The organism is Sphingomonas aracearum, assembly GCF_003345355.1.
Lineage (GTDB): Bacteria > Pseudomonadota > Alphaproteobacteria > Sphingomonadales > Sphingomonadaceae > Sphingomonas > Sphingomonas aracearum.
In genome coordinates this window covers 223,063-334,538 of record NZ_QQNB01000001.1, presented here as the reverse complement: position 1 = coordinate 334,538, position 111,476 = coordinate 223,063, and the positions used below count along the sequence as shown (strand labels likewise).

The following is a 111,476-nucleotide window of genomic DNA, read 5'->3' as shown; positions in this document are numbered from 1 at the left end:
TGAGAATGTGATATTGTAACGTCGCGCCTACCGGCCTACATGGCGTCCAGCGATGAGCAGCACCTCAGGCCTTTTCCCGCGTAGCAGCCTCCTTGCCCGGTTCGACCGCTGGGCGATCGGGTTGTCGGGTCTGTGCGCGGTGCACTGCCTGGCGACGTCGGTGCTGCTGGCGCTGATGTCCACGGCAGGTGGTGCGCTGCTCAATCCGCTGTTCCACGAGATCGGGCTGACTCTGGCGATCGTGCTGGGGGTGGTGGCGCTTGGCCGTGGCATCCTGGACCATGGCTACATGATGCCGGCGGCCGTGGGCGCGCTGGGGCTGGGTATCATGGCGGGCGCGCTCAGCCTGCCGCATGGCTTCGGCAACGAAACCGTCTGGACGCTGGTCGGCGTGGGCCTCCTCGCGCTGGGCCACGACCTCAACCGGCGCGCCACCACCTGAGCGGGTTGCCCGCACGGGCAGCAGCACCTACCTTGAGCCGCATCATGGCGCACGCACACCATCATCATGACGAGCCGCAGGGCGCCGAGCTCTCCCGCGTGGCGCAGGCGACGCTGGAGCGCTCGGGCGAGCAATGGACGGCGATGCGTGCGCAGATCTTCGAGGCGCTTGCCGCCTTTGACCGGCCCGCCTCGGCCTATGACATCGCGGAGGCGGTTTCCAATGCGCAGGGTCGGCGGGTGGCCGCCAACAGCGTGTACCGCATCCTTGACCTGTTCGTCGGCGCCAATCTCGCGCGACGGGTGGAAAGTGCCAACGCTTATGTCGCGAATGCCCATCCGGATTGCCTGCACGACTGCATCTTCCTGGTCTGCGACGCCTGCGGGCAGACCACGCATATCGATGACGACCGCCTTACGGCTGGCGTGCGGTCGGCGGCGCAGGCCGCGGGCTTCGCGGCCGAGCGGCCAGTGATCGAGGTGCGCGGGCGGTGCGCCGCGTGCGGCAAGGCTTGAGCGGGTACCTGCGCTCAGTACGCGATATTCACGGGGTCTTCGCTGGGCCTGCATCGGTAACGCGGTGCAAGGGAGGCGAGCGCGGGGCGCGCGCGGCGCGTTCCTGCGCGTGTTATGGTTTCGGGCGCATCAGCCTGCCGACGGTCCGGCGACCTAGCGGCGGCGGATCGGCCTGGACAGGAACAGCGCCGGTTCTTGCCCGGCTGCGCTTTCGTCGTTGAACGCGAAGATCGCGGTGGGTGTCGGCACCCGATCCAAGAGGCAACTGCCTGCCGCGACCTCCGACCCGAAGCGGTCATCGCCCGGTACCATCGGCCCGGTGGTGGCCCTTGCCCGCGATGTCGAGTATGCCCGTGCGGCATGCCGCCGGCTGTTTCTCGGTCGTGCCCGGCATGACGATGCTACCATCGCCCCTTGGCGGCGGCTTGATCCTGAGCCCACCATCCCCGAGATCATGCGCAACAACCCGATCCGGCCAGTCGCTGCCGTGGATCTGACACGTTCAGGACGAAGGACATGAGCTTGAATGACGGACACGAGGCCGCAGCGGCCATGGCGCATTCGGAAGCCGCCGACATTGCGGCACGCTTGGTTGCCGCGCGACGCGCCGCGCAAGGCCTGGGCGCTTATCCCGGCACGGCGCCGCGGACGCTCGCGGAAGGCTATGCCATTCAGGCACTGGCGATCGACCTGCGCGGCGGCGAGATCGGCGGGTGGAAGATCGGCCGCATTGCCGATCCGCTGGTGGCCGACATGGGCGCGAACCGACTCGCCGGGCCGATCTTCGCGGACCGGATCGTCACGGCCGGAGAATCCGGCAGCGCGGAGATGTCGGTGATCGCCGACGGGTTCGGCGCGGCGGAGGCGGAGTTCCTCCTCCAACTGGGCGATCTTCCGACGACCCTTGCTGGCGAGTGGACCATCGAGCGGGCGCGGTCGGTGGTTCGGCGTGTCGCGATCGGCATCGAGATCGCCAGCTCTCCGCTGAGGGCGATCAACGATCTCGGGCCGGCCGTGACCGTTTCCGATTTCGGCAACAACAACGGGCTGCTGATCGGCCCGGAACTGGAGGCGACCCGCGCCGACATGCTGGACGCCATCGATGTGCGCCTGACGATCGACGGCGAGCTTGCCGGTCAGGCGACAACCGCCACCATGCTCGACGGCCCCTATGGCGCGGTGCGCTTCCTGCTCGAGCTTGCCGGGAGGATCGGCCTTCCCGTGCGGGCGGGGCAATGGATCTCGACCGGCGCGGTGACCGGCGTTCACAGGATCGCGCCGGGGTCGCAGGCCACCGCCTGGTTCGACGATGCGCAGATCACCGCCACCATCGTCGCCGTGCCCGGCGCGCGGTAGGAACTGGTGCACGCCAAGCGGTGACCTCTCAGCGAAGCGGCTCCGGCAAAGGAGCACGCCCCGGCCGCCCGCGTGTCAGGAAGCCGCGGGCGGACCTTCGCCATCCTCACCCCAGTGGCGGCACTTGGACGTCTGGCCGATCCTCGGGTTCAAGCTGTTGGTGGGATCAAGCGACCGGTAGTGCCGTACGAGCGCGGGTTTGGCGGGATACAGGTGGCCGACATTGTGTTCGGCCGGATATTCGGCGCCGCGTTCGTCGAGGATCGCCCACATGGCATGTTCGATCTCGATCGGATCGGCCCCGCGCTTCACCAGATAGTCCTGATGGAACACGTGGCAGAAGAAGTGGCCATAATAAAGGCGGTGAACGAGCTTGTCGGCGATCGTCGGCGGTAGCTCTTCCACCCACCGGCGCTCGTTGCGCGGCAGCGCGATGTCGAGCGCCACCAGATCGGCGACCTCCTCGCGGTGCACCGCACGGTACCGGGTCGCCGCCCCGGCCATGGCGAAGCGGTGCAGAAAGGCCTTCCGACCCTCGTCGCAAGTGCATTCGAAGAAGTCTCCGGTCGCCGATGGAAACGCACTGGCCAGATAACGGCGCGCTTCTCCTATCCCGCCGCCGTTCATGCGAAGCACGAGATGATGCTCGAAGCGGTCGCGGAACTCGTACAGGCGCGCGGGAAGATGGCGGGGGAACAGCCCCGTCACCGCCTGCAGCAGCCGGTCGGAGGCGTTCGAGGGCAGGAACCGCACCTTGGCGCAGAAACCGTCCAGCCAGTCCTTGAACGCAAAGAGCAGGGGTAGCCGGGCGGTGCCGAGGTGACGAACGGCCAGGAAGGTATCCTTGCCGTATCGCTCCGCGATGTCGAAGGCATCCCGGTGAATGTACTCCGCCTGCGCCGGGAGTTCGGCAAAGGTGCCGAGCATGTGCCGGCGCAGTGCGGTCAGCTCCTCCGGATCATTGGTGCCGATGTAGAAATCCGTGCTTTCCTCGTCCTTGGCGAACGTATCGAGGCGAGCGGCGAGCAGCATGACCTTGCCCGCGGCGCCCGATGCCTCGAACAGGCGCTGGGGATCGGCATTGAAGCGTGCGGGCGTGTCGGCGTCGATCGCGCGCACATGGCCGAGGTAGTTGCTGTCCGAGCAGGCGCGCCCGGCGTCGTCGACGATGTCCTCCGGCGTGAAGGCGCCGGCCTCCAAGCGCCGGAGGATGGTTTCGGGATCGTCGCCGAGCCTGATGCCGAGATGGTTGACCAGCGTCACCTCGCCGTCCTCGCCGACCTGCGCGAACAGCGCCATCTGGGTGAAGGCCGGCCCACGCTGGAGAAGAGCGCCGCCGGAATTGTTTGCGATGCCTCCACAGACCGAGGCGCCGATGCACGATGAGCCGATCACCGAATGCGGCTCGCGGCCCACCTTCTGCAACTCCCGTTCGAGCTGAAACAGGGTGGCGCCGGGCAGGCAGAGAACCTGTCGTCCGTTCTTCAGCAGCATGACGCCCGCGACCCGTCGCGTGCTGACGATCACGATCTCGCGATCATAATCCTCGCCGTTCGGGGTGGAGCCGCCGGTGAGGCCGGTATTGGCTGCCTGCACGATGACGATCCGGTTCGCGGCGACACAGGCATGCAGCGTTTGCCACATCTCCAGGAGCGAGCCGGGACGAACGACGGCGACGGCCGGGCCGCTGCCGAAGCGGATGCCCCGGCGATAGCGGCGGGTGGCCGTCTCGCCGGTAAGCACGTAGCGCCGGCCGACGATGGCGACAAGATCGGCGAGGAACCGCGTCCGGTCGGTGGCTGACTGGACCATCCCGCGGCTCTACCGGGAAACGCCTGCTGCCGCGACCCTCGGCAAGGGCAGCGCGGTCATACCCGACGCGCGGTGGCGCGGCTGCCGAGCGCATCCAGCGCATCGGCATTGTCGCGGCCCCACGCGTAGATCAGCTCCACCGGCTCCACGAAGCGACGGCCAAGCGCGGTCAGCCTGTACTCCACCGCCGGTGGAACGGCGCTGTGCACGTGGCGGGTGAGCAGGCCTTCGTCCTCCATGTCCCGAAACGTCTGGGTCAGCATCTTCTTGGAGATGCCCGGCAGGCTGCGCAGAAGCACGCCGCTGCGCGCCGCGCCCGCATGACGCACATGCAGCGTATGCAGGACCATGCTGGTCCACTTGGTCGCGAACAGCGCCAGCACGCGGCGTGGCGCGCAATCCTCGCGCCATTCCTCATCGGGCGATCCGGGTCGCATCGCGGTGGGTACCTTCTGGTGCCTAGGTTCCTGATTGGTGCCGTCTAGAACGGCGCGGTGGCGCTGCCTAGCTCTCGCGCTCAACGGATGAAAGCGAGCGGCATGGCAAAGACGGCATTGGTGGTGGGCGCGAGCGGGATCGTCGGCAGCGCAACGGCGGCGCTCCTGGTCGAACGCGGCTGGACGGTTCATGGGCTTGCCCGGCGCCCGGTGGCGCAGGCGGGTGTGCTGCCGCTGGCGGCGGACCTTCAGGATGAGGCGGGCACCGCGGCGGCGCTCGCCGGCCTGCATCCGGACGCCGTGTTCATCACCACCTGGCTGCGGCAGGACAGCGAAGCCGAGAACATCCGCGTCAACTCCGCCATGGTGCGCAACCTCCTGGACGGCTTGCCCCGGCCGGTGGGCCCGCGGCATGTTGCGCTGGTCACCGGCCTCAAGCATTATCTCGGCCCGTTCGAGGCCTATGGGCAGGGCAGCCTGCCGGAAACGCCGTTCCGTGAGGAGCAGGGGCGGCTGGACGTCGAAAACTTCTATTATGCGCAGGAGGATGAAGTGTTTGCCGCCGCCGCCCGCGACGGCTTCACCTGGAGCGTGCACCGCCCGCATACGGTGATCGGCAAGGCGATCGGCAATGCCATGAACATGGGAACGACGCTGGCGGTCTATGCGACGCTTTGCCGCGAAACCGGCCGCCCGTTCTCGTTTCCCGGCTCCGCCGCGCAGTGGAGCGGTCTGACGGACATGACCGCTGCCGGGCAGCTCGCGCGGCACCTCCTCTGGGCCGCCGAGACGGTGGCGGCGCACGACGCGGCGTTCAATGTCGTCAATGGCGACGTTTTCCGCTGGCAATGGATGTGGAGCCGCATCGCAGCGTGGTTCGGCATCGAGGCCGATCCGTTCGACGGCACGCCGCGCCCGCTGGAGGAGCAGATGGCGGAGGATGCGGCATTGTGGCGCGAGATCGCCGGGCGCGAGGACCTGGCGGAGCCCGAACTCGCGCGCCTCGCCTCGCCCTGGCACACCGATGCGGACCTCGGCCGGCCGATCGAGGTGGTCACCGACATGTCCAAGAGCCGCCGTCTCGGTTTCACCGGCTATCAGCCCACCGACGATGCCTTCCTTGCGCTGTTCGAACGCCTGCGGGCCGACCGTCTGATCCCTTGAGCGAACCGGGATTGCCCGGGTTGGGTTCGTCTCGTCCTGGCCGGCGCTCGGTCTTCCGGACCGGGCCGTCGATCGTTGGGTTGGCGCAACGGACGCATCGTTGAAGAGAGCCGGACGTTTCAGCTTCTCCAAGAGGAGAGAGCCATGACCGATCACAAGAAGAAGGGCGATTTCGACAAGACGGGCCACCACGACGATGTCGGCGGCAACAAGAAGCAGGATAACAGCGACAACACGAACAGCCGCACCGGCAACCAGAACGCCGGCCACGGCGGCCACAAGTGAAGGGAGAGGCGGCTGCAACCGGCGCAGCCGCCTCACCGCTTCGCAGTGCAGCAGGCGCCGGGGTGGAGCGCCCGGCCTGTGGCCACCTTACCGGTCGGGACGCCTGCTTGGTCCAAACGGCCGGTCCGCAATTTGCCTGACCCCGGTAGAGGGGCGGAAATCAGACGTTTTCTTGAAGGGGTGGCGCACCCGGAGGGATTCGAACCCCCGGCCAAGGAGGTAGAAGCTCCTTGCTCTATCCAGCTGAGCTACGGGTGCGTATCGCCGCTGTAGCGCGGCAACGCCGCGGCTGCAATTCAGCCACTGTTCGGCACACTTGTGCGACAAATGCGGCCTAACCGCGAACAAGACACGGCACACACGAAGATCTCGGAGGACATGGTGCGTAACAGGGGGCTCCTGATCGGGGCGATGATGGCGAGCGTCTCGGCGCAAACGGCATGGGCGCAGACGACCGCGCCGCAGGTCGTTCCGCCTCAGGCGGCGGCCGCGCAGACGGCGGCCACCGCCGGCCAGACCGCGCCGGCCGCCGATCCGGCGCCAGAGGGAACGGCTGGCGGCACCGCGGTGGAGGCGGAAAGCGAAGAAATTGTGGTGCAGGGCCAGAAGCTGCCCGGCTCCGTGGTCGGCGACATTCCGCCCGAGCAGACGCTGAGCCCGGCGGACATCCGATCCTATGGCGTGAGCTCGATCAACGACCTGCTCACCGAATTGTCGCCGCAGACCTCCAGCGGCCGTGGTCGGGGCGGCGCACCGGTGGTGCTGCTCGACGGCCGCCGCATCTCGAGCTTCGCCGAGATCCGCGACCTGCCCACTGAGGCGATTGCCCGCGTGGAAATCCTGCCGGAAGAGGTCGCGCTGAAATACGGCTATGCCGCCGATCAGCGGGTGGTGAACTTCGTTTTGCGCCGGCGCTTTCGTGCGGTGACCACCGAAGTCTCGGGCCAGGCGGCGACCGATGGCGGCACGGTGACGCCACGCGGACAGCTCGGCTTGCTGAAGATCAATCGCAACGGCCGCATGACGCTGAACCTGGATTATCAGCAAACGTCCGGGCTGCTGGAAAGCGAGCGGGACCTGATCGGGCGCTCGACTAGCGGCGTGTTCGACCTTGCAGGCAACATCACGCCGGGCGCGGGCCTGGCACAGATCGATGCTTTGAGCGCGGCGGCGGGGCGGCCGATCACGGTGGCAGGCGTGCCGGCCAGCGGCACGGGCACGCTGGGCGGCTATGCCGCGGGCACGGCCAACGTCACGGACCTGACGCCCTATCGCTCGCTGACGGCGGCGACGCAGAACTTCTCCGCGAACACGGTCTACAGCCGCGTGATCGGCAACGTGCCGGTGACGCTGAACGCCCGTGTGGAGACGACCAGCAGCCAGTCCGACCAGGGGCTGGCGGGGATCAGCGTGGCGCTGCCCGCGGGCAATCGCTTCTCTCCGTTCGGGCAGGCGGTGACGCTGAACCGCTATGTCGCGGACGATGTGCTCGGCCAGAGCAACGAGGCGCTGAACGCGCATCTGGGCCTCGGCGCGAACGGCACCTTCGGGCGCTGGCGCTGGACGCTGACGGGCAATTACGACCGCAACACCAGCGAGACGTTCACCGACGTGAACGTGAACGCGACCGGCCTGCAGGCGGCGATCAACGCCAATGATCCGAACGTGAACCCGTTCGGCCCGCTCAGCCCCGCGCTCGTCACGCCGGGGGTCGCCAACACAGCGCGATCGGTGTCGCAGGACGTGGACGTCACCGGGCTCGTCAACGGGCCCCTGTTCCACCTGCCGGCGGGCGACGCCTCCACCACCCTGCGGGTGGGCTACGCCAACAACGACCTGGACAGCCGCGCCTTCCGCCTCGGCGTGGCGAGCACGAGCGACGTGACGCGCTCGATCGGCAACGGGCAGGTGAACATCGACCTGCCGATCACCAGCCGCTCACGGGATTTCCTGTCCGCGCTCGGCAACCTCTCGCTTAACGGCAACTACCGGATCGAGCAGCTCAACGACTTCGGCACGCTCAGCACCTATGGCTATGGGCTGAACTGGTCGCCGATCGTCCCGCTTCGGCTCCTCGTCTCCTTCACCGACGAGGAGAATGCGCCGAGCCCGCAGCAGCTGGGCAACCCGCTGGTCTCGACGCCCAACGCGCGCATCTTCGATTATGTGCGCGGCACGACGGTGGACGTGACCCGGCTCAGCGGCGGCAATGCCGGGCTGGTCGCGGAGAACCGGCACGCGTTCAAGGCCGGGTTCAACCTCCAGCCGTTCAGCGGCACCGACTTCCGCCTGCAGGTGGATTACACGCGCCAGTCCAGCGACAATCCGATCGCCAGCTTCCCGTCGCCCACCGCAGCGATCGAGGCGGCGTTTCCGCAGCGGTTCGTGCGCGATGCGAACGGCGCGCTGCTGAGCTATGACGCCCGGCCGGTGAACTTCCAGTCGGAGCGCCAGTCCCAGCTGCGCTGGGGCGTGAACTTCTCCAAGCCAATCAAAAACAGGATTCAGAAGCAGCTGGAGGCATTCCGCGCCGGCACCGGGCCGAACCCGTTTGCGGGCATGACCTTTCCCGGCCAGCGCCGGCCCGGCGGGCAGGGGGGAGCGCAGGGGGCACCCGACGGCGCGCCGCCCACCGCTGGTGGCGAGCGGCCGGCCGGCGAAGGGCGCTCCGCCGGTGGCGGTGAGCGACGCGGCGGCTTTGGCGGCGGTCCGGGTGGCGGTGGCTTCCGTGGTGGCGGCGGAGGCTTCGGCGGCGGGCAGGGCGGCGGGCGGATCAACTTCGCTTTTTACCACACCTGGCATTTCGAGGACGAAGTGGTGGTGCGCGACGGCGTGCCCGTGCTCGACAATCTGAACGGCGCCGCCACCCGCAACGACAGCGGCACGCCGCGGCATGAACTGGAATTGCAGGCCGGCTATTCGAACAACGGCCTCGGCGTGCGCCTGACCGGCGAATATCAGAGCGCGACCCAGGTGTTCGGCGGCACGTCGAGCAACGCGGCCACGCTGAATTTTGACAGCCTGACCACGTTCAACCTGCGGCTGTTCGACGACTTGGGCGGGAACCTGAGCTTCGTGCGCAAGCACCCCTGGGCGCGGGGCATGCGGGTCTCGTTCGACATCCGCAACGTGCTCAACACGCGGCAGGACGTGACGGATGGAACCGGCACGGTGCCGATCAATTATCAGCCGGCATACCGGGACGCGGTCGGCCGCACGGTGCGGCTGTCCGTGCGCAAGCTGTTCTTCTGATTGCCCGCCTCTCGCCCGCGCGGCATGATCGCGCGGGCGAGGTGGGATGATGGACGAGCCAAGGCCGGTAACGGCGCGGGAAGTGGCGGGGGGCAGCTTCCGCTACTTCGATTTCGTGATGGTGGCGTTCGTCGTCATCCTCTTGCTGTCCAACGTGATCGGCGCGGGCAAGCGGGCGGTGATCGACCTGCCGTTCGTCGGCTTGTGGCCGTTCGGCGCGGGAATCCTGTTCTTTCCCGTCAGCTACGTGCTCGGCGACGTGCTGACCGAGGTATACGGCTATGCCCGCGCGCGGCGGTGCATCTGGGCGGGCTTCGGCGCGATGCTGTTCATGGTGTTCATGTCCGCCGTGGTGGTCGCGCTGCCACCAGACGCCGGCTGGACCGGGCAGGCGGCCTATGAGCAGGTGTTCGGGCAGGTGCCGCGCATCGTCTTCGCCTCGATCTGCGCCTTCTGGGCGGGCGAGTTCGCCAACAGCTTCGTGCTGGCGCGCATGAAGGTGGCGACTGGCGGTCGCTTTCTGTGGATGCGCACGATCGGCTCGACGGTCGTCGGCGAGGGGCTGGATAGCCTGATCTTCTACCCGCTCGCCTTCTGGGGCGCGCCGGACTGGCCGGTCTCCGCCATGCTGATGGTAATGGGCAGCCAGTTCGTGCTGAAGGTCGGCTGGGAAGTGCTGCTGACGCCGGTGACGTATGGCGTGGTGGGGTGGCTCAAGCGGCGCGAGGGGGTGGACGTGTTCGACCGTGGGACGGACTTTTCGCCGTTCGGGGGCGGGTGATGTGTGTCCAACCGTCACCCCGGCCTTGTGCCGGGGTCCACCGTGCCGCGTGCTTGACAGCGTGAGGGAACGCCAGCCTTGCGTCTACATCCTAGCGAGCGGGTTAATGGGACGTTGTATGTTGGTGTAACGTCGAACCTGATCGAGCGCGACAGTCCTAAGTGGGAGGACTTGGCGGTAACTCTCGGGTTAGAGCCGCTGATGCAAGGTTAAGCGGTGACGTGGACCCCGGCACGAGGCCGGGGTGACGTGGGAGGTCTGGACAGGCCGTCACGGGAGCAAGTCCCGTGACGTCGGACGCGGGGGTCTGCACCCCCGCGCCGGCCGGCCTGCATCGTCTCGCGGGTAGCTTGCGCTACCCGCGTGCGATTAGGCTGCGAACAACTTAGCCCAGCCGCGCTTCGCCCGGTCCTTCCAGTGACCGCGATGATAGGCGTCACTCGCCAGCAGCGGCATCACCGAGCCCGCTTCCGCGAACACCATCTGCTCGATGCCGGTGTTCACCTTACCCCAGCTCGCCGCCTCCTGCAGCGTGGAGGAGGAGCAGGCGCCGTCGCGCACGTCGGCGACGGTGATCTGCACGGCGTACTTGTGCACCGCCACATCGTCATGGCCGAGGATCTCGGCGCAAACGACTGTGTCCTGGATGAAGTTCTTCGGCACGCCGCCGCCGATCATCAGGAGGCCGGTGGTGCCCGCCTCGATTTTGATCTGCGTGAGCTCGCGGAAGTCCGCCACCGCATCGATCATCAGGTACGGACGGCCCGCCTTGGCGGCATCCACCTGGTGCTTCACCAGGCCGAAGCCGGCCGACGAGTCCACGAACGCCGGGCAGAAGATCGGCACGTCATGCTCATAGGCGAGCTTGACGAGGCTGTTCTCCTTTTTGCCGTGCTCGACGAGGTACTTGCCCATCTCGCGGATAAAGGCGCGGCTGGAATAAGCCTTCGGCTCCAGCGACTCCGCGATCTCGAAGATCGTGTGGTCGACGTTCTGGAGCGCTTCCTCGTCGATATACGTGTCGTAGATGCGGTCGATGTACAGCGAGCGGAGCGTGTCGTCGTCGGGGATTTCCAGCGCCTGATAGTGCTTGTGGCCGAGGCCCTCGAAGAAATCCATGTCGACGATGGTCGCGCCGGTGGCGACGATGCAGTCGACCATGTTGTTGCGGACGAGCTCCGCATACAGGTCCATGCAGCCGCCGGCCGAGGTGGAACCGGCGATCACCAGCACCACGGTGCAGTCCTTGTCGGCCAGCATCTCGTTGTAGATCTTGGTCGCACGGCCGAGATCGCGGCTGGTGAAGCTCATGTCGCTCATCGCGTCCACGATCGGGCGCGCGTCGAAGCTCTTGATGTCGATATGCTTGACCTGCTTCGAAAGCAGCTCGGCCTTGCGGTTGGAGGTGTCCACCGGCTGGGCGGCGGCGGTCTTGATGAGGCTGTCGGTCATGGGAGTTCCCATTATCAATGCCCGTCGTCGTTCAAAGGGGACGCGGTATACCCAAACTTCCGTCACCCCGGAGCGCGCCCCAGGGTGACGGGAAACTGGAGAAAGCCTGTTACAGCTTGACGACGTTGGTCGAGCGCTGCTCGTCCGGAGCGACGTCACGGTAGACGGACAGCATCGGCTCGTCGCTTGCGACCACCGTCTCGCCCGAGCCGAAGCCGTTGAACGCGGTGCGCATCGCCGCACCATAGGCGCCGAGCATGCCGATCTCGAAATAATCGCCGGTGTTCGTGTCCGCGGGCAGCGGGAACGGACCCTTCATGTAATCGAGATCGTCGCAGGTCGGACCCCAGAAGCTGAAGTCCATGTCGCGCGCGTCGGACTCCGGCTCGCGCAGCAGCTGCACCGGATATTTCCAGCCGATATGCGCGGCATCAAACAGCGTGCCATAGGCGCCGTCGTTGATGTACAGCTCGCTGCCGCGGCGGCGCTCGACGCGCACCACCACCGACGAATATTCCGCACACAGCGACCGGCCCGGCTCGGCCCACAGCTCCGCCGAATAGCTGATCGGCAGGCTCTCGAACGCGCGGTGGATCGTCTCGAAGAAACGCTCCAGCGGCGGCGGGGTCATGCCGGGATAGGCCGAGGGGAAGCCGCCGCCCACGTCGATCACGTCCACGGTGACCGCCGCATCGACGATCGCCGCGCGCACCCGCTCCATCGCGTTCGCATAAGCATCCGGCGACATGGTCTGGCTGCCGACATGGAAGCAGATGCCGAGCGCGTCGGCGACCTGGCGGGTCGCCATCAGCAGTTCCTTGGCCTCCGCCTGGCCCACGCCGAACTTCGAGCCCAGGCTGAGCTTCGCGAACTCCGACGAGACGCGCAGGCGCACGCAGAGGGTCAGGTCGGTCGCGCCTTGCGTGGCGCGGACGATCTTGTCGAGCTCCTCCAGGCTGTCGAGCGAGAAGGTGCGCACGCCATGGGTGAAGTAAGCCTCGGCGATCGCCTCCTCCGACTTCACCGGATGCATGAAGCAGCAGGTGGCCTCCGGCAGCGTCGCCTTGACGAGGCGCACCTCGGCGATCGAGGCGGTGTCGTAATGCGTGATGCCGTTGTCCCACAGAACCTGCAGCAGGTCAGGCGACGGGTTCGCCTTCACCGCGTACATCGGACGGCCCGGGAACTTCTCCACGAAGAACCGGGCGGCCCGCGCCGCGGCGTGCGGACGGACGAGCGTGACCGGATCGACCGGACGCTGATCGGCAATGTCGATGCCTCCGCCAACAACGGTTGCGAAAGCGGTCGAACGGGGCGCTAGCCCCAGCGCGCTATGGTGCTTGGCCAATTCAAGGGACCTCCAATTGCCTTGCGGCATACGGTGACAAAAGCTGCCTTGCGGTTGGAAGTCCCATGGGGCAGCGGAGGCGCGATCTATGGTCGGCGAGGCCGCATGTAAAGTGGCTCTGCGCACGAAAGGATGAAAAGTGACAATTGTGCGACAGCCGACACGCGCCGGGGTGCGCGATGCGGCGGCAAAGCTGGCCGAGATCCTGCCGCCCAGCCCCCTGCTAGTGGCGGAAATCCGTGGTTTTCCGGTGGCGTTCAAGGCGGAATGCCTCCAGCCGATCGGCGCTTTCAAGCTGCGCGGGGCATGGCACCGGCTGACCGCGATCGCGCCCGAAGAGCGGCCGCGGGGCGTGGTGGCGTTCTCGTCGGGCAACCACGCGCAAGGCGTCGCCTGGGCGGCGAGGCGACTCGGCATGCCCGCGACGATCGTGATGCCGGCCGATGCGCCGCGATCGAAGCGGGAGGGCACGCTCGCGCTCGGCGCCGAGATCGTCGACTATGATCGGGCAACGGAAAGCCGCGAGTCGATCGCCGCTCGGCTGGCGGAAGCGCGCGGCGCGGTGCTGGTGCCGAGCTTCGACGATCCCTGGATCATCGAGGGACAGGGATCGGCGGCGATCGAGGCGGCGGCGCAGATGGGGGCGCTGGGTCTCGGCGTTCCGGCAAAGGCGGTGATCCCATGCGGCGGCGGGGGGCTGGCGGCGGGCATCACGCTGGCGCTGCCCGAGGCGCGAGTGACCGTGGCGGAGCCGGAGGGCTGGGACGACATGCGCCGCAGCCTGGAGGCGGGCTGGATCGAGGAAGTCGGCGCCAATCCGCCGCCTACCGCCTGCGATGCCTTGCAGACGATCCGGGTTTCCCCCTTGACCTTTGACGTGCTGTCTCGACGCGGCGTGGCGGGCGTGGCGGTCAGCGAGGAAGAGACACGCGCCGCGCAACGCTGGGCAGCGGAGCGGTTGCGGCTGGTGGTGGAGCCCGGCGGCGCGGTCGCGCTTGCCGCGCTGCTGGCGGGCAAGGTGGAGCCGGACGCGGGGATGCTGGTGATCCTCAGCGGCGGCAACGTGGACCGCGCCGCCTATGCCCGCGTGCTGGCGGACGCGGCATGAACGCCATCGCGGCGGCCGCTCCCGCACTGGCGATGGTGGCGGTCTTTGCGCTGCTCTGGGGCGGCGTGGTGCAGATCCGGCGGGACCGGCGCAAGGGCGTGCTCATGATTGTGCTGGCGGCGGTGATCCTCGGCAACGTGCTGATCGCGACGGTTTGAACAGGGCGACGCTGCCTGGGTCGCTGTTCGCTATGGCGGCCCGCTCGCGCCCGTAGGATTGGGCTGGGCGGCCCGATCACCGGTGACCAGATCCACCCTCGTCGCTCCGCTACGCCGCTTGGCCGCCGAACTCCAGCGGCCGTCCTGAGCCCCGCGATTAGATCAGCGCAAAGGGGGTGGCGGCCGACGCGGCAAAGCCGCGTCGTCAGTCGGCGCGGGGCGCCGCTGGCCGGGCTTGGCGCCGAGGCGCGGGTTAGCTGGCGCTAATCCGCTGCGCCAAGCTCACCGGATCGGCGAGTTGGGGTCCAGCCGCATGTCGAGATACTTGTCCACGCTGGCCATCAGCTCCGGCGTTTCGTGCTCGAAGAAGTGATTGGCCTTCGGGATCGTGTCGTGGTGGATGGTGATGTGCTTCTGAGTGCGCAGCTTATCGACCAGCTTCTGCGTCGCGGCGGGCGTCGCCACTTCGTCCTCGGCGCCCTGGATGATGATGCCGGAGGAGGGGCAGGGCGCCAGGAAGCTGAAATCGTACATGTTGGCGGGCGGCGCGACCGAGATGAAGCCGCGGATCTCCGGACGGCGCATCAGCAATTGCATGCCGATCCACGCGCCGAAGCTGTAGCCCGCGATCCAGGTGGTCGACGCTTCCGGGTGGAAGCTCTGCACCCAGTCGAGCGCCGAGGCGGCGTCGGACAGCTCGCCGATGCCGTTGTCGAACACGCCCTGGCTCTTGCCGACGCCGCGGAAGTTGAAGCGCAGGGTGGCGAAACCGCGCCGCTGGAACGTTTTGTAGAGTTCCTGCACGATGCGGTTGTTCATCGTGCCGCCGGCGGACGGATGCGGGTGGAGGATCATGGCCACCGGCGCGCGCGGGCGGGGAGCGGGCACGAAGCGGCCCTCGAGTCGGCCTTCGGGACCGGGGAAGATGACTTCGGGCATGGCACCTTTGAATGCTGAAGCGCTGGGAGCGCGAAAGTTGCGCGCTATATAGGCGCAAGTGCTCCCCGCGCAATCGTTTCGCCCTTGACATGAAGGATCGGTGTGACCGCCCGCCTCTATCTCGACCATGCCGCCACCTCGCCGCTTCTGCCTGAGGCACGCGCGGCCATGCTGGAGGGCATGCAGGCCTGGGCCAATCCCTCCTCGCCGCACGCCGAGGGGCGGCAGGCCCGCGCGATGCTGGAACGCGCCCGGGCGTCGGTGGGAAGCGCCTATGGCTGGACCGGCGAGGTGCTGTTCACCAGTGGTGCCAGCGAGTCGCTGGCGCTCGCGCTTGGGCGGACGACGTTGCCGCGGCGGCTGATCACGGCGGTGGAACACGATGCGGTGTTCCGTGCCGCAGGAGAGGGCGCGGGCGTTGTGCCGGTCGGCAGCGATGGACTGGTCGATATGGCAGCGCTGGAGGCGATGCTCGCCGCCGGCCCGGCGCTGGTGTGCGTGCAATGGGCGAACAGCGAGACGGGGGTGCGCCAGCCGATCGCGACGGTTGCCGAATGCGTGCGGGCGTCGGGCGGGCGGCTGCTGCTCGATGCGGCGCAGATGCCGGCTGGCCGGGATGCCGAGGCGATCGCTGCGGCGGACCTGGTGGCGCTTTCGGCGCACAAGCGCGGCGGGCCGCCGGGCATCGGAGCGCTGCTGGTGCGCGACCTGTCGCTCCTTCATCCCAGCGGCGGGCAGGAGCGGGGATATCGCGCCGGCACGGAAAACCTGCCGGCGGTCCTGGGCTATGGTGCCGCCCTGGCGGTGCCCGAACCCTCCCATGCAACGCTGCGCGCGCGGCTCGACGATGCGATCCGCCGGTCGGGCGGGCAGGTGGTGGCCGACGCGGCGCCACGCCATGCCGCCATCGGTTCCTATCGCCTGCCCGGCAAGGCAGCGAGCGCCGCCCTGATCCGTTTCGATCTGGCGGGGATCGCGGTTTCGGCAGGGAGCGCCTGCTCGTCCGGCAGCCTGAAGCCCAGCCATGTGCTGGGCGCGATGGGGTGGACCGTCGAGGCGTCGCGCGAGGTGATCCGGGTGAGCTTCGGGCGCTCCACCACCGCCGACGAGGTGGATCGCTTCGTTGCCGCCTGGCGGGACATCCTGGGCGCCGCGCGCCTGTTCGCGGCATGATCTACCTGGACTATCAGGCAAGCACGCCGCTCGCCCCGGAAGCCTTTGACGCGATGGTGCCGTGGCTGCGCGATCAGCATGCCAATCCGCATTCGGCGCATCGGCCGGGCCGGGCCGCGAAAGCGGCGGTGGAGGTCGCCCGCGACGAGATCGTCGCTGCGCTGTTCGGCGGAGAGGCGGGCGTACCGCCGGGGCGCCTTGTGTTCACGAGCGGCGCAACCGAGGCACTCAACTGGGCGATCAGCGGCACGTACGAGCGGATGGCGCCCCGGCGGCGTCGCGTGGTGACGATCGCCATCGAGCATGCCGCGGTGCTGGACAGCGTTCGCGCCCTGGAGCGCCACGGGGCCGAGGTCGTCGTCCTGCCGGTGGACCGAACCGGCCTCCTGGACGCGGCGAGCGTCGCCCACGCGGTGAACGGGGAGACGGCGCTGGTCGTGGGCATGTATGTCAACAACGAAGTTGGCACGATCCAGCATGCCGGCCTTGCGCAACTGGCCGAACGCGCGCGAGCCGTGGGCGCGCCGATGATCTGCGACGCGGCGCAAGCGTTCGGCAAGATGACGCTGCCGGCGGCGTTGTTCGACATGGTGGCGCTGTCCGCGCACAAGATGCACGGACCCAAGGGGATCGGCGGCTTGTGGGTGCGAGAGGGGCAGGAGCCGATGGCCTTGTTGCAGGGCGGCGGGCAGGAGGCGGGGCTGCGATCCGGCACGCTAAGCCCGGCTCTGTGTGCCGGCTTCGGCGCGGCGGCGCGGCTGGCAAGGCAGCGAATGGGTGCCGACCAAGCGCACGTGCAGGGCCTGTTCGAACGCGCATGGGCTTTGTTCGAAGCCGCGGGCTGGCAGATGAACGGGCATCGCCTGGAGCGCTATCAGGGCAATCTGAACGTGCGGCGGGACGGGCTGGATGTGAACCGGCTGATGAGCGATTGCCGCGACCTCGCCTTTTCCGCCGGCTCGGCCTGTGCCAGCGGATCGGGTCGGCCGAGCCATGTGCTGCGAGCGCTCGGCCTCAGCGATGCGGAGGCACGCAGCTCGGTCCGGCTGGGCTGGGGCCGCTACACGAGCGAAGCCGAACTGACGGCGGCGGTCGAGCGCATCCTGGGGGCGGCGGACATGCAGCGATGACGAGGGTCAGCTTCATCGGCAGCAACGGCAGCGTCACCGTTGCGGAGGGCCCGCCGGGCGCTCGCTTGCTCGATGTCGCACAAGCCGCCGGCCAGCCATTGGAGGGCACCTGCAACGGATGCCTTGCCTGCGCCACCTGTCACGTGATCGTCGCCCGGGAGCAGTTCGAGTGCCTGCCACCGCCGAGTGCGGAAGAGGAGGACATGCTGGACCTGGTACCCGATGCCGTGCGGACGAGCCGCCTCTCGTGCCAGGTGGTGCTGTCGGAGGAGCTTGACGAACTCACCGTGCGTATTCCGGGCTGATTGCCGGAACCCGCTCGCGCGCCGGCGCATTGATCCTCCTGTCCGCCGGCAAGGCGGGCCTGTAGAGGAGTATCGTCTTGAAGCTGCTTGCCCTGGCCGCTGCCGGGCTGCTCGCGGGATCGGCCATCGCCGTGCCCGCTCCAGCCGAAGCGCAGCGCTTTCATCATCGCGAGTACGGCCGGCACCCTGGATGGCATGGGCCGCGACCGGGTTATGGCTATGGCCGTCCGTATCGCTGGCGCGGCGGCCCGCGTCCGTTCTATCGCAGCCGCTACTACGGACGCCCGCGTACGGTGTGCCGCGTGCGCCACGGCTATTACGGACCGGTGCGCCACTGCTACCGCGTGCGTTGAGCCGTTCACCGCAGAGTTGATTGCGCACACGGAACGAGCGCGGGAAACGGTTCGTTACATGCGCCGTGCCGATGAGCACGAACAATCCGCAAGGAGGAAGTTTCATGAAGATGTTCGCCATGCTGGCCGCCGGCCTGTTGGGCGCGGCTGCGGTCGCCCCGGTTCCTGCTTCTGCCGCCCCGATCTCGGCCGCGCCGCTGCTCGTCGAAGCCGGGGTTGCGCCGCAGGTGGTGGAGCGCCGCACCACCACGATCGTGCGCGATCGTCGCTACAACAATCGCCGCCCGCGCTACCGCACGCGCCGCGTCTGCGATCGCACCTACCATCACGGCCGCCGCGTGACGCGCTGCCGCAATGTGCGCGTGCGCTACTGAGCGCACGGGCTTGATCCCGCCGCCCGACCCCGCCATATGACGCGCGGGAGTCGGGCGGACGGGGTCGTCGCCAACCTGGTCAGGTCCTGACGGAAGCAGCCACAACGATTTCGCTCCGGGTCGTTCCGGCTCCCACCGCGCAGCCTGCGAGAGAGCGGCTGTGCCGCTCCACACAGGCAAGCGCGGCCAGCGAGGCACAGCCTCGACTGACGACGCGGCTTTGCCGCGGCGCGGCCTTAGGTAGCCGCTCCTTCCTTTCAGATCGGGCCTTCTAGCTCGCGAGGAACGCTCCTCCGACCGGGCCGCCAGAAACGTTTCGCCGGTCACCCCTAACCGGGTCCGTACTCATTCTTTCGCATAGAAAGGCGCCCGGATCGCTCCGAGCGCCCCTTCAAACGCGCGCCGCGGCAAAGCCGCGTCGTCGGTCCTCGCTTGAGCGAGGCCGGCCGGCAGCGCGTATGTGCCTCGGCTTCGCCTTGGCACAATGGCGCGGACGTGGCCGCGCCTTACGCGCTGTAGTACATGTCGAACTCGACCGGGCTCGGCGTCATTTCCCAGCGGGCGACTTCCTGCATCTTCAGCTCGATATAGCTTTCGATCTGGTCCTTGGAGAACACGTCCCCCTTCAGCAGGAACTCGTGATCGGCCGCCAGCGAGTCCAGCGCCTCGCGGAGCGAGCCGCAGACTGTGGGCACTTCGGCCAACTCGGCCGGCGGCAGGTCGTACAGGTTCTTGTCCATCGCCTCGCCGGGGTGGAGCTTGTTCTGGATGCCGTCCAGGCCGGCCATGAACAGCGCCGCATAGGCGAGATACGGATTGGCCATCGCATCCGGGAAGCGCACTTCCACGCGCTTCGCCTTGGCGCCCGTGCCGTAGGGAATACGGCAGGAGGCCGAGCGGTTGCGCGCCGAATAGGCCAGCAGCACCGGCGCCTCATAGCCCGGCACCAGCCGCTTGTAGCTGTTGGTGGACGGGTTCGTGAATGCGTTCAGCGCCTTGGCATGCTTGATGATGCCGCCAATGAAATAGAGGCACGTGTCCGACAGGCCGGCATAGCCGTTGCCCGCGAACAGCGGCTCCTTGCCGTTCCAGATCGACAGGTGGGTGTGCATGCCCGAGCCGTTATCTTCCTTGATCGGCTTGGGCATGAAGGTCGCCGTCTTGCCATAGGCCTGGGCGACCTGGTGCACGACATATTTGTAGATCTGCATGCGGTCGGCGGTGGTGGTCAGCGTGCCGAAGGTGAGGCCCAGCTCGTGCTGCGCGGCGGCCACCTCATGGTGGTGCTTGTCGCAGGGCAGGCCCATTTCGAGCATGGTGGAGACCATCTCGCCGCGGATATCTACCGCGGAGTCGACCGGAGCAACGGGGAAATAGCCGCCCTTGGCGCGCGGACGATGGGCGAGGTTGCCGCCCTCATATTCGCGGCCGGTGTTGGTCGGCAGCTCGATATCGTCGATCTTGTAGTAGCTGGTGTTGTACGAGGTTTCGAAGCGAACGTCGTCGAACAGGAAGAACTCGGCTTCCGGGCCGACATAGACGGTGTCGCCGATGCCGGTGGTCTTGAGGTACGCCTCCGCGCGCTTGGCGGTGGAGCGCGGATCGCGGGCGTAGAGCTCGCCGGTGGACGGCTCCACGATGTCGCACACCACGATCAGCATCGGCGTGGCGGAAAAGGGATCGGTCCACACCGCGTCCAGATCCGGCTTCAGGATCATGTCGCTTTCGTTGATGACCTTCCAGCCCTCGATGGAGGAGCCGTCGAACATGAAGCCGTCGGTCAGCTCGTCCTCGCCGACGACGGAGGACACCATGGTCAGGTGCTGCCACTTGCCCTTGGGATCGGTGAAGCGAAGATCGACCCACTCGATCTCCTGCTCCTTGATCATGTCGAGAATGTCGCTCGCGGTATTCGCCATATGCCCCTAGCCCTTTGCTGGTTCGTCTCGCCCGACCGTGTCGGGAATCATTGTTCGCCCGGGCGCTTGTGCTGCCCGAAGATGCTGCATTGCGTCAAATAACTCGATCAGATCGCGTCATCGTCGCGTTCGCCGGTGCGGATTCGCAGGGCGGTTTCCACCGGGATCACGAAAACCTTGCCGTCGCCGATGCGGCCGGTCTGCGCAGCGGCGGCGATCGCTTCCACCACCCGCTCGGCCAGCTGGTCCTCGACGACCACCTCCAGCTTCACCTTGGGCAGGAAATCGACCACATATTCGGCGCCGCGATACAGCTCGGTATGGCCCTTCTGCCGGCCGAAACCCTTGGCCTCCGTCACGGTGATGCCCGACACGCCGACCTCGTGCAGCGCCTCCTTCACCTCATCAAGCTTGAACGGCTTGATGATCGCCTCGATCTTCTTCACCCCGACCCTCTCGCTACGCTGCACGAACGGCGCACATCGCCGCCTCCCCTGGATGCCACCAGCTTACAGGAAACGTGCCAGTTGCGCGAGCGGAGAGGAAACGGACGCGGGCGCTGCCGACCGATGCCCGATCGCTGTGCAGGTGCAGCCTTGCTGCCGATTTTTTCGGCAGGCAGGCCTCAGTAGGGCGGCTTGTCGAGCCCGGCCGGGGAGAGGGTGAAGATCTCGCACCCGTCCTCGGTGATGCCGATCGAATGCTCGAACTGCGCGGAAAGCGAGCGGTCGCGCGTCACCGCCGTCCAGCCATCGTCCAGCACCTTTACGTCGGCGCGCCCCGTGTTGATCATCGGCTCGATCGTGAAGATCATGCCCGGGCAGATTTCCGGCCCCGCGCCCGGCTTCCCGGCATGGCTGACCTCCGGCGCATCGTGGAAGAGCCGACCGACGCCGTGCCCGCAGAAGTCGCGGACGACGCCATAGCGCTGCTTCTCGGCGAAGCTCTGGATCGCATGTGCGATGTCGCCCATCCGATTGCCCGGCCGCGCCTGCTCGATGCCGATCATCAGGCATTCGTAGGTGATGTCCACCAGGCGCTTCGCCTTGATGGGGACGTCGCCGATCAGGTACATGCGGCTGCTGTCGCCATGCCAGCCGTCGACGATCGGCGTAACGTCCACGTTGACGATGTCGCCCGATCTCAACGTCTTCTCTCCCGGAATGCCGTGGCAGACGACGTGATTGATCGAGATGCAGCTGGAATGGGTGTAGCCGCGATAGCCGAGCGTCGCGGGAATGCCGCCGCGCTCGACGATGAAGCGGTGGATCATCGCGTCGATCTCGCCGGTGCTGACACCCGGCACCATGTGCGGGACGATCATGTCCAGCGCCTCCGCGGCCAGCCGCCCTGCCTTGTGCATCCCGGCAAAGGCATCCGGGCCGTACAGCTTGATGGAACCATCGCGGCCCAGCGGCGCGTCGGGAGAAACGGTCACATATCCGGTCATTCGGCCGATATAGGAGGACGCGACGGCCTTGGCGAGGGTGGCCTCGGCGCGCTAGGGTGCGCCCATGGGCGAGCGCATCTGGACGGCCGGGCTGGCGGTGATCGGGGACGAGATCCTTTCCGGTCGCACGCAGGACAAGAACGTGAGCCAGATCGCGCGCTGGCTGAACGTGCAGGGGATCCGCCTCGCCGAGGTGCGGGTGGTGCCAGACCGGACGGAGAAGATCGTCGCCGCGGTGAACGCGCTGCGCAGCGAGAACGACTATCTGTTCACCACCGGCGGCATCGGCCCCACGCACGACGACATCACGGTGGATGCGATCGCGGCCGCGCTGGGCGTCGCGGTGGTGCATCATCCGGCGGCCGTGGCCACGCTGGAGCGCTATTACGAGAGCCGCGGCGGCGTGAACGAGGCCCGCCTGCGCATGGCGCGCGTGCCGGACGGGGCCGAACTTATCGAGAACCGCGTATCCGGCGCGCCCGGCATCAAGATCGGGAACGTCTTCATCCTGGCGGGGGTGCCGCATATCACGGCCGGAATGCTGGACGCGCTGACGGGAACACTGGAGGGTGGTCGGCCGGTCGTGTCGCGCACGATCGGCAGCTGGGTAGCGGAAAGCGAGATCGCCGAGCTGCTCGCCGCTGCCGAGCGCCGCCACGACGGCGTGGCGATCGGCAGCTATCCCTTCTTCCGCGAAGGGCGCACCGGCGCGAACTTCGTGGTGCGCGCCACCGATCCGGCGGTGGTGGATGCAACCATTGCCGATCTCACCGCGTCTCTCGAGGCGGACGGACGGCAGGTGATCGCCGACGGCATCTGAGCAGGGGAGCGGCAATGCGAGAACACGGAATTGCGGCGGTGATCGCCCTGACGCTGGCAGGGTGCAGTGGCGAGCCGAGTGCCAGGAACACCTCCGCGCCGGCGACGCCCGATCCCGTCGAAGCGCAGATCAACAACCTGTCCGAGCCGCTGAAGGACGTGGCGTTCTTCCGCGCGGTGCGCGACGCCGGCTATGCCTGCCAGAAGATCGTGCATCGCGAGAGCCGGCCGCGGAACGAAGGCCGCGCGGCCTGGGCCGTCAAGTGCGAGAACAATGCCGATTACGGCATCGTGCTGCAGCCGGGTGGCACCTTCCTGGTGACCGGGGCGGTCACCCCGCGTCGATAGGCGTGCGCCGGCTCAGAGAGCCGGACGCGCAACCAGGGTGAGTATGCCCACCGAACCCGGCTTGCCGGCGCTAGCCATCGTGACGGTCGGCAGGTCGTCGTTGCTGTCGTCGACGGCCTTGGGCGCATGGCCCGAATAGATGAAGCCGTTGGTCGGATAGCTGCTGGTGCCGAGCCCGCCGATCGGGCCGAACCACACGCGCACCTGGCTCCAGTCGCCCGCGGAGGAGACGTCCACCGCACGCACGTCGCGCTCGACCCGGCCGGGGCGCGACCAGTTGGCGTGGGTGAGCAGGACCTCACGGTCCGAGACGACCTGGCTGACCATGGCGACATGGCCGACGCGCATGGAGCGGGTCGCCTCGAAGGACAGCACCGCCCCGACCTTGGGGGTATGGCCCCGCTCGTAGCGGCCGGCGGCCTGGCCCCACCAGGTGTTCGCATTGCCGCGGATCTGGATGCCGGATACTTCCCGCGCATACGGAGCGCACTGCCAGAACTGCGCCGCAGCCGGCACCGCCGTCGTCAGGGCGCACCCCGCCACCAGCGCGCAACGCACTGCAAAAGAACGAATTTTCACTTGACCCCCGCCGGTCTCGTTGAGCTGTTGAGTGTCGATTGGCAGGTTGTGCCGCGCAGCAAAAGACCTCTGCCGCCGGTTGCGGAACCTTTCGAGATGAAGTGAGTTTGCGCGGCGATGAACGGCAGGAAGAGGCGCTAAGTCGCTGCGCCTTCAAGCGTCTTCCGGCGTTCTCGCCGCCGAATCACGGCCGGTTCGGAACCATCTTCTCCAGCATCCCGAACAGGGAAGGGGAGCGCGGATCCCAGCTGTGCCGTGGTCCAATCGTCATGCCGCCGTCTACCACGATGTGCGTGCCGGTGACGAACGCGGCATCTTCCGACGCGAGATAGGCGACGGCCGCGGCGGCATCCTCCGCGCTGCCCGCCCGTGCGATCGGCTGGGCGCCGGCTGCCACCTGGGCGATGGCGGCGTCGGCTTGCGCCCGCGCATCGCCGTTCATCTCCAAGGCGGCCGTGAAGATGTTGGTGGTGATGAAGCCGGGGCAGACCGCATTCACCCGGATCTTCAGGCGCGCAAGGTCGGCGGCCGCGCAATGGGTAAGGTGCAGCACGCCAGCCTTCGCGACCGAATAGGCGGTCGGCGCCGCGCCTGTCTGTAGTGCTGCGATCGAGGCGGTGTTGACGATCGCGCCGCCGCCGCGTGCGCCCATGACCGGCGCGGCATAGCGGATGCCGAGCGCCACGGAGCGCAGCAGCAGGATTTGCGTGCGGTCCCAATCGTCCGGCTCGATCTGGTCGATCGGAGCGCGCGCGCCGCCCGCGCCGGCATTGTTGACGAGCACGTCGATCGGTCCGGCGGCCTCGATCAGCGCGCGGATGTCGTCCGCCTCGGTAACGTCGGTACGGTGAAAGCGGATGCGACCGCCCGACTCCGCCGCCAGCGCGTGCCCGCCTGTTTCATCGACATCGCCAATCCACACTTCGGCCCCTTCCTGCGCCAGGCGCAGCGCCGTTGCCTTGCCGATGCCCGATGCGCCGCCTGTCACCACCGCGCGCTTGCCGTCGAACCGCATGCCGTCTCTCCCTTGGTCGGCCCCAGGCATAGGCGGTGCGAGCGAACGGTCAATGATGCTGATTTGAACTTTGGGTTTGCCGCTGGCGCTCGCTTGCGGCATGCGCGGGCAATATCTCAGGAGATTTCCATGGCGCTCGATCCCGAAACCTTCGAAGCCCTGCTGGAGGGCGTGCGCCGGTTCGTCGCCGAACGCCTGCGTCCGCTCGAGGCGCAGGTGGAGGCCGACGATGCCGTGCCGGATGCCGTCGTGCAGGAAATGCGCGACATGGGCCTGTTCGGCCTGTCCATCGCCGAGGAACATGGCGGGCTGGGCCTGACCATGCTCGAGGAAGCGCGGGTCGCCATGGAGATGGGCCGCACGACGCCGGCCTTCCGCTCCACCTTCGGCACCAATGTCGGCATCGGCAGCCAGGGCCTCGTCATGGCCGGCAATGCCGAGCAGAAGGCGAAGTGGCTGCCCAGGATCGCGAGTGGCGAGATCATCACCAGCTTTGCCCTGACCGAGCCGGATGTCGGCTCCGACTCTGGCTCGGTGAAGACGCGCGCGGAGTGGGACGGGCAGGCGTATCGCCTTTCCGGAACCAAGCGGTACATCACCAATGCCGACCGGGCGGACCTGTTCACGGTGATGGCGCGCACCGGCGAGGAAACCGGCGGGCGCGGCGTGTCCGCCTTTCTCGTGCCGCGCGCGCTTGCCGGCGTGACCGTGGGCGCGCCCGAGAAGAAGATGGGGCAGAAGGGCGCCAAGGTCGCCGACGTGACGTTCGACGACGTGGTCGTGCCGGTCGAGAACCGGCTGGGCGCGGAAGGCGAGGGCTTCAAGATCGCGATGCGGGTTCTCGATCGCGGCCGCCTGCATATTTCGGCCGTCTGCGTCGGCGTGGCCGAGCGCCTGATCGCCGATTGCGTCGCCTATGCCACCGAGCGCAAGCAGTTCGGCAAGCCGATCTCGGACCACCAGCTGATCCAGGCGATGATCGCCGACAGCAAGACCGAGGCGCTGGTCGCCCGTGCGATGGTGCTGGAGACAGCGGCCGCAAAGGATGCCGGCAAGGACGTGGTGATGGAATCGGCGGCGGCGAAGTATTTCGCCTCGGAGATGGTCGGCCGGGTGGCGGATCGTGCGGTGCAGATCTTCGGCGGGGCCGGCTACATCGCCGATTACGGCATCGAGCGGCTGTACCGCGATGTGCGGCTGTTCCGCATCTACGAGGGCACCAGCCAGATCCAGCAGCTCATCATCGCCCGCGAGACGATCAAGCGCGGCGGCTGAACATCGGGAGGGGACGGAACATGGACACGAGCAGGTTCTTCAGCCTGGAGGGGCGGGTCGCGCTCGTCACCGGCGGCAGCCGCGGGATCGGCCGCATGATCGCGGAAGGTTTCATCGCGCAGGGTGCCAGGGTCTACATCTCCTCGCGCAAGGCGCCTGCCTGTGAGGAGACAGCCGCCGCGCTCGGCCCCGACTGCATCGCGCTGCCGATGGACGTGTCCACCGTCGAGGGCTGTCGCGCGCTGGCGGCGGCCGTTGCCGAGCGCGAGGAGCGGCTGGACATTCTCGTCAACAACGCCGGTGCGGCGTGGGGCATGGCCTTTGAGGAGTTTTCCGAAAGCGGCTGGGACAAGGTGATGGACCTGAACGTCAAGTCGCCTTTCTTCCTCACGCAGGCGCTGCACGGGCTGTTGAAGGCTGGGGCAAGCCACGAGGCGCCGTCAAAGGTCATCAACATCACTTCGATCGACGGGCTCCGGCTCAACCCGTGGGAGACGTACAGCTATCACGCGTCCAAGGCGGCGCTGATCTATCTCACCAAGCGGATGGCCGCCCGGCTGATCGGCGACGGCATAATCGTCAACAGCCTGGCACCGGGCGCCTTTGCCAGCGAGATGAACCGCGCGGCACGCGACCACGGGGACGAGGTCGCCAGGCGCATCCCGATGCGGCGGATCGGCACGCCCGAGGACATGGCGGGCGCCGCGATCTTCCTGGCGAGCCGCGCGAGCGACTATGTGGTGGGCGACACGCTGGTGGTGGACGGTGGCCTGGTCAACGCCTCGCTCGGCATCAGCATCGACGCCTGACGCGGCGGCGTCTATGATTGCGTGAAGAACAAAGGAGAGGACATATGGCCACGCTTGCCAGCATCGAACCGTCCGCCAGCGACTATGCGCCGGGCGAATGGGAGCAGCGCGTCGATCTTGCCGCCGCCTACCGGCTGGTGGCGATGTACGGCTGGGACGACCTGATCTTCACGCACCTGTCCGCGCGCGTGCCCGGGCCGGAGCACCACTTCCTCATCAATCCCTACGACATGATGTTCGAGGAGATCACCGCCTCCTCGCTGGTGAAGATCGACGTGAACGGCAACCCGGTCGGCAAGGCGGAGCATCCCGTCAACCCGGCCGGCTTCACCATCCACTCGGCGCTGCACATGGCGCGGGAGGATGCCGGCGCGGTGATGCACCTCCACACGCCCTATGGCCAGGCGGTATCGGCGATGGAGTTCGGCCTCCTGCCGCACACGCAGACGGCGATGATCGCCGGGCACGATGTCGCCTATCACGACTATGAAGGCATCGCGACCGACCTGGATGAGCGCGAGCGGCTGGTGGCGGACCTGGGGCCGACCAAGCACGCCATGATCCTGCGCAACCATGGCACGCTGACGGTGGGCGAGACGGTGGGGGCCTGCTTTGTGCGCCTCTACTTCCTGGAACGTGCCTGCGAGGCGCAGGTGCACATGCTGTCCGCCGGCCGCGAGAACCTCAACAACCCGCCGCAGGGCGTGGAGGAGAAGGTGGCCGGGCAGAGCAACCCCAAGGGGCTCGGCATGCTGGCCCAGGCGCTGGCTTGGCCGGCCTTGAAGCGCAAGCTCGACCGGCACAATCCCGGCTACGACAGCTGAGACGGCCGCCGACCGCCGGACAGGAAACGCCGTTCGTCGCGAAGCTGTCACGACTCGCGCCGATGGTCTTGCGCAGGGTTGCTTCCGGCGCGAGCCCTGGCTCGGGTCTGATCTGAGGGAGGGCTGACGATGCGGTGGATCGGCACGATGGCGGCGCTGGCGGCCGGCGCGAGCGGCACGGTGCTGGCGCAGACCCCCGCGCCCGTGCCTGGCGCGCCCGGCATCCAGATGGCGGTGCTGCCGGTGCCCGCGGGCGCCAGCGTGGAGGAGGTCCTGCCCAAGGCGATCGAGGCGCTCGGCGCCGAGCAGGGCGGGGTCGCACAGCATGCCCAACCGACGCAGGTCGTCGTATCGGGCACGCCGCTGAGGCTGGAAACCGCCTCTTTCAAGAAGGCGCCGGGGATCGCCTTCTTCTTTCTCTCCACCGCCGGCGCGCGCGGCATCTGCATGGCCGGCGTGCCGCTGGCGCGGGTGCGCGAGGTTGCGCGGGCGGTCGGGGCGGCCTGTGTCGCGGCGCTCGCCTCGGACGGGACGGGCAAGGCGGGCGGCAGCCCGGGAAAGGGGGCGACGCCGGCCCCTGCCACCCCGCCAGGCCCGATGCCGGCAGGCGCACCCGCGGCGCACGCGGGCAATTGGGCGAAGGTTCAGGGCGTCTACTTCCGCAGCCAGCAGAGCGTCGGCGTCGGCGGCATGCTGACGATGACCTATATCCCCGTGATCCTGTTCAAGGACGGCAGCTTTTACGAAATCGGCGACCCTGCGCTCGAGGACATCGATCTCGCCGCCGTCCGTGCCGCGCGCCCGGCCGACTGGGGCCGGTGGCGACAGGAGGGCGCGCAGTTCGTGCTGACCGACCACAAGGGCCGGCCCGACAGCTTCAAGCTGCAGGATGGCGAATTCTTCAAGGCCTTTCCCGCGGACGGCACGGCTTCGCTGTCGGGCGAATACCGCTCGATCAGCGGCGGCGGGAACAGCGCCATGGGCGGCGAGGTGATGATCGCTTCCGAGAGCCGATACCATTTTCAGCCCGGCGGCACCTACACCACCGGCCGCTCGACGGGCGCGATGAACAGTGGCGCGATGAGCGGCGCCGGCAGCACCGTCGCATCGCGGCGCAACGGGGCGGGACGTTTCAGCGCGGAACGCTACACCATCACGCTGGAGCGGCCCGATGGGCGCAGCGAACGGCGCTTCTTCGCGTTCGGATCGCAGAAGTCGCCGCCGCTGATCGACAAGGACATGCTGTTCCTGGGCGACACGGTCTATTCGCTGGACGACTGATCCGGGTCAGTCGTTGCCGCCGATGAAGTCGCCCAGGCCGCCCAGGACCGAGCCCTCGCCGCGGTTCTGGCCGCCACGACTGCCCGCCGCCGCCAGCATCCGCCCGGCCAGGCGCGAGAAGGGCAGGGACTGGATCCACACCTTGCCCGGGCCGGTGAGCCGCGCGAAGAACAGGCCCTCGCCCCCGAACAGCACCGAGCGCACGCCGCCCGCCGTGACCAGGTCGAAGTCGATCCCGGGCGTGTAGGCGGCAAGGCAGCCGGTATCGACGTGAAGCTGCTCGCCCGGGCCGAGATCGCGCTCCACCACGGTGCCGCCCATCTGCACGAACACCCAGCCATCGCCCGCCAGCTTCTGCATGACAAAGCCTTCGCCGCCGAACAGGCCGGTCATCACCCGGCGCTGAAAGGCGATGCCGATCGACACGCCGCGCGCGGCGGCAAGGAAGCTGTCCTTCTGGCAGATCAGCGTGCCGCCATGATCGGACAGCTTGATCGGCAGGATCGAGCCGGGCGTCGGCGAGGCGAAGGCAACGCGCGCCTTGCCGCGGCCTTGGTGCGTGAAGACGGTGGTGAACAGGCTCTCGCCGGTCACCAGCCGCTTGCCCGCGCCCAGCAGCTTGCCCATGAACCCGCCATCGCTGCCGCCCGAGCCGTCCCCGAACACCGTCGTCATGTCGATGCTGGCATCCTTCCAGACGAGCGCGCCGGCCTCCGCGACGGCGCTTTCGCCGGGATCGAGCTCGATCTCCAGGAATTGCAGTTCCTGGCCCTTGATCTCGAAGTCGATATCGTCGGCGACCTGCGGGTTGCGCATGTGCTCCCAGGGGGACGTAGGCATGGCTTGGCTCCTCAAACTCGCTTCAGCGTAACTCCAACCGATCGTCTCGGGTAGCCGTCGGGCTTGTCGGGGCGGCGTATCGACAGAGGCCGCCGGCGCGATCTTCCGGTACGTTTCCCTGACGAGCGCGAACTATACTCGGGACGAACGGATTGGGGGAGAACGGCCTAGGGCGTGTACTCATAGCCGGCAACGGTCGGGACGGAGCCGATTTTGGCGCCAGGCCAGGAGCAAGGAGAGAGCGATGCACAAGCATCGTGATCGACGCGCGACGCCGCCTGGCGCCAAAAGCGGCCCGCCGCGCAGCGGTCGCCCGAGAAGGGCCGCCGAACAGCGTCGCTTGCTTGCGCGTAGCTTCAGCTACGCGTCGGCGCTACGCTCCTCGTCGGCGGCCCTTCTCGGGCGATCACGACCATTGCCGGTTATGAGTACACGCCCTAGTATACCACCACGCTGCGGATGCTCTCGCCGGCATGCATCAGGTCGAAGCCGCGGTTGATCTCCTCCAGCGAGAGGACGTGCGTGATCATCGGGTCGATCGCGATCTTGCCGGCCATGTACCAGTCGACGATCTTCGGCACGTCGGTGCGCCCCTTGGCTCCGCCGAAGGCCGTGCCGCGCCAGTTGCGGCCGGTGACGAGCTGGAACGGCCGCGTCGCGATCTCCTTGCCCGCTTCGGCCACGCCGATGATGATGGAGGTGCCCCAGCCGCGATGGCAGGCCTCCAGCGCGGTGCGCATCACTTCGGTGTTGCCGGTGCAGTCGAACGTATAGTCCGCCCCCCCGTCCGTGAGGGCAAGGATGCGCGCGATCGTGTCCTCGCGCGAGAGGCCGCGCGCGTCGATGAAGTCGGTCATGCCGAACTGGCGGCCCCAGCTCTCGCGATCCGGGTTGATGTCCACGCCGATGATCCGGCTCGCACCGGCCATGCGCGCGCCCTGCAACACGTTGAGGCCGATTCCGCCCAGGCCGAACACGACGACATTGTCGCCCACCTGCACCTTGGCCGTGTTCACCACCGCGCCGACGCCGGTCGTCACGCCGCAGCCGATATAGCAGCTGGTCTGGAACGGCGCGTCCTCGCGGATCTTGGCGACGGCGATCTCCGGCAGCACCGTGAAGTTCGAGAAGGTCGAGCAGCCCATGTAATGGAAGATCGGCTGCCCCTTGTAGGAGAAGCGGGTGGTGCCGTCCGGCATCAGCCCTTTCCCTTGCGTCGCGCGGATCGCGGTGCACAGGTTGGTCTTGCCGGACAGACACGATTTACACTGGCGGCATTCAGGCGTGTAGAGCGGGATCACGTGGTCCCCCGGCGCGACGGAGGTGACGCCGGCGCCCACCTCCCGCACGATGCCGGCCCCTTCGTGGCCGAGCACGGAGGGGAACAGCCCTTCCGAGTCCAACCCGTCCAGCGTGTAGGCATCGGTGTGGCAGATGCCGGTGGCCATGATCTCCACCAGCACTTCGCCGGCCTTCGGCCCCTCAAGGTCCAGCTCGACGATCTCCAGCGGCTGCTTGGCTTCGAATGCGACGGCGGCCCTAGTCTTCATTGCGGGTCTTCATGGCGCGATCTCCTTTGTCGCCGCCTCTGCCAGCGCGATTGATCCATGCCAAGATGCCGGAGGGTGACAGGGAGGCGGCACGCGCCTAGGACCGACCCGTGCCGTCGCTTCGTACCTTTGCGCTGAAGCAGCCATGGATGGTCGCTTTGCTGCTGCTCGCGGCGCTGGCGATGCGCGTGGTCGTGCCCGCCGGCTTCATGCCGGTGTTCGATGGCGGACGGGTGACGCTGGCGTTGTGCGATGGCTTCGGGCCGGTCGCCCCTGCGGCACCGGCGGCGGCGATGCCCGACATGGCGCATGGCCATGGCCCGGTCCACGAGCATCCGACAGACGGGGCGACGAGCCCCTGCGCCTTCGCCGACCTCGCCTTGCCGGCGCTGGGCGCGGCCGATCCGATCGTGTTGCTGGCGGCCTTGGCCTTTGTTGCCGTGCTGGCGCTGCTGCAAGCGCCGCTGCCGCTCCCGGCGCTCGCCCGGCGCTTGCGTCCTCCTCTGCGCGGTCCCCCGGCCGCCGTCTGACCGAAGGCCTGCTCCTGTCGGGGGCGGGCATGTTTTCGATCAGAACGAACGCCGCCCGGCCATGTCGCGGGCGGCGCATCAGGGGATCTCCATGAAGACCAAGATTGCGGGCGCATTGCTCGCGTCCACCATTGCCGCGCCGTGCCTGGCGCAATCGAGCGATGCGCGGACCGGAAGCACGGTTGTCGTCACCGCACAACGCGATCCGCTGAGCCTCGATGAGGACAGCGAGGCCGCCAGCCGATTGGCGCTGACCAATCGCGAAACCCCGGCCAGCGTTGAAGTGCTGACGCAGGAGGAGCTTCAGCTTCGCGGCCTGCGCACCGCGCGCGAGACCTTCGACAATGTGGTCGGCGCGATTTCCGGCAACGTGCCCGGCAACCCGGCCGTGGTCACGTTGCGAGGTTTCGCCGGCGGCGCGGTGTCCATCCTGCAGGATGGCGTGCGCGTTTCCACCTCCACCGTGGTCCAGCGCGACACCAACAACTGGCATTACGACCGGATCGAGGTGCTGAAGGGGCCGGCCTCCGTGCTGTACGGCGAAGGGGCGCTGGCCGGGGTCATCAACAAGGTGACCCGCAAGCCGGTGCTGGGGGAGACGCGGTTCGACGCGGTGCTGTCGGCCGGCAGCTTCGACACCGTGTTCGCCGCGGGCGGGGTGAACCTGCCGGTGTCGTCCACCGTCGCGGTGCGTGCCGACGCCAGCTATCAGCGATCCGACAGCCTGTACGACGTCGACAACAACGACACCTTCTCGGCCGGGCTCACCGGCAGCCTGCTGTTCCGGCCGAGCGAGGCGCTGTCGCTGCTGGTGGCGGTGGACCATTTCGAGGACCGTTACGATGCGGCCTATCAGGGCCTGCCGCTGATCCCCGGTCGCTATGCCCGCAATGCCAGCGATGCGGTGACGACGACGACCGGGCTGGTCGCCGACAAGGCGCTGCGCCGTCGCAACTATGCGCCGCAGGGTGCCTTCTCGGGCGCGAACGAAACCACCGTGCGCTCGCGGCTGGACTGGCGGTTCGCGCAAGGGTGGAACCTGGCGGTGGACCTCACCGGCTACACCGCCGACCGCGCCTTCGTGCTGGCGGATTCGCAGAGCTTCGTTGCGCCGAGCGCTGCCTTTCCCGACGGCAGCTTCCGCCAGACCTTTCAGGACTTCCGCCACGATCACAAGTTCTGGAATGCTCGCGTGGTGATCGGCAACGACAGTCGGGTCGCCGGCCTTCGCAATCGCTTCAGCCTCGGCGCGGAATATAACAGCACCGATTTCGTCAGCCTTCGCCAGCAGGCACCCAACACCGTCCTGCCCGCCGTAGACGCCTTCAACCCGGCCCCGATCGCCCGGCCGACCGGCACCGCCATCTTCACCAGTGGCAACGTGACGTTCGATTCCAGGCTCAAGCAGGCGGCCCTGTTCGCGGAGGACGCGGTGAACCTCACCCCGCGCTGGCTGCTCGTCGGCGGCATCCGCTGGGACCATATCGACCTCGACCGCGCGACCATCACCAACACGACCGGCGCGGTTGATCGCAACAACCCGAGCTTCGACCCGGTCTCCTGGCGGGCCGGGACCACCTGGGACGTAGTCGGCGGGCTGACGCTCTACGCGCAATATACGACGGCGGTGTCGCCGGTTTCCTCGATCCTGCTCGCCTCCATCGCCAACTCGCGCTTCAGGCTGACCAGCGGGCGGTCCTATGAAGCAGGGTTGAAGGCGAGCGGGTGGGGAGGGCGCGCCAGCCTGACAGGCGCGGTCTACCGCATCGAGCAGAAGGACATCCTGACGCGCGACCCGAACGACCCCGCGCTGACGGTGCAGGGCGGGCGCCAGTCGAGCCAGGGCGCCGAGCTTTCCGCGGTGCTGGTGCCCGCCAGGCCCCTGCGGCTGTCGGGCGGCGTCTCCTACTCCGACGCGCAATATGACGAGTTGTCGGAGCTGATAGGGACCGTACGCACCGACCGCCAGGGCAACCGGCCGATCAACGTGCCGGATTGGACGGTGAACGGATCGGCGCTCTACACGATCGGCGACGCGGTGACCGTGGGCGCTTTCGTGCGACACGCCGGCGCCTTCTATACGGACACGGCGAACACGATCCGCGTTGCCGGCCACACCGTTCTGGACGCCAGCGTCGCGCTCCGCGTTGCGCCTCAAGCGACGCTGACCGTTCGCGGACGCAACCTGACGAACGCCTTTTATGGCGAATATTCCGGTTACCCGACCACCAACGTCTATATCGGCGCGCCGCGATCCTTCGAGGTCGCGCTGGCGACGCATTTCTGATGGGGAGCGCCATGTCCGCCAACACCCGCACCGCCGCCGTCTATCGCACGATCTGGCGCTGGCATTTCTGGGCGGGGCTGATCGTCGCACCGTTCCTGCTGATCCTCAGCGCCACCGGCACGATCTATCTGTTCAATGAGGAGATCAACGACGCGCTGTCTCCCTCGCTCCGCTTCGTGCCGGCGCGCGCCGCCAGCGTGCCGGTGTCGCGGATGGTGCGGGCGGCCCTGGCGGCGCACCCCGGCGCGGTCTCGCGGATCGACCTGCCGACCGCGCCGGACCGCCCGGCGGTGGTGTTCGTGGAGCCTCACCACGGCCCCAAGCTTCGCGTGCCCGTCGATCCCGGCACCGGGCGCGTGCTGGGCGCGTTCGTCTATGAGCGCACGCTGGTGGGCTTCGCGGACGAGATGCACGGATCGCTCACCATCGGCACGCTGGGGGACCGCATCGTGGAGCTTGCGGCGTGCTGGGCACTGGTGCTGATCGGCACCGGCCTGTTCCTCTGGTGGCCGCGCGGCCGCTGGCGCGCGGCAGGCGTGCTGTGGCCGCGCTTGCGGGGAGGCGGGCGCCGCTTCTGGCGCGAACTGCACGGCCCGGTGGGGCTGTGGACGGCCGGCCTGATCGCCTTTCTGGTGGTTACCGGCCTGCCCTGGGCGGGGATCGAAGGCGACGTGCTGCAACGGGTGAGCTCGGCGGCCGGCATCGGCTATCCGGATTCCTTTCGCACGCACAACATGCCCGGCAGCACGCCGATGAAGGCGGCGACCGGGGAGGCGCCGTGGACGCTGGAAGGCGCGCCCATGCCGCAATCCGCCATGCCGGGCCATCTGGGCATGCACTCGGGCCATGCCGGGCACGAGGCGCCTGCCGCGACCGACGACGCGGCGGCGATCGCCGGCGTCGACCGCGCCGTGGCGACGCTGGCGCGGGCCGGCATGACCGGCGGCTATCGCTTCCACCTGCCGGAGGGGCCGACCGGCGTGTACACTGCCTATACCTATCCGGACCAGCCGGAGGGGCAGCGCACGATCTATGTCGATCGCTACAGCTTCCGCCAGATCGGGCCGGAGGTGGACTTTGCCGATTATGGCTGGATGGGCCGGGCGACCGAGCTGGGCGTGGCGATCCACATGGGCAATTATTTCGGCTTCGCGAACCAGTTGCTGATGCTGCTGCCGTGCCTGGGCATCTGGGCGCTGACGATCAGCGGCGTGGCCATGTGGTGGAAGCGGCGGCCCGCCGGCCGGATCGGCGCGCCGCCGCGTCTCAGCGCCGGGCGCATGTCCGGGGCCGTGGCGGTGTTGATCGTCGCGGGCGTGGTGCTGCCGCTGTTCGGCGCCTCGCTGCTGATCCTCTCGGCGCTGGACCTGGCGGTGACCCGGGCGCGCCCGCAGGCCGGGAACCTGGCCTCGGCAGAAGAGCACCCGCCTACGCGGGGCTAGGTGATCTCCAGCCCGCGGCTCAGCGTTGCGAGCGAAGCTTGCGATCGGCTCGGACGGCGTGCGTGGTCGTGCCGCTCCCGTGACGAATTTGTCCCATGCACCATCAAACCAAGCATAGAACAGCTAGCGCCGGCCGCTCATTTCCCCGCCGGCCTCCGGGTCGAACCGCAGGTTGGTGAACACTGCCGCGAGCGAGATCAGCGTCACCGCGACGAACGCTGCGGAAAAGTCCGCGAACGCCGGATTGGCGCGGCCGCCCGCGAGCATCGACAGGTGCAGCGCCGCCGCCCCCGTGCAGATGCCCAGGGACAGCATCAACTGCTGAAAGGTGGAGTAGAAGCTGGTGGCCGCGCTCATCCGCTCCTTGTCGATCTCGTCATAGGCGATGGTGTTGTAGGCGGTGAACTGAAACGACATCAGGAACCCGGAGACGACCAGCACCGCGAAGATCCAGGACAGGTGCCAGCCCGGCCGGAACAGCCCGCAGATCGCATAGGAGGCCGTCGCCAGCACACCCATCACCACCAGGCTGGAGCGGAAGCCGAAGCGCTTCAGGATGCGCCGGGCCAGCCCCTTCATCCCGAACGAGCCGATCGCCGTGGCGACGGTGACCATGCCGCTCTGCGCCGCGCTCAGGCCGAAGCCAATCTGCATCATCAGCGGCAACAGAAAGGGTTGCGCGCCCTGCGTGATCCGCGTCAGCGAGCCGCCAATCACGGACAGGCGAAAGGTCGGCACGCGCATCAGCGAGATGTCGAGGATCGGGTGCTCGCTGCGTCGGGCATGGACAAGGTACAGCACGCCCGCCGCCAGTCCGGTTCCGACAAGGCCCAGCGCCAACATCGCTTCACCGGAGCGGCTCGCCATTTCGAACCCGAACAGCAGGCATCCCAGCGACATGCCCGACAGGAGGAAGCCGGTGCCATCGAACGGGTGTGCGCCTGCCTCGCGTATGTCGGCGATGAAGCGCCCCGTCAGGACGAAGCCGGCCACGCCGATCGGCAGGTTCAGCCAGAAGATCCAGCGCCAGTCGAGATAGGTGACGATGAACCCGCCGACGGGCGGCCCCAGGATAGGCCCGATCAGCGCGGGCATGATCAGCCATGACATGGCCGAAACCATGTCTCGCTTGGCGACGGAGCGGAGCAGCACTAGTCGCCCCACCGGCATCATCATCGCGCCACCGATGCCCTGAAGCAGGCGCGCCGCCACCATTGCGGGCAGGGTAGGCGCGAGGCCGCATGCAAGCGAGCCGAGGACGAACAATCCGATGGCGCTACGGAACACCCGCTTGGCGCCGAACCGATCGGCCATGGTGCCCGATGCGGGAATGAACACCGCCAGTGCCAGCAGATAGGACGTGAGCGCCACGCTCATCTCCGGCGCGCGCACGCCAAAGTCGCGCGCCATGGTGGGCAGCGCCGTGGCGAGCACCGTGGCGTCCAGATGCTCCATGAACATCGCGCAGGCGATGATCAGCGCCACCGTGCGGTAATTGCGGCTGTGTTCCGCGGCAGGTCCATGGTCGGCGCTCTGCACCAGCTGGTCGCCCGCCGGAACGATGCCGTCACGCACCTCCGCATTGACCGTGGCGATGCCCCGGCGGCGCGGGCGGAGGCCCGGCAGGTGCAGGTGGATGCGCATTCCTAGGCCTGCCAGCCGCCGCCCAGCGCCAGGAAGAGCTGCACCTGATCCGCTGCCAGACGGCTGTCCGCCGCTGCCAGCGTCTGTTCGGTGCCGATCAGCGTGCGCTGTGCGTCGAGAACCGACAGAAAGCCGGTCCGACCGGCCCTGAACAACCGTTCGGCGTCGCTCGCCGCACGTGCCGCCTGATCGCGTGCCGCACCCAGCGCCGCTCGCCGGTCGAGATCGCGCGCATAGATGGTCAGGGCGGACTCGGTTTCCCGCAGCGCCCCGAGCACGGCGCCATCGAACCGGGCATAGGCGGCATCCGCCTCGGCCTGTGCGCTGGCGATCCGGGCGCGGACCCGCGCGCGATTGGAGAACTGCCAGCTGATCAGCGGCCCGAGCGAAAACTTGTAGGTGTCGCTGTCCAGCGCATTGCGGAGCAACCCCACCGATCCCGCAGACGCACCCAGCGTGATGCGCGGGTACAGGTCGGCCTCGGCGACCCCGATCCGGGCGGTCGCCGCGTGCAGCTCCAGCTCCGCGCGGCGCACATCCGGGCGACGCCGCAGCAGGGCGGCGCCATCGCCGATGGGGATGGCACGGTCGAGATGCGGCTCCTGCGCGCAGGCGGCAACGGTGCGGTCGAACTCGGCCGGCGGGTGGCCGGTGAGCGTCGCCAGGCGGAAGAGCGCCACCTGCCGGGCGCCCAGCAGCGTCGGCAAGGTGGCACGGACCTGTTCCTCCTGCGCGCGGGAGCGGATGGCATCGAGCGAAATGCCGCGTCCGGCGCGGATCAGCCGCTGCGTCATGCCGGTCATTCGTGACTGCAAGGCAAGCGCGCGCCGGGCAACACCGACCTCCCGCCCGGCGGCGCAGGCATCGAGATAGGCGCGGGTGGTGTCGGCAACCACCGTCACCTTGGTCGCGTCATAGGCGGCTTGTGTGGCCGCCACATCGGCATTGGCCGCCTCCACCGCGCGCTTGATCTGCCCGGCCAGGTCGACCTGGTACGAGATGCCGGCGCGCGCGGAATAGACAAAGGCGGGGGGCAGGGCAGCGCCGGGCAGCATCTCTTCCTCCGCCGAGCGCTGGGCGTAGCCGGGCGCCGCCTCGATCTGCGTCTGCGGCCTTCGCGCATCTTCCGCGAGATCCAGCGCGGCGCTGGCGCGGGCGATGTTGGCGCTGGCGACGCGCAGGTCGGTGTTGTGCGCGACCGCGTCCTTGATCAGCCGGTCGAGCACCGGATCGCTGTACAGCTTCCACCAACGGTCGGGCAGCGGGGCAGGCGTGAAGGGCGCGGCATTGCCGCCGACAAAGGCACCGGTTGCGCTCGGCCGCTCGGCAATCGCCGCGGCCGGCCGCTGGTAGCTCGGCCCCACGGTGGTGCAGCCGGCAAGCAAGGCGAGGAGCAGGGCGGGAGAGACACGCCGCAGCATCATGCCCTGACACCCTTCGCCGGGACCGGTGCCGCGAGCGGCAGGACCTCCACCGTCGCCGTGCGCCCGACCACCAGTGCAGTGCCGGCGGGCAGCCGGTCGATGGCGATGCGCACGGGGATGCGCTGTGCCAGGCGGACCCAGCTGAACGTCGGGTTCACGTTGGCGAGCAGGTTGGCGCCGGAGCCGCGATCGCGATCCTCGATGCCGCCGGCGACGCTCTGGACATGCCCTGCGATCGAACCGCTCTCGCCCATCAGGCGCACCTGCACGGGATCGCCGACATGGATGCGCGACAGCTTCGTTTCCTCGAAATAGCCGATGATGTGGAGCGAGGCCTTGTCGATGATGGCGAACTCGGCATGGCCCGCGCTGGCATAATCGCCCGGGCGCAGGTCCAGGTTGGTCACCGTTCCCGCGACGCTGGCACGGACCAGCGTCCGCGCGAGATTGAGGCGGGCGGTTTCCAGCGCGGTGCGCGCCTGCTCCAGCGCGGCGCCGAGCTGGGCGATCTTGGCCAGGCTCTGCTCCTGCACTTCTCCCGCGACGAGGTCGCCCAGCGCCTGGTTGCGGCGCGCTTCCCTCCGGGCCTGGGCAAGTTGCACCTGCTGAGAGGCCATGGCCGCCTGCGCCTGCGCGACGGCCAGGCGGTAGCGCGGGCGGTCGACCTCGAACAACGGCGTGCCGGCGGCGACCTGCTGATTGTCGTGCACCAGGACCGCTGTGACCAGTCCGGAAACGTCCGGCGCCACCTGGACCACGTCGGCGCGTACCCGCCCGTCGCGGGTCCAGGGATCCTCCTCGTAATGCGCCCAAAGGCGTTGCGCGGCGAACCCGGCAAGCACCACCACCGCCAGCGTTACGGCGACGCGCAGAAAAGCAAGCTTCTTCATCTGTTCCAGCCAAGCAGGGCGGCCGGATCGCCGCCGTTGAGGAGCACGGCAAAGCCGGCCCAAAGGAGAATGGTGAGCGCCACGTCGAACAGGCCGCGATGCCAGACGAAACGGTACAGGCGCAGGCGCCCCAGCGCCCAGGCGATGGCCTCCGCCGCGACAAAGGCCAGAACGGCCGCGATCAGCAGCGGGTGGACGTACACCCCGGCAAGATCGGTGTCGCCCATCATGCGGCCTCCCTTTGCGGTTCCCAGCCAGCCGCCTCCGGGAAGAAGTTCCGCCGCAGCCCGGCCAAGGCGGCGAGCCGCTCCCCGCGGGTTTGGGAGGCAGGCAGGCCGACCGCCGAGGCGATCGCCGCATCGATCCGCGCGAGCAGCGCCGGCGATTGCTCCGGCCCCGTGCCTCGGGAGCGGAAGTGCGCCGCTATGTCGGTACGCAGCGCCTCCATGGCTGCGTCGTCGCCGGTTGTGCCCGGCGCCAGCTGCGTCAGGTTCACCCCGACCCGCAGGTCCCGCAGCGCCGCCATGCCGACATCGCGGTCCGCCTCGCCGACATCGCCCACCCGCGCGGCGAGCAGCCCCACCCGGTCGAGCATCCGACTTTGCCAGGCGACGATCCCGCCGCCGGCCGGGCGAGACGCAAGGTCGGCAAGCTCGCGCCACCCCGCACGACGCAGCCGGCGGACGGCCGTGCCTGCACCCAGGCTGCGGAACACGCGCGTCGCCAGCATCGCCGCCGCCACGCCGACCAGTTGCGCGATGCTGCCGTTGAAGAAGCCTGCGGCGTCCGCGGTGAAGTTGTTGGTCAAGGCCAGCCCGCCCGCCAGGCCGATGATCATCGGCATCATCCTGCCATACCAATGCGGCAACGCCATCAGCATGCCGGCGATCAGCAGCGCCGGTGCCAGCACCAGCGTGAGCGTCTCGAAGCTGTGCACCATCGGCAGGAGGGCAAAGAGATAGACTGCGGTCAGCGGCAGCGACGCCGCCGTCCAGGTCAGGAACCCGCGCTGCGCCGGGACCGGATCGTCCATGGTGGCGAAGAAGCAGCACACCACGGCCGCGATCATCGCCGCCACCGCGCCTTCCGGCCACGCCGTGACGATCCAGAAGGCGCAGCAGCCAAGCGTCGCGATCACCGTCGCCGCGGCGGACAGAAGCGCCAGGGAATAGTCGCGGTGCAAGGGCCGCCGCTGCCGCTCCCGCAGCAACGCGCGGATGCGCTCCGGCGCCGGAGTGCCGGGCGCGCTCGCCTGCGCTGCGACGAGCCGCGCCGTGTCCAGCGCCTCGACCAGCTCGCGCAGGCGCGCCAGCAGGTTGGCGAGCAGCATGCCGGTCCAGTCCGGCGTCGGCTCGGCCGCAGCCAGCGCCTCGCAGCGCGCGACCAGCACTGCCGGTCCTGCCGTATCCGGCTCGCGGACCCAGCGACGTATGTCCTCGATCAGCGAGGCCACCGGCGCGGGAAGGGCATCCGCCTGCACCAGGCTGCGGATCCGGTCCTCAACGGCGGAAACGAGTGGGAGGAGCAGCACGAAGCGGTCCTGCAGCGCGGTGAGCACTGCCCGGGTCGGGCGCTGCGCTGCCGTGTCGAACGGCACGTGCGTGGCCATCACGTGCAGCTCCGTGACATCGCCGGCCAGGCGACGCCGCTTCGCATCGGCATGTTCCGGCGGCTCGGGTGCGAGCGCATCGGCGATCCAGCTTTCGGCTTCGTTCAGCACGGTGTTGATCCGGGTGCCGAGCAGGGCCGTGACGCTGCGCGGCCAGACCGCGGCATGGACGATCGCGGCGCAGGTGACACCGATGCCGATCTCCTGCGCGCGCAACACGGCCACCTCGAAGATCGCCTCGGGATGGGTGACCGCGGGAAAGCCGATCAGCGCGGCGGTGTAGCCGGCGAGCATGAACAGGTAGGAACGCGGGGTACGGTCCAGAAGCGAGATGAACTGGCAACCGGCGACCCAAAGGGCCAGGGCGAGCGAGAGCAGCACCGGCGCGTTCACCAGCAAGGGCACGAGCACCACGGCTGCGCTGGCCCCCACGATGGTACCCACCAGGCGGAACACCGCCTTGGATCGCACGGCGCCGCTCAGCGGCTGGCTGGTGATGTAGACGGTCGCCATGGCCCAGAAGGGGCGTTCCAGCCCGAGCTGAAACGACACAAACAAGGCCAGCATGGCCGCAACGAAACAATTGGCGGAAAAGACCGCCTCCCGCACACCGATCCGCATGGGTTCAGTCCGTCTCGGAGGAGCCGATCGCCCGGCCGAGCTGCTCCAGCACCCCCGCTGCGATTTCCAGATTTTCGGCGGAAATGCCGGCAAAAAGCGCCGAGCGAATCTCTGCCGAGCGGACTTCAGCCTGTGCGGCAAGTGCGCGCCCGGCTTGCGTGAGATGGATCGTCTTGGCGCGCTTGTCGGTGGCGTCGGGCCGGCGTTCGGCGAGGCCCGCCCGTTCGATCTGGTCCACCAGCGGCACCACCGAAGGGCCTTCCATGCCGAGCTGTTCCGCCAGCATGCCCTGACGCACGCCGTCCTCCATCCGCCCGAGCAGCATCACCGCCAGCGCCGACGAATGCGAAAGCGAAAGCTCCGCCAAAGCGCGGTCGAGGTGTCGCCGATAGGCGCGGGCCAAGGGGATCAGCGTGGCGGCAAAGCGGCGTTCAAGGAGAGTGCGAGGAGCCGGCATGGGAAAGATTAGATAGCTACCTATCTATGTTTACGCAAGCCGAGTGCCCGGACCATGTTCGCCTTTCTTCGCGGAGGGCGATCCGGTGGTCTTCGCCACCCGGCTGAAGGCTCAGACCTGACCCGGTCCACCCGCCGCGGGTCTGCCGCTGCGAACCTCGCGCCGCTCACTCGGTCCGCAGCAGCGTGGTTTGTGTTGACCGCAGCGCCCGCCTTATGGCATCCGACGCTTGGATCGCACGCGGGTCTGGGAACGGGGTCGTAAACAGAACTCTCGTGAGCGGCTGAAACACCGCCAGGTCCTTGTTTCGCGGGTGTAGCTCAATGGTAGAGCAGAAGCTTCCCAAGCTACAGGAAATGGCGGAAAACCGCCCTTTTCGCTGTAAACCGCGCAAAATCGGCCATCGTAAAATCAATAACTTAGCCGGGCCCCTGTAAACCGCCTGAAGCGGGTTTCCGCCTTACGTCTGCGCAAGATTACCATGCGCCCGCGAGCAATTCCGCCTGCTGAATGACCGTCTGGACGGCCGCGTCCTGAAGGTCGGGTGGATAGCCGTATTTGCGCAGGATCCGCTTCACGAGCACACGCATCCTGGCCCGGGCACTCTCGCGGTGGGACCAATCGACGGTGGCGTTGGCGCGCAGGTTATTGACCAGTTCGGCGGCGATCACCTTCAGGCTGTCGTTGCCCATGATGTCGACGGCGCTCTCATTGTCGGCGAGCGCGTCATAGAAAGCGATCTCCTCCGGGGTCAGCCCTTCCGCCTCGCCGCGGGCCTGTTCAGCACGGATTTGTTTCGCGAGGTCGATCAGCGTCTGCAGCACCTCGACCGTGCTGACAGCGTTGGTGTGATAGCGGGCGATGGCGTCGGTCAGCCGTTCGGAATAGCGGCGGCTCTCGACGGCGTTGGTGCGGCTGCGCGAGCGGATTTGGTCACCGAGCAGCTTCTTCAGCGCCTCCAGCGCCAGGTTCGGCCGCTCCATCGCCTTCACCTCGGCCAGGAAGTCGTCGGACAGGATCGAGATATCCGGCGTTGTGAGGCCCGCGGCGCGCAGGATATCGACGATCTCGGTCGATACCACCGACTTGTCGATAAGCTGCTGGACGGCGAAGTCGCGGTTTTTCGCGGAGCCGCTGCCGCCGCCCGTCTTGGCGAGAGCGGCGCGGACCGTCTGGTAGAAGGCGATGTCGTCGCGGATCGCGCGGGCCTCGTCGCTGGCCGCGGCCAGCGCGAAGGCCTTGGTCAGCGCGAGCACGGCGTCCTGGAAACGGCGGTGCGCTGCCTTGCGGGCCTCGTCGCTTGCCTCCTTCGCCGCCGCCTCATGCTGCCGGGCGAGGATGAACTCGATCGCTTCGGCCAGGCATTTCAACCGTTCCACCGGTGTGCCGGAAACGCCGGGCGTGCAGTCGAAGCCATGGAACATCGCGCGGACCACGTCGAACTTCTCGAGCAGCACCGCGACCGCCTCCGCCTCGTCAATCCCGGTTTCGGCAGCGTCGGAGGCGGAATACTGGCCGAGCGCCTTCTTCAGGTTCTGCGCAATACCGATGTAATCGACCACTAGCCCGGCGGGCTTGTCCCGGAACACGCGGTTCACGCGCGCGATCGCCTGCATCAGGCCGTGGCCGCGCATCGGCTTGTCGATGTACATGGTATGCATCGACGGCGCGTCGAAGCCGGTCAGCCACATGTCGCGCACGATCACGAGCCGCAGCGGATCGGCCGGGTCTTTCGCCCGGGCTGCCAGCAGGTCGCGCCGCGCCTTGTTGCCGATATGCGGCTGCCACGCAGGCTCGTCGGCGGCGGACCCGGTCATCACGACCTTCACCGCCCCCGCCTTGTCGTCGTCGCTATGCCATTCGGGCCTGAGGGCGACGATCGCGTCATAGAGCGCCACGCAGATGCGGCGGCTCATGCAGACGACCATCGCCTTGCCGTCCATCGCCGCCAGCCGGTCCTCGAAATGCGCGACGAGATCGGCGGCAACCATCTCCAGACGCTTTTTCGATCCGACCAGCTTCTCCACGGCGGACCAGCGCTGCTTCAATCGCTCCTGCTCGCTCAGCGCCTCGTCTTCGGTCAGGCCGTCGATCTCGGCGTCGATGACCGGCAGCTCCTCGCGCGGCAGCTCGATGCGGGCCAGCCGGCTCTCGTAGTAGATCGGCACCGTCGCGCCGTCCTCGACCGCGCGGGCGATGTCGTAGACGTCGACATAGTCGCCGAACACGGCGGGGGTGTTGACGTCATCCTTCTCGATCGGGGTGCCGGTGAAGCCGATGAACGAGGCGTTGGGCAGCGCGTCGCGGAGATATTTGGCGAAGCCATAGGCCAGTTCGCCGGTCTTGCGGTCGATCCGCGCGCGGAAGCCATATTGCGATCGGTGCGCCTCGTCCGCGATGACGATGACGTTGCGGCGGTCGCTGATCGCAGGATAGTCGCTGGTCCCCGGCGGCGGGGCGAATTTCTGCATCGTAGTGAAGATCACCCCGCCGGACGCGCGGTCGAGCCGTTCGGTCAGATCCTCGCGGCTGTCGATCTGGATCGGCGTCTGGCGGATCAGGTCGGCGCACATCGAGAAGGTCGCGAAGAGCTGATCGTCGAGGTCGTTGCGGTCGGTGATGACGACGATCGTCGGGTTCTCCAGCGCAGGCTCGCGCACTAGCAGCCCGGCGTAGAAGGTCATCAGGAAGCTTTTGCCGGACCCCTGCGTGTGCCAGATGACGCCGATCCGGCGGTCGCCATCAGGGTGCGCGGCGGCGTCGGGCAGGCCGTACCGCAACGGGCTTTCCCGCATCGCCCCCGCCGCCGACACGCCCGGCACGGCGCGCAACGTCGCTGCGACGGCGCGCTGCGCTGCATGGAACTGGTGATAGCCGGCGATGATCTTGGCGATGCCGCGCCCGGTGTCTCCGAACACGGTGAAGTCGCGGATCAGCATCAGCAGGCGCTGGCGATCGAGCACGCCCGCGATCATCACCTCCAGCTCGGGCAGGCCCTTGGCCGTGATCTCGTCGCCATCGACCGTGCGCCACGGCATGAAGCGTTCCGCATCCGCCGTCAGCGATCCGATCCGTGCGGTCATGCCGTCCGACGCGATCAGCAGCGCGTTGGTGCGGAACAGCGATCCGATCTCGCTTTTGTAGGTTTGCAGCTGATTGTAGGCGCCGGTGACGGTGGCGTTCTCGTCGCCGGGGTTCTTCAGCTCGATGACCGCTACGGCCAAACCGTTCAGGAACAGGACGATGTCGGGCCGGCGGGTGTGGCCGCGTTCGATGACCGTAAACTGGTTGATCGCCAGCCAGTCGTTCATGTCGAGGCCACCGGCCGGAGTGGCGAAATCGACCAGCCGCACCCGGTCGCCGCGGATGGTCCCGTCCGATGCATGATATTCGACCGGCACCCCCTCCACGATCAGCCGATGGAGCCGCCGGTTCTCCTCGACCTGTCCCGGCATCTCGACCGCCAGCACCCGCCGGATCGCATCGGCGCGCGCTTGCGGAGGGATGTGCGGGTTGAGCCGATCGACCGCAGCGGTCAGCCGCGCGGTCAGGATCACGTCGCTGTTGGCGGCGCGCTCGGGTGCCTTGCCGTCGGGCGAGGCGTCGATGCCATAGGCGACCTGCCACCCCTGTTCGGCCAGCCAGGCGAGTGCCGCTTCCTCGACGACGGATTCGGTGAGCTTCGCCATCAGGCGGGGGTGCCGGGGGTGCGGGTCATGCCGCCAGCGCCTCGGCATCCCGGACGCGGAGTTCGCCGGACATCAGCTTGGGGAGGAGGGCGTCGCGGGTGGCGGCCAGGGTGCGGGATTCGATCAGGTTGTCGACCATCCGCCGCTGTAACGGCTCAATAATCGCGCCAAAGGTTGCAAGCGGTGCCGGCGGTGGGCAGACCGTAGTCGCCGCTGACAGATGCCCCCGTTGAATATGACCCATCGTCGTTGCCTTCGATGCCGCGATCATCTGAAAATCTTCCAAATGGTGCCAGACCCAATGGGTATAGAACCATGCGGAATACTCGTGCGAGGTCACTTTGAAGAGGTGCTGGTTCAACGCGCCTCGTCCACCTGTCCAAAACTTGGCAAGCAAGCTGCCTGACCAAGAAAACAGAAAATCGCCGTCCTCTACGACATACTTCGCCGGCACCGCCGGTGACGCGCGATTTGAGTTTGCCGATATGCCGGATCGCAGTTCGGCAATCTTGATTACCGGCAGATCTTCCTCGCCCGGAACCGCTGGGTATTTCTGTAATGCCAGCCCATTGAGAAACTCGGCGATTTGGTCGAGCGGTCGCACATCCCACCCCTCCGGCACTCCGTCATCGCCAAGGCGGTCAGGGAACAGGGACCAGAGATCGGGGGTGAGATAGGCGGGGCGGCCTTCGGCCTTGGCGCGGGTGGGGCCAAAATCGACGAACCAGTCCCGAAACAACGCCCGCGCGCTCGCCTCCAGCGTCTCGTTCATCCGCCGGTTGAGTGCGATCTTGTCGTCGAGGGCAGAAAGGACGGCGGCGATGGAACGCTGCTCCTGGAGGGAGCTAGGAGCAAATACCCCTAATTGCTCGATAGCTTTCGGACTGACGTTCGGTTGAGCTGACCCGTGCGCTATCGCCTCAACGCGTTCGCGAAAGGACCCATTCGCAACTAGTGCAAACAAAAAGTCCGGGTCGCACCCGCGCCGGACCTGAAACTTTCCAACGCGTTGATTGAGGACAAGGCGGCCCTCGTTTCGGACTTTTGCAACTTGGCCAACATAACCTGTTAAGCCAATGACAAGGTCATTCTTCTGTAATTCGAAGCCGCTGTCTGCCGCATCCCGGTCTGAAACATAGGAGCATCCAGTCATGTCTAGGGAGCCGTCGCGGACATTCCCAATTTTTACCACCGGAACGCCAGCCGGTTTCCATTGGCTGCTCTTGAAGGCGAAACCAGATTTTATGGTTGCCAAGTCTGCGAGCGGCCTTTCCTGCCATTCAGGTTTTACCCTATCCATTACGCTGCCCCATCCACAAACAAAGCCACCAGCCGCTGGTTCATATAATGGTTGTTCCGTCCGATCCGTTGCTTGTCCAGAAGCCCCGCCGCCGCCAGCGTGTCTCAATATCTCGTCGCGGTCGGCCGGGACACGCCCAGTTCCTTCTCGACATACTCGATCCGCGTATAGGGGTGGCGGAACAGGTTGTTGAGCAGATCCTGCGAATAGACCTTGGGGTAGTCGGCGCGGATGCGCTGCGTGTAGTCGGCCATCAGCACGCGCATCCCCTCGATCAGCGCCAGCGCGTCCTTCGCTGTTTGCGCGACGCCGCGCGCCTCGGTGGCGACGCTTGCCTCACCAGCGTTCACGCCGTCAGCCGTCCTGGCACCAGCACGCGAAGGTCGGGCGCGATGATCGCGCGGAACCGGTCGCTCGTCGTCGTCCAGTCGATCAAATCGACCTTCCACGGCAGGTCGCTTTCGTCGAATGCCTCCGCCAGATCGGCCATGACCGACGGCGGGATCGGATCCTGCGCGCACAGCGCCAGATCGAGATCGGACATGGGCCGCGCCCTGCCCTTTGCCCGGCTGCCATAGACATAGACGGTCGTGTCGGCGGGAAGATGCCGCTGCAGCGTCTCGCGCACGATCGCATCATGCCGAGCTTCGATCGCGATCGGCGAAGTCATTCGGCTCGCTGCGTCATTGTGTCGTGCAGGTATCGCACCTCTTCGATGAAGGCGGGTATCCCGGCAACCACCCTGATCGCCTTCGTCTCGTCATAGGTGTGCGACGTGATGTTCCGATCGTCGCGATATTGCCTCCACCGTGACCATTCGTTCAACAGCAGGCCGCGCTCGTTCGCGGTGCGGATGAGCGTGGGAAAGCTCATCTGCGCAACGGCATCCGGGTTGGCGTCGCTCATCGCCAAGAAGCGGCGCAGCATCTTGTGCGCGAGATCATAGGTGAATCCGAACCGCTGAATCAGGCCGTCGCGGATCTGCGTGTCCGACGTGTCACCTAGATAGCGCGCCTGACCTTCTTCGAGCCGGGCGATCCCGCTGGCAAGCGGTGTCAGATCAATCGGCACGACAGCTCTCCCGGCTCGCATCGTCCTGCAAAAACATCGCGGTTTCTTTCACACATGCGCCGCGACGTGCAAAATTTACGCGGTTTTCCTTACACATTCGGGCGCTCGTCCGCCACGATCACGCTGGCCAGTCGCTGGCGGATGACCTCGGTCAGCCGCGCACTTTCGGCGAATTGCTCCTCCAGTGTGGCCTGGAGGGTGGCGAAGCGTTCGGCGAAGGGGACGGCGTCCGCTTCGACATCTTCGGCGCCGACATAGCGGCCGGGGGTGAGGACATAGCCGTGCCCCGCGATGACGTCATGCCGCGCCGCGCAGGCGAACCCGGGGACGTCGGCATAGCCTTCACCCTCGCGCCAGGCATGATAGGTGTCGGCGATCTTCGCGATATCGGCATCGCTGAACTCGCGCCGCGTGCGGTCGACCATGTGGCCAAGCTTGCGCGCGTCGATGAACAGGATCTCGCCACGCCGGTCGCGCAGCGTCTTGTCGCGGCCGACGCCGTTCGACTTGTCCTTCGCCAGGAACCAGATGCACACCGGGATCTGGGTCGAATAGAAGAGCTGGCCCGGCATTGCGATCATGCAGTCGATCACGTCGCCGTCCACCATCGCGCGGCGGATGTCGCCTTCGCCATTCTGGGTCGAGGACATCGACCCGTTGGCGAGGATGACGCCGGCGGTGCCGGTGGGCGCCAGATGATGCAAGATGTGCTGGAGCCAGGCGAAGTTGGCGTTGCCGGCGGGCGGCACGCCGAACTGCCACCGCGCATCCTGCTTGATCCGGTCGCCGCCCCAGTCGGAGATATTGAACGGCGGGTTGGCGAGCACATAATCGGCGCGAAGGTCGGGCAGTTCGTCCTTGTGGAAGCTGCCCTCGCTGTTCCAGCGGATGTCGGCGTCGATGCCGCGCACCGCCAGGTTCATCATCGCCAGCCGCCACGTCGTGTGGTTTGATTCCTGGCCATAGATGGCGATGTCGCCGATCCGCCCGCCGTGGCTTTCGACGAACTTCTCCGACTGGACGAACATGCCGCCCGAGCCGCAGCACGGATCGTAGACGCGGCCCTTGTACGGCTCGAGCATCTCGACCATCGTCCGGACGACCGAGCGGGGCGTGTAGAACTCGCCACCGCGCTTGCCCTCGCTGCCGGCGAACTGACCGAGGAAATATTCGTAGACCCGGCCGAGCAGATCGCGGGACGCGTTGCCGGCGTCCTTGAAGCCGATGCCGGAAATCAGGTCGATCAGTTCGCCCAGCATCACGGCATTCAGGCCGGGGCGGGCGTAATCCTTGGGCAGCACGCCCTTCAGCCCCGGATTGACCTTCTCGATCTCCAGCATGGCGTCGTCGATGACCTTGCCGATGCCGGGCTGCTTCGCGTTCGCCTGAAGGTGCGACCAGCGTGCGCCCTTGGGCACCCAGAAGATGTTGTCGGCGCGGTATTCGTCCTCGTCCTCGGCACCCTCGGGATATTCGGCGAGCAGTTGGGCGTGCTTCGCCTCGAACCCCTCGGATATGTGCTTCAGGAAAATCAGGCCGAGCACGACATGCTTGTAATCCGACGGCTCCATATTGCCGCGCAGCTTGTCGGCGGCCCGAAAAAGCTCCGCCTCGAAACCCAGATCACCGCCCGCCGTCGTCTTCTTCGCCGCTCTTGCCATCATCGTCCCAATGCTGCTCGCGCGAATGGATACCCGGCCAGGGACCGTGCCGCCAGACCGCGATGGATCTGGCGAAGGTTTTACGGGAGGATGAGGAAATTTCAGGCGCAATACCGCGTCGCTGGGGAAACCCGAGCGACGCTGGCGCGCGGACCCGATCGCCGGGTCCGGTTGGCACCCGGCGGGCGCGGTCCTCCTCACCCGCGGGCGGGTGATCCGGAAGGCGACGGTTGCCATGTCGATGGGGGATCTAGTCCGCGGCACCGATCCATTCCACACTGATACCATCACGCCATCGGAACGGCGTGACGGAGGCGTGGGGTGGTCGGCGAGCGGGCGATCAGTCAGAGGATCGAGGCGGCGAATGGCAAGCTCGCCGCGTTGCTGCGCGCCCGCGAGGAAGACGAGCAGTTGCTCCAGATCGGCCGCGTCCGGATCAAGAAGCAGGCGAAGGAGGAAGCCGCGAAGCGCCAAGTCGGCGGCCGGAGCGGGTGGACGATGGCCGCCGACTTCAGCGTGCCGCTGCCGTGTTCCGGTCGTCCGCGGGCGGCGGATGGCAGGACGACGAGCTTCCATTTCCACGCCTGCTGCGTGACCCGTTCGTCCGTCACGGCGCATACGGGCGGTCTGGCGGCAAACCATGCCGCCTATGTCGAGCGGACCGATGCCGTCGAGATCGGTGCGGCGCTTGATCACGCCGGCTATGTCGAGCGTGGCGACGCGGTGGAGGTCGCGGGTCGCGCGCTGGTCTTCAGCAACATATCGGACGATCCGGATCGCCGGCGCAGCTATTGGGAGGCGGTAGATCATTTCGAGCGGCAGGGGCATGCGGGGCTGACCATCAAGGCGGGAGGCGTCGGAGACTGGCTTGAGGCGGTGGCGTCAGAACTGCCGCCGATGTTCGTCGCTCACTGCCGCTCCGAGCGGGAGCGCTGGGCGACCAGTCAAGCGAAGGGGAAGCCGTTCAAGGCAAAACGCTATCACGCCGAGCAGGATGCCTGTGATGCGATCCTCAGCGTGCTGCGGCGGATGCCAGGCTGGCCGGACGAGGAACCGCCCGTCTTCTTCACTCCTGGCTCCGCCGGCCGCACGCAGTATCGCTACGTCGCCGAACTGCCCCACGAACTTGGACCCAACGACCGTGCGGCGATCGTCCGCGACTTCTGCGATCATCTCGGGTCCTTCGCTCGCGACGCGGAAGGGCGAGCCACGGGCATGATGTATACGGCGGTGATCCACGCGCCGGGACCGGGCAACGACAAGCGCAACTTCCACCTCCACGTGATCGCGCATGATCGCCCGGCGACTTGGTTGGCCGACCACAATAAATGGGATTTCGAGGTTACCGAGGAATTCTTGCGCAAGGGCGAGACGCGCATTCGCTATCCGCACCGGCAGGAGAAGATCGTCGAGGTCACCCGCAACCTCGCGCCCGAAAAGCAGCCGGCGCATTTCAACGCCGCGATCGCTGGCAAGGCTTTCGTGCCCCACCTGCGCGAACGCTTCGCCGCCATCTGTAACGAGCGGTTGGCGCTCAGGGGTATTCAGCGCCGGATCGACCCGCGGTCCCACAAAGCGCTCGGGATCGCAAAGGAGGCCGAGATACACCTCGGCACTCGCGCCGCCGCCTTGGAGCGAGCAGGCGTGCCGACCGTGATCGGGCGCTACAATGCCGCGGCAAGCTGGCAATATGCCGCGCTGGACGAACGGCGACGGACGGAGAGTTTCTTCAAGCCATGGCAACAGCAGGATGATGCGCTGGCGAAAAGCGTCGCGGGATCGCCTGCCGGTGCCGATCTGATCCGGGAACGCCGCGCCGTGCTACGGGCGCTGGAGGAAACTCGCGATCTCGCATGGGAGAACGACCGGCTGCGTCAGCAGGCGCGATCTCGCGCGCAGGCGACGCTCGATCACTGCGACCGGTGCCTTGTGGAAACGGGCGGAAGCGCGTCGCATCGGGCGGCCCTCGACAAGCGCCGGCGGGAGGCCGAGGAGCACCTCGCCAAGGTCGAGGCCGCCATCGCTGCTGGCGAAGCGGACATTCTGGAGGCGGCCAAGGCAATCGGCCAACTGCACCTGCGACAGGTCGCGATCGACGCCCGGCTGGCGGAACTCGCACGCGCGAAGGCACGGCTGAAGCTGGTGGCCGGTCTGGATTTCTCGCCGCCTGTCGAACTGGCTTCGGAGCAGCAGGCGTTGCGAACCGTCGGCGCGCTCGCTGCGGCCCCATCGCTGAAATTGGTAGGCGCATGGACCGGTACATCGCGACTCGTGAAACGCGAGGAAGCGCGGCGACCCCCGGCCGGACAAATGGTCGCCAACGCAAGTGGTGCCGCCAAGCGAACAGTCAACGACGAGGACAGGATTGCTGCCCCGAACCCCTCGCCAGCGATTGCCCCACGGCTCGGCAAGGGACCGCCGCCTAACGTGCGCGAGCGCATCGACGCGCTGCTGGACCGCATTGCCAGAGAGCGAATTCCGATCCTTGCCGCGACCGGGAAGCCCGGCGCTGCCGCCCTGTCGGCGGACGACCGGACGTTGCTCGAAAACATCCAGTTCCGGTATCTGATCGTGAAGCGCCTGAACGCCATCGCCACCCTGCAGGCAAAGGAGATCGAGCGCCTGCTCGACGCGATAAAGGCGCACGGCCCTGATCTGGAAGGCATCTCGGACCTGAAGTCGATCCGCACTCTCCTGCGGCATTGGGGTGATCATCCCGACGTTCAGCAGGCGCTGACGCGGGCTGCGACGGACGCGCAGCGTCTGAATCCGGTGCCAAGCACCATGCATAGGCTGGGCGCCGCCGTATCGGCCGAGGTCGGGCAGGTAGCGGCGAAGTCGAAGGGGCCGGCAAGTTCTGCGTCACCGGTCAGCCTGCCGACCAGGGGCCCCCAGCGCTAGCCCGTCGTGCGCATTCGGGAAGACCCGCCGGGGCCGGCGGAAGGAAGATCGGGGAAAGCCTGCGGCTGTGCCGTGAAGGCGAAAATGAAGGTGCGGAAGGGTGGCGTGCAGCCCGCCACTTCCCGCATAAACCCAAGGACTTTCTTGTGTATATCATGACCAAGGAGCGGGCGCTGGCGCAGATGCGCGCGCTGACCGCGACCCAGGCGCTCGCCACGCTGGTGGGCTGGCAATCCGACCCGGCGACCCGGCTGCTGCTGCGCCCGCCATTCAGCGAATGGTTCTACGCTGCGTCTGCCGACCTGCTGCTGGTCCCGTCGATCGAGCCGTCGCGCGGCGATCTACGGACCATCGGCCGGGGCATGCGCGAAGCGCGGTGCGACGCGCTTGTCGTCAAGGCGTCGAGCGAAGGCCGCCGAACGCTTTACATCGCCTATGGCCAGTGGCGGCGGAAGGAGAATGTCTGGTGCCACGGCCGACGCCTGTGGCTTTCGCCGCACGGCAAGGCGTGGCTGGTGCCGGACCCGCACGACAGCGAAGACCCGTACACCTCAATGCAGCTGACCGCACGCCGGCTGCAGGTCGCGTCGCATCCGCCCGCGCGGGACGATCAGGAGGCGGCCGACGGGCTCGACCGGGCTGACATATTCCTCGCGCAGCTGTGGGGAGACCGCCGATGAAGGCGCTCCCGTGGATCAGCCCGTCGGCGGTGGACGCCATGCTCTACAACGAGCCGATGGCAGGATCGCCCGACTTCGGCTTTTCGCTGATGCGGCCCAGGGCCAAGGGCCACAAGAACACCACCGCCGACCTCGCCCGCGCGAAGCTCCAGCCGAGCAAGCCCGGCGACGCGGCATGGGGTCCGGACGGCCTGTGGCCGATTACCTGCGCGACCAGTCGGCTGGTGACCGCGGCCGGCGTCGCGCTCGAACCCGACGCGCTGGAGACGGTGTTCGAAGGCTATGACGCCAGGGTCAAAGCCCACCAGAAGCTGCTGGCGGTCGTGCTGACCATGTCGTTCGACCACGGCTGGCAGGCGTCCGACATCCTCTCGATGGCGGGAGCCTATGCCCTGGAGCATCTGGCGCTGGAGCGTCGGCTGACCAGCCTTACCGTCGTGCACATGCCGGCCGACGAACTGTCCGCCCGCCGTCCGCACGCGCACTGCGTCGTGCTCGCGCGGGCGCATCGGGCGAGCGGTTGGGGCGAACTGCACCGCGACCTGACGGGCAAGGACGCGCCGACGATCTTCCAGGCCGAATGGCAAGCGTTCCGCGACGCATGGGCACCGCGCTTCAAACTCTTCTGAGGGAGGGCCGGGCACCCGCGACAGTCGTCGCGGGTGCCTCGGGGCAGGCGGAGCGGCGGCGCCTTAAAGGGGGAATGACCCGATGAAGTGTCCCCGATTGGGGGATGAAAAATCGGAAAGACCCAGATGATCAACGATACCGCCATCATGCGCGCCCATGCCGCCGCCGTGTCCGTCCTGCTCCTCGGCAACCGCCGCCTCAAGCCATCGGCCGGGCTGCTGGCGGGCGACCGGCTTGATCCGCTCGCGCGGCTCAGCATCGGCCAGATGGCCTGCGATGCGCAGGCCGACCTCGTGCACATCGGCTTCGACGATCGGGCGGGCGTGCCCGAAATGACCGATATCACGATCTTTGTGCCGCGCGACCGGATCTGCTGGTCGCACCTCGGTTGTCGCTTATGGCTGTCGAAGAGCGGAACGCGCGCGCTGCTGCTACCTCAAGCCCATGTGAGGGGCAGCTTCCGCCTCGCCCCGGGTGAGATCATCCATCTCGGTTTCAAGCCGCTGGACGTCGAAGACGGCGTCGCCCGTGCCGACGCGCGCCTGCGCGAACTGGTCGAGCGCGGCGTCGATCTGGCTGACCGGGTCGCCATCCACGACTGGCCGATCTGGCAGTGAAGTCGTCTCGCGCGAGGGGTTCAGCCAAAACCCCTCGGCCACCGCACTCCATCGTGCCCGCTGCTCGGGCGAGGTGCCGAGGGCTACCAGCATCAAGGCGAAGGGCGTGTGCTGCGACTTCCCACGGATATCGGAAAACCGCACCCGTCCTTGCAGGAAGAAAATGTCGGCCTCGACGCTGAGCGTTTCGTGAAACCAGCGGGCATCGGTGCGGGCGGGAACAAGGCACACCACGCTGCGCACGTTCCCGCACGACCACTGGTCATGCGCCCGCATCAGCCAGCGCAGCATCTCGCTGAAGGGCGGATTGACGAAGGCGAGTTGGCCCGACCAGTCGTCGACGAAGCCATCGTCGCCGTCCTCCAGTAGGATGCGGCGCGTCGCCACAACCGGGCTGAGGCGATGACCGCACGGATCGAGGTTGATCGGGCCGAAGGCGTCCTCGACCTTCGCCAGAAAATCAGGCGGCGTGAAGCGGACGTCGCGATCGGCCTTGTCGCCTTCGCCCCAATAGGCCCGCTCCTGCGCCCGCCGTCGGGCTTTGGGTGCGACCACCGCCATCAGACGCCGCAGGCTGGCAACCGACCCGCCGCCGCTTTCGAGGCTGGCCACGGTGGTGCGCGACATTTTCGTGCGGGCTGCCACCTCGACGACCGTCAGTCCCCGCCGCAAGCGACAGGCGCGCAACTGGGCGGCCAAATCCTTGCCGGGTGCGATGCCGGTCAGCCGGAAATTCACAGCCGCCATTGCTGCGATCAGCGTGGCCACCGAACCCACGCCGCGCTCGAGGCGTTTGATCCGGAGCGGCGCCACGCCGAGCCGTGCCGCCAGCGCGCTTTGCGACATGCCTATCGACCGCCGTGCGTCGATCAGTGCGGTGACCAGCATATGCTACCAGAAAGGATCATATTCTGGTCAATGTTATTCGACTTGGCCGTCGAAGCAAGACTTCATGTTGAAGTGAAGACAAAGTTTTGGGCGTCGGCATGAAAACGGGTGGCGTCGCAATTGGTCAGCAAAATTAATGCTTTGTTTACTGTGTCGGCAAGCGACGACATAATGTCAAAGTAACTGCTCACCTGGCTGGCGTGAGGCGGCGTGATCAGGTGAGAGCGAAGCGGCCTTGGACGAGGTCGCGGACGGCGTCGAGGGCGGAGCTATGGATCATGAGCGGCGCGTCGTTCGCGATGAACAGCCTCAATTGGCTGGCCACCGTCGCCTGCGGGCTGACGCTGCCGGCTAACGGCTTTCATCTCGACGTGTGGCTGATACGGGGATGGCCGTGGGCGGTGTTGGCGGTCACCGCCTGCGCCGTGCAGATGTTGGTGGACCGGGTGACCATCCGGTCAATCGCCAGAGGACCGGGGGCGGCTGATCGGGTCGAGTCGTTGTAGACCGCCAGAGCGCGGCTGAACTCTAGCGAAGGAAAGACCGAATATGTCGATCATCATCGTGACGATGCTGCTGGCGTCCGGCGCCCCTTGTCCGGGTTCAACCACGCCTGAGGTCGAGCAGTGCCTAGCCGCGGATCTCGCGCGTGCCGACGCCGAACTCAATCGCTATTATACTGCGGCGGTGACCCGGCTCAGCAAGGAACGGGAAGGGACCGCGCTGGCGAAGCTGCGCGCTTCCGAGCGAGCGTGGATCGCCTATCGCGATGCGGAATGTAACGCGGTTTACGAGAACTGGAAGGGCGGAACGATCCGTGGCGCCATGGCGCTTGGCTGTCGCACCAAGATTACCATAGCCCGGACGATGGCCATCTGGCAGAATTGGCTGACCTACGCCGACAGCACGCCGGCCATCCTCCCGGAGCCAAGGACTGACGACTGACCGAAGCCGACGGACAGCCGATGGGAATCAATGTGAAAAATTGACGTGCGTTCAAGGTAGATAGCGGCCCGTCGGATTACGGACGCGCAAGCTGCGAAAGCGGCTATCTGTTCATAGGCTGCGCGACAGCAGCTATCGACCAAGCCCAGCCATTCGCGCATCGAATTTGGAACGACAGCTTGCGGCATAAGCAGCCGTCTGCTCCTTATGAGCGGCGGATCATCTTCGAAGTCGAAACTAAACGCAAATTTCGGAAGCCATAGTATTCTGTTGCTCTTCGCTGAAACGCGCAACAGAGAGCTTATTCTTTTAGCAACTCTAGGGAACGGAACAATGCGCTCTGCAATATACTATCCAAGCACGCAGGTCCGTAGCCGCAAGATCATGCACAGTTCTCTACTGCTTTGGGATCAACTGCATACCATCGTGCCCATGCCGGTCTATGCGCCGGATTACCGCGGCGATTCAGATATGGCTGAGGCCTGGGAGCTTATCGGACGGAAGATAACCCCTACGCCTCGGCAGCAGCAACGGGCGCACACTGCCATCGAGACGACCCTTGAGGCGGAAAACCTGCCACCCAGCCTATATGAGATCGCGCAGGTGGAGCAGGCCAAGGAATACTATGAGGTTTGGCCGCAGAAGTTCACCATGGAGACGTTCGAGCTCCTTCGCAGGCATAGGCTTACTGACCTGCCGCTTCCGAATGGCGATTATCCCTTCACCCAAGAAGGCGGTCTGCTGGTAATGGCTAAGCTGGCCGACGCCTGTGCTGGTACTACACTGGCCCGCGTCACTGATCGTCTGATGGCCTATGGAATGATTGGCACCGGAAACCAGCGTGCCGGCAACGTTTCGGACGTCGTCCCTGTTACCCTCGACCTGATCGACGCCACATCCATTCCGCTCGACTCTCTGATCGCATTCCGGAAACGCGAGGCGACCGAGCGGCGCGGGCGCGATTACACGCGGCTGCGTCATGCCTATGCCGACATGGTGCAGGAGCAGATCAAGGCGCTCGGCGCAGCGCTCGATCAAACCGAGCGAGATCGACTGACCGAGGAATTCCGTTACCGAATGGAGACGGATCTCTCCGACCTGAGGCGCGAGTTGAGGGGAAACCTAGGTCAGCTCGTCGTCACGCCGGTCGTCGTCGCCGCAGTCGCGACCGGAGGCGCTCTTCTGTCGGGCCTCACGGACGATCTCCAGACCGCTGCCACTATTGGGCTGACGGCCGCAGTAGGAACAAAGGTCGAGGAGATCGCGAAGACGGTCGCTGGGTTCGTCAAAGATCGCATGGGCTTTGATGAAAAGCAGCGCAACGTCCTAGCGAAGCATCCCATGGCTTACATGTGGGAACTGTCGCGAGCGCACTGACTTGCGGGACCGGATCGTTCCGAAATCGCCGATCGGTCACGACGACCCAGCCGTTGACCGTCGGTCCATAATGTTAACAATAGCATGCCGGGCGGCCGACGCATGCCGCGATTGGGGGGGTGGCGAGTGATTGAGGGCGCACGGAGGATACCAACCCAGCATATTTCTATCCGCGTTCCCTGGCACGACACAGGTTGGAACGGTCGCGTCTGCCAGAATCCTCGCGGCAACACGCACTGCATAGCGCTTCCCAGAATCGGCGACACTAAGGACGACGATTGGGAGTCCTCCGTCGCCGGAGAGACCTTCGACATCGAGGGCGGCCGATTGCCGGCCTGCGCTGCGGAGCGAGGTGCCTTCATGTCCGACTTCTCCTACATCCGGCGCTTCGAGCATCCCTATGCCTCCAACGGCACGCACGCCCACTTTCGGCGGACCACCTACACTCACTCGCCCTTCTCGGCTGCTGCTGTGCCGTTCGGGTGGATGATGAGGGGCGACGAAGACCTGCCGGACCAGGCCGCTAGACTTTCCCTCGGCTATCGCAGTGACCTCGAGCCGGATGTCGGGTTCGATAGCATCTGGGTGCAGGAGCGAAGTAACCAGCTTGCGATGTTGGACACCTTCTTCGGTGCGATAGAGCCGGAAACCTCGCTGGTCTTCTTCTACGCCAAGAAGACGCCGCTGACCGAGGATCCGCGGCGCGTGATTGTAGGCATCGGCCGCGTCAAAGGGGTCGGTCCGGCGACCGAATACGAGTATGAGGGGCAGGCTTCCGGCGCTCTCAGGTCGATGGTGTGGGAGCGCAACGTCGCGCACTCGATCCGCCCGAATATCGAGGACGGCTTCCTGCTGCCCTATCAGGAAATCCTCCAGATGGCGGAGGCTGACCCCGACTTCGATCCCAAGCCGTTCGTCCTCCACGCGCCCGAAGAGCATTGGGACACCTTCTCGATGGGCGCGGAGCACGTCAGCCACGACAAGGCTATCGCTACGCTGCTCGCCGCATCGGCGACGGTAGCCCGATACGAGGAGGTCCTCTCCGGCGACTGGGAGCGCGCCCACCGATGGATCGACGGAGAGCTCAATCGACTGTGGCGTCTCCGGGGGGCCTTCCCCGGCCTCGGCTCTGCGCTAAGCGCGCTCGGCCTGGAGAACGGAACACTACTCGCCCACGCGATCGGCGGGATCCTACACGCCGATGGCGGCACCGACGTACGGGATCCGTGGCCGCTCGTCGGCGCCCTGCTGGCCGATCCGTCCCAGCTTCCGAAGGAGCTGCAGGCCTCGATCGGACCGATCGCGGCTAAGCTGTGGGGCAGCCTTAAGGCGGACAGGCGGGCGCTGCTTGAACTCCTCGCGCGCTTCGAGCTCTCCGCTGAGCAGGTCACGCGGTGGTGGGTGAAGGAGCGGCGCAAGGCGTCCGGCATCCCTCATGAGGACGCGGCCATCCTTGCGAACCCCTACCTGATCTACGAAACGGATCGGGCCCGGCCGGATCCGATCCCCGTAAGAGTGATCGACCGCGGCATGTTCCCCGACCCGCAGGTTCTTGCCGCCTCGCCCGTTCCCGCGCCGTCCGCCTGTCCCGAACCGATCGATCCGAGAAGGGCGCGTGCGCTCATGCTCGACAGGCTCGAGGCCGCCGCGGGCGAAGGCCACACCCTCCTTCCGCAGGACTGGCTCGTCGAGCGTGTCAGAACCGCGGAGGTATCGCCACCCTGCGCCATCGGCAGCGATTGGGTGGACGCCTTCGGCGGAGAGTTGACGCCAGTGATTGAGGCCTCGACGACCGCCTCCGGCGATCCGGCATGGCAGCTCGATCGATACGCCGGCTCGCGTGCGCTGATCGCCACACGCATCCTCCGGCGCATCTCTGGCGCACGCCACAAGGGTGATCACGACTGGCGTCGTTGCATCGACGACGCGCTCGGCGGCAAGTCCATGGGCGACGATCCCGCCGAGGAGGCCGCAAGGGCCGAGAAAGCTGAGGCGCTCGAGGAGCTTTTTAGGTCGCGCGCTTCGGCGCTCATCGGTCCCGCCGGCACCGGTAAGACGACCTTGCTGCTCGCGCTGCTGTCGCTCGACCAGATCGCCAACGGAGGCGTCCTGCTGCTCGCGCCGACGGGCAAGGCCCGCGTCCAGATGCAGCGCAAGGCGGGTGACGTGACCGCCTACACGCTCGCCCAGTTCTTGCTGACATCGAAGCGCTACGATCCGCAGACGGGCGCCTATCGAGCCAACGGCTCCCCGGAGCGGGAAGGCGGCTACGCGACGGTCGTCATCGACGAAGCATCCATGCTCACCGAGGACCAGCTGGCCGCCGCGCTCGACGCGCTCGATCCCGCGACCGTGCAGCGCCTGATCCTAGTGGGCGACCCTCGGCAGCTCCCGCCAATAGGAGCGGGCCGTCCCTTCGTCGACATGATCCGCCAGCTCCGGACCACTGGCGGCGAATCCAACGGCTTAGCGGAGCTCACCGTCGTGCGCAGGCAGTCGGGCGGCGGCGGCCGTGACGACGTGCTCCTGTCGCGCTGGTTCAGCGGCGAGGCACCCGATCCTGGAGCGGACGAGGTCTGGTCGCGGCTCTCTTCCGGCACAGCATCCGGGATCCGAACGGTGCAATGGACAGGGGATGCCGACCTTCAGCAGAAGCTCTTGGCCGAGGTCACCCGCCATGTCCGAGAGGGCGTGGACGACGCTATCAGTGATGAGACGGCCTTCGAACTCAGCTTGGGAGGCGGCGAGTTCAATGGGCGCGCCTACTTCAATCTTTCGCGGCCGGACGAAGCGGGAATTCGGCGCGGTGGCGGCGCGGAGGCCGAGTCCTGGCAGATCCTGGCGCCGTTGAGAGGAGGCGAAACCGGCGTCGATGGTTTGAACCGCTGGATCAAGAAGATATTCCGGCAGTCGGTGCGCCATTGGTGGGATGTCGACACCTACTACCACCGCAAGATCGCGAAACCATTCGGCGGCCAGGCGATTCTGTACGGCGACAAGGTCATCAACCTCTCAAACGGGCGACGCAAGGACGTCTGGCCGGAGCTCGACAAAGCCTACCTCGCCAACGGCGAGATCGGCCTAGCCATCGGACAGTTCAAAGGCAGAGCCTGGAAGCCCAAGAAACTCCCTTGGAAGCTCGAGGTCGAGTTCTCGACGCAGCTCGGCCACAAGTTCGGTTTCAGCGGATCCGACTTCGGCGAGGATGGGGACGCGCGGCTTGAGCTCGCTTATGCGCTCACGATTCACAAGTCGCAAGGAAGCGAGTTTGGGACAACGTTCGTCGTGATCCCTAATCCCTGCCGACCGCTTTCCAGAGAGCTCCTCTACACTGCTCTGACAAGGCAGCAGCGAGACGTCGTGCTGTTCCATCAGGGCGAGCTGCGTGATCTCATGAAGCTGTCCGGAGCAGATCGTTCGGAGACCGCTCGTCGGTGGACGAACCTGTTCACTGCACCTTCACCCGTTGAGCATGTCGGCTCCTTCCTCGAGAGCGGGCTTATCCATCGCACCACCCGTGGCGAACTTGTGCGGTCCAAGTCCGAGGTAATCATTGCCGATCTGCTAGATGGCTTCGGTGTCCCCTACGCCTACGAGCAGCCCTTCAAGGGACCGGACGGCTCGATCAGGTATCCCGACTTTACTGTTGCGGACGCCGAAACGGGCCGAACTTTACTGATCGAGCACCTTGGTATGCTCGACCGACCCGACTACGTGGCGAGATGGAAGCTGAAAGAGGCGTGGTACGGCGCCGCAGGTGTTGGTCAGGCCGGCGACCCCACCGCCGAAGTGGTCTTGTTGACCACAACCGAGTTGGGCGGCTTTAACGCCGCTAACATCAAGAAGCAGCTGTCCAGCGCACTCGAGCTCTAAGTATGATGGAGCGGCAAAGTCTGCTCTTGGCTCAAGCTGACATACGGCGGCGTCGATGGCAACGACGGCTTCGTCCCAAACCTGGCCGATCGAACGCTCGCCGCCAGCTGCATCAGCGGCGGGCTTCGGGAACTGCGATGATTCGGCTGAATGAACGGGGTTGGTCAGCTTTACCTAACGTATATCGAGATCATACTTGATGTAGATTAGCGCGATGGGGGTTCTTCCCTTCTCGCCGATTCCGGGCCAGGCTGATCCACGAAGCACGGCTGCGGCCGCGCTTCGGTGCGGCGAGGCTCTCCGAATTACCGCTGGCAGGCCCTCGGTCAACGTCGTCACCTAGGCCGGGGGTCTGTCAGCGGCAGCTCGTGAGTGCGCTCTCGTGTCGGATCCTAAAGAACCCGTCGCACACCAGGCGTCAGCGCGCCGTGCGGAGGTGGACGAAACCCGGCCTGGTCCGACACCGTTCGTCCAACCGCTGCTCTCCTCGATCGAGGAGATGCACCCCATCGGGTTGGGGTTCGAATGCCTCGCGACGATCGCGGGCCGTTCGGATCAGAACACCCGTTCGATCCGCCCCGGCAGGGGTGAGGATGAGGCCGATTTCGAGACCACCGGTTCTCGAAAGGAAAATGGCGTGCGCGTGTCGCGCAAGAAGAGCCCGATCAGCACGGTTGCGATCCGCCGAACGATTCAAGCGGCAATGAAGGCCGGTCTGCCGATCGGCAGGCTTGAGGTCGAAACCGACGGCACCATCCGCCTGAGTATTGTGGAAACACCGCGGCCCGCTCCGCCGACGCCGGAAGACATCTTCCGCGAATGGGAGTCGCGCCTGTGATCAAGGGCCTGCACTTCGTCCAAAAGCGTCTCGCGGACGGGACTATCCGTTGGCACGTCTATGCATGGCGCGGCGGCGGCCCTCCCGTCATGTCGGCGGATGGAGCCCGACCGGACCTGACGATCGAGGCGCTGGAAAGCCTTACCGCCGCGATGAGGGATCGGGACGCAGCACAGCAGCCGAACCCCACGACCCTACAGACGCTCATCGACAAGTGGCTGGCAAGCCCGGAATGGTCGCGGCTGAGCGACAATACGAAGAAGACCTGGGGGTCGATCGTGCGTACGATCGAGGGGAAATGGGGCAAGGTTCCACTCGCGGTTTTCAACGATCAGCGCATGATCGAAAAAGTCGTCGACTGGCGCGATGCGCGTGCGGCCACGCCGCGGGCGGCCGATAACGGCGTCACCGTGCTACGCGCGCTGTTGAAATACGGCATCCAGCGGGGTGCCTTACGGATCAACGTCGCTGAGAAAATCGGGAAGATCTACGTCAACGGGCAGCGTGCGGAGATCGTGTGGACGAAGATCGACCTGCTCGCCTTCGAAGAGGCCGCGGGAGAAAAAGATCGCTGCGTCTATTACGCCGTGCTTCTATGCTCCGTGACCGGGCTTCGACGAGAGGATCTCGCGCGCTTGACATGGGCGTCCGTCGGCGAGTTCGCGATCGTAAAGAAGGCGAAGAAGACCAGCCGAGGCCGCCGTCACTTCGCGACGGTTCCGCGCATTCCAGAGCTCGACGCCGTCCTGGCGAAGCTGAAGGATCAGCCGCGTGCGTCAGGTGTGGATACGGTGCTGGTCAACCCCAAGGGGCGGCCGTGGAATTTGGACACGCTCACCAAGGAAGTTTCCCGTATCGCCAAGCTGGCAGGCATCTTTCACGTCGAGATCGATGAGGCGGGCCAGTCCGGCCGGCGGCAAAAGCATCTGCACGATGCCCGTGGCACCTTCGCCACCTACCTCATGACCACGACGGACCTCACGGATGCGGAGATCGCCAGCATCATGGGTTGGTCCGAAGCGGAGGTCGAGCGCATCCGCCGCATTTACGTCGACGATACCGCTCGTCAGATCGCCTTGGGCAAACGCATCGCCCGTGGCCTCCTTGCGGACTGACGCCTGGAACGCGTTTCGCCTTCCGTTATCGAACGTCGGTATCGGCATACGTGTTGACGGCAGGATGATGCTCATGGCATTGGCTGGCGTCGCCGCTGTAAACCGGCCTGTAAACCGGGACCCAGCGATGGCCTTTTCAGCGCTAAGCCGTTGAACTGCGGGTGTAGCTCAATGGTAGAGCAGAAGCTTCCCAAGCTTACGACGAGGGTTCGATTCCCTTCACCCGCTCCACCTTCCCGGCCCGGACGTCAGGCCTTGCCCGGCCGGAACGTCATCGCCACCCCGTTCATGCAGTAGCGCAGGCCCGTGGGCCGCGGGCCATCGTCGAAGACGTGGCCGAGATGCCCGCCGCAGCGTCGGCAGTGCACTTCCGTGCGCTCCATGCCCAGCGAGCCGTCGCGGCGGTTGCGCACCGCATTCGGCAGCGGTCGCCAGAAGCTCGGCCAGCCGGTGCCGCTCTCGAACTTGGTGGTGGAGGAAAAGAGCGGCAGCGCGCAGCCCGCGCACAGGAACGAGCCGGCGCGATGTTCCTTGTTGAGGGCGCTGGTGAACGGCGTTTCCGTGTCCTCGTGCCGCAACACGCGATAGGCGGCCGGCGAGAGCCTGGCCTTCCACTGCGCGTCGGTGAGCGTCACTTCGAAGCGTCCGGGCGGGCCTGCTTCGGCGCGGCGGCAGCCGAACAGCGCAACCGCAGCGCTGCCGAGGGCGGCGGTGGCAAGGAACTGACGTCGGTTCTGGGTCATGGCCCGGATGTAGGAGCGCCGTGCCCCCGCAGCTAGAGAGCCTTCTGCCAGGGCCAGCGGAACTTGGCGGTGCCGGATTGCAGCACGCCGCGGCGAAACGCGCGCGCGGCGACGGTGATGACGATGGCCACCCACAATGCCTGCCACGCCAGCGCCGCCAGATGCGGCCATAGCACCGGCGACTGGGCGGCCCGCGCGGCCATGGCATAGGGGCTCGACAGCGGGAAGACCTGCGCCGCGATCGCCGTCCAGCTATCCGGTTGCCCGGCGCCCGCCGCCGCCCAGCCGAACATGGCCACCTGAACGATGGTGATCGGCAGCGACAGCATCTGGATCTCGCGCATGGTGGACGCCTGCGCGCCAACCCCGAGGAACACCGCGCCGAGCAGCATGTAGCTCATCGTGAAATAGGCGAAGAAGAGTGTGACGAACGTCGGCAGTCCGATGGCGGGCGAGAGCTGGGACAGCGCGGCGCCCAGGCCCGCAGGGGCGAGCGAGCCGACCTGGCTGACCAGCGTTCCCCAGAAGAGCACGAAGAGCACCGCGACGCCGAACATGCCGAGCAGCTTGCCGAGGAAAACCGATTCGAGAGGGACCGCCGCGGCCAGCACCTCGATCACCTTGTTGCTGCGCTCTTCCGCCATCGTGCCAACGGCCTGGCCGGCCAGCAGCAGGGTGAGGAAAAAGATGCCGAACACGCTGAAGAAGGCCGACGCGTTGCGCCCGCCCAGCGAGGTCGTGGTGCGGGCCACGGGAGAAAGGGTGGGCCGGCTCAGCGCCGCAGGGCCGCCGGACCGCTCGGTGCGCAAGGTCGCTTCCGCCAGCGCCGCAAGATAGCGCGAAGCCCGCGCACCCATCGGACCGTAGAGGATCTGCGGCCGCTCGAACGGGCCGTAGAGCACGGCCGCGGTGTCCGTCTCCCGCGTGTCGAACAGAGCGCGGGCGTGCAGCGCCGGGGCGGGCGGGGCCGGGCGGACGAGAAGCTGGGGCGGCTGCTCGTCTCGTGGGAAGATCGAGCGCAGCCGCTCGTCAGTGGCGCGCAGGGCCGCGATGCTGGCGGGCGGCGCCAGCGCGACGATCCGTTCCTTCTCGTCCGCACCCTGCGCCACGCTCTGTGCGCCAAGCCCGCCCACGGCGCCGAACGACAGCATGATGAGCGGCGCGAAGAGGAACAGCAGAAAGGTTGGCGTGAACACCGTCGCCACGAAGTCGCGCCGGGCGATGGTGAGCGTCTGGCGCAGCAGGCGCCGGGCATTCGAGGGGGCGTCCGAGGGAGCAGGGGCCTGGCTCATGCCGACATCTCCTCGCCGCCGACAATGCGGACAAAGGCGTCGTGCAATCCGGGCCGCTCGATGGACAGGCCGGAAATGCCGTGGCCCGCGTCGATCAATCGCTTCAGCGTCTCCTCCGCGCCGCCCTCGGGCACGGTGAAGCGCCAGCCGTCGGCCTGGCGCACCGCATCCGCCGGCAGCAGCGCGGCGATGCCGGGCCCCTCCTGGTGCGGCACGTAATGCGCGCGCATCGGCAGCGTGCCGCGCGCGTCCGCCACCGTGCCCTCGAAACGGGCGCGGCCGCCGGCGATGATCGTCAGCCGGTCGCACAATCGCTCGGCATGCGCCATGACGTGGGTGGAGAACAGGATGGTCGCACCACGGTCGCGCTCCGCCAGGATCAATCGCTCGAGATTCTCCTGGTTGACCGGGTCGAGGCCGGAAAAAGGCTCGTCGAGCACCAGCAGCTCGGGTTCGTGCACCACCGATCCCAATAGCTGAACAAGCTGCGCCATACCCTTGGAAAGCTTGCGGATCTTGCTGTCGGCCGCATGGGCGAGCCCGGCACGCTCCAGCAGCACGTCCGCGCGCTTGCGCCCGATCCGCCAATCGAGCCCGCGCAGCGCGCCGAGAAACGCGATCGCCTCGCGCGCCTTCATCGCCGGATACAGCCCGCGCTCCTCCGGGAGGTAGCCGACCCGGTCGCTGGCCTCGCGCGGGCGCCGGTAGCCGAGCAGGGTACGCTCGCCCGCGTTCGGCTCGATGATGCCCAGCAGCATGCGCAAGGTCGTCGTCTTGCCCGCGCCGTTGGGCCCAAGCACGCCGTAGACCGCGCCGCGGGGCACGGCGATGTCGATGCCGTCCACCACCCGCCGCTCGCCGAAGCGCTTCACCAGCCCGGAGGCGCTGATCGCCAAAGCTTCGTTCACGTGCCGAAAGTCCCCCTGGCTGCGCTTTTGTGGTAGCGGGCGGGCGTGCCCGAACACAAGCCTTTGACGCAGCGGCTGAAAGAGAAAGCCGCGGAGCTGGGTTTCGCCGCCTGCGGGATCGCGCGCGCGGACGCGGCGCCGCGCACGGCCGAGCGCCTGCACCAGTGGCTGGCCGAGGGGATGCACGGCTCCATGATCTGGATGGAGGAGCGCGCGCATCACCGCGAGAGCCCCGCCGCCCTGTGGCCGGAGGTGAAGAGCGTGGTCGCGCTGGGCATGAGCTACGCGCCCGCTGTCGACCCGATGGCGCTGGCGGGCAGGGGGGAGATCGGTCGCATCTCCGTCTATGCACAGGGCGGCGACTATCACGACGTGGTCAAGCGCGCGTTGAAGGCGCTGGCGCGGTGGCTGGTGGCCGAGGCGCCGGGGGCGGACGTGAAGGTGTTCGTCGATACCGCGCCGGTGATGGAAAAGCCGCTCAGCGAGGCGGCCGGGCTCGGATGGCAGGGCAAGCACACCAATCTGGTCAGCCGGGAACATGGCTCCTGGCTGTTCCTGGGCGCGATCTACACCACCCTGGACCTTGCCGCCGACGAGCGGGCGCGCAGCACGTGCGGCACCTGCGACGCCTGCCAGCTTGCCTGCCCGACCAACGCCTTTCCTGCCCCCTACCGGCTCGATGCGCGACGCTGCATCTCCTATCTCACGATCGAGCATGACGGCCCGATCCCGCACGAATTCCGCGAGCACATCGGCAACCGCATCTATGGCTGCGACGATTGCCTCGCCGCCTGCCCCTGGAACAAGTTCGCCGCCGCAGCGGCCGCCAACCGGGCCTTTCACCCGCGCGGCGAGCTCACCGCGCCGGACCTCGCCGATCTGCTCGCGCTGGACGATGCGGCCTTCCGGCAGGTCTTCGCTGGCTCCCCCATCAAGCGGATCGGCCGCAGCCGGATGATCCGCAACTGCCTCATCGCTGCCGGCAACAGCGGCTCGCCCGCGCTGCTGCCAGGCGTGGAGGCGCTGATGGCCGACGACGACCCGGTGGTGCGCGAAGCTGCCGGCTGGGCCCGCGATCGGCTGATGCGGGAGCGGGCGGCCTAGCCGCCGGGAGGGTCAGCCGCCGCGCCGGATGCTGAACGCGGCGACGCAGCTTGCCCGGTCGATCGGGCTGCCATCGGGCTGCCGCGCGTCGAGATAGGTGACGACCGGCTCGCCGCCGTTGCGCGGGTAAAGGTAGGTGTCGAGCACGCAGGTGCCGCTGCGGAACTGCAGCTTGCGCGCGGCGCCCTCGCGCACGTCCGCTACCGGCTGGCCGAGAAGGGCGGTAAGCTGGCCGGAATTGCGCCCCATCACCCCCTGCAAGCCTGCCGTGCCGGTGGGGATCGGCACAAAGGGCGCTCGCCCGGGGCGAGGGGTGGCGGGCGTGCTGGCGCAACCGGCCATGGCGAGCGAGAGGGCGAGCGGCGCGAGCAGACGGATCATGGCCGCGGTCTGGCGCGGAGACGGAGGCAAGTCCAGAGCGGTTGCGCTCGGCGGTTCCCCGCCCTAGGCGGCGCCATCCATCCTCATCTCGGAGCCTTCCTTGTCCCAGCCCCGCTACGACGTCGTCGCCATCGGCAACGCGATCGTCGACATCCTCAGCCAGTCCGACGACGCCTTCCTGGAACGGGAAGGCATGGCCAAGGGATCGATGCAGCTGATCTTCTCGCCGGAAGACGCCGACGCGCTCTATGCCAAGATGGGGCCGGGGCGGGAAGTCTCCGGCGGTTCGGCCGCCAACACGATGGCCGGCATGGCGGCGCTGGGTGCTCGCTGCGGGTTTATCGGCCAGGTGGCGGACGACCAGCTCGGCACGGTGTTCGCGCATGACATCAAGGCGACCGGGGTCGATTTCACCACCGCGGCGCGAACCGGGGAGCCAACCACCGCGCGCTGCCTGATTTTCGTCACGCCGGACGGCCAGCGGACCATGAACACCTTCCTGGGCGCTTCGCAGTTCCTGCCCGAAGGCGCGCTGGACCGGCAGATGATCGCCGACGCCGCGATCCTGTACCTCGAGGGATACCTCTGGGATCCGGAGGAGCCGCGCGCGGCGATGCGGGCGGCGATCGGGCTGGCGCGCGAGAACGGCCGCAAGGTGGCGTTCACGCTGTCCGACGTGTTCTGCATCTCGCGCCATGGCGACGATTTCCGGCGGTTGCTCAGCGACGGCCTGCTCGACATCCTGTTCGCCAACGAGAACGAACTCTGCGCGCTGGCGCAGGTGGACGATTTCGAAGCGGCGGTGGCGAAGATCGCGCCGCAGGTGCCGCTGCTGGTCGCCACCCGGGGCGAGCACGGCGCGATCGCGGTGCAGGACGGCAACCGCGTGGAAACCTCGGCCGATCCGATCGACAAGGTGGTGGACACGACCGGTGCGGGCGATCTCTTCGCGGCGGGCGTCCTTACCGGACTGGCGCAGGATCGTTCCCTGGAAGAAGCGCTACGCATGGGCGCCGTCTGCGCCGCAGAGATCATCTCGCACTATGGCGCACGGCCGCAGGTGGACATGAAGGCGCTGATCGCCGCCAAGCTGGGCGGCTGATCCCTCCGCCACCGCAGACAGGAAAAGGCCCGGAGGATCGCTCCTCCGGGCCTTTTGCTTGCCTCGTGCAGGCCGCTCAGTGGAGCGGCTTGGCTACCTCCGGTTGCAGGGCCGGATCGTCCACCACGTCCATCATGCCGCGGCCCACATGGCTGCGGCTGCGGCTGTAGCCGAAATAGATCACCAGGCCGATCGCGCCCCAGATCGGCAGCACCAGCTTGGCCGTCAGCGGCAGCGACAGGTACAGAACCACGCAGCCGATGATCGCCAGCGGGGCGACCACGAACACGGCCGGCGTGCGGAACGGACGGGTTCGGCCGGGGTCGGTGCGCCGCAGCACCATCACCGAGATCGCCACCATGAAGAAGGCGAACAGCGTGCCGGCGTTGGAGTAATCGGCGAGCTTGCCCACCGGCAGGATCGCCGCCGCCACCGCGGCCGCCATGCCCGTCAACAGCGTGACGACATGGGGCGTGCGGAAGCGCGGGTGGACCGAAGCGAGCTTGGCCGGAAGCAGGCCGTCGCGCGCCATGGTGAAGAAGATGCGGGTCTGGCCGAACATCATCATCAGCACCACCGAGGGCAGTGCCAGCACGGCGGCGAGGCCGACCAGGCGGCCGATCAGCGGCCAGTTGATGACGTCGAGCACATGGACCAGCGCTTCCTTGGAGCAGACCAGCGGCTCGGCCGCCGCGCCCGCACTCGCGACGATCGCGGCGCAGCGTCCGGCGATCTCCGGCGTGCCCGGCGACAGCACCGCGCCCGCGAGGGACCGCACCGGCTGCGCGCCGATGGCGCCGATCGCGCCCGAGGCCACCAGGATGTAGAACACGGTGCAGATCGCCAGCGACCCGATCAGGCCGATCGGCACGTTGCGCTGCGGGTTCTTGGTTTCCTCGGCCGCCGTGGAAACCGCGTCAAAGCCGACATAGGCGAAGAAGATCGACGCCGCTGCGCCGAGCACGCCCAGGCCCGAGGAGCTGAACGGATTGCCGAAGCCGGTCGGCATGAACGGGTTGAAGTTCTCCGCCTTCAGCACCGGAATGGTGAGCGCGACAAAGGCGGTGAGCGCGGCGATCTTGATCAGGACAAGGATCGAGTTGACGCGCGCGCTCTCCGTGGTGCCGATGATCAGCAGCCAGGTGACGATCGCGACGACGATGATCGCCGGCACGTTGATCCAGCCGCCGGTCGCCATCGCCTGGGCGATGTCCGGCGTCTGATCCGCACCGAACGCCACGTACATGTGCGCCATCAGGGCGTCGGCGTTGCTGATCGCCGCGGGCACGTGGAGGCCGATGCCGTTCAGCAGGCCGACCGCATGGTTGGACCAGCCCACGGACACGGCGCTCGCGCCCACCGCATATTCGAGGATCAGCGCCCAGCCGACCATCCAGGCGAGGATCTCACCGGTCACGGCATAGGTGTAGGTGTAGGCCGAGCCGGACACCGGCACCATGGAGGCGAGCTCCGAATAGCACAGCGCCGCAACCGCGCAGATGAAGCCGGCGACGACGAACGAGAGCAGCATGCCCGGCCCCGCCTTTTGCGCGGCCTCGCTGGTCAGCACGAAGATGCCGGTGCCGATCACGGCGCCGATGCCTAGCATGGTCAGCTGAAAGGCGCCGAGGGAGCGGTGCAGCCCCTTTTTCTCGGCAGTAGCAAGAATGGCGTCGAGTGGCTTTACGCGCCCGAATAACATCAAATTCCCCCCGGGGAGTATGTCAGGATGGTGACGATGCTAGCCGCAAATCGCCGGGGAGCAAGAAATTATCGTGCGAGCATCGGGCCCAGCGGCGCGCCGCCGAAGATGTGAACGTGGAGATGGCCCACTTCCTGGCCCGCGCGCTTGCCCGTATTGGCCAGCAGGCGGTAGCCCGGCCCGACATGCCCGGCATCGCGCGCGACCTTGCCCACGGCACGCACGAAGCCCGCGATCTCCTCAACCGAAGCACGCTCGGAGAAATCGTCCCAGCTGACATAGCGACCGCGCGGGATCACCAGCACATGCACCGGCGCTTGCGGCGCGATGTCATGAAAGGCGACCGCCCATTCATCCTCGTACACCCGGTTGGACGGGATCTCGCCGCGCAGGATCCTGGCGAAGACGTTGTCGTCGTCATAGGGCAGGGTGGCATCGATCGGCATCACTTGGTCTCCCTGGAGGCTTTCTCGGCAAGCCCCGAAATGCCCCCGCGTCGTGCCAGCTCGGCGCGCACGTCCTCCAGCGAGAGCCCGGCATCGGTGAGCAGCACGAGAAGGTGGAACATGAGGTCCGCCGCTTCCTTGGTGAGCTCGGCAGGGTCGTCCTGCATTGCGGCGATCACGGTTTCCGTCGCTTCCTCGCCCAGCTTCTGCGCGATCTTGGCGCGACCGCGCGCGAACAGCTTGGCGGTGTAGGAACTCTCCGGATCGCCGCCGCGACGCGTGGCGATGACGGATTGGAGCTGATCGAGAACATCCATGCCGCGTCGCTGCCCGGCGAAGGACGTGGCGTCAATCCTTCGATCGTCGCCGCGCGAACCGTGCGCGAAGGGTCCGCCGGATGAGCCAGACACCCGCCACGGCGAGGACGAACAGCGCCGCGTCGGAAAGTTCCGGCCCCGTGCGGCGATGCACCACGCCCGAATGGCCGCCGGCGACCGATGCGAGAAGCATCATGCCGCCATCAGCCAGTCGAGGGCCGGCGCGGGAGCGTCGAACAGGCGCAGATAGTCCTGCTTCATGTAGTGCCGTACCTGCAGATGGGTGATGCTGCTCGCCGCCACCACGGCGATGCGGCTCGCCTTGGGAAAGCCGCGCAGGCGCTCGTGGATGCGGGACACGGCGACAAGCGGCTGTGCCGTCGCGGCGCTCATGTCCATGCGCAGGCGATAGCCGGTGCGAAATCCCGCGGCGAGGAAACGGTGCTCCAGTTCCTCGGCATAGCCGTTCACCGCCTCCGACCGGAACAGCCCCGCCCAGCGGATGTCGACAAGGTTGCGGCTGCGACAGAAATCGATCGAGTACATGTCCGCGTGCATGCCAGCCAAGGCTTGCCGAACCGCTAAGGCCTAATGCCGCACCGGGATTCCTGCGGCGGCCAGCGCGGCATGCGCCTGCGCCACCGTTGCCTCGCCGAAGTGGAAGATGGAGGCCGCCAGCACGGCACTGGCATGGCCGTCGCGAATGCCGGCGACCAGATCGCCCAGCCCGCCGACGCCGCCGGAGGCCACCACGGGCACGCGCACCTGATCGGCAATCGCGCGGATCAGGTCGAGATCGTAGCCCCCGCGCGTGCCGTCGCGGTCCATGGAGGTGACAAGCAGTTCGCCTGCGCCCAGCTCGGCGAGGCGCAGTGCGTGGGAGACCGCATCGATCCCGGTCGGCTTGCGCCCGCCATGGGTGAACACTTCCCAGCGGCCGTCCTCCACCCGCCGCGCGTCGACCGAGGCAACGCAGCACTGGCTGCCGAAGCGGTCCGCAATGTCCGCCACCAGCTCGGGCCGCGCCACCGCGGCGGAGTTCACCGCCACCTTGTCCGCACCGGCCAGCAGCAGGGCGCGGGCATCGTCGGCGGTGCGGACGCCGCCGCCCACCGTGAGCGGCATGAAGCACACCTCCGCCGTCCGCCGCACCACGTTCAGGATCGTGCCGCGTGCCTCATGGCTGGCCGTGATGTCCAAAAAGCACAGCTCGTCGGCGCCCGCCGCGTCATAGGCGCGCGCCTGCTCCACCGGATCGCCCGCATCGCGCAGTTCCACGAAGTTCACGCCCTTCACGACGCGCCCGTTCGCCACGTCGAGGCAGGGGATGATGCGCGCGCGAACGGTCATGCAGCGGCCGCCACGCTCAGGGCGGCGGCAAGATCGAGCCGGCCGTCATAGAGCGCGCGACCGGTGATGACGCCTTCCACGCCATCGCGGGCGTGAAGCGCGAGAACGTGGATTTCCCCGATCCCCGCGACACCGCCGCTGGCGATCACCGGGATGTCCACCGCGCGGGCGAGGTCCACCGTCGCCTCCACGTTGCAGCCCTTCAGCAGGCCGTCGCGACCGACATCGGTGAACAGCAGCGCGGCGACTCCTGCATCCTCGAAGCGGCGCGCCATGTCGATCACCGACACGGTGGACACGTCCGCCCAGCCGCGGGTCGCCACCATCCCCTCGCGCGCGTCCACCGCCACCACGATGCCGCCGGGAAACTCGCCCGCCGCGGCGCGGACCAGGTCCGGATTCTCCAGCGCCGCCGTGCCGATCACCACCCGGCTGACGCCCAGGTCGAACCAGCCCTCGATGGCTTCGCGCGTGCGGATGCCGCCGCCCAGCTGCACATGGCCCGGAAAAGCCGAAACAATCGCGCGCACCGCCTCGCCGTTCACGGAAGCGCCGGCAAAGGCGCCGTCGAGATCGACGACGTGAAGATGCCCCGCGCCCTGATCGGCGAAAAGCATCGCCTGCGCCGCGGCATCGTCGCCATAGACGGTGGCGCGGTTCATGTCGCCTTCTGCGAGGCGCACCACCTGGCCTCCCTTCAGGTCGATTGCGGGGAAGACGATAAGGCTCATGGTTTCCACTCCAGGAAACGGGCGAGCAGTTCCAGGCCGTAGCGCTGGCTCTTTTCGGGATGGAACTGCACGCCCAGCAGGTTGTCGCGCCCGATGGCGGCGGTGACCGGCCCGGCATGATCGGTGCGGGCGATCACGTCGTCCCCCTCGAAAGCGTAGCTGTGCAGGAAATAGGCCTCCCCCGCGGGCACCAGCGCGTGGTCCGACAGGGGCTGCACGTCGTTCCAGCCCATGTGCGGTACCTTGGCGGCCGGATCGGCGGGCGCCAGCCGCTTGACCGAGCCGCGTACCCAGCCGAGGCCCTGGTGAAGGCCATGCTCCTCGCCGCTCTCCGCGAGCAGCTGCATGCCGACGCAGATGCCCAGAAACGGACGCCCGCCGTCCAGCGCGGCTTGGCGCAGGCTTTCCTCCAGACCTGCGACGGCCCGCAGGTTGGCCGCGCAGGCGCCGAACGACCCGACGCCGGGGAGCACGATGCGGTCGGCTCTGCGGATCGCATCGGGATCGGCGGTGATCGCGATGTCCTCGGCCCCGGCCGCGCGGAGGGCATTGGCGACGGAGTGGAGGTTGCCCGACTGGATGTCGACCAGCGCCAGACTCATGCGCGCACCGTCACAGGCTGCCCTTGGTGGAAGGGATCGCATCCGCCTTGCGCGGATCGATCTCGCACGCCTCGCGCAGCGCGCGCGCCACGCCCTTGAAGCAGGCTTCGGCGATATGGTGATTGTTGCTGCCGTACAGCGTTTCGATGTGCAGCGTGAGGCCGGCGGTCTGCGCGAGGGAGTGGAAGAAGTGCTCGAACATCTCGGTGTCCATTTCGCCTAGCTTCTTGGTCGAGAACTCGGTCTTCCACACCAGCCAGGGGCGGCCGGAGATGTCCACGGCAACCCGCGCCAGCGTCTCGTCCATCGGCGACAGGGCATCGGCATAGCGCCGGATGCCCCGCTTCTCGCCCAGCGCCTGCGCGATCGCCGCGCCCAGGGCAAGGCCGGTATCCTCCACCGTATGGTGCTGGTCGATGTGCAGATCGCCCACCGTCTTGACCTGCATGTCGATCAGCGAATGGCGCGAAAGCTGTTCCAGCATGTGATCGAAGAAGCCGACGCCGGTGGAGATGGCATAGGCTCCGGTGCCGTCGAGGTCGACGGTCACGTCGATGCTCGTCTCGCTGGTGCGGCGGCTGATCGTGGCGGTGCGCATGGCTTGCCCTTTAGTGCGTGTCATCTGTCATGCAACCGCTTGACCGACGATCCGAACAGGCTACCCAAGGAACCCATGAGCGATGGCCTGATCGATAGCCTGATTCCGTACGACGAGATCGTGCAGGAGGCGCTGCGCGCCGTTGTCGGCCGCGTGCTCGGCACGGTGGCGGAAACCGGCGGGCTGCCGGGCGAGCACCATTTCTACATCACCTTTAAGACGCAGGCGCCGGGCGTCGACATCCCGCAGCGCCTGATCGAGCGCTTTCCGGACGAGATGACCATCGTGCTCCAGAACCGCTTCTGGGACCTGACGGTGGACGAGAGCCGCTTTTCGGTCGGCCTGTCGTTCAATCAGGTGCCGTCCAAGCTCGTGATCCCCTATTCCGCCGTCACCGGCTTTCACGATCCCTCGGTGAATTTCGAGCTCCGCTTCCAGGCGCAGGAGGGCCCCGATGCACCCGATCCGCATGAGGAAGCGGAGAATGACGGACCGACTGCCGTGCCCGTGGAGGACGGCTCCAACGTCGTGGCGGTGGATTTCAAGCGGAAGAAGTGACGGCGCGAGCGGAATAGCGAGGCTATTCCGCGCTCGCGAGGCGACGTGAACCGCCGGCCGGGCTCGGCAAGGCCGCGCTTCGACGTGATGGATTGCTCCCATCACGCAGCGGCGACCCTCACGCCGCGGGCCTGATCACCCGCTGCATCGGCACCGCGCAGCCATAGGCCTGCTTGTACGGCATTCCCCAGCAGCGTGCAAAGCCATCCAGGACGTTGAGGTTCATGGGCCAGCGGATCGCCACGGGCTTTCCGTCCGGCCCGCGCGGATCGAAGCCGGCGGGCCGGGGCAGCGCGGCAAGACGGGCATGGGCGGCGTCGAAGGCCGCCCGGTCGCCGCGGAGGAACGCGATGCTGCCATCGACATAGAGGTTCCACCCGAAGCCGGCATCCTGCTCTTCCGTCTTCCGGGCTTGCTCGAACAACGCGATCGCCTGCGTTTTCTGGTTCAGATTGGCGCGCAGCTGTCCTTCATGCCAGAACAGCAGGCCGGCGCGCGTCGGATCCTGCGGCGGGTGCGCTGTATGCCAGTCGTGGATCAGGTCCGCCGCCTCCGCTTCGCAGCCGCGCTGCGACAGGCCGCGCCAGCCGCCGGTCATGTCCTGATCGAAGGCCTGCTGGTCGAGCGCGAGCATCGCGGCGCGGTCATAGGTGCAGTCGGCCGGCGGCGGGGCGAGCAGGAAGGCAAGGGCGAGAAACATGCCCCAAGTCTTGCGCAATCGCCAAAGCCGCGCAAGGAGCCTCGGCAACCCTCAGCCACCTCGGAGACCGCAGTGACCGACACCCGCACCGAAACCGACTCGATCGGCGCCATCGAGGTTCCAGCATCCGCCTATTGGGGCGCGCAGACGCAGCGCTCGATCGAGAACTTCCCCTTTGGCGAGCGCGAGCGCATGCCGATCGGCATCGTGCATGCGCAGGCGATCGTGAAACAGGCGGCGGCGCGGGTGAACCGCAAGCACGGCATGCCGGCGGAGATCGCCGAGGCGATCGACGCAGCTGCCAGCGAGGTCACCGCCGGCAAGCTCGACGACCAGTTCCCGCTCGTCATCTGGCAGACGGGTTCCGGCACGCAGACCAACATGAACGTCAACGAGGTGATCGCCGGCCGCGCCAACGAGGCGCTTTCCGGCACGCGCGGCGGCAAGTCGCCGGTGCACCCGAACGATCATGTCAACATGAGCCAGTCGTCCAACGACTCGTTCCCCACCGCGCTGCACGTCGCGGCGGTGCTGGCGACCGAGCAAGCGCTGCTGCCCGCGCTGGACCGGCTGGAATCGGCGCTGACCGCCAAGGCGCAGGCGTGGAGCCACATCGTCAAGATCGGCCGCACCCACACGCAGGATGCAACGCCGCTGACGCTCGGCCAGGAGTTTTCCGGCTATGCCGCCCAGCTCGCCAGCTGCCGCCAGCGCATCCTGGGCGCCATGAACGGCAACCTGCGCAAGCTGGCGATCGGCGGCACGGCGGTGGGCACCGGGCTCAACGCGCCGGAAGGCTGGGCCGAGGACATGTCGGCGGCGATCACCGACATCGCCGGCAGCCAGTTCGAGCCCGCGCCCAACAAGTTCGAGCAGCTCGCCGCAAAGGATGGCCTCGTCTTCTTCTCCGGCGCGCTGAACACGCTGGCGGTGGCGCTGAACAAGATCGCCAACGACATCCGCTTCCTGGGCTCCGGCCCGCGCTCGGGCTTGGGCGAGCTGTCGCTGCCCGCCAACGAGCCCGGCAGCTCCATCATGCCGGGCAAGGTGAACCCCACCCAGTGCGAGTCGCTGACGATGGTCGCCGCGCAGGTGATCGGCAATCACCAGGCGGTGACCGTCGGCGGCATGCAGGGGCATTTCGAACTCAACGTGTTCATGCCGCTGATCGGCTCCAATGTGCAGCGCTCGATCGACCTGCTGGCCATCGGCATGGTCAACTTCGCCGAGCGTTGCGTCGACGGGATCGAGGCCAACGAGCAGCAGATCGCCGATCTGGTCGGCCGCTCGCTGATGCTGGTAACGGCGCTGGCGCCCGCCATCGGCTATGACAATGCCGCCAAGATCGCCAAGCAGGCGCATGCCGAGGGGCTGACGCTGAAGGAAGCCGGCCTCAAGATGGGGCTGGTGGACGAGGAAACCTTCGACCGGCTGGTGCGCCCCGAAACCATGGTGTGATCGCCTGTCGCCGATGGTGGAACCCGGACCACCCGTCGGGCGCTTTGGCGAGCGAAGGAGAACATTCCATGGGTGCAACCACCATCGGCGCGCTGGTCGGCGGCGTCATCGACAGCATGGGCGGCGACGACGACAGCAATGCGGACGGCGCCATCGTCGGCGCGATCACGGCCAATGTGCTGAAGGTGGTGGTGCCCGTCGCCATCACCTACGCGGTCGGCTGGGCCGTGCTGCGCGGCGCGGCCGAGCTGAAGGAGCAGGTGTTCGGCGGGGAGGACGCATGATGCGCGGCGTCCTGTCCAGGGTGATCGGTGCTGCCGTCGGTGCGGAACTCGACAAGCGGGACGGCAGCGGCGGGCTGAAGGGCGCCGCAGTCGGCATGATCGCGATGGGCGCCATGCGCCGCATGGGGCCGCTCGGCATGGCGCTGGGTGCGGCGTATGTGGCCAAGAAGGCGTACGACCGGCGCAAGTCGGTGCGGGCCTGATCCCACCGGCGCCGGCCCGGTCTATGGGTCGGCTGCTGCCCTGCAAGGCGGCTTGAACACGGTAACCGCCGGTCAGTCGCCGGCGGGAGGAAGAAGGCCCCGGCGATCGCGTCGCCGGGGCCGCTCTCATTGCTGGGTCAGGTCCTGGTTCTTGACCTCGCCGCCGGTGCCCGAGTTGCCATCGAACTCGCCGGTATCGGTAAAGCGGGCCGGCTCCTTGCCGCCTTCGCCGCGGGCAACCGCATCGGCGCGCGCTTCCACGGCTTGCTGGATGTCGGGCCGGGGATCCTCGGGATCGTCAAAGGGCGGGGTATCTCGCTGGGTCATGGATTGCCTCAATTGGTGGGTTGCGCCGGGGTGGGATCGCCACCGGGCTGGGGCGAGGGGATGTCGACGTCCGGTGCGTTCGGCCCTACCTCCGGCGGCGGGGCGTCGGGCTGGGCGGGTTGGCTCGGCTGCGGCGGCAGCTCGGTCGGGGGCGTGGTCGCCATGTGCTGGTCTCCTTCACCGCATCAACGCACGGGCCGCAACCGCGTTGCCTCGCGCGTTTGAAGGCCGCTTGAACAGGGGCGCAAGGCTGCTATAGGACCGCCCCTTGCCGGCGGTGTCCTTTGCGGGCGTGGCGGAACTGGTAGACGCGCTGGATTTAGGTTCCAGTATCGCAAGATGTGGGGGTTCGAGTCCCTTCGCCCGCACCAGTCCCCGCGCTTCTCGCGGGGCGACACCGCTCCACGAGATTCCAGAACGAAAGCCTTGCCCATGCAGACTGTCGAGACGTTGAACGAGGGCCTGAAGCGCGCCTACACGCTGACCATCACCGCCGCGGAGATCGACGGCAAGGTGGATGCCGAGCTGAAGCGCGTTGCCCCGCAGGTCCGCATGCCCGGCTTCCGCCCGGGCAAGGTGCCCGCGAACCTCGTGCGCAAGATGCATGGGCCCGCGCTGCTGCAGGATGCGCTGAACACCTCCATCCAGGAAGGCGTGCAGACGCTGATCGCCGAAAAGCAGCTGCGCCCGGCCATCCAGCCTTCGGTCGAGCTCAACGAAGGGTTCGAGCCCGGCAAGGATGCCGAGATCAAGGTGGCGCTGGAAGTTCTCCCCGACGTGCCGGCCCCGGCGATCGACGAGCTGAAGCTGGAGCGCCTGACCGTACCGGCCTCGGACGAGGCCGTCACCGAGCAGGTGGAGAAGTTCGCCGCGCAGCAGAAGCGCTTCGAGGACGCACCCGAAGGCCATGCCGCTGCCCAGGGCGACCTGGTGGTGATGGATTTCGTCGGCAAGACCTCGGACGGCGTCGCCTTCGAGGGCGGCACCGGCGAGGACATGTCGGTGGAAATCGGCTCGGGCCGGCTGATCCCGGGTTTCGAGGACCAGATCGTCGGCGTGAAGGTGGGCGAGGAGAAGCAGATCTCCGTCACCTTCCCGGAGGATTACGGCGCCAAGGAACTGGCCGGCCAGCCCGCCACGTTCGATCTCACCATCAAGAAGGTGCAGATCGCCGGCGAAACGAAGATCGACGACGATTTCGCCAAGTCGCTCGGCCTTGAGAGCCTTGAGCAGCTCCAGGGCCTGCTGCGCGGCCAGATCGAGCAGGAGCTGAACGGGCTCACCCGCACCTACATGAAGCGCAAGCTCCTCGACCAGCTGGCCGAGGGCCACGACTTCCCGGTGCCGCCGACCATGGTGGAGCAGGAGTTCGACCAGATCTGGCAGCAGCTGCAGCACGAAGCGACCCACGAGGCCGATCCGGAAGCGGCGATGGCGGAGCTGGAGAGCGAGCGCGACGATTACCGCAAGATTGCCGAGCGCCGCGTGCGCCTGGGCCTGCTCCTGTCGGAGATCGGCCAGGCGAACGGCGTGGAAGTGTCCAACCAGGAGATGCAGCGCCTGATCATGCAGGCTGCGCAGCAGTACAGCCCGGAAGACCGTCAGCGCTTCATGCAGTATGTGCAGCAGGAGCCGATGGCCGCCGCCCAGCTGCGTGCGCCGCTGTACGAGGACAAGGTCGTCGACTTCCTGTTCTCCAAGGCCGAGATCACCGACCGCGAGACCACGCGCGAGGAGCTGGAAGCCGCGATCGAGAGCGACGAAGGCTTCTCCACCGGCACCCACACGCACGACCACGACAACCACAAGCCGCGTGCGAAGAAGGCCAAGGGCGACGAAGCCGCCGAAGCCCCGGCGGCCGAGGCGGCTGCGGCTGACGGCGAAGCTGCTTCCGCCAAGAAGCCGGCCAAGAAGGCCGCTGCCAAGAAGGAAACGGCCGCCGACCCCGAGCCTGCCGCGGCGGGCGAGGAACTGGTCGCTGCCGAGCCGGTGAAGAAGGCCGCGACCCGCAAGGCGCCGGCCAAGAAGGCCGCCGCCGAAGAGGCGCCTGCCGCCGAGGCGGGCGAGGGCGAGGAGGGCGCCGCCAAGAAGCCGGCGGCCAAGCGCACGAAGAAGACCGAGGCCTGATCTTGCACGTGCGCCATGCCGGCCTTGTGCCGGCATCCGCGCTGCGGCAGACGAACGGCATGTCGTTTGCGCGCAGGTGGATGCCGGTTCACGTCCGGGGTGACGTACGCAAGAGCCCCGGCGCATGACCGACCCGCGCATTGCCGTCATCCTGCCGTGCTACAACGAGGAAGCCGCGATCGGGCAGACCGTCGCCGGCTTCCGCGCAGCGCTGCCGACCGCCACCGTCTACGTCTACGACAACAACAGCCGGGATCGCACGGCGGAGGTCGCGCGCGCGGCGGGGGCGGTGGTCCGCACCGAGCGGGTGCAGGGCAAGGGCGCGGTGGTCCGCCGCATGTTCGCCGACGTGGAGGCGGACGTCTATGTGATGGCGGATGGTGATGCGACCTATGACGCCGCGTCCGCGCCCATGCTTGTCGACCGCCTGATCGAGGAACAACTCGACATGGTGGTCGGTGCCCGGGTGACCCAGGCGACTGCCGCCTACCGCCGCGGCCATCGTTTCGGCAACGCGCTGCTCACCGGCATGCTGGCGCGCCTGTTCGGCCGGTCGTTCACCGACATCCTGTCCGGCTATCGGGTGTTCTCGCGCCGCTTCGTGAAAAGCTACCCGGCGCTTTCCACCGGGTTCGAGATCGAGACCGACATCTCGGTTCACGCGCTCGAGCTGAAGATGCCGGTGGCCGAGATCGAGACGCCCTATTTCGAGCGGCCGGAAGGCTCCGTCTCGAAGCTGGCGACCTATTCGGACGGCTGGCGCATCTCCACGACGATCCTGACGCTCTACCGCATCGAACGGCCGCTGCTCTTCTTCGGGCTGATCGGCGCCGCGCTGGCGCTGCTCGCGTTCGTTCTGTGCGTGCCGCTGCTGGTCACCTATCTCCAGACCGGGCTGGTGCCGCGTTTCCCCACCGCGATCCTGGCCACCGGGCTGATGATCCTCGCCTTTCTCAACGGCTTCGCGGGGCTGATCCTCGACACGGTGGTGCGCGGTCGGCGCGAGGTGCGGCGGCTCTCCTATCTCCAGCATCCCGCGCCCGCCACAAGGGCTTGAAGTCGTTTTCGCCAGCGCCGATGTAGAGCCCTCGCTTCAGGGCGTTTCTCGGGGCATAAGGATCCAAGGGCACATCATGCAAAATCCGTTCGACAATGGCGATTTCCTGGCCCCGCTGGCGCATGCCGGCATGGTCGCCAACCAGCCGCAGGCCGGCCTGGTGCCGATCGTCATCGAGCAGTCGAACCGCGGCGAGCGTTCTTTCGACATCTATTCGCGCCTGCTGCGCGAGCGCATCATCTTCGTGACCGGCGGCGTGGAGGACCAGATGGCCTCCGTCATCACCGCTCAGCTGCTCTTCCTGGAGTCCGAGAACCCCAAGAAGGACATCTTCATGTACATCAACTCGCCGGGCGGCGTGGTGACGGCCGGCATGGCGATCCACGATACCATGCAGTACATCCGCCCGCGCGTGGGCACGGTGTGCATCGGCCAGGCGGCGTCGATGGGCTCGTTCCTTCTGGCCGCGGGCGAGCCGGGCATGCGCGTGGCGCTGACCAACGCGCGCATCATGATCCACCAGCCGTCGGGCGGCGCGCAGGGCATGGCGTCCGACATCGAGATCCAGGCCAAGGAAATCCTGCGCATCCGCAAGCGCATGAACGACCTGTACTCGCAATATACCGGCAAGCCGCTCGAAGTGATCGAGCGCGCAATGGACCGCGACACCTTCCTCGAGGCGCATGAGGCCAAGGAGTTCGGCCTGGTCGACGAGGTGTTCGACAAGCGCCCTGCGGTTGCCGACGACGGCGGCACACCGACCGCGTTGCCGCCGGCCTGACACATGATTGTAACCGACAGGCCCGAAACCTATTTTGAGCGTTGTCGGATGGAGGTGGAGCGGTCATCATGGCCGCTCCCCACGAACCGCGCCGTATGCGCGAGAGGTGATTGAATGACCAAGCTGAGCGGTGGCGACTCGAAGAGCACCCTCTATTGCTCGTTCTGCGGCAAGTCGCAGCACGAGGTTCGCAAGCTCATTGCCGGACCCACCGTGTTCATCTGCGACGAGTGCGTGGAGCTGTGCAACGACATCATCCGTGAGGAAACCAAGTCCGCGCTCGTCTCCAAGAAGGACGGCGGCGTGCCGACCCCGCAGGAGATCTGCGACGTCCTCGACGATTACGTGATCGGGCAGAAGCGCGCCAAGCGCGTGCTGTCGGTGGCGGTGCACAACCATTACAAGCGCCTGAACCACGGCCAGAAGGGCGCCGATGTCGAGCTGGCCAAGTCGAACATCCTGCTCGTCGGCCCAACCGGCTGCGGCAAGACGCTGCTCGCGCAGACGCTGGCGCGCATCCTCGACGTGCCGTTCACCATGGCGGACGCGACCACGCTGACCGAGGCCGGCTATGTCGGCGAGGACGTGGAGAACATCATCCTCAAGCTGCTTCAGGCCTCCGACTACAATGTCGAGCGGGCGCAGCGCGGCATCGTCTATATCGACGAGATCGACAAGATCAGCCGCAAGGCCGAAAACCCCTCGATCACGCGCGACGTATCCGGCGAGGGTGTGCAGCAGGCGCTGCTGAAGCTGATGGAAGGCACCACCGCGTCCGTGCCGCCGCAGGGCGGGCGCAAGCATCCGCAGCAGGAATTCCTGCAGGTGGACACGACCAACATCCTGTTCATCTGCGGCGGCGCTTTCTCCGGCCTCGAGAAGATCATCGGCGATCGCCTTCAGGGCAAGTCGATCGGTTTCGGCGCCTATGTCGCGGCGCCGGAGGAGAAGCGTACCGGCGAGGTGCTGCGCCAGACCGAGCCGGAGGATCTGCTCAAGTTCGGCCTCATCCCCGAGTTCGTCGGCCGCCTGCCGGTGATCGCGACGCTGGAGGATCTCGACGTCGGCGCGCTGGTGACGATCCTCACCGAACCGAAGAATGCGCTGGTGAAACAGTATCAGAAGTTGTTCGAGATGGAGGACGTTGAACTCGATTTCACCGACGATGCGCTGGTGACGGTCGCCAAGAAGGCGATCGAGCGCAAGACGGGTGCCCGCGGGCTGCGCTCGATCCTTGAGGGTATTCTCCTGGATACGATGTTCGACCTGCCGGGCATGAACGGGGTGGACGAGGTGATGATCGACAAGGACGTGATCGAGGGCCGCAAGGAGCCGATCCGCGTCTATGCCAAGAAGGAACAGACGGGCGCGGCCTGACGGCCTGCTCTCGATCGGCACACGAAGGGGCGGCAGCGATGCCGCCCTTTTTGGTTGCATATCCACTTGGCGAGCGCAGGCGCGGCGGGACCGCCCCCATTCTGCTCCGCTGATATCCGGGCGTGGCAAAGCGAGGCGAGGGAACGGAGGTCGAGCCACGACGGTGTGATGCCGTCGGTACTTGCTGTTTTCGGCTCGGGATAGCGGCTCCGGTCACCATGGAACGGGACTTCGATGCGTTACGCAGACGTCGATCGAGCGACATGTCGCCTTGATACCACACAGACGTCGCCGGTTCGCCTCCCCGCGCTACGGTTCCCCGAGCCGCTCCAGGATGAACCGCACCCGCTCCTCGACGGAGGTTCTCGGCAGCACGGTGACGTGATAGCCGAGCGCATTAATCGCTGATAGCAGGCGATCATATTCCGCGACCGCCTCATCCAAGTCCTGCCGGCGCTCTCGATCCCTGGTGAAGATCTCCGGCCAGGGCGGCGTCAGGAAGACGCGCCGATGATAGCGCGGGAACGCCGCCAAGGTCTCGGCCACCGGAGCTCCGGTTGCGTGCTGAAGTGCGACCGCCGCATCGATAAGGCCACGATCGAAAAACGTCCATGTCCGCGCGCTTGTCGCTTTTTGGCGGTCCTCGGCGGCCATATCCAACGCGCGGGCGGCGAACGCGGCAAGATCGACCCATGGCAACGCGCTGCCGCTGCCAAGCAGTTCCTCGGCCACGATCCGACGACCAGGCTCGGGGACGGTAGCGGACCCTTGGCGGGCAAGCTCGGCAAGTAAGGTCGACTTCCCTCCGCCCGAACAACCCGACAGGAGCACATGTCGGGGCCGACATGTGCTGCCCGATAGCCCCTCAGATAAAGCAGTGGTGCCCCGCATATCCGCCCGTTGCTGCCGGCGATATTCACGACCGAGGAGACGACACGCCGCCCGCGACTGCGTGCCACGCCAGCAAAGCCGTCAGGTATCGCCGAAGTTCCGCCACCTCGCCGAGCCTCTCGATATCGGCTCGCCAGGCGGCCAGTCGCCCGTCAGGCGCTCGGCTTATTGAAGCAGCAACACAGCTCAGCTAGCGATCGGGGGAAAGCGACGGCCCCGGTCACCGAGCGGCCGTCTCCCCGGAACTCCTCCGACCCACGCCCCGGCCGATCCTGCCGGCAATCGGCGGACGCTTACGACGCCATATGGCCCAGGCTTCAGTACCGCCGCAGCAGCCCCGCCAGCCGGCCCTGCACGCGCACCTGATTAGGCGCATAGCGCTGGGGATCGTAGGAGCGGTTGGCCGGATCGAGGCGCACCATCGCGCCTTCGTGGCGGAAGTATTTCAGCGTGGCTTCGCTGTCGTCGATCAGCGCCACGACAATCTCGCCGTCATGGGCGATCTCCGTGCGACGGATCAGCGCATAGTCTCCGTCCAGAATGCCCGCCTCGACCATGGAGTCGCCGGACACCTCCAGCGCATAATGCTCGCCCCCGCCCAGCAGCGCCGCCGGCACCGCCAGCATCGAATGCCCTTCGAACGCCTCGATCGGCACGCCGGCGGCGATGCGCCCGTGCAGCGGGATCTCCACCACGTCGTTCGCCGGCTGCGGCACGGTGCGAACGTTGCCCGTGCCACGTGCAGGAGCGGCATCGCGAGCGGGCTTGGGCGACTTCGCCTTGGGAGCGGCGCGTTCGGGCATGCGCAGCACTTCCAATGCGCGGGCGCGGTTGGGCAGGCGCCGGATGAACTGACGCTCTTCCAACGCGCTAATGAGGCGGTGGACGCCGGACTTGGACTTCAGCTCGAGCGCGTCCTTCATCTCCTCGAACGAGGGCGAGACACCCGTTTCCGCCAGGCGATCGTTGATGAAGCAGATCAACTCATGTTGCTTGCGCGTGAGCATCGCGACGTTCCTCCGGTCAGAACAGACGCTGAACCTATGAGGAACATGACGAGGCTTGTCAAGCGAGGGAAATGATTTCAACCAGATCCCCGGGTTCCGCTGCCGGGGCGAAAGGAGGACGCACCACGAGGCAGTTGGCGGACGCCAATGTGGTGAGCATGGAGCTGTCCTGCGCCGCGGCCGGCACCACCCGTCCGTCGCAGCGGGCGGCGCGGAGGTAATCCTGCCGGCGATCGTTCGCGGGGAGGGGGGCGCCCAGCGCGACGGTGAGCGTGGGCGGCAGCGGCATCGACGCTCCGGACAGCGCGGCGATCAGGGGCTTGAGAAACAATGCGGCGGTGACAAAGGCGGACACCGGATTGCCCGGCAGGCCGAGCACCACGGTCTTGCCGAGCTGGCCCGCCATCATCGGCTTCCCCGGGCGCAGCGCCACCTTCCAGAAGTCCATGGCCGCGCCCGCCGCGGTGAGTGCTGGCCGGACGAGATCGTGGTCGCCGACCGATGCGCCCCCGGTGGTGACCAGCACGTCCGCCTCTACCGCCCGAAAGGCGGCCGTGAGCGCGTCAAGGCGGTCGGGCAGGATGCCGAGGTCGATCACGTCGACGGGCAGGGTCGCGAGCATGGCGGCAAGCATCAGGCCGTTGGTTTCGGGCAATTGCGCCGGATCGCTGGCGCTGCCCGTCGCGACCAGCTCGTCCCCGGTTGCGGCGATCGCGACACGCAAGCGCCGGGCGACGGACACGGACGCGAGCCCGGCTGCTCCCGCCAGCGCCAGGCGCACCGGGGTCAGCCGCTCTCCCTTGCTCAGGATCGTCTCGCCGGCGGCGAAGTCCAGCCCCTTGCGGCGGACATGCGCACCCGCGCGCGGCGGTCCTTCGCCGGCCAGCGCCAGCGTTCCTCCGACGCGCGCGGCCTCTTCCTGGACGAGGATCGTATCGGCGCCGGTCGGGAGCGCTGCGCCGGTGAATATCCGCACTGCCTCGCCCTCGCCGATCGCCCCCGCAAAGGGATGCCCGGCGGCGCTTTCTCCCACCACCCGCCACGGGCCGGGAAGGTCGGCAAAGCGCAGTGCATAGCCGTCCATCGCCGAAAGGTCGGCAAAGGGCTGCGTTCGCTGCGCAACCACATCGGCGGCCAGCCACCGGCCCATGGCCGCGCGCAGGGACAGTTCCTCGCTCCCGACAGGCGTGCCCAGCGCGAACAGGCGCGCCTGCGCGTCGGCGACCGGGAGCAGCTCGGCCATCAGGGCGCCATCCAGTCGCCGGACTTGCCGCCCGTCTTGGACAGGAGGCGCACGCCGGAGATCACCATCGCCTTGTCCAGCGCCTTGGCCATGTCGTAGATGGTGAGCAGCGCCACGCTGGCGGCGGTCATCGCCTCCATCTCGACGCCCGTTTTCGCATCGGTGCTGGCGGTGGCGGTCGCGACGATCCCGGCCTCGTCCAGCACCAGCTCGATCGACACCTGGGTGAGCGGCAGCGGATGGCATAGCGGGATCAGCTCGCCCGTGCGCTTGGCCGCCAGGATGCCGGCGACCCGCGCGACGGCCAGCACGTCGCCCTTGGCCACCGCATTGTCGCGGATGGCCGTGCGCGCGCCTTCTGACATGGCGATGTGCCCAGTCGCCACCGCCCGGCGGGCGGTTACCGCCTTGCCGCCCACATCGACCATGTGCGCCGCGCCGCTCGCGTCGACATGCGTCAGTTCGCTCATCCCAGCAGCGCCCGCGTGGCAGCTTCCACATCGGCCTGCCGCATCAGCGCCTCACCGATCAGGAAGCAGCGAACGCCATGTTCGGCCATCGCGTCCAGATCCGCGCGGGTGGTCAGCCCGCTTTCCGCCACAAAGGTGCAGCCGGCAGGGGCACGGCCGATCAGCTCGTAGGTGCGGGCGAAATCGACGGTGAAGTCGCGCAGGTCGCGATTGTTGACGCCGACCAGCCGCGTCTTGAGCTTCGCCGCGCGCTCCAGCTCGCGCGCGTCATGCACCTCGACCAGCACGTCCATGCCGCAGTCGGTCGCCGACGCCTCGATCTCCGCCATCAGGCCGTCGTCCAGCGCCGCGGCGATCAGGAGGATCGCATCCGCCCCGATCGCCCGCGCTTCGGTCGCCTGCCATGGATCGACCATGAAGTCCTTGCGGAGCACCGGAATCGACACCGCCTCTCGCGCGGCGGTCAGATAGGCATCGGCACCCTGGAACCAGCGCTCGTCGGTGAGCACCGACAGGCAGGCCGCGCCACCCGCTTCATAGGCGCGGGCATGGGCGGGCGGATCGAAATCATGGCGGATGAGCCCCTTGGAGGGACTTGCCTTCTTGATTTCGGCGATCAGGCCGAAGCCGCCCGCCGCCTTCGCATCGAGCGCCGCGCGAAAGCCGCGCGGCGGGCTTTGCGCAGCGATCATCGCGTCGAGCTCGGACAAGGCGGTGGTCGCCTTGCGGGCGGCAACTTCGGCGCGCTTGGTTTCCAGGATACGGTCGAGCACGTTGCTCATGCGAAGGAGATCCAGCGTCGGAGGAGAGCGGCGGCACGGCCGCTGTCGATGGCTTCGGCCGCTTCGGCGGCGTTGTCCGCCAGCGACGTGTCGCGCCCGGCGACGGACAGCGCGGCGGCGGCGTTGAGGAGAACGGCGTTCCGGTAGGGGCCTGCGTCGCCCGCGAGCAGGCGGTGGAGGGCGAGGGCGTTATGTTCCGGGCTGCCGCCGCGGATCGCCGCCAGCGGGTGGCGCGGCAGGCCGGCATCCTCCGGCACGATCGACGTCAGCGGCGTCGCACAGCCTACGCTCACGACGGTGCTGGCCCCGGCCGTGGAAAGCTCGTCCAGCCCCTCCTCGCCCGAGACGACATAGGCGGCCTGCGTGCCCAGCTGCTCCAGCGCCTCGGCATAGATCGGCGCATAATCGGGCCGGGCGATCCCGATCAGCTGGCGGGTGACATGCGCCGGGTTGGCGAGGGGCCCCATCAGGTTGAAGATCGTGCGGCGGCCAATCGCGCGCCGGATCGGCATGATCCGCCGGACGGCCGGGTGGTGATTGGCGGCAAACAGGAAGCAGATGCCGAGTTCCGCCAGTGTTTCCTCCGCGCGGGCGCCGGCCGCCTCCATGTCGAGGCCCAGCGCTTCCAGCGTGTCCGCCGCGCCCGCCTTGGACGAAGCGGCGCGGTTGCCATGCTTGGCGACCGGCACGCCGCACGCCGCGACAACGATGGCAACGGCCGTGGAGACGTTCAGCGTGTGATGGCCGTCGCCCCCCGTCCCGCACACGTCGATCGCGCCGGGAGGGGCGGTGATCGGCAGCAACCGCTCGCGCATCGCCCGCGCCGCTTCGGCGATCTCGACGCTGGTTTCGCCGCGCTCAGCCAGGACCGTCAGGAACTCGGCCGTCGCGGCATCGCTGGCCACCCCGTCGAGAATGTCGGCAAAGGCCTGACGCGCGCTTTCGTGCGACAGGGGCCCGCGCGCATCGGGGAGTAGCGTGGCGGTCGTCACGCCGCTCCGCCCGGCCGAATCCCGGCGATCTCCAGGAAATTGGCCAGCATCGCGTGCCCATGTTCGGTGGCGATGCTTTCGGGATGGAATTGCACGCCGTGGATCGGCAGCGCCGCATGGGCCACGCCCATCACGCTCGCATCGGCGGCAGTGGCGTTCACGCGCAGCTCGGCAGGCGCATCCTCGACGATCAGCGAATGGTAGCGTGTGGCGGTGAACGGCGAAGGCAGGTTGGCGAACAGGCCGGTGCCGTCATGCGAGACGGGCGAAGTCTTGCCATGCATCAGCCCGCCGCGCACCACGCGCCCGCCGAAATGCTGCCCGATCGCCTGATGGCCAAGGCACACTCCCAACAGCGGCCGGCGCGCTTCGGCGCAGGCAGCGACCAGGTCGAGGCTCACGCCTGCCTCGTTCGGCGTGCACGGTCCGGGCGAGATCAGGAATGCCTCGGCGTTGCTGGCCAGCGCCTCCGACGCGGTCAGCGCGTCGTTGCGCACCACCTTTACCGCCGCGCCCAGCTCCATCAGGTAATGGACGAGGTTCCAGGTGAAGCTGTCGTAATTGTCGATGACGAGGATCATTGCCGACGCCTTAGCGCAACGCCGCGGTCGCGCAAACGGCTGGCTTTCCGATGCAGCTTCATTCAGGCGGGAGCAATCGCGCGCCCGGCACGTTCAGCCAGTCCCCAGGAGACACAAGATGCATCGCCTTCTCGCCGCCGCCGTTCTTCTCGCAACCCCGGCGCTCGCCGGCGCCCAGGCAGGGCAGGCACGTAACAGCCAGGCGGAAAGCGGCCAGCCGCCGCAGCGCATCCGCAGCGTGCAGCTGACGCCGGGCCAGGCCTGTCCGAAGGGCAGCGCGGACGAGGTCGTGGTGTGCAGCACCGTGGACCCGGACGAGCAATTTCGCATTCCCCAGCCGCTCCGCAACACGGAGCCGACCTCGGCGGAAAAGCAGAGCTGGGTCAATCGCGCCGAAACGATCGATCAGGTCGGGCGAGAAGCCGGCGGCCTTCCCAACACCTGCTCGCCCGTGGGCAGCGGCGGCCAGACGGGTTGCGTGCAGCGGCTGCTGCGCGATGCGGCGGACGCGAAGCGCAACGCCCGCATCGAGAACGCCCGACCGTAAAGCGGGCTACCTGCTGACAACCAAGAGGGCGGCTCAAACCGGCCGCCCGCTTTCGCAGGGCGGCTGCTACTGGCCGTAACCGGCGCTGGTGGCGCGAGAAAGAGCTTCCCGCGCGGCGGCCAAAAGCGCGCCCGCCTTCGCCTCGCATTCCCGCTGCTCATAGGCCGGGTCGCTGTCGGCCACGATGCCGGCCCCTGCCTGCACGTGCATGGTGCCGTCCTTCACCACGGCGGTGCGCAGCACGATGCAGCTGTCCATGGAGCCGTCCGGCGAGAAATAGCCAACGCATCCGGCATAGGCGCCGCGTGTCTCGGGCTCCAGCTCCGCGATGATCTGGCATGCCCGCACCTTGGGCGCGCCGCTCACCGTGCCGGCGGGAAAGCCGGCGAACAGCGCGTCGAGCGCATCGTGGTTCGCCGCGTCCAGCCGCCCGACCACGTTGGAGACGATGTGCATGACGTGGCTGTACAGCTCCACCGTGTAGCTGTCGGTCACCCGCACGCTGCCGGCTTCGGACACGCGGCCCACGTCGTTGCGGCCGAGGTCGAGGAGCATCAGGTGCTCGGCCCGCTCCTTCGGGTCCGCAAGCAGGCTCGTCCGGTTGGCCTCATCCTCGGCGCCGGTGCGGCCGCGCGGGCGGGTGCCGGCGATCGGGCGAATGGTCACCTCGCCATCGCGCACCCGCACCAGGATCTCGGGGCTGGAACCCGCCAGGCTGAACCCGGGAAGATCGAGATGGTAGAGGAAAGGCGACGGATTGATCCGCCGGAGTGAACGGTAGAGCTCGATGGCCGGAAGCGGAAAGGGAGCGGTGAAGCGCTGGGCAAGGACGACCTGGAAGATGTCCCCGGCAACGATATAGTCCTTCGCTGCCGCCACCATCTCGCCGTACCTGCCCGGCGCGAGCTTCGGCTCGAGCGCGATATAGGGTGCGGCGTCGAGCCGGGCCGGCGGGGGCAGGGCGGCACTGGCGAGGCGCGCCGCAACCGCGTCCAGACGCTCCTGCGCGGCCGACACGATCTCGTCGGGCGTGCGCCGCGCGTCGGGCCAGGCGGGTGCAACCAGAAACAGCGCGTCCGCGAGCCGATCGAAGATCAGGATCACGGTGGGACGCACGAACATCATGTCCGGCACGTCGATCGGATTGGGGGCGGGCCGCGCCAGACGTTCCACCAGCCCGACCGTCTCATACCCGAAATAGCCGACAAGGCAGGCCAGCGCGCGCGGAAGCTCGGCGGGCACGTCCATCCGGCACTCGGCGACCAGCGCACGCAAGGCGGCCAGCGCCCCGCCCTCGGCGGGCACGAACGTGTCGCGGTCGGTCAGCCACTCGCGGTTGACCTCGGCGGCGTCGCCGGAGGCCCGGAAGACGAGGTCGGGCGCCAGGCCGATCAGGCTGTGCCGTCCGCGCGTCTCGCCGCCCTCCACCGACTCCAGGAGGAAATCGCCCCGGCCGGGCTCGATCAGCTTGAGCGCGGCGGCGACCGGGGTTTCGGTATCGGCCACCTGCCGCCGCCAGACGAGCGCCGGGCGGCCGGCAGCCAGGGCTTCGCGCGGGTCGTTCACGTCAGGGCTGGCCGTTTTCCTGGCCGAGCAGCTGCGCGCGCACGCTGGCGATCACCCCGTCATTCTTCTTCACGCCCACCTCGTTGCGGATCGCGCGGGTAAGCTGCTGCACATATTCGCGACCGGCGGAGCGGGCCAGATCCTGGCGCACCGCGGCGATCACGCCCGGCGAGTTCTTCGCATCGGCCTTCTGGACCTGCTCGAGCTTGACCACCATCCAGCCGCCCTGCTGCGGCGCTTCGATCACGCGCACGCTGCCCTGCACCATGCTGAACAACAGAGTAAGTGCCGGGGGGGCACCGGCACGGTTGGCGAACAGCTGCGCGCGGCTGGCGCGCAGCGGCTTCACCGCCGGCAGATTGCTGTCGGCTGCCCGCACGGCCTGTTCAAGCGGCGTGCCCTTCTGCGCAGCGGAAAGCACCGCCGCGGCAATCTTGCGCGCGGCAACATGCGCCCGCTCCAGCCGGAAGTCGCGCGTCACCGTGTCGCGAACCTGCGCCAGCGGACGGGGAGCGGCCGGCACCACCCGATCGAGCGCGACCACCGCGAAGCTGCCGTCCTGGGCGGTCTGCACAAGCTGCGGATCGTCGCCCTGCTCGGCCTGGAACGCGGCCGACAACACCGGCAGGATCTCCGGTGCAGGCTTGAAGGCGGCATTTTCCGGATCGCTGCCGTTGGCGGCGAGGGCGGGCGTGGTCTGGGCAGTGAGCTTCTGGTCGGACACCAGCTCGGCGAAGGTGGCATTGTTGCCGATCGCCTCGTTCAGGGCGTCCTGCACGGCAACCAACGCCGCCTGGGTCTTCTGCTGCGTTAGCGCGGGCACGATCTCCGCGCGGGCCTCCGCCAGGGGCCTGCCCTTTTCCTGCGTGATCGCATCGACGCGGAGGACGGCAAAGCCAAGCGGCGCCTTGAGCGGGCCGAGCACCGATCCCTGCGTCGCACCGAACGCGGCATTGGCGATCTCGGTCGAGGACTGCGCGGCAAGGCCTGCCTTGTCCACCGTCAGCGTGGCCGGCTCCAGCCCCGCCGCCCGTGCCGCATCGGCGATGGGCATGCCGCCCTTCACCTTGGCGACCAGCGCCTGCGCCGCCTTCTGATCGGCAACGATCACCTGGCTGACCGTGCGCTTCTCGCCCCCGGCATATCGCGCCGCCTGGGCCTTGTAGGCGGCGGCGATCTCCGCCTCCGTGGGCACGGCCTTGTCCTTGATCGCGGCCGGCGTGACCAGCGCATAGCGGACAACGCGACGTTCCGGCACCATGTACCGGGCGCGGTTGCGGTTGTAGAAGGCGGCGACCTCCGCCTCGGTGGGCGCCGGGCCGGTGTCGCCTGCACTGTCCGGCACGAAGGCGATGCTGCCCTGGCGCTTTTCCAGCAGCAGCGAGGCATAGGGCAGCGCCACCGCGCGGGCGACCTGAGAGGCGCCGATCTGCGGCGCGACGATCTGCTGCGCCATGATGTCGCGGGTGATGTCGCTGCGGATGCCGGCATCGGTGAGGCGCCGCTCGGCGAGCAGGCGCTGATAGGCGGTCGGGCTGAACTTGCCGTCCGGCCCCTGGAAGGCGGGAATGGCGGCGATCTGCGCGTCCACCGCCGCCTTGCTGACGACCATGCCCTGGTCCTGCCCGAACTCCTGCAGCGCGACCTGGTTGATGACGCGCTCCAGCGTGCCGTCCAGGCCGCCCTGGGTAACGAACTGCACCATGTCGAGCCCGGGCTGCTGCTGGCGGAAGCTGTCCAGCTCGCGCTGCGTGCGCTCGCGCAGCTCGGCCGCGCCGATCTTCTCGTTGCCGACGCTCGCCACGTTGTCGCCGGTCACGCTCCCGCCGCCATGGCCCAGTCCGGTCACGTCGCCGGCCGCGAACGCGAGCGCGATCACCGCCAGCACCCCGAAGGTGATGACCAGGCCGGCCTTGGAATGGATCAGGCGGCGGAAAAAGCTGAGCATGGAAGGCGGACGTCCGAATGGAACACTGGATGCCGGCCGCTTTAGGGACAGGTGGGCAGGGGAGCAAGCTTGTGCCGCGCGCGCGATCGGCTATCCCGGCCGCCAGGAACGGGGGAGAAACATGGCTCGACGCAAGCTGATCGCGGGTAACTGGAAGATGAACGGCGGGCGGAACAGCATCAGCGAGCTGCGCGGGATCGCGGAAGCCGCGCGCGCACACGTCGCCGTGGACGTCGCCATCGCCCTGCCGGCGACGTTGATCGGCCTTGCCGCGGAGCAGGTACCCGAGCTGCCGATCGGCGCGCAGGATGTGCACGCGGTGGACAAGGGCCCGCATACCGGCTGCATCTCCGCCGGCATGATCCGCGAGGCCGGCGCGCGCTTCTCCATCGTCGGCCATAGCGAGCGCCGCTGCGACCAGCACGAGACGGATGCCGAGGTTCGGGCCAAGGCCGAGGCGCTGCACCGCTGCGGGCTGGGCGCGATCCTGTGCGTCGGCGAGCAGCTTGCCGATCGTGACGCCGGGCGCGCGGAAGCGGTGGTGACGGAGCAGCTCGCGGGTTCGCTGCCGGCGGATGCGAGCGGCGAATGGCTCTCGATCGCTTATGAGCCGATCTGGGCGATCGGCACCGGCCGCACGCCAACGGTGGAGGACGTGGCGGCGATGCACGGCGCCATCCGCGCGAGGTTGCACGAGCTGATCGGCGACGCGGCCGATGGCGTACGGCTGCTCTATGGCGGCTCGGTCACCGGCGACAATGCAGGCGAACTGCTGGCGGCGGGCGATGTCGACGGCGCGCTGGTGGGCGGCGCCAGCCTCACCGCGGCGAAGTTCGCGCCGATCATCGCGGCGGGTGCGGCGCTGGCCTGATTACCCGCGCCGCAATCCCGCCGTTCAGGCGTATCGCGCCTTCAGCACCGACCAGGCGGCGCGCAGGCCCATGGCGTCGCCGCCCTTCGGCCGCCCGGGCTTGGCGGCGGGGCGCCAGGCGAAGGTGTCGAAGTGCGCCCAGCGCGTGTCTTTCGCCACGAAGCGGCGGAGAAAGAGCGCGGCGGTGACCGCGCCGGCAAAGCCGCCCTCCGGCGCGTTGACGAGATCGGCCACGTCGGACTTCAGCATGTCCTCATAGCCGTCCCACAATGGCAGTCGCCACAGCGGGTCCCCGACCGACGTGCCGGCTGCCAGCAGATCGGCGGCAAGCGCCTCGTCCTGCACGAAAGTGGCCGGGAGGTCCGGGCCCACCGCCACGCGCGCGGCGCCGGTCAGGGTGGCGAAATCGAGTATCAGCTCCGGCGCCAGCTCGCCCGCCCGGGTCAGGGCATCGCCCAGGATCAGCCGGCCCTCGGCATCGGTGTTGGTGTTCTCCACCGTCAGCCCCTTGCGCGTGCGCAGCACGTCTCCGGGGCGGAAGCTGGCGGACGAGACGCTGTTCTCCACGGCCGGAACCAGCAGGTGCAGGCGAAGCTTCAATCGCGCGGCCATCACCAGGCCGGCCAGCGCGAGGGCGTGCGCGGCGCCGCCCATGTCCTTCTTCATCAGCCGCATCGCCGCCGAGGGCTTCAGGTCCAGCCCGCCGGTGTCGAAGCAGACCCCCTTGCCGACGATCGCGACGCGCGGATGCGCCGGGTCGCCCCACTCGATCTCCAGCAGGCGCGGCTCGCGACCGCGCGCGGCCGCCTGTCCCACCGCGTGGATCATCGGATAGCCCTGCGCCAGCGCATCGCCGCGCGTGACGGTCAGCGTCGCGCCATGTCGCCCCGCCAGCGCCTCTGCCTCCGCCTCCAGCTCGGCCGGTCCGCAATCGAGGGCGGGCGTGTTGACGAGGTCGCGAACCTTGGCGGTCGCCTCGGCGAGGCGGACCATCTCCTCGATGCGGGCAGGCTCGCCGGTCAGGAGAACGCGCGGGCCTTGGGGCTTGCCCTTGCGATACCGCTCGAACCGGTATTGCGCGAGCATCCAGCCGAGCATCGCCGCACCCGGCTCGCCGCTGGCCAGCCGGTACGTGCCTTCCGGCAGTTGCTCGCCCAGGGATGCGATCTTCCACGGCGAGGAGGCATCCTCGTCGCACACCAGCAGCATCGACCAGTCATCGGCCGCCTCTCCCGGCAGGACCGCCCGGTTGCCGGCCTTGCCGGTCAGCTTGTGCGCAGCCACGGCGGTACGCACGCGGGGCGGCTGGGTGGCGAGCCATTGCTGCCAGTCGTCGGGATGGACGACGTGGATCAGCCGTGCGGCCTGCCTGCGATCCGGCTGGAGAAGGGCCGAGAAGTCGATCATTGCGCGTCCGCCGCGGTGACGAGGAACTGCTCGATCCGGCCGTTCGCGCCGGGTTCGAAGAAGGTCGATACGTTCAGCGCGCGATCGGGATAGTTCGCCCGGAAGCGGCGCGAGACGAACCCACCGCGCAGGCTCGGCTTGCCTATGGCCACGATCTCCCTGGGCGCGCCGAGCGGGGCGAGGCTGGTGCGGAAATCGGCGCGGTTCTGCGTATCGAAATAGAAGTTCGCGTCTTCCGTCAGCAGGCTGCGATCGAGCTGCCCGGCCTGCAGCTGCGCAAAGACCGTCCTCACCTTGGCGAGGCTGGCGGCATCGGCCGGGTCGCCGGCTGCGGCGGAGGTGCCCGGCAGCGCGACCGGCACCAGCTTCTGCGCGAGAACGCGGTAGGTCCCGCTCGACCAGGTGTTGGTGAGGACGACCACCGCCGCCTTGTCGTCCGGGAAGACGATGTTCTCGGACAGGAAGCCCACTGCCTCGCCCGAATGCTCGATCATCTTGCGGCCGGCGCCCCTCCCCACGGTGACGCCGAGGCCGTAGCCCGTGTCGGTGCCGTTGTTGAGCTTCACCGCGGTTTCCTGCATCAACCAGTCGTCGGCCGGCAGCACCGTGCGATTGATGCGCGCGATGTCCCATTTGGCGAGATCCGACGCGCTCATCGACAGTTCGCCGGCGGCATAGAGCCAGCCCCGTGCCGCCGGCGTGACAGGCCGCAGCGGCCCCAGCGCGGCGCGGCCATAGCCTTGCGGGAACTTCGGCCCGATCGCGAGATCCTGGTCATAGGCGGTGATGCCCAGCGGCCTGAAGATGCGGGCGTTGAGGAAGTCCAGCAGCGGCTGGCCGGACACCTTCTCCACGATCATCCCGGCGACAACATAGCCGGTGTTCGAATATTGCCACTGCTCGCCCGGCTGGAAGTCCAGTGGCTTTTTCGCCCAACGGTCGACGATGCCCTGCGGCGTGACGGGTGTGGACATGGCCTTGAAGCTGTAATCCTGCGGCCAATAGTCCTGCAGGCCCGACGTATGGCTCAGCAACTGGCGCAGCGTGATGCGATCGCCGCCGGTGATTCCGGGCACGTATTTCGCCACGGTGTCGTCCAGGCTCAGCTTGCCCTCATCCTCCAGCAGCAGCAGTGCCGCGGCGGTGAACTGCTTGGAAACGGAGGCGATCTGGTACGGCGCATCGGTGAGGGCCGTGCGCACCGTCTCCGATTGCTTGCCATAGGCCTTGGCATAGGCAAGCCGGCCGCCGCGAACGATCGCGATCGACGCGGAGGGCGTGCCGCTCTGCGCCAGCGCTTCCGTGACGATCCTGTCCACCTGCGCCGCTTCCGCCGGTGACAGCGCCTGCGCATGCGCCGCGGCGGGAAGGGCGATCAACAGCGGCAGCAACGACCAACGCATCCGTATCTCCTTGTTTCTGCTCCGGGCATAGCGGCAGGTTGCGAGCCCCGCCAGCAGCGTGGAGTGCAAGAAGTGCAACCCCGATTGCCGCATGCGTTCGGAACAACCGCCTGCGGGGCACCGTTTGCTCGTCAGGGAGTTACAACAATATCGCAAAGGGATTGCGCATGCCCAAACGCCGCAGCTGGCCAGCGACCATCGTCGGCCTGATCCTCGCCGTTATCGGCCTCGTTCTGGTCGGGGGAGGAGGCTATCTGGCGGTGCTGGGCGGCTCCCTCTACTATCTTGTGGCGGGGCTTGGCCTGCTGGCCAGCGGCGTGCTTCTGCTGCGTGGCCGGATCGCCGGCGCGTGGCTTTATACGGCCACCGTATTGCTGTCGGTCCTGTGGGGCGTGGCGGAGAACGGCGCCGACCCATGGGGGCTGATCCCGTGGACGATTGCGCCATTGGTGCTGCTCATCCTCGTCTTCCTGGTTGTTCCTACCTTGCAGGACAGCCCGCTGCGCTGGCGCGGGGCGCTGGGCGCGATCGCCGCCTTTCTGGTGGTGACCGCCGTCAGCTTCACCATCCTGGGAACGCAAGACGTTGCCGTCGCCGCACTGCCCGCGCCCAACTCGCAGGGCATGGCCGACCCCTCCGGCCAGAGCACCGGCGCCGACTGGCCGAGCTATGCCGGCACCTATGCCGCCCGGCACTTCTCGCCGCTCAACCAGATCAACGCAGACAATGTCGGCACGCTGGAAAAGGTGTGGGAAACGCACACCGGCGGCACCCCTACCGATCCGCAATTCTCCAAGCTCTACGGCACGGAGAACACGCCGCTGAAGATCGGCAGTCTCCTTTATACCTGCACGGCCAAGAACGTGATCGTGGCGATGGACGCGGCGACCGGCCAGCAGAAGTGGCGCTATGATCCCAAGGTGCCGGACAAGTGGATCCCGTACACCACCGCCTGCCGCGGGGTGGACTATTACCGCGTTCCCGGGGCTTCGGCCGACCAGCCTTGTGCGCAGCGCATCCTGGAGGGAACGCTCGATTCCCGCCTGATCGCGGTGGACGCGCTTACCGGCCGCGCCTGTGCGGATTTCGGCTCCAACGGCCAGGTCGATACCAAGATCGGCATGGGCGAGGTGTATCCCGGCTATGCCTCGATCAACTCGGCGCCCACCATTGTGCGCGGCATCGCCGTCGTCGGGCACCAGATCCTCGATGGCCAGACCACCACGGCGCCTTCGGGCGTGATCCAGGGCTTCGATGCGGTCACCGGCCGCCTGCGCTTCGCCTGGGACATGACGCATCCGGAGTGGAACGGCTATCCGCCCGCCGGCCAGACCTGGACCCGTGGCACGCCCAACATGTGGACCACCTCCAGCGGCGACGAGCAACTCGGCCTCGTCTACCTGCCGATGGGCAACGCCGCGGTCGATTATCTCAGCGCCCGTCGCACGCCGGAGGAGAACAAGTACGCTACGTCGCTGGTCGCGCTAGACGTGACCACCGGCAAGCCGCGCTGGACGTTCCAGGCGGTCAGGAAGGACGTCTGGGACTATGATTTCGGCAGCCAGCCCACGCTGATCGACTATAAGGGCACGCCGGCGATCATCGTGCCGTCCAAGCAGGGCGATTTCTACATCCTCGATCGCGCGACCGGCCGGCCGATCACCCCGATCGGCACCATCAAGGCGCCGGGCGGCGGCGTGGAGCCGCAGGAGCGCGCACCCACCCAGATCGGCTCGCTGTGGCACTCGCTGCGCAAGCCGAACCTGCGCGAAGCGGACATGTGGGGCATGTCCCCGCTCGACCAGATGCTCTGCCGCATCCAGTTCCGGAAGGCCGATTATCGCGGCTTCTACACCCCGCCAAGCGCCGACCGGCACAGCGTGGAATATCCGGGCTATAACGGCGGCAGCGACTGGGGTGGCGTGTCCGTCGATCCGAACCGCGGCGTGATGATCGCCAACTACAACGACATGCCGAACTACGTGAAGCTGATCGCGCGCAACGAGGCGACCAAGGAGGGCGTGCTGCCGCGCTTCATGACGCCGGGCAAGGCGTCGTCGACCTCGCACTCGATCGATCCGCAATGGAACGCGCCCTATGCGATCAGCGTCAACGCCGGCTGGCGGCTGAAGCTGACGGGCCTGCTCTGCAAGAAGCCTCCTTATGGCGGCATCCGCGCGATCGACCTGGCCACCGGCAAGACGATCTGGGATCGCCCCTTCGGCACCGCGCGCAAGAACGGTCCGTTCGGCATCCCATCCTACCTGCCGTTCCATATCGGCACGCCGAACAATGGCGGCTCCGTGGTGACGGGGGGAGGGCTGATCTTCATCGCCGCGGCGACGGATGACTTGATCCGGGCGATCGACATGCGCACGGGCAAGACCGTGTGGTCCGCGGCGCTGCCCGCCGGCGGGCAGGCGACCCCGATCGTCTACGAGCAGGGTGGCCGCGAATATCTGGTGATCTTCGCCGGCGGCCACCATTTCATGGAAACGCCGGCGGGCGACAGCGTGGTCGCCTACGCCCTGCCGCAGCGCAGCTGACGCGGAGGGCAGACTGAACCACCGGGCTCCCGCCGACGCGGGAGCCCGTTTCGTTTCAGGCCTTTCTGAGCGACCGGGCGAGTGCCGTGAAGGTGGCGACGTCCACCGTTTCGGCGCGCCGTGTCGGATCGACACCGAGTTCCTGGAGCGCCTCGATCGAGCCGGGCACCCCTTTCAGGCTCTGGCGCAACATCTTGCGCCGCTGCCCGAAGGCCGCCGCGGTGAGGCGCTCCAGCACGGGCAGATCGACGCCGGGCGGCTCCTCGCCGGGGACGATGTGCACCACGGCCGACATCACCTTGGGTGGCGGGGTGAAGGCGGAGCGGTGGACCGGCAGCGCGAGCTTGGCCGTCGAGCGCCACTGCGAGAGCACCGCCAGGCGACCATAGGCATCCTCGCCCTCTTGCGCGACAACGCGCTGCGCCACCTCCTTCTGGAACATCAGCGTCAGGCTGGACCACCAGGGTTGCCAGCGGGCGGACAGCCAGCCGACCAGCAACGCCGTGCCGATGTTATAGGGCAGGTTGGATACGATATGCGGCCTGCTCGAGAACAAGGCCGGGGCGTCCAGCGCCATCGCGTCCTCCTCGATCACCCGCAGCTTGCCCGGATACGCCGCGCCGAGCTCCGCGAGCGCCGGGATGCAGCGATGATCGCGCTCCACCGCCGTCACCCGTGCCCCGGCGGCAAGCAGCGCGCGGGTAAGGCCGCCCGGGCCCGGACCGACCTCGAACACCTCGGCATCGCGAAGATCGCCCGGAATGCGGGCGATCCGCGCCAGGAGTTGCGCATCGAGCAGGAAGTTCTGGCCCAGCGCCTTGCTGGCGTTCAGGCCATGCCGCGCGATGACCTCGCGCAGCGGCGGAAGGTCCGGTTTCACGATCCGGATGCGGCGCGATGCGCGGCGGCGGCTCCGGCCATCGCGATGGCGGCGATCATCGCGCCCGGATCGGCCTGGTCCGTACCGGCGATGTCGAATGCCGTGCCGTGGTCGGGCGAGGTGCGTACCAGGGGCAGGCCCAGCGTGATGTTCACGCCCTCGTCGAAATGCAGGGTTTTCAGGGGCACCAGCGCCTGATCGTGATAGCAGCACAAGGCCGCGTCGTATTTCGCCCGCGCGCGGGGGTGGAACATGGTGTCGGCGGGGTAGGGGCCGCTGGCCTCGATCCCCTCGCTGCGCAGCTGCGCGATCGCCGGCTCCAGCACCTCGATCTCCTCGCGCCCGAGCGCCCCATTCTCCCCGGCATGTGGATTGAACCCGGCAAACGCGAGACGTGGCCGCAGGATGCCGAAGTTGCGGGCAAGGCCACGGGCCGTGGCGCGGCCCTTAGCCACGATCAAGTCCACCGTCAGCATCGCTGCCACCGCCGACAGCGGCACATGCGTGGTGATCGGCACCACCTTGAGGCTGGGGCCCGCCAGCATCATCACCGCATTCTGCCCGGCGATGCCGCAGCGCTCGGCGACGAACTCCGTCTGCCCCGGATATTGAAAGCCGATGCCGTACAGCTGCGTCTTGGAAACCGGACCGGTCACCAGCGCCCGCGCCGCGCCCGAGCGGACCAGGCCGACTGCCAGCTCCAGCGAATGCAGGGCGCAGCGGGCGCCATCGCCATCGGGAACGCCCGGCACGATCTCGCCCGCATCCTCGACGTTGAGCACCGGCAGGCATTCGTCGAACTTCGCGATCGCTTCGGACGGATCGCCCAGCCGGGCGACCGGGCCGGACCAGACGCGCTCGACCGCGCGCGAGTCGCCGACCGCGAAAAACGGCGGCAGCTCGTGTTCGACGCGCTGCGCCCAGGATTTGGCGATCACCTCCGGGCCGATGCCGGCGGGGTCGCCCATGGCGATGGCGAGCGCTTGCTCGGTCATGGCCGCGCCCTCAGCGATACTCCACGATGGCGTCGCGGCGCAGGTCGCGCAGCATCTGCTGGGCGCGCAGGTTCACGCGTGCCTGCTCCATCTGTGCCTGCACCTGTTCGGGGTTGGGCAGGCCGCCGTTCTGCGGATCCTCGCGGCCGCACAGGACCAGCGAGCGAACGCCCTGCTCCGGCGAGCCGAAGGGCGGCGTGGCCTGGCCGATCTGCAGCTTCAGGAGGATTTCCTGCAAAGCCGGCGGCAGATCGCGCACCACCACGGCATCGCTGTCGACCACCTCGGCGTCGATCGTGCCGGCGACGCGATTGACCTCGCCGCAGCCGTTGATCGCCTGGGTCGCCTTGGCGAAGGCGGCAGCGCGGGTCGTCGCCTGCGCCTGCGTCGTGCCCGCGGGGAAGCGGATCGTCAGCTGCTTCAGCTGCAATCGGGCATCGCGCGAATCGCTGGTCAGCACCTGGCGCTTGTCCACCAGGTAGAGGATCGACATGCCGCCCGGGGTTTCGACCGGTCCGGCGATCTGCCCCACCTGCATCTGCTGGGCGGCCGCGGACAGGGATTCCGGCAGTGTGTTCAGCCGCACCCAGTCCAGGTCTCCGCCGACCGCGCGCGTGGACGATTCGGAATATTGCCGCGCCAGATATTCGAACGGCGCTTCGCCCTTCTGGATCTGCTCGATCATGCGGCGGGCATTGGCATAGACCTGCTCGGCGCGATCAGGCGTCGCCGACAGGTATATCTCCTTGAGGTGGTATTCCTCGGTGCCCTTCGATGCCTGGAGCCGGTCAAGGATGCCCTTCACCTCCTCCTCGCCGACGTTGACGAGCGGCTCCACGCGGCGCTGCAGGAAACGCTGCCATGCCAGTTCGCCCTCGATCTGGCGGCGCAGCGAGCGGTCGGAGGAGCCGGCCTCGCGCAGGTAGGTGCTCATCTGCGCCGGGGTGCGGCCGAAGCCACGGGCGATGCGCGCATAGCTCTGGTCGATCTCGCTCTGCGTGATGGTGACCTGCGCGGTTTTCGCTTCCTGAATCTGCAGCGTCTCGTCGATCAGGTTGCGCAGCACCTGCAGGCGCAGGCGGTCGCGATCCTCCGCGCTGAGCTTCAGGTTGTTGGCCGCGATCAGCAGCGCGGCGCGCTGATCCACGTCCGTGCCCGTGATAACCGTGTCGTTCACGATCGCGGTGGGCTTGCGGACGTTCGGATCGACCTTGCCGAAGATCTGGAGGTTTTCCGGGATATCAAGCGCGGACGCGGTGTTCGGCTGATCGGGCACGGTTTGCGCGCACAGCGCACCCGTTGCACCCAGCGCGGCCGCCAGCCCCATCGCGCGGCCGGCCCGCGCCCAGTTGAACTTGCTCATAGCGTGATCGTTTTTCCCATCCCCGCGAGGGTCGCGTGCCCTGATCCGTGCCACCCATCGGCTGAATGCAGGCTTAGCGGCCCAGATTCTTGAACGCCAGCGTGAACAGATAGGCGCTGCGCCGCGTGGCATCGCCCGTGGTGGCATAATCGCGCCGCCAGGCGAGCCCCAGCCTGAGGCAATCGTCCTCATAGGCGACGCCCACGCGGTGGCGAACCGGGCTGAACCCGTCCGACAGGGACAGGGGATCCTCCGCCCGGTCCGTAAGATCCACAATCGCCGAGCCGTAGACGGACCAGAAGCGCGTCACCTGTGCCCGGCCGCCCAGCCGCACTTCCTCGCGGTCCTGAAGATCCTCGGACGAGGCGATGTCGCGGTTCAGGCGCAGATAGCCGACCAGCACATAGGTGCTGCGGCTGCCAACGGTGGCGTCCACCTCGTTGCGGCGCACCGCCAGGCTGTCCTTGTCGAGCCGGAACCGATGGACCAGCGAGACGAAGTCGCGGAAGCGCAGTTCCGAGCGCCCGACGATGTCGGAGAAGCGGTCGCTGAGCCCGGTGCCGTCCGGGAAGATCTGGTCGCGCTCCGTCAGGCGGTAGCTCTGGCCCACGGTGGAGTCGAAGGAGAGCCCCGGCAGCGTCACCGCCCAGTTCGCGCCATAGGTGATGCGCGAGGAGTCTTCCCACCGGTCGTAGCCGGCGAAGCGATTAAGCGAGAAGAGGTTCGAATCCTCGAGGTCGATCGCCCGCGCATCCTCGTTCGGCAGGTCCAGATTGCGGACATGGGGCGAGGCGACCAGCTGCACGCGCGGGGTGAAGCGCTGGGTGCCGCCCAGGAAGGTGCCGATGAACGGCCACTTCACGTCCACGGCCAGAGCACCGATCGCCCGGCCCTGAAAGCCTTCGGTGCCGCGATAGGCAGGGTTGGCGGTCGAAAGGATGTCGTTGGTGTTGTACAGGTCGCCGCGCGCATAGGCGGTGAACGTCACCTCCTGTCCCCACCGGGTGAGCTTGCGCAGGTCCCACTGCGCGGCGGCAAAGGCGCGCTGCGTGTCCTGGCCGGCAGGCCGCGTCAGTGCCAGCGTGTTGAGCTGCACCTGCAGCACGCCGCCGAGCGGGGCATCGTTGAAGCGGCGGCGATAGTCGATCTCCGGCAGGGCGATCGGCTGCATGCCCTGACGATCGTTGACCCGCAGCGTCTGCACGTACCAGCCGGTGACGGCGAGATAGGAGTTCGCGTCGATATGCTCGAGCTTGGCGGTGGTGCGCAGCCGGTCGTCGCGGGAGATATCGTAACGGCGCAGGAACGTGCGGTCGGTGGTCAGCCGCACCGAGCTCGACAAACTCCACTCCGGCGAGAACTGGTAGCGGCCCACCGCGTCCAGATAGCCGCGAAACGCACGCTCCGTGTCGCCCACGGTGCCCGCCAGCGCGGTATCGCTGCGCGTGCCGTACGTGCCGTAGCCGGTGACGCGGAGCGCGCCCTTCGTGTCCAGCTGGCGATATTCGCCCTGCAACATCGGCAGCACGCCGGTGAACACGCGGGGAGTGATGATCAGCCCGCGATTGTCCGCCAGCTTGAAATAATAAGGCACCGACATTTCGATGCCGTTGTTGTAGCGCAGGTCTGGCGTCAGGAAGCCCGATTCGGACCGGTCGCCGATGGAATTCGAGAAGTTGGGCAGCGGCACCACCGGCAGCCCGAACAGGTGGATCTTGGCGCCCTTGTAGTAGATCCGCTCGCGATCCGGCCGATAGATCACGCGCACCGCCGTGATCTTCCACGAAGGCTCCTTGGGACATCCTTCGGAGGTCTGCACCGAACAAGGCGTGTAGGCGGCGCTTTCCAGCGTCACCACCTCATCCTGCCCGCGGGTGCCGCGCTTGGCGGCGATGCGCCCGCCGCGCTCCAGCACGATCAGCATGTTGTCGACCACGCCGTCCTTCAGCGAATCCGTCAGTTCGATGGAGTCGCCATAGGCCGTGTCGCCGCCGGGGTTGGTGACCGCGATGTTGCCGGTGGCGACGACTTTTCCCGTCTTGCGGTTCCATTCCACCTTGTCCGCGCGCAGCCGGTCGCCCTCGCGCTGCATGCGCACGTCACCGGTGGCGACCACCACGTCGGCATCGAGATCATAGTCGAGGGTTCCGGCGCTGAACTGCACCTGGTCCTCGCCCGCGGGGGATGGCGTCGGCGCGGCATCCACCGGCGCGGGCGGAGGCACCGGCCGGGCGTTGAGGTCCTGCGCGTGCGCAATGCCGCCGGTCAGCAGGAACAGGGCGCAGCCGGCCAGGAGATGGAAACGCTTCACCAGTTGCACGCACCCTTTTCGCGCCGTTGCCGGCGTCCGTCGCTCTCGCCTATCGCATCGACACGCGCGCGCCGCAATCGCGCACAGGCGCTTTACCCGCGGCCGATCGGAAGCGTAGAGCAAGTGGCAGCAACAAAAACACATTCCGCAAGAACGAGGCCTTCCCATGAACATCGTCTTCGCTCCGCAGGCGCCCGCCGCCGACGCGATCGCCTTTCCGGTCGAGAAGGGCGCGCTGGATCGCGCATCGCTCCGCGGGCTGGAGGCAGGAGCGCGCCGGCTGGTGCTCGCCGCGGCGGCGGGGGGGCGGTTCGACGGCGAAGCCGGGTCCGTGGTCGAGGCCTTTGTGCCGCAGAACGACGGAACCCAGCGGGTGCTGCTGCTGGGCGTAGGCGGTGGCAGCGAAGAGGAATGGGGCAAGGCCGGCGGCGCGCTCACCGCGCGGCTGCTGACCTCCGGTGCCGAGGCGGCGGCGGTGGACCTGGCCGATGCCGGTGCCACGGCGCCGGCCGCCGCGCGTTTCGCCGGTGCGGCCGCGCAGCGCGCGTGGCGCCACGACGTGTACCGCACCAAGCTGCCGGACACCGCCAGGCCGAGCCTCGCGACCGTGACCATCCTGGGCGCACCGGCCGGCACCGACGAGGCGTGGGCCGCGCAAAAGGCGGTCACCGGCGGCTTGGCGCTTACCCGCACGCTGGTCGCCGAACCGGCCAACATCATCTATCCGGAGAGCTTCGTCGCGCGGGTGATGGCGGAGATCGACGGTCTGGGCCTTCAGGCCACAGTGCTGGGCGAGGACGAGATGCGCGAGCTCGGCATGGGCGCGCTGCTCGGCGTCAGCCTCGGCTCGGCGCGCGACGCGCGGCTGCTGGCGCTCAAGTGGAACGGCAAGGGCAGCGAGGGAACCGACCTGGCGCTCGTCGGCAAGGGCGTGACCTTCGACACCGGCGGCATCTCGCTGAAGCCCGGGGCCGGCATGGAGGACATGAAGTGGGACATGGGCGGCGCCGGTGCGGTGGTCGGCGCGATGAAGGCGCTGGCGGCCCGCGAGGCGCGCGCCAACGTGGTCGGCGTGTGCGGCCTTGTCGAGAACATGCCGGACGGCATGGCCACGCGCCCGGGGGACGTGCTCACCTCCCTGTCCGGCCAGACCATCGAGGTGCTCAACACGGACGCGGAAGGCCGGCTGGTCCTGTGCGACTGCCTCACCTGGGTGCAGCGGACGCACAAGCCGGGCACGATCGTGGATCTCGCCACCCTGACGGGCGCGATGATCGTCAGCCTGGGCAACGAGTTCGGCGGTTTGTTCTCCAACGACGACACGCTGGCCGGGCAGCTCACCGCCGCCGGCCTGGCAAGCGGCGACCAGCTGTGGCGCTTCCCGCTGTCGCCGACCTACGACAAGCTGATCGACAGCCCGATCGCCGACATGAAGAATGTCGGCCCGCGCGGGGCCGGCTCGATCACGGCCGCGCAGTTCCTGCAGCGGTTCGTGGAGGAAGGCGTGCGCTGGGCGCATCTCGACATCGCCGGCATGGTCTGGTCCGACAAGGACGGCCCCAACTATGCCAAGGGCGCGACCGGTTACGGCGTGCGCCTGCTCGACCGGTTCGTCGCCGACAATTTCGAGGGCTGATCGCCGACAGCGCCATGCAGGTCGACTTCTACCACCTGACGCAGGCGCCGCTCGACCGGGTGCTTCCGCGCATTTGCGAGCGGGTGCTGGCGGGGGGCGGGCGGCTGCTGATCGTCAGCGAGAGCGACGATCAGCGTGCCCGGCTGGACAAGCTTCTCTGGACGTACGAGGCGGAGAGCTTCCTGCCGCACGGGCAGGCGGGGGAGGGCGAGGCGGACCAGCCAGTGCTGCTTGTCGCCGATGTCCGCGCCGCCAATCACGCGCGCAACGTGGCGCTTGCCGATGGCATATGGCGGGAGGAGGCGCTGGCGTTCGACCGCGCCTTCCACTTTTTCGATGAAGACCGGATCGGCGAAGCCCGCGCGGCGTGGAAGGGACTCGCCGATCGCGAGGGCGTCACCCGCAACTATTGGAAGCAGGACGAGAACGGCCGCTGGCAGAAGGCGGCCTGAACCGCGCTCGCTTGCATCGGTCCGCCGCCCCGCCTAGGGAGCCGCGACTTTCCTTCACCCACCCATTCCAAGGAGCCGCATGGCCATGGCCGCGACCCGCACGTTCTCGATCATCAAGCCCGATGCCACCCGCCGCAACCTGACCGGCGCCGTCACCAAGATGCTGGAAGAGGCCGGCCTGCGGGTTGTCGCCTCCAAGCGCATCCAGATGACGCGGGAGCAGGCCGAAGGCTTCTACGCCGTTCACAAGGAGCGGCCCTTCTTCAACGACCTCGTCTCGTTCATGATCTCCGGCCCGGTGGTCGTGCAGGTGCTCGAGGGCGAGGACGCCGTGAAGCGCAACCGCGACATCATGGGCGCGACCAACCCCGCCAATGCCGATGCCGGCACGATCCGTAAGGAACTGGCGGAATCGATCGAAGCCAATTCGGTGCACGGCTCTGACTCGGAAGAGAATGCCGCCATCGAGATCGCCTACTTCTTCAAGCCGGAAGAAATTGTCGGCTGATTGGACACTCCGGCGCGCGGGGGAGGGCGATGCCCACTCTTGCGCGCTGGTCGCCGCCGCGACGTTCCTGGAGGCGTTCGCGGGGGTGCTGGATGGTGCCGACATCCTCGCGCACCTCGATCGCAACTCCAGTGCCGGGTCCTTCGCCCGCTGGATCGCCGATCCCGCCAGCGTGGTCACCTTGGCCGAGGCGCAGGTCGGCTCCGCCCCGATCGGCTACACCCTGCTCACGACCCCCGATCTGCCGATCGAACCTCAGGCCGGGGATGTCGAACTGAAGCGCATCTACACGCTTGCGCCTTTCCATGGGTCGGGCCTCGGTGCTGCGCTGATGGAGCAGGCGCTCGCCGACGCCCGGCACCTGGGCCACCGCCGGCTGCTGCTGGGCGTTCACGGCGGGAACCGGCGAGCGCAGCGCTTCTACGGGAAGCAGGGCTTTGCCGTTATCGGCACCCGACGCTTCCTGGTAGGCGCCACCTGGCACGACGATCTCGTCTTCGGCCGTGCGGTCTGAGCCGCTTCGCTACGGCGTCGGCTTGGTCTTCGCCCAGGCTGCCTCCAGCGCTTTTGTCGAACCCTGGCGCGAGCGCAGGGTGAAGCCGGTCAACGCCAGCTTGCGGCCGCCGAGCATCTGTCCCTCCGTTCGCCACAGCACGTCGTAGAGGGACGTATCGCGCACCTCGCGGTCGCCGTCCCACCACGTTGCCGTGACCAGCACGGGGAGGCGCCCGGTGCGCTCGTCGGCGCCGCCATCGGTCGCCTTCAGCAGCGCGGAGGCGAACCAGTCCTTGTCGATCTGAGGCCCCGGCATGGCATCGTGCGTGGTCCCGCCCAATGCCGCGGGCAAGCGCACGGTAACCGTGGAAAGCGTATGCGCGGCGTCGTTCAGGGCGATCCGATCGCCCTTCTCCACCGTGCCGGTCAGCGTCGCGATCGACTTCGCCCGGCTCTCCTTGGCGGTGGCGGACGCCTTTTCCGCCTGGTCCTCCCGCCGATCCTGCCAATTGAGGTACAGCCCGCCGGCGCCGATCAGCAGGCCGGCCACGGTTGCGATCTCGGCAAGGCTGATCCAGCGCCGCCGGGTGCGCGCCTGATCCGGCGTTTCGCTCACCTGCCGCCCGCCTCAAGAAGGCGGGCCGGAGCGGCCAGCTCCCAGCTACGCGCAACCCGGTCCTCTACCAACGCCCAGTCGACATCTCCCGCCAGGTTCAGCGCCACCCAGCCGCTGGCGCCGAGATAGGCTGGCCGTGAGTAGGTTTCCGGGTCGGCTCCGATCAGCATGTCGCCCTCGTCCGTTCCGCCGGTGCGTACGCACACGACGGTGCGGCCGTCTCCGTGATGGTCGTCGCGGAACTGCGCAAACTGCTTGCCGGCGACGAACCAGGTGGCCTGGCCGTGCGAAGGACGCTCCTCCACTTCGGGCAGGGCGGCAGCGAGCGTGCGGAGGCGATCGAGCGGCGTCATGGTGAACTCCGATAAAACCCGTGGGTAGAGCCGATGCTCCTCCGCCAACACACGTTCGGCCAGCGTTTCGGGCGTGTCGTCGGGCAACACCGGCACCTGCGCCTGGCCCAGCACCGCTCCGCCGTCGAGTTCCTCGGTGACGAGGTGCACCGAGCAACCGGCGACCGCATCGCCTGCCGCAATCGCACGGGCATGGGTATCGAGGCCCTTGTAGCGCGGCAGGAGCGACGGGTGGATGTTGACGATCCTGCCCCGCCAGCGTGCCACGAAGTCGTCGGACAGCAGCCGCATATAGCCGGCCAGCGCGATCACCTCGACACCCGCCTCGCGCAGCGCGCGGTCGATCTCCGCCTCGAACGCCGCCTTGCCGATCCCCTTGGGCGAAAGCGCAAAGGTCGGCAGCCCGCGCTCGCGCGCCCAGGCGATGCCGGCGGCTTCGGGCTTGTCGGAGGCGATCAGCGCGACCTCGTAGCCGCGCGCCTGCTCCACCAGCGCGCGCATGTTGGAGCCGCGCCCCGAAAGAAGGATGCCGACCCGGGTCATGCCCGTCTCGCGCCCAGCTCACGCATTGTGCGTTGCCGTCCAGTCCGATCGCGCGCTCCAGGTGCCGGCGGAGCCCTTGACCGTGCAGCCGCGCTGACCGGTGACGATCTCGCCGATGCGGAACACCGTCTCGCCTGCCTCGGTCAGGGCAGCCGCGACACCTTCGGCCTCCTCGGCCTCGACGATCGCGACCATGCCGACGCCGCAGTTGAAGGTACGAGCCATCTCCCCGGGCTCGATCGCGCCCTGCGCCTGCAGGAAGGCCATCAGCCTCGGCTGGGTCCACAGATCGGCATCGATCGCCGCGTGCGCGCCGTCCGGCAAGACGCGCGGGATGTTTTCGAGCAAGCCACCGCCCGTGATATGGGCCAGGCCCTTGATCCGCCGCTCGCGGAGCAAAGGCAGCAGGCTGCGCACATAGATGCGGGTGGGCGCCATCAGCGCGTCGATCAGTATCACGTCCTGGTCGAACAAAGCGGGTCGGTCGAGCTTCCAGCCCTTGTCCGCCGCCAGCCGTCGCACCAGCGAATAGCCGTTGGAGTGCACGCCGGACGAGGCGAGCCCGAGCACGACATCGCCCGCTGCGATGTCGCGGCCGGTCAGCACCTTGTCCCGCTCCACCGCGCCGACGCAGAAGCCGGCCAGATCGTAGTCGCCCGCCGCGTACATGCCCGGCATCTCGGCCGTTTCGCCGCCGATCAGCGCGCAGCCCGCCTGCCGGCAACCCTCGGCGATGGACGCGACGACGGCAGTCGCAACCTCGTTGTCGAGCTTGCCGGTGGCATAATAATCGAGAAAGAACAGCGGCTCCGCGCCCTGCACCACCAGATCGTTGGCGCACATGGCGACCAGGTCGACGCCGACGCCCTCGTGCCGGCCGCTCTCGATGGCAAGCTTCAGCTTGGTGCCCACGCCGTCGTTCGCCGCCACCAGCAGGGGATCGGTGAAGCCGGCGGCCTTGAGGTCGAAGAAGCCACCGAACCCACCAAGATCGGCATCGGCGCCCGGCCGCCGGGTCGCGCGGGCAAGCGGGGCGATGGCGCGGACCAGCGCGTTGCCGGCGGCAATCGAGACGCCGGCATCGGCATAGGTGTATGCGGTGAACTGCGGGTCGTTTTCGCCCGCCCGCTGCGAAGGTGTGTCGGCCATGTGCGCCCCTAACCACATCGCGCTTGGATTTCCACTCGCCGTTCGCCAAAAGGCCGGCAATGTCCGTGCGCCCTTTCCGTCCCCTGCCGATCGCTCTTGCTCTCGCCTGTGCGGCGACCGGCGGCGTGGTGTTGGCGCAGATCGAGAATGCCAATCGCGGCGTCGCGCCGGTGGACAGTTCGCGCAGCTAC

111 protein-coding genes, 3 tRNA genes and 1 other RNA gene (2 of these 115 only partly in view) are annotated in these 111,476 nt (G+C 67.7%); 55 read left to right on the top strand and 60 right to left on the bottom strand.

Annotation, left to right across the window (positions count from 1 at the left end; genetic code table 11):
- From DVW87_RS01645 to DVW87_RS01630, 5 genes are all read left to right on the top strand, one after another.
- Positions 1-3: the end of a hypothetical protein gene (locus DVW87_RS01645; RefSeq protein ID WP_114686031.1), read on the top strand. Its footprint begins 864 nt before the window's first position; only the last 3 of its 867 coding nucleotides appear in the window; its start codon lies beyond the left edge, outside the window; the stop codon is at positions 1-3.
- Between the two features lie 49 nt (positions 4-52).
- Complete coding sequence (locus DVW87_RS01640; RefSeq protein ID WP_114686030.1) at positions 53-442, top strand: MerC domain-containing protein; 390 nt, start codon at positions 53-55, stop codon at positions 440-442.
- Between the two features lie 44 nt (positions 443-486).
- A complete protein-coding gene (locus DVW87_RS01635; protein ID WP_114686029.1) occupies positions 487-957 on the top strand; it encodes a Fur family transcriptional regulator in 471 nt (156 codons plus the stop codon).
- Positions 958-1,174: 217 nt separating this feature from the next.
- Positions 1,175-1,477: a hypothetical protein gene (locus DVW87_RS17670; protein ID WP_147276177.1), complete on the top strand. Its 303-nt coding sequence runs from the start codon at positions 1,175-1,177 to the stop codon at positions 1,475-1,477.
- Positions 1,474-2,313 (top strand): 2-keto-4-pentenoate hydratase, encoded by an 840-nt coding sequence (locus tag DVW87_RS01630; protein ID WP_239017711.1) that lies wholly within the window; start codon positions 1,474-1,476, stop codon positions 2,311-2,313. The genes DVW87_RS17670 and DVW87_RS01630 overlap by 4 nt, the downstream gene beginning before the upstream one ends.
- 75 nt (positions 2,314-2,388) lie before the next feature.
- Here DVW87_RS01630 and dld read toward each other — a convergent pair whose 3' ends face one another.
- Positions 2,389-4,125 (bottom strand): D-lactate dehydrogenase, encoded by a 1,737-nt coding sequence (dld, locus tag DVW87_RS01625; RefSeq protein WP_114686027.1) that lies wholly within the window; start codon positions 4,123-4,125, stop codon positions 2,389-2,391.
- Between the two features lie 56 nt (positions 4,126-4,181).
- On the bottom strand, positions 4,182-4,562 hold the full coding sequence (locus DVW87_RS01620; protein ID WP_114686026.1) for a winged helix-turn-helix transcriptional regulator: 381 nt from the start codon (positions 4,560-4,562) through the stop codon (positions 4,182-4,184).
- 102 nt (positions 4,563-4,664) lie between these two features.
- Between DVW87_RS01620 and DVW87_RS01615 the strand changes: the two genes are divergently transcribed.
- Complete coding sequence (locus tag DVW87_RS01615) at positions 4,665-5,726, top strand: SDR family oxidoreductase (RefSeq protein WP_114686998.1); 1,062 nt, start codon at positions 4,665-4,667, stop codon at positions 5,724-5,726.
- Positions 5,727-5,870: 144 nt separating this feature from the next.
- Positions 5,871-6,011, top strand: a complete 141-nt coding sequence (locus DVW87_RS17940) for a hypothetical protein (protein WP_181814676.1) — start codon at positions 5,871-5,873, stop codon at positions 6,009-6,011.
- A gap of 181 nt (positions 6,012-6,192) precedes the next feature.
- On the opposite strand, the gene DVW87_RS01610 is transcribed toward DVW87_RS17940, so the two are convergent.
- Positions 6,193-6,269, bottom strand: a tRNA-Arg gene (locus DVW87_RS01610).
- Between the two features lie 120 nt (positions 6,270-6,389).
- Here DVW87_RS01610 and DVW87_RS01605 point away from each other — a divergent pair.
- Positions 6,390-9,263 carry a TonB-dependent receptor gene (locus DVW87_RS01605; protein ID WP_114686997.1) on the top strand — a complete coding sequence of 958 codons (2,874 nt, stop codon included), beginning with the start codon at positions 6,390-6,392 and terminating at the stop codon, positions 9,261-9,263.
- A 49-nt stretch (positions 9,264-9,312) separates the two neighbouring features.
- A complete protein-coding gene (locus DVW87_RS01600) occupies positions 9,313-10,044 on the top strand; it encodes a queuosine precursor transporter (RefSeq protein ID WP_114686996.1) in 732 nt (243 codons plus the stop codon).
- A gap of 369 nt (positions 10,045-10,413) precedes the next feature.
- Here the strand turns inward: DVW87_RS01600 and DVW87_RS01595 are convergent, their stop codons facing one another.
- Both DVW87_RS01595 and DVW87_RS01590 read right to left on the bottom strand, forming a co-directional pair.
- The gene (locus DVW87_RS01595; RefSeq protein WP_114686025.1) at positions 10,414-11,496 is read right to left on the bottom strand and encodes a 1,9-bis(guanidino)-5-aza-nonane synthase; all 1,083 of its coding nucleotides are present in this window, start codon (positions 11,494-11,496) and stop codon (positions 10,414-10,416) included.
- Between the two features lie 109 nt (positions 11,497-11,605).
- Positions 11,606-12,844: a type III PLP-dependent enzyme gene (locus tag DVW87_RS01590; protein WP_114686024.1), complete on the bottom strand. Its 1,239-nt coding sequence runs from the start codon at positions 12,842-12,844 to the stop codon at positions 11,606-11,608.
- A 139-nt stretch (positions 12,845-12,983) separates the two neighbouring features.
- On the opposite strand from DVW87_RS01590, the gene DVW87_RS01585 reads away from it, so the two are divergent.
- Both DVW87_RS01585 and DVW87_RS17935 read left to right on the top strand, forming a co-directional pair.
- Positions 12,984-13,952, top strand: coding sequence for a threonine ammonia-lyase (locus DVW87_RS01585; RefSeq protein WP_181814675.1), 969 nt, complete (start codon positions 12,984-12,986; stop codon positions 13,950-13,952).
- A complete protein-coding gene (locus DVW87_RS17935) occupies positions 13,949-14,110 on the top strand; it encodes a hypothetical protein (protein ID WP_181814674.1) in 162 nt (53 codons plus the stop codon). Before DVW87_RS01585 ends, DVW87_RS17935 begins: the two co-directional genes overlap by 4 nt.
- A 282-nt stretch (positions 14,111-14,392) precedes the next feature.
- Here the strand turns inward: DVW87_RS17935 and DVW87_RS01580 are convergent, their stop codons facing one another.
- Positions 14,393-15,049, bottom strand: a complete 657-nt coding sequence (locus DVW87_RS01580; RefSeq protein ID WP_114686022.1) for an alpha/beta hydrolase — start codon at positions 15,047-15,049, stop codon at positions 14,393-14,395.
- Between the two features lie 102 nt (positions 15,050-15,151).
- On the opposite strand from DVW87_RS01580, the gene DVW87_RS01575 reads away from it, so the two are divergent.
- From DVW87_RS01575 to ffs, 6 genes are all read left to right on the top strand, one after another.
- Complete coding sequence (locus DVW87_RS01575; RefSeq protein WP_114686021.1) at positions 15,152-16,222, top strand: cysteine desulfurase family protein; 1,071 nt, start codon at positions 15,152-15,154, stop codon at positions 16,220-16,222.
- Positions 16,219-17,352, top strand: coding sequence for a cysteine desulfurase family protein (locus tag DVW87_RS01570; protein ID WP_114686020.1), 1,134 nt, complete (start codon positions 16,219-16,221; stop codon positions 17,350-17,352). The genes DVW87_RS01575 and DVW87_RS01570 overlap by 4 nt, the downstream gene beginning before the upstream one ends.
- Positions 17,349-17,657, top strand: coding sequence for a 2Fe-2S iron-sulfur cluster-binding protein (locus DVW87_RS01565; protein WP_114686019.1), 309 nt, complete (start codon positions 17,349-17,351; stop codon positions 17,655-17,657). Before DVW87_RS01570 ends, DVW87_RS01565 begins: the two co-directional genes overlap by 4 nt.
- Positions 17,658-17,734: 77 nt before the next feature.
- Positions 17,735-18,010 (top strand): hypothetical protein, encoded by a 276-nt coding sequence (locus DVW87_RS01560; RefSeq protein WP_181814673.1) that lies wholly within the window; start codon positions 17,735-17,737, stop codon positions 18,008-18,010.
- 104 nt (positions 18,011-18,114) lie between these two features.
- Positions 18,115-18,384 carry a hypothetical protein gene (locus DVW87_RS01555; protein ID WP_114686018.1) on the top strand — a complete coding sequence of 90 codons (270 nt, stop codon included), beginning with the start codon at positions 18,115-18,117 and terminating at the stop codon, positions 18,382-18,384.
- Positions 18,385-18,427: 43 nt separating this feature from the next.
- Positions 18,428-18,523: signal recognition particle sRNA small type (ffs, locus tag DVW87_RS01550), an RNA gene on the top strand.
- Positions 18,524-18,890: 367 nt separating this feature from the next.
- On the opposite strand, the gene glnA is transcribed toward ffs, so the two are convergent.
- The 3 genes from glnA to map all read right to left on the bottom strand — a co-directional run bounded on the left by glnA (position 18,891) and on the right by map (position 21,753).
- A complete protein-coding gene (glnA, locus tag DVW87_RS01545) occupies positions 18,891-20,303 on the bottom strand; it encodes a type I glutamate--ammonia ligase (RefSeq protein ID WP_114686017.1) in 1,413 nt (470 codons plus the stop codon).
- Between the two features lie 107 nt (positions 20,304-20,410).
- Positions 20,411-20,749 carry a P-II family nitrogen regulator gene (locus DVW87_RS01540; RefSeq protein ID WP_114686016.1) on the bottom strand — a complete coding sequence of 113 codons (339 nt, stop codon included), beginning with the start codon at positions 20,747-20,749 and terminating at the stop codon, positions 20,411-20,413.
- A gap of 179 nt (positions 20,750-20,928) precedes the next feature.
- The gene (gene map / locus DVW87_RS01535; RefSeq protein WP_114686015.1) at positions 20,929-21,753 is read right to left on the bottom strand and encodes a type I methionyl aminopeptidase; all 825 of its coding nucleotides are present in this window, start codon (positions 21,751-21,753) and stop codon (positions 20,929-20,931) included.
- A gap of 64 nt (positions 21,754-21,817) precedes the next feature.
- Here map and DVW87_RS01530 point away from each other — a divergent pair, with 64 nt between their 5' ends.
- The gene (locus DVW87_RS01530; RefSeq protein ID WP_114686014.1) at positions 21,818-22,573 is read left to right on the top strand and encodes a competence/damage-inducible protein A; all 756 of its coding nucleotides are present in this window, start codon (positions 21,818-21,820) and stop codon (positions 22,571-22,573) included.
- A gap of 14 nt (positions 22,574-22,587) precedes the next feature.
- Positions 22,588-22,920 carry a hypothetical protein gene (locus DVW87_RS01525; protein ID WP_114686013.1) on the top strand — a complete coding sequence of 111 codons (333 nt, stop codon included), beginning with the start codon at positions 22,588-22,590 and terminating at the stop codon, positions 22,918-22,920.
- A gap of 12 nt (positions 22,921-22,932) precedes the next feature.
- Here the strand turns inward: DVW87_RS01525 and DVW87_RS01520 are convergent, their stop codons facing one another.
- Positions 22,933-23,463: a CHAP domain-containing protein gene (locus DVW87_RS01520; RefSeq protein ID WP_420822310.1), complete on the bottom strand. Its 531-nt coding sequence runs from the start codon at positions 23,461-23,463 to the stop codon at positions 22,933-22,935.
- A 220-nt stretch (positions 23,464-23,683) separates the two neighbouring features.
- On the bottom strand, positions 23,684-24,514 hold the full coding sequence (locus DVW87_RS01515) for an SDR family NAD(P)-dependent oxidoreductase (RefSeq protein WP_114686011.1): 831 nt from the start codon (positions 24,512-24,514) through the stop codon (positions 23,684-23,686).
- A gap of 129 nt (positions 24,515-24,643) precedes the next feature.
- Here DVW87_RS01515 and DVW87_RS01510 point away from each other — a divergent pair, with 129 nt between their 5' ends.
- The 4 genes from DVW87_RS01510 (at position 24,644) to DVW87_RS17930 (ending at position 28,703) form a co-directional block, all read left to right on the top strand.
- Positions 24,644-25,789: an acyl-CoA dehydrogenase family protein gene (locus DVW87_RS01510; protein ID WP_114686010.1), complete on the top strand. Its 1,146-nt coding sequence runs from the start codon at positions 24,644-24,646 to the stop codon at positions 25,787-25,789.
- Positions 25,790-25,809: 20 nt separating this feature from the next.
- The gene (locus DVW87_RS01505; protein ID WP_114686009.1) at positions 25,810-26,598 is read left to right on the top strand and encodes an SDR family oxidoreductase; all 789 of its coding nucleotides are present in this window, start codon (positions 25,810-25,812) and stop codon (positions 26,596-26,598) included.
- A gap of 44 nt (positions 26,599-26,642) precedes the next feature.
- Positions 26,643-27,422: a class II aldolase/adducin family protein gene (locus DVW87_RS01500; protein WP_114686008.1), complete on the top strand. Its 780-nt coding sequence runs from the start codon at positions 26,643-26,645 to the stop codon at positions 27,420-27,422.
- Between the two features lie 129 nt (positions 27,423-27,551).
- Positions 27,552-28,703, top strand: coding sequence for a hypothetical protein (locus DVW87_RS17930; protein WP_181814672.1), 1,152 nt, complete (start codon positions 27,552-27,554; stop codon positions 28,701-28,703).
- A gap of 6 nt (positions 28,704-28,709) precedes the next feature.
- On the opposite strand, the gene DVW87_RS01480 is transcribed toward DVW87_RS17930, so the two are convergent.
- Positions 28,710-29,543 carry a TIGR00266 family protein gene (locus tag DVW87_RS01480; RefSeq protein WP_220149778.1) on the bottom strand — a complete coding sequence of 278 codons (834 nt, stop codon included), beginning with the start codon at positions 29,541-29,543 and terminating at the stop codon, positions 28,710-28,712.
- A 437-nt stretch (positions 29,544-29,980) separates the two neighbouring features.
- Complete coding sequence (locus tag DVW87_RS01475) at positions 29,981-31,093, bottom strand: S-(hydroxymethyl)glutathione dehydrogenase/class III alcohol dehydrogenase (RefSeq protein WP_114686003.1); 1,113 nt, start codon at positions 31,091-31,093, stop codon at positions 29,981-29,983.
- A gap of 110 nt (positions 31,094-31,203) precedes the next feature.
- Here DVW87_RS01475 and DVW87_RS01470 point away from each other — a divergent pair, with 110 nt between their 5' ends.
- The 3 genes from DVW87_RS01470 to DVW87_RS01460 all read left to right on the top strand — a co-directional run bounded on the left by DVW87_RS01470 (position 31,204) and on the right by DVW87_RS01460 (position 35,352).
- Complete coding sequence (locus tag DVW87_RS01470; protein ID WP_147276175.1) at positions 31,204-31,623, top strand: hypothetical protein; 420 nt, start codon at positions 31,204-31,206, stop codon at positions 31,621-31,623.
- A 91-nt stretch (positions 31,624-31,714) separates the two neighbouring features.
- A complete protein-coding gene (locus DVW87_RS01465; protein WP_114686995.1) occupies positions 31,715-33,910 on the top strand; it encodes a TonB-dependent receptor in 2,196 nt (731 codons plus the stop codon).
- Between the two features lie 11 nt (positions 33,911-33,921).
- Entirely contained in the window at positions 33,922-35,352 is a 1,431-nt protein-coding gene (locus DVW87_RS01460; RefSeq protein ID WP_114686001.1) for a PepSY-associated TM helix domain-containing protein, read from the top strand.
- Between the two features lie 123 nt (positions 35,353-35,475).
- Here the strand turns inward: DVW87_RS01460 and DVW87_RS01455 are convergent, their stop codons facing one another.
- From DVW87_RS01455 to DVW87_RS01400, 12 genes are all read right to left on the bottom strand, one after another.
- Complete coding sequence (locus DVW87_RS01455) at positions 35,476-36,996, bottom strand: DHA2 family efflux MFS transporter permease subunit (protein ID WP_114686000.1); 1,521 nt, start codon at positions 36,994-36,996, stop codon at positions 35,476-35,478.
- A 2-nt stretch (positions 36,997-36,998) separates the two neighbouring features.
- On the bottom strand, positions 36,999-38,420 hold the full coding sequence (locus tag DVW87_RS01450) for an efflux transporter outer membrane subunit (RefSeq protein ID WP_114685999.1): 1,422 nt from the start codon (positions 38,418-38,420) through the stop codon (positions 36,999-37,001).
- Complete coding sequence (locus DVW87_RS01445; protein WP_114685998.1) at positions 38,417-39,310, bottom strand: HlyD family secretion protein; 894 nt, start codon at positions 39,308-39,310, stop codon at positions 38,417-38,419. Before DVW87_RS01445 ends, DVW87_RS01450 begins: the two co-directional genes overlap by 4 nt.
- Positions 39,307-39,540: a DUF1656 domain-containing protein gene (locus tag DVW87_RS01440; protein WP_220149777.1), complete on the bottom strand. Its 234-nt coding sequence runs from the start codon at positions 39,538-39,540 to the stop codon at positions 39,307-39,309. The genes DVW87_RS01445 and DVW87_RS01440 overlap by 4 nt, the downstream gene beginning before the upstream one ends.
- On the bottom strand, positions 39,537-41,540 hold the full coding sequence (locus DVW87_RS01435) for an FUSC family protein (RefSeq protein ID WP_114685996.1): 2,004 nt from the start codon (positions 41,538-41,540) through the stop codon (positions 39,537-39,539). Before DVW87_RS01435 ends, DVW87_RS01440 begins: the two co-directional genes overlap by 4 nt.
- A 4-nt stretch (positions 41,541-41,544) precedes the next feature.
- Positions 41,545-41,997 (bottom strand): MarR family winged helix-turn-helix transcriptional regulator, encoded by a 453-nt coding sequence (locus DVW87_RS01430; RefSeq protein WP_114685995.1) that lies wholly within the window; start codon positions 41,995-41,997, stop codon positions 41,545-41,547.
- Between the two features lie 476 nt (positions 41,998-42,473).
- Positions 42,474-45,686 (bottom strand): type I restriction endonuclease subunit R, encoded by a 3,213-nt coding sequence (locus tag DVW87_RS01425; RefSeq protein WP_114685994.1) that lies wholly within the window; start codon positions 45,684-45,686, stop codon positions 42,474-42,476.
- A 25-nt stretch (positions 45,687-45,711) separates the two neighbouring features.
- Positions 45,712-46,986, bottom strand: coding sequence for a restriction endonuclease subunit S (locus DVW87_RS01420; RefSeq protein ID WP_114685993.1), 1,275 nt, complete (start codon positions 46,984-46,986; stop codon positions 45,712-45,714).
- A gap of 104 nt (positions 46,987-47,090) precedes the next feature.
- Positions 47,091-47,336, bottom strand: a complete 246-nt coding sequence (locus DVW87_RS01415; RefSeq protein WP_181814671.1) for a hypothetical protein — start codon at positions 47,334-47,336, stop codon at positions 47,091-47,093.
- Entirely contained in the window at positions 47,333-47,656 is a 324-nt protein-coding gene (locus tag DVW87_RS01410) for a nucleotidyltransferase family protein (RefSeq protein WP_114685992.1), read from the bottom strand. Before DVW87_RS01410 ends, DVW87_RS01415 begins: the two co-directional genes overlap by 4 nt.
- Positions 47,653-48,057, bottom strand: a complete 405-nt coding sequence (locus DVW87_RS01405; RefSeq protein WP_239017710.1) for an HI0074 family nucleotidyltransferase substrate-binding subunit — start codon at positions 48,055-48,057, stop codon at positions 47,653-47,655. The genes DVW87_RS01410 and DVW87_RS01405 overlap by 4 nt, the downstream gene beginning before the upstream one ends.
- 89 nt (positions 48,058-48,146) lie before the next feature.
- The gene (locus DVW87_RS01400; RefSeq protein WP_220149776.1) at positions 48,147-49,721 is read right to left on the bottom strand and encodes a class I SAM-dependent DNA methyltransferase; all 1,575 of its coding nucleotides are present in this window, start codon (positions 49,719-49,721) and stop codon (positions 48,147-48,149) included.
- Between the two features lie 318 nt (positions 49,722-50,039).
- Here DVW87_RS01400 and DVW87_RS01395 point away from each other — a divergent pair, with 318 nt between their 5' ends.
- From DVW87_RS01395 to DVW87_RS01385, 3 genes are all read left to right on the top strand, one after another.
- Positions 50,040-52,619 (top strand): MobA/MobL family protein, encoded by a 2,580-nt coding sequence (locus DVW87_RS01395; protein WP_114685990.1) that lies wholly within the window; start codon positions 50,040-50,042, stop codon positions 52,617-52,619.
- 155 nt (positions 52,620-52,774) lie between these two features.
- Positions 52,775-53,299 (top strand): hypothetical protein, encoded by a 525-nt coding sequence (locus DVW87_RS01390; protein WP_114685989.1) that lies wholly within the window; start codon positions 52,775-52,777, stop codon positions 53,297-53,299.
- Entirely contained in the window at positions 53,296-53,928 is a 633-nt protein-coding gene (locus tag DVW87_RS01385; protein WP_114685988.1) for a hypothetical protein, read from the top strand. The genes DVW87_RS01390 and DVW87_RS01385 overlap by 4 nt, the downstream gene beginning before the upstream one ends.
- A 432-nt stretch (positions 53,929-54,360) precedes the next feature.
- Here DVW87_RS01385 and DVW87_RS01375 read toward each other — a convergent pair whose 3' ends face one another.
- On the bottom strand, positions 54,361-55,434 hold the full coding sequence (locus DVW87_RS01375) for a DNA N-6-adenine-methyltransferase (protein WP_114685986.1): 1,074 nt from the start codon (positions 55,432-55,434) through the stop codon (positions 54,361-54,363).
- Between the two features lie 278 nt (positions 55,435-55,712).
- Between DVW87_RS01375 and DVW87_RS01370 the strand changes: the two genes are divergently transcribed.
- The 7 genes from DVW87_RS01370 (at position 55,713) to DVW87_RS01340 (ending at position 63,813) form a co-directional block, all read left to right on the top strand.
- On the top strand, positions 55,713-55,940 hold the full coding sequence (locus DVW87_RS01370; RefSeq protein WP_114685985.1) for a hypothetical protein: 228 nt from the start codon (positions 55,713-55,715) through the stop codon (positions 55,938-55,940).
- 43 nt (positions 55,941-55,983) lie between these two features.
- A complete protein-coding gene (locus DVW87_RS01365; RefSeq protein ID WP_114685984.1) occupies positions 55,984-56,379 on the top strand; it encodes a lysozyme inhibitor LprI family protein in 396 nt (131 codons plus the stop codon).
- A 333-nt stretch (positions 56,380-56,712) separates the two neighbouring features.
- Complete coding sequence (locus tag DVW87_RS01360; RefSeq protein ID WP_114685983.1) at positions 56,713-57,756, top strand: hypothetical protein; 1,044 nt, start codon at positions 56,713-56,715, stop codon at positions 57,754-57,756.
- Between the two features lie 360 nt (positions 57,757-58,116).
- On the top strand, positions 58,117-61,629 hold the full coding sequence (locus DVW87_RS01355) for an ATP-dependent DNA helicase (RefSeq protein ID WP_181814670.1): 3,513 nt from the start codon (positions 58,117-58,119) through the stop codon (positions 61,627-61,629).
- A gap of 436 nt (positions 61,630-62,065) precedes the next feature.
- Positions 62,066-62,467 (top strand): hypothetical protein, encoded by a 402-nt coding sequence (locus DVW87_RS01350; protein ID WP_147276174.1) that lies wholly within the window; start codon positions 62,066-62,068, stop codon positions 62,465-62,467.
- Positions 62,464-63,582 carry a tyrosine-type recombinase/integrase gene (locus DVW87_RS01345; RefSeq protein WP_181814669.1) on the top strand — a complete coding sequence of 373 codons (1,119 nt, stop codon included), beginning with the start codon at positions 62,464-62,466 and terminating at the stop codon, positions 63,580-63,582. The genes DVW87_RS01350 and DVW87_RS01345 overlap by 4 nt, the downstream gene beginning before the upstream one ends.
- 157 nt (positions 63,583-63,739) lie before the next feature.
- Positions 63,740-63,813 (top strand) — tRNA-Gly (locus DVW87_RS01340).
- 17 nt (positions 63,814-63,830) lie between these two features.
- On the opposite strand, the gene msrB is transcribed toward DVW87_RS01340, so the two are convergent.
- Genes msrB through DVW87_RS01325 form a run of 3 tightly spaced genes read right to left on the bottom strand, consistent with a single transcriptional unit; the run spans position 63,831 to position 66,525 of the window.
- Positions 63,831-64,325, bottom strand: a complete 495-nt coding sequence (msrB, locus tag DVW87_RS01335) for a peptide-methionine (R)-S-oxide reductase MsrB (protein WP_114685979.1) — start codon at positions 64,323-64,325, stop codon at positions 63,831-63,833.
- A gap of 32 nt (positions 64,326-64,357) precedes the next feature.
- Complete coding sequence (locus DVW87_RS01330; protein ID WP_114685978.1) at positions 64,358-65,617, bottom strand: ABC transporter permease; 1,260 nt, start codon at positions 65,615-65,617, stop codon at positions 64,358-64,360.
- On the bottom strand, positions 65,614-66,525 hold the full coding sequence (locus tag DVW87_RS01325; RefSeq protein WP_114685977.1) for an ABC transporter ATP-binding protein: 912 nt from the start codon (positions 66,523-66,525) through the stop codon (positions 65,614-65,616). The genes DVW87_RS01330 and DVW87_RS01325 overlap by 4 nt, the downstream gene beginning before the upstream one ends.
- A 63-nt stretch (positions 66,526-66,588) precedes the next feature.
- On the opposite strand from DVW87_RS01325, the gene queG reads away from it, so the two are divergent.
- Positions 66,589-67,629: a tRNA epoxyqueuosine(34) reductase QueG gene (gene queG / locus DVW87_RS01320; protein WP_420822309.1), complete on the top strand. Its 1,041-nt coding sequence runs from the start codon at positions 66,589-66,591 to the stop codon at positions 67,627-67,629.
- A 12-nt stretch (positions 67,630-67,641) separates the two neighbouring features.
- On the opposite strand, the gene DVW87_RS01315 is transcribed toward queG, so the two are convergent.
- Positions 67,642-68,010, bottom strand: a complete 369-nt coding sequence (locus DVW87_RS01315; protein ID WP_420822308.1) for a hypothetical protein — start codon at positions 68,008-68,010, stop codon at positions 67,642-67,644.
- A gap of 100 nt (positions 68,011-68,110) precedes the next feature.
- Here DVW87_RS01315 and DVW87_RS01310 point away from each other — a divergent pair, with 100 nt between their 5' ends.
- The gene (locus DVW87_RS01310; protein ID WP_114685975.1) at positions 68,111-69,112 is read left to right on the top strand and encodes an adenosine kinase; all 1,002 of its coding nucleotides are present in this window, start codon (positions 68,111-68,113) and stop codon (positions 69,110-69,112) included.
- Positions 69,113-69,188: 76 nt separating this feature from the next.
- Here DVW87_RS01310 and DVW87_RS01305 read toward each other — a convergent pair whose 3' ends face one another.
- From DVW87_RS01305 to hisB, 9 genes are all read right to left on the bottom strand, one after another.
- Positions 69,189-70,814: an amino acid permease gene (locus tag DVW87_RS01305; protein WP_114685974.1), complete on the bottom strand. Its 1,626-nt coding sequence runs from the start codon at positions 70,812-70,814 to the stop codon at positions 69,189-69,191.
- 68 nt (positions 70,815-70,882) lie between these two features.
- Positions 70,883-71,260 (bottom strand): histidine triad nucleotide-binding protein, encoded by a 378-nt coding sequence (locus DVW87_RS01300; protein ID WP_114685973.1) that lies wholly within the window; start codon positions 71,258-71,260, stop codon positions 70,883-70,885.
- A complete protein-coding gene (locus DVW87_RS01295) occupies positions 71,260-71,577 on the bottom strand; it encodes a phosphoribosyl-ATP diphosphatase (RefSeq protein WP_114685972.1) in 318 nt (105 codons plus the stop codon). Before DVW87_RS01295 ends, DVW87_RS01300 begins: the two co-directional genes overlap by 1 nt.
- 31 nt (positions 71,578-71,608) lie before the next feature.
- Complete coding sequence (locus tag DVW87_RS17925) at positions 71,609-71,773, bottom strand: hypothetical protein (protein ID WP_181814668.1); 165 nt, start codon at positions 71,771-71,773, stop codon at positions 71,609-71,611.
- A complete protein-coding gene (locus DVW87_RS01290; protein ID WP_239017709.1) occupies positions 71,770-72,135 on the bottom strand; it encodes an STAS/SEC14 domain-containing protein in 366 nt (121 codons plus the stop codon). Before DVW87_RS01290 ends, DVW87_RS17925 begins: the two co-directional genes overlap by 4 nt.
- Positions 72,136-72,165: 30 nt before the next feature.
- Positions 72,166-72,927 carry an imidazole glycerol phosphate synthase subunit HisF gene (gene hisF / locus DVW87_RS01285; RefSeq protein WP_114685971.1) on the bottom strand — a complete coding sequence of 254 codons (762 nt, stop codon included), beginning with the start codon at positions 72,925-72,927 and terminating at the stop codon, positions 72,166-72,168.
- On the bottom strand, positions 72,924-73,658 hold the full coding sequence (gene hisA, locus DVW87_RS01280; RefSeq protein ID WP_114685970.1) for a 1-(5-phosphoribosyl)-5-[(5-phosphoribosylamino)methylideneamino]imidazole-4-carboxamide isomerase: 735 nt from the start codon (positions 73,656-73,658) through the stop codon (positions 72,924-72,926). The genes hisF and hisA overlap by 4 nt, the downstream gene beginning before the upstream one ends.
- Entirely contained in the window at positions 73,655-74,260 is a 606-nt protein-coding gene (gene hisH / locus DVW87_RS01275; protein ID WP_114685969.1) for an imidazole glycerol phosphate synthase subunit HisH, read from the bottom strand. Before hisH ends, hisA begins: the two co-directional genes overlap by 4 nt.
- 10 nt (positions 74,261-74,270) lie before the next feature.
- On the bottom strand, positions 74,271-74,858 hold the full coding sequence (gene hisB, locus DVW87_RS01270) for an imidazoleglycerol-phosphate dehydratase HisB (RefSeq protein ID WP_114685968.1): 588 nt from the start codon (positions 74,856-74,858) through the stop codon (positions 74,271-74,273).
- Between the two features lie 75 nt (positions 74,859-74,933).
- Here hisB and DVW87_RS01265 point away from each other — a divergent pair, with 75 nt between their 5' ends.
- Positions 74,934-75,416, top strand: coding sequence for an SspB family protein (locus tag DVW87_RS01265; RefSeq protein WP_114685967.1), 483 nt, complete (start codon positions 74,934-74,936; stop codon positions 75,414-75,416).
- A gap of 118 nt (positions 75,417-75,534) precedes the next feature.
- Here the strand turns inward: DVW87_RS01265 and DVW87_RS01260 are convergent, their stop codons facing one another.
- Positions 75,535-76,116, bottom strand: a complete 582-nt coding sequence (locus DVW87_RS01260; protein WP_114685966.1) for a hypothetical protein — start codon at positions 76,114-76,116, stop codon at positions 75,535-75,537.
- A 72-nt stretch (positions 76,117-76,188) separates the two neighbouring features.
- Between DVW87_RS01260 and fumC the strand changes: the two genes are divergently transcribed.
- The 3 genes from fumC (at position 76,189) to DVW87_RS01245 (ending at position 78,061) form a co-directional block, all read left to right on the top strand.
- Positions 76,189-77,574 (top strand): class II fumarate hydratase, encoded by a 1,386-nt coding sequence (fumC, locus tag DVW87_RS01255; RefSeq protein WP_114685965.1) that lies wholly within the window; start codon positions 76,189-76,191, stop codon positions 77,572-77,574.
- Positions 77,575-77,642: 68 nt separating this feature from the next.
- On the top strand, positions 77,643-77,858 hold the full coding sequence (locus DVW87_RS01250; RefSeq protein WP_114685964.1) for a hypothetical protein: 216 nt from the start codon (positions 77,643-77,645) through the stop codon (positions 77,856-77,858).
- Positions 77,855-78,061, top strand: coding sequence for a hypothetical protein (locus DVW87_RS01245; protein ID WP_239017708.1), 207 nt, complete (start codon positions 77,855-77,857; stop codon positions 78,059-78,061). Before DVW87_RS01250 ends, DVW87_RS01245 begins: the two co-directional genes overlap by 4 nt.
- 126 nt (positions 78,062-78,187) lie before the next feature.
- Here DVW87_RS01245 and DVW87_RS01240 read toward each other — a convergent pair whose 3' ends face one another.
- Both DVW87_RS01240 and DVW87_RS17920 read right to left on the bottom strand, forming a co-directional pair.
- A complete protein-coding gene (locus DVW87_RS01240) occupies positions 78,188-78,388 on the bottom strand; it encodes a hypothetical protein (RefSeq protein ID WP_114685963.1) in 201 nt (66 codons plus the stop codon).
- 8 nt (positions 78,389-78,396) lie between these two features.
- Positions 78,397-78,552 carry a hypothetical protein gene (locus tag DVW87_RS17920; RefSeq protein ID WP_181814667.1) on the bottom strand — a complete coding sequence of 52 codons (156 nt, stop codon included), beginning with the start codon at positions 78,550-78,552 and terminating at the stop codon, positions 78,397-78,399.
- 122 nt (positions 78,553-78,674) lie between these two features.
- Here DVW87_RS17920 and DVW87_RS01235 point away from each other — a divergent pair.
- The 5 genes from DVW87_RS01235 to clpX all read left to right on the top strand — a co-directional run bounded on the left by DVW87_RS01235 (position 78,675) and on the right by clpX (position 83,730).
- Positions 78,675-78,759: transfer RNA gene (locus tag DVW87_RS01235), tRNA-Leu, on the top strand.
- Between the two features lie 61 nt (positions 78,760-78,820).
- Positions 78,821-80,515 carry a trigger factor gene (tig, locus tag DVW87_RS01230; protein ID WP_114685962.1) on the top strand — a complete coding sequence of 565 codons (1,695 nt, stop codon included), beginning with the start codon at positions 78,821-78,823 and terminating at the stop codon, positions 80,513-80,515.
- A gap of 124 nt (positions 80,516-80,639) precedes the next feature.
- Positions 80,640-81,572, top strand: coding sequence for a glycosyltransferase family 2 protein (locus DVW87_RS01225; RefSeq protein WP_114685961.1), 933 nt, complete (start codon positions 80,640-80,642; stop codon positions 81,570-81,572).
- A 76-nt stretch (positions 81,573-81,648) separates the two neighbouring features.
- Positions 81,649-82,353: an ATP-dependent Clp endopeptidase proteolytic subunit ClpP gene (gene clpP / locus DVW87_RS01220; RefSeq protein WP_114685960.1), complete on the top strand. Its 705-nt coding sequence runs from the start codon at positions 81,649-81,651 to the stop codon at positions 82,351-82,353.
- A gap of 114 nt (positions 82,354-82,467) precedes the next feature.
- Complete coding sequence (clpX, locus tag DVW87_RS01215; protein WP_114685959.1) at positions 82,468-83,730, top strand: ATP-dependent Clp protease ATP-binding subunit ClpX; 1,263 nt, start codon at positions 82,468-82,470, stop codon at positions 83,728-83,730.
- Positions 83,731-84,039: 309 nt separating this feature from the next.
- Here clpX and DVW87_RS01210 read toward each other — a convergent pair whose 3' ends face one another.
- The 7 genes from DVW87_RS01210 to DVW87_RS01180 form a co-directional block, all read right to left on the bottom strand.
- On the bottom strand, positions 84,040-84,621 hold the full coding sequence (locus DVW87_RS01210) for an AAA family ATPase (protein WP_114685958.1): 582 nt from the start codon (positions 84,619-84,621) through the stop codon (positions 84,040-84,042).
- 317 nt (positions 84,622-84,938) lie between these two features.
- A complete protein-coding gene (gene lexA / locus DVW87_RS01205; protein WP_114685957.1) occupies positions 84,939-85,628 on the bottom strand; it encodes a transcriptional repressor LexA in 690 nt (229 codons plus the stop codon).
- 58 nt (positions 85,629-85,686) lie between these two features.
- Positions 85,687-86,871, bottom strand: a complete 1,185-nt coding sequence (locus DVW87_RS01200) for a molybdopterin molybdotransferase MoeA (RefSeq protein ID WP_114685956.1) — start codon at positions 86,869-86,871, stop codon at positions 85,687-85,689.
- Positions 86,871-87,341 carry a cyclic pyranopterin monophosphate synthase MoaC gene (gene moaC / locus DVW87_RS01195; protein WP_114685955.1) on the bottom strand — a complete coding sequence of 157 codons (471 nt, stop codon included), beginning with the start codon at positions 87,339-87,341 and terminating at the stop codon, positions 86,871-86,873. The genes DVW87_RS01200 and moaC overlap by 1 nt, the downstream gene beginning before the upstream one ends.
- Positions 87,338-88,123 carry an indole-3-glycerol phosphate synthase TrpC gene (gene trpC / locus DVW87_RS01190; RefSeq protein WP_114685954.1) on the bottom strand — a complete coding sequence of 262 codons (786 nt, stop codon included), beginning with the start codon at positions 88,121-88,123 and terminating at the stop codon, positions 87,338-87,340. Before trpC ends, moaC begins: the two co-directional genes overlap by 4 nt.
- Complete coding sequence (trpD, locus tag DVW87_RS01185; protein ID WP_114685953.1) at positions 88,120-89,115, bottom strand: anthranilate phosphoribosyltransferase; 996 nt, start codon at positions 89,113-89,115, stop codon at positions 88,120-88,122. The genes trpC and trpD overlap by 4 nt, the downstream gene beginning before the upstream one ends.
- Complete coding sequence (locus DVW87_RS01180; RefSeq protein WP_114685952.1) at positions 89,112-89,696, bottom strand: anthranilate synthase component II; 585 nt, start codon at positions 89,694-89,696, stop codon at positions 89,112-89,114. Before DVW87_RS01180 ends, trpD begins: the two co-directional genes overlap by 4 nt.
- Positions 89,697-89,814: 118 nt before the next feature.
- Between DVW87_RS01180 and DVW87_RS01175 the strand changes: the two genes are divergently transcribed.
- Entirely contained in the window at positions 89,815-90,243 is a 429-nt protein-coding gene (locus tag DVW87_RS01175) for a hypothetical protein (RefSeq protein ID WP_114685951.1), read from the top strand.
- 66 nt (positions 90,244-90,309) lie between these two features.
- Here the strand turns inward: DVW87_RS01175 and DVW87_RS01170 are convergent, their stop codons facing one another.
- Positions 90,310-91,809 carry an anthranilate synthase component I family protein gene (locus DVW87_RS01170; RefSeq protein WP_114685950.1) on the bottom strand — a complete coding sequence of 500 codons (1,500 nt, stop codon included), beginning with the start codon at positions 91,807-91,809 and terminating at the stop codon, positions 90,310-90,312.
- A 1-nt stretch (position 91,810) separates the two neighbouring features.
- Complete coding sequence (locus DVW87_RS01165) at positions 91,811-93,757, bottom strand: peptidylprolyl isomerase (protein WP_114685949.1); 1,947 nt, start codon at positions 93,755-93,757, stop codon at positions 91,811-91,813.
- A gap of 121 nt (positions 93,758-93,878) precedes the next feature.
- Here DVW87_RS01165 and tpiA point away from each other — a divergent pair, with 121 nt between their 5' ends.
- Positions 93,879-94,628, top strand: coding sequence for a triose-phosphate isomerase (tpiA, locus tag DVW87_RS01160; protein ID WP_114685948.1), 750 nt, complete (start codon positions 93,879-93,881; stop codon positions 94,626-94,628).
- 24 nt (positions 94,629-94,652) lie between these two features.
- Here tpiA and DVW87_RS01155 read toward each other — a convergent pair whose 3' ends face one another.
- Complete coding sequence (locus DVW87_RS01155; protein WP_114685947.1) at positions 94,653-96,035, bottom strand: leucyl aminopeptidase family protein; 1,383 nt, start codon at positions 96,033-96,035, stop codon at positions 94,653-94,655.
- Complete coding sequence (locus DVW87_RS01150; protein ID WP_114685946.1) at positions 96,032-97,438, bottom strand: serine hydrolase domain-containing protein; 1,407 nt, start codon at positions 97,436-97,438, stop codon at positions 96,032-96,034. The genes DVW87_RS01155 and DVW87_RS01150 overlap by 4 nt, the downstream gene beginning before the upstream one ends.
- Before the next feature lie 167 nt (positions 97,439-97,605).
- Between DVW87_RS01150 and DVW87_RS01145 the strand changes: the two genes are divergently transcribed.
- Positions 97,606-99,984, top strand: a complete 2,379-nt coding sequence (locus tag DVW87_RS01145; RefSeq protein WP_114685945.1) for a membrane-bound PQQ-dependent dehydrogenase, glucose/quinate/shikimate family — start codon at positions 97,606-97,608, stop codon at positions 99,982-99,984.
- 55 nt (positions 99,985-100,039) lie between these two features.
- On the opposite strand, the gene rsmA is transcribed toward DVW87_RS01145, so the two are convergent.
- The 4 genes from rsmA to DVW87_RS01125 all read right to left on the bottom strand — a co-directional run bounded on the left by rsmA (position 100,040) and on the right by DVW87_RS01125 (position 105,533).
- Complete coding sequence (gene rsmA / locus DVW87_RS01140) at positions 100,040-100,867, bottom strand: 16S rRNA (adenine(1518)-N(6)/adenine(1519)-N(6))-dimethyltransferase RsmA (protein ID WP_114686990.1); 828 nt, start codon at positions 100,865-100,867, stop codon at positions 100,040-100,042.
- Entirely contained in the window at positions 100,861-101,859 is a 999-nt protein-coding gene (pdxA, locus tag DVW87_RS01135) for a 4-hydroxythreonine-4-phosphate dehydrogenase PdxA (RefSeq protein ID WP_114685944.1), read from the bottom strand. Before pdxA ends, rsmA begins: the two co-directional genes overlap by 7 nt.
- A gap of 10 nt (positions 101,860-101,869) precedes the next feature.
- Positions 101,870-103,222 (bottom strand): peptidylprolyl isomerase, encoded by a 1,353-nt coding sequence (locus DVW87_RS01130; RefSeq protein ID WP_239017707.1) that lies wholly within the window; start codon positions 103,220-103,222, stop codon positions 101,870-101,872.
- Positions 103,223-103,295: 73 nt separating this feature from the next.
- The gene (locus tag DVW87_RS01125) at positions 103,296-105,533 is read right to left on the bottom strand and encodes an LPS-assembly protein LptD (RefSeq protein ID WP_239017706.1); all 2,238 of its coding nucleotides are present in this window, start codon (positions 105,531-105,533) and stop codon (positions 103,296-103,298) included.
- A gap of 166 nt (positions 105,534-105,699) precedes the next feature.
- Here DVW87_RS01125 and DVW87_RS01120 point away from each other — a divergent pair, with 166 nt between their 5' ends.
- The 4 genes from DVW87_RS01120 (at position 105,700) to DVW87_RS01105 (ending at position 108,643) form a co-directional block, all read left to right on the top strand.
- Positions 105,700-107,169 (top strand): leucyl aminopeptidase, encoded by a 1,470-nt coding sequence (locus DVW87_RS01120; RefSeq protein WP_114685942.1) that lies wholly within the window; start codon positions 105,700-105,702, stop codon positions 107,167-107,169.
- Positions 107,170-107,183: 14 nt separating this feature from the next.
- Positions 107,184-107,621 (top strand): DNA polymerase III subunit chi, encoded by a 438-nt coding sequence (locus DVW87_RS01115; RefSeq protein ID WP_114685941.1) that lies wholly within the window; start codon positions 107,184-107,186, stop codon positions 107,619-107,621.
- 85 nt (positions 107,622-107,706) lie between these two features.
- On the top strand, positions 107,707-108,129 hold the full coding sequence (gene ndk, locus DVW87_RS01110; protein WP_114686988.1) for a nucleoside-diphosphate kinase: 423 nt from the start codon (positions 107,707-107,709) through the stop codon (positions 108,127-108,129).
- A complete protein-coding gene (locus DVW87_RS01105) occupies positions 108,119-108,643 on the top strand; it encodes a GNAT family N-acetyltransferase (RefSeq protein ID WP_239017705.1) in 525 nt (174 codons plus the stop codon). The genes ndk and DVW87_RS01105 overlap by 11 nt, the downstream gene beginning before the upstream one ends.
- 9 nt (positions 108,644-108,652) lie before the next feature.
- On the opposite strand, the gene DVW87_RS01100 is transcribed toward DVW87_RS01105, so the two are convergent.
- The 3 genes from DVW87_RS01100 to purM are packed head-to-tail and all read right to left on the bottom strand — an operon-like array spanning position 108,653 to position 111,285.
- Complete coding sequence (locus DVW87_RS01100) at positions 108,653-109,240, bottom strand: hypothetical protein (RefSeq protein WP_114685939.1); 588 nt, start codon at positions 109,238-109,240, stop codon at positions 108,653-108,655.
- A complete protein-coding gene (purN, locus tag DVW87_RS01095) occupies positions 109,237-110,136 on the bottom strand; it encodes a phosphoribosylglycinamide formyltransferase (RefSeq protein ID WP_114685938.1) in 900 nt (299 codons plus the stop codon). The genes DVW87_RS01100 and purN overlap by 4 nt, the downstream gene beginning before the upstream one ends.
- Before the next feature lie 18 nt (positions 110,137-110,154).
- Positions 110,155-111,285: a phosphoribosylformylglycinamidine cyclo-ligase gene (gene purM / locus DVW87_RS01090; RefSeq protein WP_114685937.1), complete on the bottom strand. Its 1,131-nt coding sequence runs from the start codon at positions 111,283-111,285 to the stop codon at positions 110,155-110,157.
- Positions 111,286-111,344: 59 nt separating this feature from the next.
- Here purM and DVW87_RS01085 point away from each other — a divergent pair, with 59 nt between their 5' ends.
- Positions 111,345-111,476, top strand: partial view of a heavy-metal-associated domain-containing protein gene (locus DVW87_RS01085; protein WP_114685936.1) — the 5' portion only. 1,131 nt of this gene lie beyond the right edge of the window; 132 of the gene's 1,263 nt are visible here — the first part of the coding sequence; its start codon is at positions 111,345-111,347; its stop codon lies off the right edge, out of view.

Excerpts from the sequence above, each read along its gene's own strand:
- DVW87_RS01525 (WP_114686013.1), top strand. The coding sequence starts at position 22,588 with ATGCGAGAACACGGAATTGCGGCGGTGATCGCCCTGACGCTGGCAGGG.
- dld (WP_114686027.1), bottom strand. The coding sequence starts at position 4,125 with ATGGTCCAGTCAGCCACCGACCGGACGCGGTTCCTCGCCGATCTTGTC.
- DVW87_RS01115 (WP_114685941.1), top strand. The coding sequence starts at position 107,184 with ATGCAGGTCGACTTCTACCACCTGACGCAGGCGCCGCTCGACCGGGTG.
- DVW87_RS01580 (WP_114686022.1), bottom strand. The coding sequence starts at position 15,049 with ATGCCCGAAGTCATCTTCCCCGGTCCCGAAGGCCGACTCGAGGGCCGC.
- DVW87_RS01305 (WP_114685974.1), bottom strand. The coding sequence starts at position 70,814 with ATGTTATTCGGGCGCGTAAAGCCACTCGACGCCATTCTTGCTACTGCC.
- DVW87_RS17925 (WP_181814668.1), bottom strand. The coding sequence starts at position 71,773 with ATGATGCTTCTCGCATCGGTCGCCGGCGGCCATTCGGGCGTGGTGCAT.
- DVW87_RS01265 (WP_114685967.1), top strand. The coding sequence starts at position 74,934 with ATGAGCGATGGCCTGATCGATAGCCTGATTCCGTACGACGAGATCGTG.
- DVW87_RS01300 (WP_114685973.1), bottom strand. The coding sequence starts at position 71,260 with ATGCCGATCGATGCCACCCTGCCCTATGACGACGACAACGTCTTCGCC.
- DVW87_RS01330 (WP_114685978.1), bottom strand. The coding sequence starts at position 65,617 with ATGAGCCAGGCCCCTGCTCCCTCGGACGCCCCCTCGAATGCCCGGCGC.
- trpC (WP_114685954.1), bottom strand. The coding sequence starts at position 88,123 with ATGAGCAACGTGCTCGACCGTATCCTGGAAACCAAGCGCGCCGAAGTT.
- DVW87_RS01400 (WP_220149776.1), bottom strand. The coding sequence starts at position 49,721 with ATGATGGCAAGAGCGGCGAAGAAGACGACGGCGGGCGGTGATCTGGGT.
- DVW87_RS01200 (WP_114685956.1), bottom strand. The coding sequence starts at position 86,871 with ATGGCCGAGCTGCTCCCGGTCGCCGACGCGCAGGCGCGCCTGTTCGCG.
- DVW87_RS01640 (WP_114686030.1), top strand. The coding sequence starts at position 53 with ATGAGCAGCACCTCAGGCCTTTTCCCGCGTAGCAGCCTCCTTGCCCGG.
- DVW87_RS01440 (WP_220149777.1), bottom strand. The coding sequence starts at position 39,540 with ATGATGGGCGACACCGATCTTGCCGGGGTGTACGTCCACCCGCTGCTG.
- DVW87_RS01260 (WP_114685966.1), bottom strand. The coding sequence starts at position 76,116 with ATGTTTCTCGCCCTTGCCTTCCTGCTCGCCCCGCCGCCGGCCGACTGC.
- DVW87_RS01290 (WP_239017709.1), bottom strand. The coding sequence starts at position 72,135 with ATGCACGCGGACATGTACTCGATCGATTTCTGTCGCAGCCGCAACCTT.
- DVW87_RS01420 (WP_114685993.1), bottom strand. The coding sequence starts at position 46,986 with ATGGATAGGGTAAAACCTGAATGGCAGGAAAGGCCGCTCGCAGACTTG.
- DVW87_RS01465 (WP_114686995.1), top strand. The coding sequence starts at position 31,715 with ATGAAGACCAAGATTGCGGGCGCATTGCTCGCGTCCACCATTGCCGCG.
- DVW87_RS01145 (WP_114685945.1), top strand. The coding sequence starts at position 97,606 with ATGCCCAAACGCCGCAGCTGGCCAGCGACCATCGTCGGCCTGATCCTC.
- DVW87_RS01450 (WP_114685999.1), bottom strand. The coding sequence starts at position 38,420 with ATGATGCTGCGGCGTGTCTCTCCCGCCCTGCTCCTCGCCTTGCTTGCC.
- DVW87_RS01225 (WP_114685961.1), top strand. The coding sequence starts at position 80,640 with ATGACCGACCCGCGCATTGCCGTCATCCTGCCGTGCTACAACGAGGAA.
- ndk (WP_114686988.1), top strand. The coding sequence starts at position 107,707 with ATGGCCGCGACCCGCACGTTCTCGATCATCAAGCCCGATGCCACCCGC.
- DVW87_RS01365 (WP_114685984.1), top strand. The coding sequence starts at position 55,984 with ATGTCGATCATCATCGTGACGATGCTGCTGGCGTCCGGCGCCCCTTGT.
- tig (WP_114685962.1), top strand. The coding sequence starts at position 78,821 with ATGCAGACTGTCGAGACGTTGAACGAGGGCCTGAAGCGCGCCTACACG.
- glnA (WP_114686017.1), bottom strand. The coding sequence starts at position 20,303 with ATGGCGAATACCGCGAGCGACATTCTCGACATGATCAAGGAGCAGGAG.
- DVW87_RS01515 (WP_114686011.1), bottom strand. The coding sequence starts at position 24,514 with ATGCGGTTCGACGGCAAGCGCGCGGTGGTGACAGGCGGCGCATCGGGC.
- DVW87_RS01175 (WP_114685951.1), top strand. The coding sequence starts at position 89,815 with ATGCATCGCCTTCTCGCCGCCGCCGTTCTTCTCGCAACCCCGGCGCTC.
- clpP (WP_114685960.1), top strand. The coding sequence starts at position 81,649 with ATGCAAAATCCGTTCGACAATGGCGATTTCCTGGCCCCGCTGGCGCAT.
- DVW87_RS01385 (WP_114685988.1), top strand. The coding sequence starts at position 53,296 with ATGAAGGCGCTCCCGTGGATCAGCCCGTCGGCGGTGGACGCCATGCTC.
- msrB (WP_114685979.1), bottom strand. The coding sequence starts at position 64,325 with ATGACCCAGAACCGACGTCAGTTCCTTGCCACCGCCGCCCTCGGCAGC.
- DVW87_RS01360 (WP_114685983.1), top strand. The coding sequence starts at position 56,713 with ATGCGCTCTGCAATATACTATCCAAGCACGCAGGTCCGTAGCCGCAAG.
- DVW87_RS01150 (WP_114685946.1), bottom strand. The coding sequence starts at position 97,438 with ATGCGTTGGTCGTTGCTGCCGCTGTTGATCGCCCTTCCCGCCGCGGCG.
- DVW87_RS01245 (WP_239017708.1), top strand. The coding sequence starts at position 77,855 with ATGATGCGCGGCGTCCTGTCCAGGGTGATCGGTGCTGCCGTCGGTGCG.
- DVW87_RS01390 (WP_114685989.1), top strand. The coding sequence starts at position 52,775 with ATGACCAAGGAGCGGGCGCTGGCGCAGATGCGCGCGCTGACCGCGACC.
- purN (WP_114685938.1), bottom strand. The coding sequence starts at position 110,136 with ATGACCCGGGTCGGCATCCTTCTTTCGGGGCGCGGCTCCAACATGCGC.
- purM (WP_114685937.1), bottom strand. The coding sequence starts at position 111,285 with ATGGCCGACACACCTTCGCAGCGGGCGGGCGAAAACGACCCGCAGTTC.
- DVW87_RS01130 (WP_239017707.1), bottom strand. The coding sequence starts at position 103,222 with ATGAGCAAGTTCAACTGGGCGCGGGCCGGCCGCGCGATGGGGCTGGCG.
- DVW87_RS17940 (WP_181814676.1), top strand. The coding sequence starts at position 5,871 with ATGACCGATCACAAGAAGAAGGGCGATTTCGACAAGACGGGCCACCAC.
- DVW87_RS01620 (WP_114686026.1), bottom strand. The coding sequence starts at position 4,562 with ATGCGACCCGGATCGCCCGATGAGGAATGGCGCGAGGATTGCGCGCCA.
- DVW87_RS01425 (WP_114685994.1), bottom strand. The coding sequence starts at position 45,686 with ATGGCGAAGCTCACCGAATCCGTCGTCGAGGAAGCGGCACTCGCCTGG.
- DVW87_RS01165 (WP_114685949.1), bottom strand. The coding sequence starts at position 93,757 with ATGCTCAGCTTTTTCCGCCGCCTGATCCATTCCAAGGCCGGCCTGGTC.
- DVW87_RS01295 (WP_114685972.1), bottom strand. The coding sequence starts at position 71,577 with ATGGATGTTCTCGATCAGCTCCAATCCGTCATCGCCACGCGTCGCGGC.
- DVW87_RS01370 (WP_114685985.1), top strand. The coding sequence starts at position 55,713 with ATGAGCGGCGCGTCGTTCGCGATGAACAGCCTCAATTGGCTGGCCACC.
- DVW87_RS01210 (WP_114685958.1), bottom strand. The coding sequence starts at position 84,621 with ATGCGGGGCACCACTGCTTTATCTGAGGGGCTATCGGGCAGCACATGT.
- DVW87_RS01595 (WP_114686025.1), bottom strand. The coding sequence starts at position 11,496 with ATGACCGACAGCCTCATCAAGACCGCCGCCGCCCAGCCGGTGGACACC.
- tpiA (WP_114685948.1), top strand. The coding sequence starts at position 93,879 with ATGGCTCGACGCAAGCTGATCGCGGGTAACTGGAAGATGAACGGCGGG.
- DVW87_RS01155 (WP_114685947.1), bottom strand. The coding sequence starts at position 96,035 with ATGATCGACTTCTCGGCCCTTCTCCAGCCGGATCGCAGGCAGGCCGCA.
- DVW87_RS01510 (WP_114686010.1), top strand. The coding sequence starts at position 24,644 with ATGGCGCTCGATCCCGAAACCTTCGAAGCCCTGCTGGAGGGCGTGCGC.
- DVW87_RS01530 (WP_114686014.1), top strand. The coding sequence starts at position 21,818 with ATGGGCGAGCGCATCTGGACGGCCGGGCTGGCGGTGATCGGGGACGAG.
- DVW87_RS01445 (WP_114685998.1), bottom strand. The coding sequence starts at position 39,310 with ATGAAGAAGCTTGCTTTTCTGCGCGTCGCCGTAACGCTGGCGGTGGTG.
- DVW87_RS01180 (WP_114685952.1), bottom strand. The coding sequence starts at position 89,696 with ATGATCCTCGTCATCGACAATTACGACAGCTTCACCTGGAACCTCGTC.
- hisB (WP_114685968.1), bottom strand. The coding sequence starts at position 74,858 with ATGCGCACCGCCACGATCAGCCGCCGCACCAGCGAGACGAGCATCGAC.
- DVW87_RS17935 (WP_181814674.1), top strand. The coding sequence starts at position 13,949 with ATGAACGCCATCGCGGCGGCCGCTCCCGCACTGGCGATGGTGGCGGTC.
- hisA (WP_114685970.1), bottom strand. The coding sequence starts at position 73,658 with ATGAGCCTTATCGTCTTCCCCGCAATCGACCTGAAGGGAGGCCAGGTG.
- DVW87_RS01430 (WP_114685995.1), bottom strand. The coding sequence starts at position 41,997 with ATGCCGGCTCCTCGCACTCTCCTTGAACGCCGCTTTGCCGCCACGCTG.
- DVW87_RS01480 (WP_220149778.1), bottom strand. The coding sequence starts at position 29,543 with ATGCCTACGTCCCCCTGGGAGCACATGCGCAACCCGCAGGTCGCCGAC.
- DVW87_RS01120 (WP_114685942.1), top strand. The coding sequence starts at position 105,700 with ATGAACATCGTCTTCGCTCCGCAGGCGCCCGCCGCCGACGCGATCGCC.
- DVW87_RS01630 (WP_239017711.1), top strand. The coding sequence starts at position 1,474 with ATGAGCTTGAATGACGGACACGAGGCCGCAGCGGCCATGGCGCATTCG.
- DVW87_RS17930 (WP_181814672.1), top strand. The coding sequence starts at position 27,552 with ATGCGGTGGATCGGCACGATGGCGGCGCTGGCGGCCGGCGCGAGCGGC.
- DVW87_RS17920 (WP_181814667.1), bottom strand. The coding sequence starts at position 78,552 with ATGGCGACCACGCCCCCGACCGAGCTGCCGCCGCAGCCGAGCCAACCC.
- DVW87_RS01460 (WP_114686001.1), top strand. The coding sequence starts at position 33,922 with ATGTCCGCCAACACCCGCACCGCCGCCGTCTATCGCACGATCTGGCGC.
- DVW87_RS01555 (WP_114686018.1), top strand. The coding sequence starts at position 18,115 with ATGAAGATGTTCGCCATGCTGGCCGCCGGCCTGTTGGGCGCGGCTGCG.
- DVW87_RS01455 (WP_114686000.1), bottom strand. The coding sequence starts at position 36,996 with ATGCGCATCCACCTGCACCTGCCGGGCCTCCGCCCGCGCCGCCGGGGC.
- DVW87_RS01615 (WP_114686998.1), top strand. The coding sequence starts at position 4,665 with ATGGCAAAGACGGCATTGGTGGTGGGCGCGAGCGGGATCGTCGGCAGC.
- DVW87_RS01375 (WP_114685986.1), bottom strand. The coding sequence starts at position 55,434 with ATGCTGGTCACCGCACTGATCGACGCACGGCGGTCGATAGGCATGTCG.
- moaC (WP_114685955.1), bottom strand. The coding sequence starts at position 87,341 with ATGAGCGAACTGACGCATGTCGACGCGAGCGGCGCGGCGCACATGGTC.
- map (WP_114686015.1), bottom strand. The coding sequence starts at position 21,753 with ATGACCGGATATGTGACCGTTTCTCCCGACGCGCCGCTGGGCCGCGAT.
- DVW87_RS01435 (WP_114685996.1), bottom strand. The coding sequence starts at position 41,540 with ATGCGGATCGGTGTGCGGGAGGCGGTCTTTTCCGCCAATTGTTTCGTT.
- DVW87_RS01410 (WP_114685992.1), bottom strand. The coding sequence starts at position 47,656 with ATGACTTCGCCGATCGCGATCGAAGCTCGGCATGATGCGATCGTGCGC.
- DVW87_RS01505 (WP_114686009.1), top strand. The coding sequence starts at position 25,810 with ATGGACACGAGCAGGTTCTTCAGCCTGGAGGGGCGGGTCGCGCTCGTC.
- DVW87_RS01605 (WP_114686997.1), top strand. The coding sequence starts at position 6,390 with ATGGTGCGTAACAGGGGGCTCCTGATCGGGGCGATGATGGCGAGCGTC.
- DVW87_RS01240 (WP_114685963.1), bottom strand. The coding sequence starts at position 78,388 with ATGACCCAGCGAGATACCCCGCCCTTTGACGATCCCGAGGATCCCCGG.
- DVW87_RS01475 (WP_114686003.1), bottom strand. The coding sequence starts at position 31,093 with ATGAAGACTAGGGCCGCCGTCGCATTCGAAGCCAAGCAGCCGCTGGAG.
- DVW87_RS01600 (WP_114686996.1), top strand. The coding sequence starts at position 9,313 with ATGGACGAGCCAAGGCCGGTAACGGCGCGGGAAGTGGCGGGGGGCAGC.
- pdxA (WP_114685944.1), bottom strand. The coding sequence starts at position 101,859 with ATGACCGAGCAAGCGCTCGCCATCGCCATGGGCGACCCCGCCGGCATC.
- DVW87_RS01315 (WP_420822308.1), bottom strand. The coding sequence starts at position 68,010 with ATGATCCGTCTGCTCGCGCCGCTCGCCCTCTCGCTCGCCATGGCCGGT.
- DVW87_RS01500 (WP_114686008.1), top strand. The coding sequence starts at position 26,643 with ATGGCCACGCTTGCCAGCATCGAACCGTCCGCCAGCGACTATGCGCCG.
- clpX (WP_114685959.1), top strand. The coding sequence starts at position 82,468 with ATGACCAAGCTGAGCGGTGGCGACTCGAAGAGCACCCTCTATTGCTCG.
- DVW87_RS01565 (WP_114686019.1), top strand. The coding sequence starts at position 17,349 with ATGACGAGGGTCAGCTTCATCGGCAGCAACGGCAGCGTCACCGTTGCG.
- DVW87_RS01355 (WP_181814670.1), top strand. The coding sequence starts at position 58,117 with ATGTCCGACTTCTCCTACATCCGGCGCTTCGAGCATCCCTATGCCTCC.
- DVW87_RS01250 (WP_114685964.1), top strand. The coding sequence starts at position 77,643 with ATGGGTGCAACCACCATCGGCGCGCTGGTCGGCGGCGTCATCGACAGC.
- hisH (WP_114685969.1), bottom strand. The coding sequence starts at position 74,260 with ATGAGTCTGGCGCTGGTCGACATCCAGTCGGGCAACCTCCACTCCGTC.
- DVW87_RS01635 (WP_114686029.1), top strand. The coding sequence starts at position 487 with ATGGCGCACGCACACCATCATCATGACGAGCCGCAGGGCGCCGAGCTC.
- lexA (WP_114685957.1), bottom strand. The coding sequence starts at position 85,628 with ATGCTCACGCGCAAGCAACATGAGTTGATCTGCTTCATCAACGATCGC.
- DVW87_RS01570 (WP_114686020.1), top strand. The coding sequence starts at position 16,219 with ATGATCTACCTGGACTATCAGGCAAGCACGCCGCTCGCCCCGGAAGCC.
- hisF (WP_114685971.1), bottom strand. The coding sequence starts at position 72,927 with ATGACCGTTCGCGCGCGCATCATCCCCTGCCTCGACGTGGCGAACGGG.